Below are 115,343 nucleotides of genomic sequence, written 5' to 3'. Positions count from 1 at the left end.
AGCTTCTGACGATCTTGCAAATACCATAATTGATAATAGGCTATGCGAACATCCCTCGTTATTGCAGCTTGCAATACATTTTCATCGAGTTCAGTGTATTTAAGCTGTTCTTCAAAATATTTTTTACGGGCAACCAGCAATCCCGGCCACGGTATCTCTTGCGATAATCCAATTTTTAATATACCTATATTATCTGAGGGACGATAATCTTCATTTTCAAAAAATAGACCTGTTTTTGGGATTTCTAGTGCTGTTTTTACATTCAATGTAGCCACCTGAACCTCTGCTTTATTTACACGGATGCGTTGGTTACTTGTTATGGCACTTTCGACCGCGCTACCAATCGATATTCTTTCTTGAGCACGAATTCCAAAAATGGAAAAACAAAATAGCAAAATCGATACAGAGGCTTTCTTATTGCCTATTTTGCTAAAATTAAATGAGGAATTAAAAAGGATATAAAGCAAAGGTAAGACAAAAAGTGTAAGAAAGGTAGCTGTTAAAAGTCCACCTATTACTACGGTAGCCAGAGGTTTTTGAACTTCCGCTCCTGCACTTGAACTGATTGCCATTGGCAAAAAGCCTAAGGAAGCAACCATAGCAGTCATTAACACGGGGCGTAATCGTATTAAAGTACCTTCTTTTACTCGCTGTAACACATCTGTAATCCCCTCTTTCTCCAACTGGTTGAACGTGCCAATAAGAACGATACCATTTAGCACGGCAACGCCAAACAATGCAATAAAACCTATCCCGGCACTGATACTGAAAGGCATATCCCTTATCAGCAAAGCAAAAACGCCACCTATTGCACTCATTGGAATAGCAGTAAATATGAGAATAGCCTGTTTAAATGAGTGAAATGTAAAATAAAGAAGCATAAATATCAGTAACAGTGAAACTGGAACAGCAATCATTAGGCGTGCACTCGCTTCTTGCAAATTCTCAAATTGTCCACCATAAGTAAAATAATATCCAGAAGGTAGTTTTATCTTTGTATTCAGTTGTTCCTGAATATCCTCCACAACGCTTTGTACGTCTCTTCCCGAGACATTAAATCCAATAACGATTCTTCGCTTTCCAGCTTCTCGACTAATTTGTGCAGGGCCTAATTTATAACCTATTGTTGCCAATTGTGATAAAGGAACCTGTGTTTCTCCGCCTACGGGAATCATCAGATTACTTACGTCATCGATATGGTTCCTATTTAGGCTATCCAAGCGGACAACCAATTCAAAACGTCTTTCATTCTCGTACACCTGTCCGGCAGATTTTCCTGCAAAGGCGGTACTCACTATATCATTAATCTGTTTGATCGTTAATCCATAATTAGCAATTCGCGTTCGATCATATTCAATATTGATCTGAGGCAGACCACTCACGCGTTCAATTTGTGGAGTTGTAGCTCCAGGAATGCCTTGTACAATTTGTCCAACCTTCGTTGCGTACACCGCTAAACTATCCATATCCTCTCCAAAAATCTTGACAGCTACATCCTGACGTATTCCCGTCATTAATTCATTAAACCGCATTTGGATAGGTTGATTTTTTTCAAAAAACACACCAGGAATAACTTCTAATTTTTCCATAATAGCGTCCGCTAACTCGTTATAATTTCGTCCTGATCTCCATTCGTCTTGAGATTTAAGGACGACCATCATATCTGTTGCCTCGGGAGGCATAGGATCCGTAGGCACCTCTGCAGCTCCAGTTTTGCCTACAACCATCTTCACCTCATCAAACTCCTTAATAATCCGCGATGCCTTCATTGAAGTCTCTATACTTTGACTCAACGAACTACCTTGCGGAAGTATACAATGAAATGCATAGTCTCCTTCTTGAAGTTGTGGAATGAATTCGCCTCCCATGCGGTTAAAAATGAAAACAGTGATTATAAAGACGGCTAATGTTACCGAAATAATAAGATATTTAAACCTTATAGCTACCTGTAATATCGGTGCATAAAGTTTCTGTAGTTTATACACCAATCTATCGCTGAACGTTTGCTTCTGATGCCCTTTCTTAGGAAGAAAAAGTGCGCACATCATAGGGATATATGTCAACGACAAGATCAATGCCCCCAATATGGCGAAGCCAACGGTTTTAGCCATTGGCGTGAACATCTTACCTTCTACCCCTACGAGAGTCAAAATTGGAATATAAACGATTAGAATAATGATTTCTCCAAAAGCAGCACTCGTTCGGATTTTGGAAGCCGATTCAAAGACCTCTTCATCCATTTGTTTTTGTGTAAGTTTCTCTGTGGATTTTCGTAATCCCAAATGATGGAGCGTCGCTTCAACGACAATCACAGCACCATCGACAATCAGTCCAAAATCTATTGCACCTAAGCTCATCAAATTGGCGCTGACACCAAATACGTGCATCATGCCTAACGCAAATAGAAGCGAAAGAGGAATAGCCGACGCAACAATAAGTCCTGCACGGAGATTACCTAAAAAAATAACGAGTACAAAAACAACGATCAATGCACCTTCAATCAGATTCTTCTCCACGGTATTAATTGCACGTCCGACTAAGTCTGTACGATCAAGATAGGGTTCAATCACGACATCATCTGGTAAAGACTTCTGGATTGTAGGAAGTTTCTCCTTGACTCGCTTAACTACCTCATTACTATTCTCGCCTTTTAGCATCATGACAACCCCACCAACAGCGTCCACTTCGCCATTGTAAGTTAGAGCGCCATAACGAACAGCACTACCAAAATCAACCTCAGCTACGTCCTTTATGTAAATCGGCACCCCTCCCGCTGTTTTTATCGCTATTTCTTCTACGTCTCGCAGGGAAGTAACGACTCCTATACCACGAATGAAATACGCATTTGGCTTTTTATCGATATACGCACCTCCTGTATTTTGATTATTTTGTTCCAAAGCTGTGAATATCTCGGGAATACTCACGTTCATCGCCTTCAATCGATCAGGATTGACAGAGACCTCATATTGTTTTAGTTCTCCACCAAAACTATTGATCTCTGCAACACCAGCAGTTCCGTATAACTGCCTAGCAACGATCCAATCCTGCATGGTACGCAGGTCTTTAGCGTTATATTTTCCTTCACTACCTTTCTTGGGATGTATAATATATTGATACACCTCACCAAGCCCTGTACTCACAGGCGCTAGCTCTGGAGATCCTATTCCAGCAGGAATATCTTCGACTGCTTCTTTCAATCTTTCATTGATAAGTTGTCGCGCAAAATAGATGTCCACATCTTCTTCGAAAACTACCGTAATAACGGAAAGTCCAAATCTTGAAATACTACGTATTTCTTCTACTTTGGGAACATTCGCAATACTTTGCTCAATAGGGAAAGTCACCAATTGTTCGACCTCCTGTCCCGCCAACGTAGGACAGGAGGTAAAGATTTGAACTTGGTTATTTGTTATATCTGGAACGGCATCAATAGGAAGCTTTGTTGCACTCCAAATTCCCCAGATTATCAAGATCAATGTCATCAACCCTACAATAATCTTATTTTTGATACTAAATTTTATGATGCTATCTAACACAATAGATGTCTTAATGTCAACATTTTGTTTAAGTTAAAACTTAAACAGTTAAATATTCTGTGGCAATACAATAGCATATATTCTTTCGACAAGAGATACATGATCTATTTTCGAACCTACAGGCTATTGCATACCCTGATTACGACAATCTGATTCCACCATCAGATTATAAACGAAATCAGTTGTACAATAAAAAAAACTACTACGCGTTAAATTTTGGGGGTTGCCAAATACGACTAGGATAATGAGATACGTGTTGAGTTCTTTGGAAGAACTTTAGTTTCGGTAAATCTATAGCGACTGTTTTACCTAATTCGATTTCAAAAAAATTAATCGACACCATGTTAACACTGCAGCAATTGCAAGAACAAAAAGGCGAACAACCATCACCGCTATGCTCGGTGTGATCATGGGTTCCATCTTGCGTATCACCAATAGCTGTAACCACAGAATCAGGCGTATAGCTTACGCTATCCTTACAGGAAATTCCCGAAAGCAATAGAACATATATAGCTAATATACCTATGAAAAATCTCATCTACACAAAGATGAATAAATTCCCTTTCATATGCAACATTATAGTCTATCCAATAAATTGATCGATAACATATATAATAATTTACTAAAAAAAAGCCAATTAACTAGTAATTATAACTTATTTAACACAAGGGGCCTTATGTTCTAATCCAAAAAAATTGTTTATTTTCCACCATATGTTTATCTTGAGACAATAAACGAATTAAATTCCCCTGTAAATAACAATAAAATAATACAAACTAACAAATACATACACCATAGTATTAGAGCAAATAATTTATACGGCATAGCTTTATTTTGATAGCATCTACAATGAAAGATACATTATGAGACGGAAATTAGAAATTATTGGTTTATCACTAGCCTGGTTAACCATATTGACACAATTTGTACTGATGCTGTATCATAGACAGACGGACATAACAGAAATGCTTATCCGTTTTTTTAGCTATTTCACCATACAGACGAATCTTTTAGTCGCATTTTTTTTCACAAGTGCTGCATTTAATCTCCGCAGAGGTTTTTTTCGTATTTTCAAAGGAGCAGGCAGTCTAACAGCTGTAACAGCGTTCATTCTCGTGGTTGGCATAGTCTACCAAGTGGCACTTCGTAGTTTGTGGCATCCTACAGGCTTGCAATACCTAGTTGATGAACTCCTACATACTGTCATCCCCTTATACACATTTATTTTTTGGTGGATTTATGTAAAAAAAGCAAACGTACGTAAAAATGCAGTATTGATTTGGCTGATCTACCCTATCACCTATTTGGGTTTTGTCATGACACGCGGAGCAATTTCCGGATTCTATCCATACTATTTTTTAAACCTAGATAAAATAGGTGTGTTGAAGACCTTTGTAAACCTTAGCCTCATTACACTAGCTACGTTGTCACTATTATTGGCTCTAGTTTATCTGGGAAAGAAGATTGACAAAAGCTAAACTATGGAATTCATCAGCCCTTTGTCAAACTCCTATTTTATTACCATAGATCAATGCTTTCAGTTGATTTTTATTGGAGATTTGTATAAATTGAGAAAAATAAAAACAAACATAATATTATGGCAACGTGGAATTTAGATAAAGCACATAGTGAGCTTGAATTTAAGGTTAAACACATGATGATTTCGAGCGTTAAAGGACAATTTCAAGACTTTGAAGTAACAGTGAATGGTAGCTCGCCTGATTTATCCCAAGCACAGGTTAATGTTGAAATTAAAACAAATTCAATTACCACGAAAAATGAACCTCGAGACCAGCATTTAAAAAGTGAGGAATTCTTCAATGCATCATCTTATCCTGATATCACTTTTAAGTCTACAGAGATTAAAAAAGTAGATGAAGATGAATTTACTTTATTGGGTGATCTTACGATAAAAGGAGTAACAAAACCTACTGTATTCACCGCGGAATTTGGTGGTTTAGCCAAAGATCCTTGGGGTAATAAAAAAGCTGGATACACGATTTCTGGAAAAATTAATCGTCAAGATTTTGGTCTCACCTGGAACGCTGCACTAGAAACTGGCGGTGTTATGGTCAGCGAAGAAGTAAAATTCCATGCAGACGTTCAATTTGTACTAGCACAATAGCCGATTCACGAGATTGTTAATAACAAAAAACATATCACGCCTATTTTCCTTTTTTGATTAGGATCAGAAAAGGAAAATAGGCGTGATATAAATAGATCAGATATTTTTCAGAAAACTCATTAGTTCAAGTGATCTGTATAATTCAGTTTGCGCAAGCCTCGCTCTAATTCCTGATAAATTTCCTCATCCAACGGTGATAAACTTGGGATGATAGCGGTTAATTCTTTCAATTGTGCTAACGTCCTTACCCCCACCGCAGCGACAGATCTTACGGATTTCCCTAATACATAAGATACTAACAGCTGCATTTTACTAATTCCTAAAGATGCAGAAATCTTATCTATATTTCGCTTGGCATGCCCCACTTCTCCCGAAGTCAATTGAAGGTAATTATCGATCGGTTTATCGATAAGTTTTCCCTGTGTCAACGCACCTCTGCCAATCAAGGAAATATTATTGTTTTCAAGAAGAGGAAATAAAAGTTCAGGACGCCTATCGAGCAGATTGTATTGCATCATCACACTGACAATATTCGATTTTTCTGCATAAGTACGAATAACATTAGGTCTGATAGAAGAAAGTCCATAATAGCGTATCTTTCCATCTTCAACCAATTGTTCAAAAGCCTCAATAATTTCATCTATGGGATCCTCCATTGTACCTCCATGCAATTGATAAAGGTCAATATAATCCGTATTCAAGCGAGAGAGCGATGATTCTACCGTTTTAATAATATAAGGCTTCGTTGCTTTCCAATCCCATGTACTGCCATCTGAGCGCCATTGATTCCCCACTTTCGTAGCTAACACCATTTTGTCACGAACCCCAGCCGCAGCTTGACCTATCAGAGTCTCATTCATTCCTCGCTCGTATAAATCAGCCGTATCGAAAAAATTAAAGCCAGAATCATAGGCGTGTTTGAGTATATCGAGATTTAATTTATTCGTCCCGCCTTTGAGCGACATTGCTCCAATTCCAACTGGAGACACCATGAGTTCTGAATGACCTAACTTAATTAACGGCAGCATCCTTTGTTTTTATCCCAATCAACTCTATATCGAATACTAATGCACTGTAAGGAGGTATTTCACCACCTGCACCACGCTCTCCATAGCCAAGCGAGGAAGGTATATACAATCTATACTTTGATCCTACAGCCATTAATGGAATACCAATTTGCCAACCCCGAATAACACCGTCCAGAGACAAATCTAAAGGCTCTCCTCGGTCATACGAACTATCAAAAACTTTTCCACTAGCAAGTGCACCTTTATAATGAACAGTTACTTCGTCGGAAGAAGTAGGTTTTGGACCTGTTCCTTCCTGTAATACTTCATAGTAAAGACCTTCTGGAACACTCTTCACTCCAGTTTTTCCTTTAATACTTTCGAAAAAAGAGACTTCCTCTTGTTTCAAAGCAGTGGCCTTAGCTTCAGCGGCATTCGAGAAAGCCTGTTTGATTAAACGAATCCCCTCTTCTTGCGTAATGATACGACTCGATCCGGTAGTGCCATCATTTACGCCCTTTAAAAAGCTTTCTACATCAATAACCACCCCACTATTTGCTAACGATGCTCCTACATCCATTCCAAGCGAATAAGAAACAGAATCTTTATTCGATTTTAAAACTTGTGCTTCGCTATCCAAAGCTTGTGTCAACGCTAGAGCCAATATAGCATACCCTACTTTTTTCATTTTCATTATTTATGTTTTTCTACAATTTTCGTTATTATTTCTCGCGTATTATCTGGATAATCTACGATGACCTTATTTTTACTATTCAACCAAGATTCTATCGCAAAATCATATTTCTTTTTTAAGCTGTTTATCACAGGAACCCCCATTTGCTCTAACGCAGCGGCATTCAAATGTTGTTCATATTGATTTTTCATAGGGACAACCAATAATTTCTTTTTTAAGAAAAGAGCCTCAGCGGGTGTTTCAAATCCTGCGCCACACAACACTCCTGACGCATTTGCCATGCTTTGAATGAACGTATCACTTTGAATCGGGTTTATCGTCACATTCTTGAGTGTAAATTTCTTCTTATTGTGTTTTGAGTAAACGTCCCATTGTACGTCTGGAAATTTAGACAAATTTTTCAATAAATGCGCATCATCATACGATGGTAGATACACGGTATAATGTCCCGCATCCTTTGCATCCAATTCCCGAACTGATTGTCTAATCACAGGCGTAAAAATATTTTTACTGTATGACTTAAAATGAAATCCGTAGGAAACAGTCGTTGGTGCGTAGTTCTTCATGATAAATTTCCCCAACATATCTTTCTCATCTGGTTTCGGACTCGCAGGATCCAACGCCCCTATTTGATGGCTTAGCCCAATACAGGGAACATCACGAGTTTGACATGCCCAGGCGGAAATGGGTTCAAAATCATTAATAACTAAATCATAATCTTCTACTGGTAAATTTTGAATTTCTTGCACAAACTTACGAACAGTAGAACTCATAAATGTTCGCCACAAATCTACTCCCCCCGATTTCCCAAAAATAAAGCTCAAGCCATGCAAACGGTACTTAACATCGAAAGGTAGAGCGATATCTGCTTGAATGCCGCTCACTAGTACATCGACCTCTCCTAAGTCTTGTAAAATTGGAATGATATCCAAAGCACGACATAAATGTCCATTCCCAGTACCTTGTACAGCATACAATATTTTCATCTTAACCTGTATTTATCTCGTCCAAAGTACTAATTTTCTTGATAATTGATAGAAAAAGATATGACTAATTCATCAAAATATTCGTTATTTTTACGGAACACACCTTATACCAATTATATCATGCGAAAATATTGTATCCTCTATTTTCTTTGTTTACCTCTGTTTTATTCTTGGGGATTTTATGCACACAAGAAAATAAATAATGCTGCCGTCTTTACCCTACCAGCGCAACTTGCAAGATTTTACAAAATCCACCTTAATACAATTACAGAAAAAGCAGTAGATGCTGATAAACGTTGTTACATTGACACCTTAGAATCCCCAAGACATTACATTGATTTAAACGATTATCCCGATAGCTTAGGAGCAATCCCCATACATTGGCGTGATGCAAAGGAAAAATACGAAGAGCGACAGCTGAGGGCGCGAGGGATTATACCTTGGCAAATTTATTTATCTTACCAAAAACTTGTAAAGGCATTCCAAGAAAAGGAATATGATGCTATTATTCGTTACTCGGCCGATTTAGGCCATTACATTGCAGATGCCCATGTCCCTCTTCACACGACAAGCAACTACAATGGACAATTTACCGGACAAATTGGCATTCATGCTTTTTGGGAGAGTAGATTGCCCGAGATGTTTGCCGACAAATACAATTTATTTGTCGGTAAAGCTCAATATATTGCTTCCCCTTTAGATACGGCTTGGGCAATTGTTAGGGAAAGTAATGATCGAGTTGACTTCGTTTTATCTGCGGAAAAAGAGCTTTCTCAAACATTTCCTAAGCACCAACAGAAGAGTTACATCACAAGAAATAACACGCTTGTTTTTACCCAGTCCGATGCCTATGCAAAAACATACCATGATTATTTAGGCGGCATGGTTGAACAGAGAATGCGAGAATCTATTCGTCGGATAGGATCATTTTGGTTATCAGCCTGGATAGATGCGGGACAACCTAAACTCAAAATCCACTCTTTAAACGAAAAGCCCGCAGTGAAAGACGAGGAGCACAAGAAAATAATAGGTCGTCCAGAATGGCATTAATACCGATGTACATTTATTATATCTTCCGACCATTTTACCGACGCAGGATGGTCTTTTACCTAAAAATTGTTTCCATTCGCCTAAAACCATCACCCCTGAAAACAGATAAGAATTAATTTTATCAATAAATAAGAATTAAAATGGGATGGTTTTCCGCTTTTAAAAGCAAAAAAATAGACGACGAGCACACTACAGAATTACCTCTTCAAACAACGGTTGTACAATCTGTAGATGAAATTGGCCACAACCCAATAAATAGCGGATCTATATTGGATAAGCAGGGTATTTTTTTATTGTATGCCTACCTGCAGCAGGATTTTGAAGAACGAGGCTTCAACGATGCCTTAGTCAGTCCAGACGAAGGCTACAAAAACGACAATATCAAGCTCATCAAATATGATTTGGAGATTTTGATCCAACAAATAAAAACGTACCACGACTCGCTCATGAAAGATCTGGATTTCCATATTCTATCACGTGGTCGTGCTGGCCTCATTGATTTGGTTGAAGAACTGAAAATAAAACAAACAGACCTTACTTCGCACATCGAGAAAGTAGAAGCCTTTGAAACCTCATTACAGCATGGAAATGGCTTTTGGGAACGGGCAGTATTAGCTTACAAACGAGGATTTATGAAAGGTATGGCATCAATAACCCAAGCATATTTGCTTTCTAAAAAATTTTAAGATGAAAGATTGGTGGTTAAAATTTGGTTGCTTTTTGACGGGATTTAATTATAATTTAGTGAAAAATTCTAGTGAGCAATCGGCAAAAAATGTAAAGAAATATACGTCAGCAGTGCTGCTTATCGTGCTAGTTTGGTTTTTCATCGGTTTCAGCTTTGCAACACGTTATTTACATTTTGCCTTTTTAGGAGGATTATTGGGAGGCATACTGATGGGATTTGTAATTATTCAAATCGAACGAATCATCATATTATCAACAAAAGTCAGTATATGGTCTAGCTTATTTCGCATGCTCTTGGCCCTCGTAATGTCCATTCTAGGGGCCTTCATTATGGACCAGATCACGTTCAAAGATGATATCGCTTTAAGAAAAGCACAGGTAATGGATGAACGTGTAAAATTGGCTGTCAAACAATCGGAAGATGATCTGCAAAAACAAATTGCAGATTTAGATAACATGGTTGCAAAGGCAAATAAAAAATATGAAGAGGTGAGTTCGGATTTGAAAAAAAATCCTGTCATCATCACAACCTATACGAACAAAAGTATTACCAAAGACAATGATGGCAAAACCCTTAATAATACGCAGTCCACAAACAAGTCTGTCATGGAAAATCCCAAAAAGATAGAGTTAGCGCAATTACATAAACAAATAGCCACCTTACAAGATAAAAAATTCGAACTCGTAGCTTCTATTACAACAATTAAGGAGCGAAAAGAAAAAGAGTTAAAAGCTGCTACAGGATTCTTAGATGAGTTAACCTTACTACACGAAGTTGTCACATCTTCGTCCATAGGTGTCTTCGTTTACTTGCTATTCATGCTCTTTTTCTTAGCAATAGAACTATTTGTTCTAGTTATGAAAATTACAGACAAAGAATCCGACTACGACAAGTTGCTTCAACATCAGACAAATATTAGAGTACAGATGTTGCAGAAACTTCAGGCTCCATAAACAACAGATGAAGAAAATTGTTATACTATAAACTCTAATAAAAATCATTATGTCCATCAAAGAAACTTTTTTCGTAAACGGCGAAAATCTACTAAAGAAAATCAAAGAAATCATCGCAGAAGGGAATGTCACCAACATTAGCATTTCAGACAAATCTGGCAAGGAAATCATGAACTTTCCGGTGACGATAGGTGTTGTGGGGGTGGTCTTTGCACCTATATTTGCAGCGATCGGTGCCTTAGCGGCTCTACTTACAGAATGTAAAATAACGGTGGAAAAACGCAAAGACGATACTACAGATACCCCTCCAGACAACGAAGCAAAAGAAGAAGAGGCCACGGTCATCGAAGTAAAATAATCTAATAATTTAAGAATAGAAGGGCTAAAGTTTTCGAACTTTAGCCCTTTCGTTTTTCACGTCGATTAGTCATTTTATCCATCCATTAATCCAACGTTTCCCTGACCGTATTTGTATGTTTAAATCCCTTCTCTTTCAAAACTATTTGTCGTTTGACACGTTAATAAGAGTACAGTAAACCGAGATATTTATGCCAGCATTATTTGAATTTCAGGTACGTCATGCAGAAAGTCCTTTTTGGACGTTTGCCATTCACGATGGACATCAAGTGAGTCCCGCTATTTTACCATATTTACAATTAGACGAGACGCAACGTTTACGAGAAGAAGATCCCTATACAGGAAGCATAGCGGAACTACCTGTCAATCAATTTTTGGTTAGCACGTCAAGATTTCAACTGGATATAAATCGTGCTCCTGATGACGCAATCTATTTACACCCTGATCAAGCTTGGGGCCTAACTGTCTGGAAAAAAGAACTACCAAAAAATTTATTACAGCTACTTTATCACGAGCATGAATTGATTTACAAACAAATCGACCACTGGATACAGGAGACGATCAAAAAACATGGTTATTTTGTAATTTTTGACATTCATAGTTACAATGCCAAACGAGGGGGCCCCGACGACATCGTCGATAAGGAAAAAAACCCTCAGATTAATTTAGGTACAGCCTATAACAATCCACGTTGGCAAGCGGCTATAGCATGCTTTTTACAAAGCGTAGCCAAGCAAAATTTGTTTGACACAAAAATCGATATTCGGGAAAATGTCAAGTTCAAAGGAGGATTTCTCGCGCAGCATCTCATCCGTAGATTTGGGGAAGATGGTTTCGTATTGTCTATTGAATTTAGAAAAGATTTTATGGACGAGTGGACTGGAATACCTTATATGCCAATTGTGCAAAGCTATAAACAGCTCCTTATGCACACACTAAAAGATTTGCAAGAGGAGGTTTTACATGGACTCGCAAGATAAAATATTAACGCAGCTCTTGCGAGCTATAAGAGACAAAACGCCGATACACAAACAAATACCTAATAAAGGGAAAATTGTTTTCAACAAAATTGTCCCTTATATTTTTATCTATCGTATACCTCCTACCGGCAAAGACCGTATACTAGCGGAACTGGCTAAATCAGATTTAGCGAGTGCTATATTCGTACCGGAGAAACCTGATGATGAGGTAAATACATGGATTATAAAAATAGCAAAAGCGTTGGCAAACGAATTTGGAACCTGTCTTCTAGTAGAAGTATGGACCGCTGCTGAACATCAACAGACAACAGATATAGCAATTCAGCTTTCGCAAAAGAACGCCTTAGTTCTAGCAGAATATTTGGCCAAGAATTTGCGTACGGAAGCTCCAGAATTACTCATAGAATTAAAAAAGGGAAACAGATTACCTTCCCCTCCCGATCTTCCGATATTGATTGATCCACAGGATGCGAAAGAAAATATTGTCATATCCTTGGGAATCTCAATTCAGAAAAGATATGAAGATCTTGAAGGGCGCTTACTCCCTTTGTTATCTCGAAATTTTAGAGAGTCTATTGCAAAAAGTTTATCTCGGCTGTTTTTTGAATTTGTACGCCTCTACACCACAGTAAGGGCTGCTCATTTCAAAATGAAAGTACATGAAAGATTAAATGCACAGATCTATGAGATTGACAATGTATTGGCAAAAGAAAGTCAAAAATTCGATTTTTTACTACTCACAACTCCAATTAATACCCATGATGCCTGGTTGCAGTTCAAAAATGAAAAATTCCGAAAAACACCCGTGTTTCATTACAGACCAATTCCTATTGATCCCGATCTGGTAAAAAGAAACTTATACAACTTGCGGATAGAAGATATCTATGACCCCACTATAGCCTATCTATTTCGAGACAAAAGACGAGAATTAGACGACATGATGACCATGTTGGCTTCGCGAGGTACTCCCGACTTTAAATATGGAAGCTTGATGGTCTTCGGAAATGTAAGTGATACTCTCTACGAAATGGCCAAAGCATTGCTAATTGCTATTGATAGTATTCGAACAAAAGAACACCCAGACGAACACTACCTCAACGCTCAAGAGTTTGCACAACTGGCAAAAGAAGAGATTTCATTTCTCCAACAGCAAGCTCCTTCTTTCAGTACTAGTGTACGTATTCGTGAAGATATTTCAGGCGTCATGGTAAATCATGGCGTTCTTAATATTAGTAAACAATACAAAATCAGTAAAAAAAGAGCCTTAGCACTTATTCAACATGAGGTTGGCACTCACATCATTACCTATTTCAACGGCAAAGAGCAGACATTTAGCCTTTTCCGGCAGGGAGTCCCTGGTTACGAGCAACTGCAGGAAGGGTTAGCGGTCTTGGCGGAATTCCTTGTAGGCGGATTAACGAACGAACGCTTACGCATATTAGCAGGACGTGTAATCGCCGTTCGCCACATGGTTATGGGACACGGATTTATCGAGACCTTCAACATGCTTTACGAGGAATACGGCTTCGATACAGAATCCTCTTTTAATATGACCATGCGTGTCTATCGCGCGGGCGGATTGACCAAAGACGCAGTTTATCTGCAAGGATTCATAGAACTCATACAATATATACAAGAAGGGAAGGACTTAGAGATTCTAACAATTGGAAAAATAAGAGAAGATTATCTTCCTATTGTATCCGATTTAATTCAACGTGGCATTCTTAAAAAACCACTTTTAAAGCCACGTTATCTCCAAAACCCGTATATCAAAAAACTGAAAGATATCAATCAATTTTCAAGTATTTTCAAAATGATTAACTACTAAAAGATATATGAACATCGCATTCTTAATCAACCAAACTCACAAAGAGAGTATAAATTTTACGACGACACTTCTCGCTTATAAAGCCCATAAGAAAGGACATCAAGTCTTATATATTGGTTTAGCAGACTTTGCCTATCATAATGATTTTACCGTAGGGGCACACTGTCGGATTTTAAATATAACGGAGACTGTAGATAACGAGGAAGAACTTTTGGCAAATCTACGTAGCAAAAAAAAAGAATTTGTCGATGCAAAACACATTGATGTATTATGGATAAGGTACGACCCTGTATTGGATATGATCAGTAGACCCTGGGCTTCTGCTACAGCGTTGCAGTTTGCACAGCTTTTCAAAAGACAAGGAACTTGGGTCATTAATGATCCTGATAAATTGTTAGAAGCAACCAACAAACTCTACCTAGAGTATTTCCCTAAAGACATCCGCCCCAAAACCTTAGTCACGCGTAGTTATGAAGACGTAATCTATTTTCTAGATCAGCAGGAGAATCAAATTATTTTAAAACCACTGAAAGGATCAGGTGGAAAAAATGTATTCTTATTAAAAAAAGATGAACGTCATAATTTAAAACAAACAGTCGAAGTTATTGCTCGTGATGGATACCTATTAGCTCAAGAATATTTACCAGCTGCCGCAAACGGAGACATCAGATTTTTCCTTTTAGACGGCCTTCCGTTAATGGTTGATAACAAATATGCTGCTGTTCACCGCGTACAACAGAAAGGGGATATTAGGAGCAATATTCATCAAGGTGGAGAAGCTAAAATCGCAGATATCGATGCGAGTATCTTACAGACAGTACAGCAAGTAAGTGAAAAGCTAAAAGAAGACGGTATGTATTTCGTGGGGCTTGATATCGTTGGCGATAAAATAATGGAAATTAATGTCTTCAGTCCAGGCGCGCTTTTGTACGCCAACACACTAAATAATATCGATTACGCCTCTATCATTATAGATGATCTAGCAACAAAATTAAAACACCGTAAGTCCTCATAATCCTAAAAGAAGTCTGTCTTGCATTTCCTATATTTTAGCAATGCAAGACAGATCTAACTTAGATGAACACCCAACTAGGTCGTTTTCTTTTTTTCTTCAGCTGTCAAAGCAGCCGGTGGAATTTCAGTAACCTCGCGCTCAATCTCTGTCATTTCGACATGGACAGCAAATTCAGAAGGTTCAATTGGCACTCCTTTGTATGTTGCATATTCCCGTGTATATATAGCCCCCAAATATAATATAGCTGCAGTATAGTACACCCATAATAAAATGAGCACCAATGAGCTCGCGGCACCATAAGTAGATTCCGTACTTGAACTTTCGATGTAGAAACCTATCAGGAAACGACCTATTACAAATAATAGTGCTGTAAATAATGCCCCTGAGCGTACAGTTTTCCATTGAATATTAACATCAGGCAGAATTTTGAAAATAATACAAAAGAGAAGGTAAATAATACCAAACGAAATTAAAAAATTTATAGAGCTAAATAAAAAAACTGTTATATCTGGAAATACCCGCTGCAATCGTTCAGTAAAAGCCAATACTGCGCCATTGATAATCAAGGTTACAACCAAGAGGAAACCTAAACCTATCACCAACGAAGATGATAATAAACGATCTTTCACAAGCTTCAACCAACCTTTTTTTACCTTGGGACGAACATGCCAAATTTTATTTATCGAATTTTGAATATCCCCAAACACAGTTGTAGCACCCAACAACAACGTTACAGCACTGATTAGCAATGCTATATTTGATTTCCCTGATAACGATAGGTTTTTAATAATATCTTGTACTTGAATAGCTGCACTTGTACCTATTAAACCCTGTAACTCGGTAAATAACCTCCCTTTAATAGCGTCTTCACCTAAAAATACACCTGCTAGGGATATAATCAAAACTAAGATAGGCCCTAACGAGAAAACGGTATAATAAGCCAATGAAGCACTATATTTCAATGTATCTTCTGCTGTGAATCCCATCACAGCATTTTTTAGAATGGTGAAGTGGGTACGAATGAATTGCTTTATTTTACTTGCCATATCACTTACGATTATGTTTTTAATAAGAACCAAACTTATTGCTTAAAAGTTTAAAAAAAATCACTCTACACGACATAAATCATCCACCCAATAGCGTGGAGAAATAGTTTTCCTTACGCAGTGGCAGGAATGCAAAAGAACCGTGTACATTTGTAGAAACAACAAGAAAAAAAATGTATAGTTTTAAAAATGACTACGCTGAAGGAGCGCATCCAAGAGTTCTTGAAAAATTAGTAACATTTAACATCAGCCAACAGAATGGATACGGAGATGACAACTATTCGATCATGGCCAAAACATTATTAAAGAAAAAAATAAACAATAGCGAAGCCTCAATTTTTTTTGTTTCTGGCGGCACGCAAGCTAATCTTCTTGTTATTTCCCATCTTCTACGTCCACATGAAGCAGTTATAAGCGCTTTAACTGGGCATATTTTTGCAAACGAAACGGGCGCTATTGAGGCTACAGGTCATCGTGTAATTACGGTATCGACAGACGACGGAAAACTTATACCAACCCACATAAGCACAACGATGAAGACGTATGCTATGAGACCTCATGTTGTTAAACCGAAAATGGTTTACATATCTAACAGTACCGAACTAGGGACCATCTATAGTAAAAACGAACTCATCAAATTGTACGAATGCTGTAGAAAACACGAACTTTATCTATTTATGGATGGCGCCCGACTTGGTTATGCTCTAACAGCAGAAAGCAACACGATAGATCTTACAGATCTCGCTAAATATACAGATGTGTTTTATATAGGCGGTACAAAAAACGGTGCACTTATAGGGGAAGCCATCGTATTTAACCATATGGAAATTGCTAGTGATTTCGATTATTCTGTCAAACAAAAAGGAGCATTACTTGCAAAGGGACGCTTATTAGGTCTTCAATTTCTGAGCTTATTCGAGGACAATCTTTATTTTGAAATCGCAGCACATGCCAATAAAATGGCAAAAAAAATAAGTCGATCTATTCTTGAATGTGGATATAATTTTCTTAGTCCTCCCGTTTCAAATCAATCGTTTCCCATTCTTCCAAAAGATATTATTAGCGAACTATCTAATTCCTTCGAATTCTATATTTGGAAGAACATCAATGAGAAATATGATGCAGTACGTATCATCACATCTTGGGCAACAGAAGAACGTTATGTTGATGAGTTTTGTAGACAGATAGCAAAAATCAGTAAAACAAATTGATAATTTACACGATGGATCCTGCAGCACTATTGATTATACATTCCTATTATCGTTGGATTGTCTTATTTTCCATGCTCGTACAAATGATATGGGTACTATATCATCGTAATTCTAATACCGTGTTCCGACGGCAGCATCTTTGTCTTATGATACTCTTTAGTTTGATCTATGACATCCAGCTTTTTATAGGTGCGCTACTATATATCCAGAGTCCGCTTGTAAAAACTTTTCTCGCTGATATTTCTACAGGTATCCATCAAAGACAATTACGTTTTTTTGGAATGGAACACATCGCAATGATGTCTCTTGCTATACTCTTATTTAACGGAATTACGCTTTTTTGTATCAAAAAAACAGGACAGAACAATGTTTTTCATTTTATTTTCAAGTGGCACCTTTGGATTTATATCATGATCATAACTTCTATACCTTGGTCTTTCTCTCCATTGACAAACAGACCTAACTTTCGGTAAAAAGTAACTTGTCATTATCAATAAAACATTGTAGTGAAAGAAATTAAGCAAAATAGGCTTCTTTTGGCATAAAATAGGTAAAGTTCACACAATTCATTTTCTGTACATTAGCACAAGTAACACTATTTAATTTATGCATAAAATATTCACGATACTACTTCTTGGAACTTACTTAATATCCCCCGCACAAGAACGCTCACACCAGGTAAAAGCAAATTATACGCTTGCTTCCAAATTCTCTCCCACGAAACTACAGACGCTTATCTTCTCAACCGACGTAAAACCAAACTGGATAAATCATTCGGACAGGTTTTGGTATGAATATCGTACATCTTCTGGGAAAAGATGGTATCTGGTGAACCCAGAAACTAAAACACGTAAATTGTTGTTTGACAATGCAGATCTAGCCGCTCAGGCCAGTAAAATCGTAAAAAACCCTTTTGATGCACAACATCTAGCGATTGAAAACCTGATGTTTACAAAAGATGAAAAAAACATCAGGTTTGAAATTCGTAGTACAAAAGATACGTTGAAAAACGAAAAGGAACTGGCCGAGCTAAAAAATAAATCGGATAGTTTAAAAAAGAAAGTATTCTTTTTAGAATACAATTTAAACAGTAAACAGTTAACGGAAATCGATGAGAACAACAAAGAAAAAGTAACCCCTAACTGGGCAAGTTTTTCGCCTGACACTTCGCGTATTTTCTTTGCGAAGGGATATAATCTCTTTTGGATGGATCGTGTCAATTACGAAAAAGCACGAAAAGACGATAAAGATTCTACAATCGTCGAGCATCAATTCACTAATGATGGGGTCCAATATTACGCATGGGGAGGCGATCAGTACAGCACGACAACAGGCGGCGATAAAGATGATGATGAAAAGAAAAGGCAGCCTGTACGCCTACTATGGTCACCTGATGGCGAACATTTTGTGATCACTCGAAAAGATAACCGTCACTTAAATCCCCTATGGGTAATCAACAACGTTGGCTTTAAAAGGCCTACGCTGGAAACCTACAAATACCTGATGCCCGGAGAAATCGATTCTACAGAAGCCGAACTTTATATCTTTAACGCAAAACAGTTAACTCCTCGAAAAGTCTCTATTGCTGCATTTAGAAATCAAACCATTACTATTTTTAATAAAGATACCGACAAAACTAGTTTCCGTGGAAAAGAATTTATTGGATTCTGGCTCGGAAATAATGATGAGTTTTACCTCAGCCGCTCTAGCCGTGATTTAAAACGTATTGACGTTGTTGCCGTAAAATCGAATGGTGAGACTCGTATATTGGTGGAAGAACGCTCTAATGTTTATCTCGATATTAAAAAACCTTACTTTATAGAAAATGGCGAACAATTTATACATTGGTCGCAACGCGATGGTTGGGGACATTTCTACCTGTATGACAAAAATGGAAAACTAATCCGCCAACTGACAAAAGGAGAATACAATTGTAATGAGGTGACGGGATATAACCCTTCGACACACCGCTTTACTTTCACCGCAAATGGTAAGGAGCTGGCAGAAGACCCATATTATCTTCATCATTATGCATTAGCTATAGCGGGCGGTGAACCAAAACTTTTAAATAAAGGCGATTTTGATCATCAGATTGAGGTTAGTGAAAGTGGAAGATATTTTGTAAACAACTCTTCCAGGGTAAATAGTATTCCTACATCAGCATTATATTCCACTAGTGGCGAATTAATTATAAAATTGGAAGAGGCCGATCTATCCTCTCTTTTTGCGGCAGGCTATAAGTTTCCGGAGCCATTCAAAGTAAAGGCGGGAGACGGAATTACTGATTTATATGGTGTAATGTACAAACCCTTCGACTTCGACTCAACACAAGTTTATCCTATCATCGAATATGTCTATCCGGGACCTCAAACGGAAGCCGTAAACAAATCTTTTGGAAGAAGTATGGATCGTATAGATCGTCTTGCTCAAATGGGATTCATTGTAATCACAGTAGGAAATAGAGGTGGACATCCCGATAGATCTCAGTGGTATCATACCTATGGGTACGGTAATCTTAGGGACTATGGATTAGAGGATAAAAAAGTTGCTGCGGAACAACTTGCTAACCGTTATTCTTTTATCGACATCAATCGCGTCGGAATTACCGGTCACTCAGGTGGTGGATTTATGTCCACAGCAGCGATGTTGGTTTACCCTGATTTTTTTAAGGTCGCGGTATCGGGAGCGGGCAATCATGAAAACAATATTTATAACCGATGGTGGAGCGAACGCCACCATGGCGTATTAGAGCAGGTAAATGCCAAAGGAGACACCACATTCTCCTACCAAATAGAAAAAAATACAGATTTGGCACGTAATCTTAAAGGCAAGCTCATGATCGCTACAGGTGATATCGATAATAATGTACACCCCGCCAATTCTATTCGAATGATTGAAGCCTTAATAAAAGCAAATAAACGTTTTGATTTCGTGCTTCTTCCTGGTCAACGACATGCATTTGGTAATATGACAGAATATTTTTTCTGGAAAATGGCGGACTACTTTGCAGAAAATTTACTTGGAGACTCAAAAATGAACAATGTCGATATATTGGAAATCAATCGAGAGCTTCCACAAAAAAAATAAAAAAAAAAATAAGCCGCCGTAAATCATGGTGGCTTATTCTCTTTCACGTCACGTCCTGATCCCCCCTCTACAGCTTTCTTATAATTCTTGTCTTAAGACAAGAAATTAAAACCTATTCGTAAATTCCAAACTTCCTATTTAAATTTGTTATAACTATATAAAACTTACAATCATGAAAATTGTTAAATTCATCCTCTCTCTTCTGTTTGGTTTAATGTTTATCAATGCAGGATTAAGCAAATTTTTTCATTACATGCCTATGCCTGAACTTTCTCCCGAACAGATGGAGGTTTACCAAGCTTTCGAAAAGCTTAAGTGGATCACGCCACTTGCGGGGATTGTTGAGATCATCGGTGGTGTTCTTTTTATTTTTCCTAAAACAAGAGCTTTAGGTGCAATCGTTATCTTTCCTGTTATGATTGGCATTGTGGCGCACAACTATACATTTGAACCGAGTGGTTTGACGATAGCTGTTCCTTTGCTCTTGATTAACCTTTGGGTTATTTTTGACAACAGGTCGAGATATCGTAAACTTATCGCATAAGTTAAACAACGAATTAATTGTTTTAAACAGTCGCTTCCATACGTACATATTCAATGCCATTTTTGTAAAATGGCTCATCTGAAATTTCTAGGCCAAATTGGCGGTAGAAGCCTACTGCTTCACGACGTGCATTACACCAAATACGCTTAATCCCCCAACTTCTCGCTGTGGCTATCAAATGTTTCAATAGTTGTCTGCCTATACCTTGTCTTTGATATTTCTGCAATACGGCAAATTTTCTGAATTGAAAAATTTGATCCTCCTCAAAAAGCGATATAACGCCCACAAGCTCATTGTCATAATAAGCTCCGAAATGTAACGCTTCGAAATCACCATCAATCATCACATCCCGCAAGCTACCATTAGGGTATAATACTTGCTGTCTAATAGACCAAGTTACAGGTGCAGCAACCTGTTCGATTTTTAAGAGCATAGACATAAGTTTCCCATCAAAGGCTTCTAAATTTATCTTTCCTTATATTCATTAAAAAGGGAGAGAATCTTTTTACGATCGTAGCTATCTCCACTTTCTAAAGAACCGCTTTCTCTGACAGCAATAACTTTCCCCGTACCATCTAGAACAATAAAGAATGGATAACCGAGTTTTGCACCTTCGGGAGCATATCGTGAAAATACCGCTTCATTTTTATTCTCTTTCGAATAATTAAGATGGTAATATAAGAAATGCTTATCTAAAAAATTACCAATAGCAACATCCTCATGAATAAAGTTATTGAAACGCAAACACCAGATACACCAATTTCCCCCGGCCTGTATTACAATATTCTTTTTTTGGATTTTGGCCAACGCCACCAAACTATCTATATCCGATTGTGCATTAGCGAGAGGATCATAGGGTTTATCTAAATGCTCTAGCTCCTTAACCAAGCTCTGCGCAACTATCGTATGTATTCCCGCAGAATTAATAGCAACAAAAATTAAGATTAGTTTTAAATATTTCATGAGCTTATTGAATTGAAAAACAAAGTTACTATTTAATCTGACATCTTGGTTTACGCCTACAAGCTGTCATTTTCTTCTAAAAAATAATTTTCTGCTCATTCCCTCCTATTTATGATGAATCGGTATATTCATTAGAGATCCTTTTAGAAGCGCATGCAATAGCCAAAAAGAAATCAAAGACAAGGAATGGGAGAAGATTAAATATCTTCAGTCTTCCCTCGAAACACGTTCAGATCGCTCGTGTAGCTCCAGTAATAGCTAATATACTTCAATGGAATATTATCAATGAATAGATATGAAAGCCGTATATCTATCAGTCCGCCCTTTTTTCAAGCGTTCTTTCGGGTAAGGTTCAAGCTTCAAAAGTCGAAGAGTATAATGATTAAAATTACAGGTAGACGAATAATTTTTAGACGGCAAATTATAGGTAGCAATTTTCACCGTTTGCGGCCTTGTATACGTTCCTGTTAATGTTAATTCAACGGCGGCGATACCTTCCCATACACAATTTACCCCCTCTGGACAACGACTGTCTTCCAATACCTGACTGAAGGTTACATTAAATTGCTCGTCTGCAAGAAAAAACTGTTCTCCTTCCTGTATACGAATGACTGTGCTATCTTTGGTTTGGTGAATTATGGTCGATCGTCCTGTATTTTTAGTACGACAGCCTGTCAAAATAAACAAAACGAGACTAAGTAAACACAGGCTACGAAAAGTGGAAAAAGGATACATTTTTCTTTATCTTAAATTCGAATTTACACATAGATCACGATTTTTAAAGGTTAAATTAATTTTTATTTCTAAAATATTTACCTATACTTGTTCCCATACTTTAGGGGTGTCTGTAAAACAGGCTGAGATTTTACCCTTTGAACCTGATCTAGTTCATACTAGCGTAGGGAAAAGTAGTGCTACTTTCGTCTTAGACTAATCTTAGTCTATTACTAGCATTCCTAAAGTATTTAAATTTTAGGATATGCAAATTAAACTCAACAATCAAAATCATTATCTTCACGAACCTGTTCCGGTCTCTCTGCAACGAGCCCTCGAATTGTTAATTCCAACGCTCAAACCAAAAGGCATTGCTGTAGCCTTGAATCAGCATGTCATACCTCGATCTAACTGGAACGATACCTTTGTAAAACAGCACGATGAATTATTGATTATCACAGCCACCCAAGGCGGTTAAAACATAAACCTATGGAACCACAACAAAAACACATCTCAACAGAAACATTTCCAAAATCAAGGAAAATATACGTAGAAGGAAAACTATTTCCAATACGGGTAGCTATGCGAGAAATTAGTTTAAGCAAAACTAAATTGACGAATGGAATAGAACAGGACAATATGCCTGTAACCGTTTATGACACCTCAGGTCCCTACACCGATGAAAATATTTCCATCGATATTAGAAAGGGGTTATATCGTCTGCGGGAAGAGTGGATAAAAAAAAGAAACGATACCATACAGCTTTCGCAAATTACATCTTCCTTTGGTTTAGAACGATTACAAGATCCATCGCTCGATCATCTTCGTTTCCACTTTCAACATAAACCCACACGCTCAAAAGATGGACAAAATGTGACACAATTGTACTACGCCAAACGGGGGATAATCACCGCTGAAATGGAGTATGTCGCTATTCGGGAAAACCAGCGTATAGATCTATATGCTAATGAACATCTGCAACGACAACATCCCGGCAACAGCTTCGGAGCGCGGACACCTAAAAATCATATCACACCAGAATTTGTACGCCAAGAAATAGCAGCTGGTCGTGCTATCATACCATCGAACATTAATCACCCAGAGAGCGAACCTATGATTATTGGTCGCAATTTTTTAGTAAAAATAAACGCAAACATTGGCAACAGTGCTGTCACCTCCAGCATCGACGAAGAGGTAGAAAAAGCGGTTTGGGCTTGCAGGTGGGGCGCAGACACGATCATGGACCTTTCTACTGGGAAAAACATTCACGAAACGCGAGAATGGATACTTCGAAACTCTCCTGTCCCGATTGGTACGGTACCAATTTATCAAGCATTAGAAAAAGTAAACGGCATTGCTGAAAATTTGACATGGGAAATTTTTCGGGACACACTAATAGAGCAAGCGGAACAAGGAGTATCTTACTTTACTATACATGCAGGTGTACTTCTTCGTTACATTCATCTTACAGCCAGCCGAATAACTGGTATTGTATCTCGAGGAGGCTCCATTATGGCAAAATGGTGTTTGTTTCACCATAAAGAAAATTTTCTTTACACTCACTTTGACGATATCTGTGCAATTATGAAGCAATACGATGTCGCCTTCTCCCTTGGTGATGGCCTAAGACCCGGTTCTATAGCAGACGCGAACGATGCAGCCCAATTCGCTGAATTAGAAACATTAGGAGAGCTCACAAAAATTGCTTGGCAACATGATGTACAGGTCATGATAGAAGGTCCTGGTCATGTACCCATGCATCTTATCAAAGAAAATATGGACAAACAGCTAGAGATGTGTAACGAAGCACCTTTTTACACACTCGGACCACTTACCACCGACATTGCTCCAGGTTACGATCACATCACGTCTGGAATTGGCGCTGCGATGATCGGTTGGTATGGATGTGCAATGCTATGCTATGTAACGCCAAAGGAGCACTTAGGACTTCCCAATAAAAAAGATGTAAAAGATGGGGTGATAACCTATAAAATAGCGGCACACGCTGCGGATCTCGCCAAAGGACATCCTGGGGCACAATATAGAGACAACGCCCTAAGCAAAGCCCGTTTTGAGTTTCGATGGGAAGATCAATTCAATTTATCTCTGGATCCTGACACAGCGCGTGACTTCCATGACGAAACATTACCTGCGGATGGAGCAAAGGTAGCTCATTTTTGCTCCATGTGTGGTCCGAAATTTTGTTCGATGAAAATAACGCAAGAGATCCGTGATAGTGTAGAAAATGGATTGTATCAAAAATCTACCGAATTCATTGAACAAGGAAAAGAAATATATCATTAATTTTATGCACGTTATCACGCTACCGACACCACATAAGAACGAGTTGTCTATCTTGCGCACGCTCGTACAATGGGAAGATATCTCGATACATATTCGGAAACCCTTTTTTACAGCCTTAGAACTAGCAGACTTTATCGCGCCATTTTCCACTTTCGAGCGACAAAGATTTATTCTTCATGCAGATAGAAAGTTAGCAATTGAGCTAGGAATATCTCGCATCCATCTTTCAGGACTTCATAAACAGTCATTAAATAAAAAGTATCATCTGGAAAAATATGCCAGCACCTCCTCCCACAGTTGGTCCGAGTTTAATCAACTCCCTGATCTATTTGAAAGTGCCTTTGTTAGTCCGGTATTTCCTAGTTTTTCAAAACCAGGATATGGCCTCGAACGGAAAATTGGAATAAATGGAAGAAGAAAATACAGCATACGTGCTATTGCTTTAGGGGGAGTAAATAGCCTACGTTTAAAACATTTGAAGGGCTATAATTTTGATGACTTTGCATTATGCGGAGCACTTTGGGAGTCAACATCTCCCCTGGCGGAAGCAGAAGCTTGCCATGCCCTACAACACTTATTTGATAAGCATGACAAATCTTAGTAAACTACAATACATTTCTTCAGGAAACTCTTTAGACGAACATTATAGACATATCTGTGAGGCCCTGAATGTAGGAATAGACTGGATACAATTACGGGTTAAAAACTGTGCTTTTGCAGATTATGTCCAATTGGCGCAGCAAATCCGTAACCTACAAGATAATTGTCCTTTTACTTTTATCGTTAATGACAATCCTTATGTAGCAAAGGAATCTGATGCCGATGGATTACATTTAGGGCTTGCAGACACAAGAGTAGCCGATGCTCGTCTAATCTTAGGTACACACAAAATAATAGGAGGCACAGCAAATACCCTCGATGATATTATTCAAAGACGAGAGGAACAATGCGATTATATTGGTCTTGGTCCACTAAGATACACCAAAACAAAAAAAAATCTTAGTCCGATCTTAGGGCTCTCAGGTTACCAAAAAATCATGGAGGCAATCTCCATTGATTTTTATTGTCCTATTTTCGCCATTGGAGGTATACAAAAAACGGACATCATTCGGCTCAGAAATATCGGGATATACGGTATTGCACTTTCAACCCACTTACAGCAAAATTTCAATTCACCTCCTTACATCAAACAAATTAAAGACTTACTTTATGGACAATAAACTAACTATCGCAAATCGACTATTCGACTCTCGACTTTTTTTAGGTTCCGGCAAATTTGGTTCCGCACGTACAATGCTGGATTCCATTAAAGCTTCACAGACGCAAATGGTTACGGTTGCATTAAAGAGAATAGACCAAGAGGATAATTCGGACGAAATAGTAGATATTCTGCAACAAGATAAACTACAAATTCTTCCAAACACGTCAGGAGCACGAACAGCAAATGAAGCAGTCCTAGCGGCACAACTAGCCCGAGAAGCGTTACAGACAAACTGGATAAAGCTCGAAATTCATCCTGATCCCAAATATCTTTTACCTGATCCTATAGAGACGCTTTTTGCCTGCGAGAAATTAGCAAGTTTAGGGTTCATCGTGCTTCCCTACATACACGCAGATCCTGTACTCTGTAAACGTTTAGAAGATGTAGGATCTGCAGCTGTGATGCCTTTAGGCTCGCCTATCGGTAGTAATCAAGGATTGAAAACTAAAGATTTTCTAAACATTATTATAGAACAAAGCAACGTTCCTGTTATCGTAGATGCCGGTATTGGAAGCCCTTCAGATGCTGCTCAAGCGATGGAATTAGGTGCTGATGCCGTTCTCGTGAATACAGCTATTGCTACAGCAGCTCATCCTGTCTTAGTAGCTCAAGCTTTTTCAATGGCTGTTCAAGCCGGCCGTATGGCTTTTGAGTCTGGTCTTCAAAAAGGATATACATACGCTTCTGGCAGTAGTCCTTTAACCGAATTTTTAAATCAAGATTATAACCATGCAAAAGACTTTTAAAGACATATTTTCAAAATACGACTGGAATCAAATCAAGAAAAAAATTGAAGGCACAACTGCAAAAGAAGTAGAATTGGCCTTAATGAAGGAAAAGAAAACAATTTGGGATTTTCTAACCCTGATCTCCCCTGCAGCAAGTCCTTACCTTGAACCAATGGCACAACAGTCCCATCGAATTACCATACAGCGTTTCGGGATGACTATGCAATTGTATGCACCTTTATACCTCAGTAATGTTTGTCACAATATCTGCACATACTGTGGGTTCAGTATGGATAATGCGATACGACGTCGCACGCTCTCTCCCGCAGAGATTGCGCTGGAAGCGCAAGCACTGCGTACAATGGGATTTCAGCATGTCCTTCTCGTGTCTGGCGAAGCCAACCATAGTGTTAATACAGCTTATTTTATTGAAGCCATTCAGCAAATTGAGCACCTATTTCCTCAAATATCGATCGAAGTTCAACCATTAGATATAGACGATTATCGACAGTTGCATCAAGCCAAAGTAAATGCCGTATTGGTCTACCAAGAAACGTATCATAAAGAGGTTTATAAAACCTACCATCCTAAGGGAAAAAAATCAAATTTCGACTACCGTATTGAAACACCGGACCGTATTGGAGCTGCGGGTATCCATAAAATAGGATTGGGTGTCCTCCTCGGCTTAGAAGATTGGCGTGTAGATAGTTTTTTTAACGCTTTACACATAGACTATTTGCAAAAACAATATTGGCGGACGAAGTACTCTGTTTCATTCCCACGGCTTCGTCCCGCAATAGGAACGAAAAATCCCAATTTTATATTGGAAGACCGTGATTTATTACAACTCATCTGTGCCTATCGGTTATGGAATCCCGATCTCGAATTGGCACTTTCAACGAGAGAACACGCCTTATTCAGAGATCATATTATTCCATTGGGCGTAACGTCTATGAGCGCGGGTTCCAAAACTAACCCAGGAGGATATGTGGTAGAACCAGAGTCGCTAGAGCAGTTCGAAATCAATGATGACAGAAGTGTCGAACAGATTATCAAAACCATACGAACAAAAGGATATCAGCCCGTATGGAAAGATTGGCAACCTGAATATAGTAGCGACAGGTAAGATCTCATATCCGCCATTGCAGCATAAAGTAAAATACAGATCACCGAGTAGAATAATTTCAATAATGTAGATGAAATCACATTCCACTCCCTGTTAGATTGCGCATGGAAATATGTAGAGAAGTGAACATTAATAAACAACAATTTCATGAAACTAACAAAGGAACAAATCCTCCGCTATAAGAAGCATATATCGTTACCCGCAATTGGAATTGATGGACAGATCAAACTCAAAAAAAATAAGGTATTAATTATCGGTGCAGGAGGGTTGGGATGTCCCATTGCACTCTATCTAGCTGGAGCAGGAATAGGTTTAATAGCATGTATAGACCCGGATTCTGTGGAAATACATAACCTTCATAGGCAAATTGCACATCATGAATCTTCTGTCGGAACCCCAAAAGTCATAAGTTTAAAAAAACAATTAGAACAACTGAATTCCGACATCATCTTCCGTCCTATTCACGCTAAAATATCACCTGAGAATATATATTCTTACATCCAGGAATATGATATTATTATCGATGGCTGCGATAATTTCAAAACTAGATATCTTGTTAACGATGCTTGCGTATTTCTAAAAAAGCCCTTGGTGTACGGAAGTGTTCTTAATTTCGAAATTCAAATGGCAGTTTTCAATTATAAAGAAGCAAAAGATCTACGTGCCATTTTCCCAGAAGCGCCTGATCCCGAAGATGTACCTAGCTGCGATCTGAATGGTGTAATGTCAACCACTCCGGGTATCCTTGGCTTGATGATGGCCCAAGAAGCGATCAAGCTTATTTTAGATCTGCCCTCACTAAAGAATGAATTGTTGATCGTTGATACAGAGCGTTGGGAAACCAAGAAAATAAATTATTAACATAAAATTGACTCGCTTATCCCCTAACACTTCAACAATTCATATTTATTTGAACAAAGAAAGGAAAATGGGACTTCTTATAGATTTTTATTTGTACCTTTAATCAAACTATTAACTCGTTATGTTTACCAAACTGATCGAAATTGACAATAAAAAAATCGGAACTGTTCATTTTTATGCTTTCGTTATAAAAATTGAACGGGACGAAGTTGGTTTTGCTCTTTTTATGAATGAGATATCAACTCCCCTACTCCATTTTAGAAAAGATGGAGATACAAACGTAAACTTTAAGATCGATAACGAACAATTTTTGTGGATTGTAAAGAACAGTAAGTTTTCCATTACAGAGCGAAAATCACTATACGCGGAATTTGAGTTTTTTTTACGCGCAATGGAACAGCGAGCAACAGCCTATCTCTTTAAGAATGCTAAAGTAGCTTATGTCTCAAATTCACACGATCTTATCCGCTATAAACATTATTATATTAGTTCCAATATGGAATTAGTAGAAAAACAATAGACATTTGATGATCGAGATACTATTGCAAATAGTATCAAAATTCATTAATTTTAAATGGCTTTAGGGGTATTCTGAAAAAGAATTGAGAGAGACCCTTTGAACCTGATTCGGTTGATACCGACGTAGGGAAAAGCGCTTGTTTTAGTTTGGTCAAACCATTCTCATAGTTAGCTCCCATCAGTTCAAAAGCCCCATGAAAACTAAAAAAACAAAAAATGGAGCTAGATATCATCCTACAGAAACTGTCAGCCGTTAGAGCGGCAACTCCTCTTGTACACAACATTACGAATTTTGTGGTGATGAATAACACAGCTAATGCGCTACTCGCTATTGGAGCATCTCCTGTTATGGCACACGGTCAAGAAGAAATCAAAGAAGTACTTTCAATAAGTCAAGCCTTAGTCGTGAATATTGGCACGCTAAATCGCAGTTGGGCAAATGCCATGATCACCGCTGCCGCATATGCAAATGAAATCAATTGTCCATGGTTATTAGATCCAGTTGGAGCTGGCATATCAGCGTTTCGAAACAGTGTTTTAGCTGAACTTTTATCTCTTCATCCTGCTGTTATCCGCGGTAATGCATCTGAAATTATTGCACTACATAATGCATCAGATTCATCAACTAAAGGTGTAGACAGTACTACTACAAGCGATAACGCATTTGAAGCTGGTCGTGCCTTACAGCAAATGTACGGATCTGTCGTCTGCATATCAGGGGCAAAAGACTATATCATCGGGAAACGGGGATGGACAGAAGTTGACAACGGAAGCCCTTTAATGACAAGGGTAACCGGGTTGGGGTGTTCGGCATCTGCAATAGTCGGTGCTTTCTTAGGTTTACGGCAAGATCACTACCAAGAAGCTGTAGCAGGAATAAGCCTATTTAGCCTCGCCGGAGAGCTGGCGGCAGCTAAAGCTAGTGGGCCAGGCTCTTTGCAATTAAAACTATATGACACCTTATACGCTTTATCGGAAGAAGATATTAAAACACACTTAAACATCCAAGAACATGCCTTTTAATGTTCACTTTCCCTATCCGCTCTACCTCGTTATTTCTGAAAAGGATTGTCATCCTCGTCCTTGGCTTTGGGTTGCAGAACAGGCTATTCTTGGTGGAGTAGATATAATACAGTTACGTGAAAAGAATTGTTCGCAACGAGAATTTTTACGCAAAGCTATCGAGCTAAAAAAAATAACAGATAAAATGGGAATCCCTTTGGTGATCAACGATGCTGTTGATATTGCTTCTGAGATAGGTGCATGGGGCGTTCATGTGGGACAAACAGATACACGTCCTATTACAATTCTTGAAAAATATGGGCATAAATTTCAAATCGGTTGGTCGTTAGAAAATTTGAAGCAGTTACAAAGCGAACAAATTGGAGCAGTACAACATTTAGGAGTAAGTCCGATTTATAACACAGCGACAAAAACAGATACCAAGAAGCCTTGGGGTATTGAAGGACTGATAGACCTAAGAGAGAAAACTGAAAAACCACTTGTGGCAATCGGTCGAATGAACTTGGATACAGCCGAAATTGCTTTCCGAGCAGGAGCAAATAGTGTTGCTGTAGTATCTGCTATTTGCCAAAGCGAAGATCCTAAAGCAATTAGCGAGCATTTAAAACAAAAATTAACATGATCACAAAAAAATACTTTTCTGTTCCTACTGTCCTTAGTATAGCTGGTTTTGATGGCAGTGGAGGTGCTGGTATTCAAGCCGACACCAAAACAATATCGGCACTAGGCTGTTATGCGATGAATGTACTTACAGCTCTTCCCATACAAAATACCCAGGGTGTTAAAGCGATTTATGATATTCCAACCGAAGCCGTTAAGGAACAACTTCATACGATATTCGACGATATATATCCAGATGCTATTAAAATAGGCATGGTACACAGTATCGAACTTGTTGAGTTGATAAGCCAATTTTTAAAAGACTATACCGGTAAAATTGTATTTGATCCCGTTATGGTATCGACTAGTGGTCACAAACTCATACAAGATGATACAATCCAAGCTTGTAAAGAGCTACTTTTTCCTTTGGCTCGAGTAATTACGCCAAATCTCGATGAAATAAGCGTATTAACAGGCAAAAAAATTGATAATACAGATAAGATGCAATACGCAGGAGAAGCTTTATTACAAACGGGCTGTCAAGCTGTCCTTGTAAAAGGAGGCCATTTGGTAAATCCAATTTTAACGTCTTACCTAATACAAAGAGACGGAAATACACAATGTTACGAATCAGCACATATAGATACAGTAAACACACATGGTTCCGGATGCACTTTATCCTCCGCAATAGCTAGTTATCTTGCGCAGCGACAAACACTAACGGAAGCAGTAAAGCAATCCATGGATTACGTCTATCAAGCCATTTTAAGTAGTAAGGATCTACGGATCGGAAAAGGAAATGGCCCACTAAATCATTTTCACCAACCAAAAAAATTAATTAGCTATGAAATGGACAGATAATGCCTGGAAAGAAATTTCTAATACTTTCAAAACCATACAAGAAATGCCCTTCATTGAAGAATTAAAATTGGGAACACTGCCACTTGACAAATTCCAATTTTATATGCTTCAGGATGCACGATATCTAGAGCATTTCGGAAGAGTATTAGCATATTTAGGCAGTAAGTGTTCGCAAAATGATCAAGCACTAGCCTTCTTCGATTTTGCTAAAAATGCACTAATTGTTGAACAGGCACTTCATGAAAGTTACTTTGAACAATTTGGAATCAAAAAAATAGTACCTATCGAAACCGAACCTATATGTCATCACTATATTCATTTTCTTAAAAGCACAGCCGCATTCGAGCCCTTAGAAGTAGGTATTGCAGCTGTTTTGCCCTGTTTCTGGATCTATAAAGCAATCGGTGATTACATATATGAACAACAATCTAAAACCAACAACCCTTACAGCAATTGGATACAGACCTATAGTGGAGAAGATTTCTCAAAAAGTGTAATGATGGCGATAGATTATGTCGATCAGATGGCCGACCAAACTACGGAAACTATACGTCAATCCATGTTAAACACATTTGAAAAAGCTTCTTTATTGGAGTACCATTTCTGGCAAGCTGCGTACGATAAGAAAACATGGAAAATTAGCTAATATTTTTCCGATAAATAGTAATATCGTGCTAAGCCATGATGAAACATGATTTCTTTAGAAGGATCTGGGCTACTAAATTTTTGATAATATCCGCTGTCTGGATAAAGAATAATCTGCAAACCAGCACGTACATAGTTACTTCCTTTTGTGTAATGGGGTTCTTCAAAATTAGGGTAAGTTTTTCGGATATTTTTAGCGACAAACTTACCTAGATACTTTTCGTATGTTTTTGCGGTCTTCTCCGAAGGCCCCATCGCTTTCTTATAAAGCGCTTTAAATAGCAGGCGCTTAAAAAGAGATTGCTTCTTTATTGCTTCATGTAACATCGGTTCCGGGTTAATCTCGGGTAAATCACGGGCCGTTTCCACAGTAAATGGTGTTTGGGGAACCCAATCTTCAACATTTGTCACATTAAATAACCATCCATCTTTTGTAAGGTGCTCTAAATCATACGCAAAATAAAGGTTCCCAGGTTTGGGACTCGCGCTAACATAGGTTTTAAACCGCATATCTTGTCCAAGTTGTCCTTGTCGCTGTAAGCCTAACAAATAGGCGGAAATAATATAACTAATTCCTCCGCCTTGGCTGTGACCAGCAATAACATAATCCTTAACACCAGCTCGGTAACAGGAGTCAATCTTTGGTAGGATATCTCTTAAAAGAAAAGCGGCACTAAATACATATCCAACGTGTACTTAAAATCGCAAAATCCAGTAGTACCAATTTTGTTGAATTTTACAAAAACCAGTTGTACCAAAAATAAAAGCCCTTTAAATTCTATTTAAAGGGCTTTTAACATCAATCGATTGTTCCTCAATACAAGAGTTTATACAGGGCTTCTCTGTCTCATATCCTTTTAGGCCTTTGAAATTTTGACGGACAACTACGGCACCCCCAATTAATCGGTGCAATCAACCGTAACGCTGTCTCATTGTATAATTACTTGGGCATCATTGATGTACAAATATAGTTTTTTTTTAAAAAAACATTTCGTTTTTGCGTTTATATAGGCACCAAATAAAGAAGCCCTTTAAATTTGTTTTAAAGGTTTTTAATATAACTTTGAAACCAATTCATAAACCTAATAGCTAGTAATCCGAAATTTGATGCATTTCTATCCAGTATGATCCGTCAAACAGAAACGTTTTTACCGCATATCTGCGAAAAGAGTTATTAAAAGTTGGCGTGCCATCACCCTGAATAATACTTCCGTTATTGGACACTAGTACAAAATCATTACCACTCAAATTTTTTATCGTTATTTCTTGCTCAGCTACCGGATATTGAGGTAAATAAAGGTTTCCTGCAACGACATCAGGGCTAACTAATACCCTAGAAACATCGTCGGAGATGGTCTGTCCTCCTCCTGTTATCCGCTGTATGCCCCATGCAGAGGCTTTAAATCGTGAAATGCCATTATGAACATAAAGCGCATAGTTGTCATTTCCGTTTTCAGCACTTAATTCTAAAGCGATATTGATAAAAGGAAACAACGGATCAGCCGTCGCGACAGTATTGTAAATGGAATAAGAAGCAGCACGGGACGCATCTCGATAAAGATTCCAAGATGCTTCCCGTCGTTGTCCACGAACAGAACCATTTGCTCGCTGTAGGAAATAATCTCGCATCAAGAAAACGGACGCACCGGCAACTTCCCACGTGTCATCGGTTCCGATTTTTAGCGAATCTGAATTTATGGTAAATCCTCCCACAGCCCCTTTTGAAGCTTTCAACGATCCATCATTCAGCACCTGAAACGGCGCACTGTGCCGGTTTGCTTCCGTTGCGCCTGCCCAAAAGCGTTGCGACACACTTCCTTGATCCGACAGCCCCGAAATACCGGCATTTACATAGCCATCACTTCCAACGGTGATCAGTTGGGCAAAAAGCTTATTAACATTGATATGATATGCCGTAATCGAATCTGTAACTATTTCTCCACCGGCAATAACAGTGTAACCTTTTGTCGACTTTAAAGACCTTTCACCCTCAATAACGCTTGATAATATCCCTAGATTAAAGTGCCAATAACCCACCTCACTATCTGTATCTTTCTGATCGGTGGTTAATGACCATTCACCTGTTAATGCTGTTTTGCTACAACGGGCAGAAAGGTAATAGGGTTTAATCGGATCAAGTCCCGAAACAGAGAAAGGCACGAGATTCCATGTATATCCGAGACCGTCTATTTTATAGGTCTTATGGATCAAGCGACCTCCGCTGATCTCAAATGCGTTTGGATCGTCCGAAACGTTAACAACGTATGTAACGCCATCAAGATCATAAAGCATGCTCTGCGTGCCGTAGAACGCTGCTATGGCTTGTATAAGGGGTTCTTGCATATTCCCGTCAGGGTCAAATATTTTTGTGGTAAATTCGGCAAGTGCCTGAACGTTCCTGCGATCGTTTTCAATACTGGTTTTAGTCACCTGCGTGACGACCTGTTTTGTTTCCTTGATATCCTTTTCAACCTTTTGAATCCGCGTATAAGTGACCTCGTTTCCAATTTCAGCGGTAAATTTCATCCCTTGCTCTAGAACATCGGGAAAGTTGGCAGGATAGCTCACCGATGTAACGCGTATCTCGGCATCTAGGCCGATACCCTCATCCACAACACGGACGATATCACCTTCGTGTAATTCTGTGTTCAGCCTTTTAAGATTGAGGATATCTAAATCTAATTCATAGACAACGCGCGGAACTTTGTTGCTGTTAAGATATTCCTCTCTTTTTACCGATAACTTGTTCAAAGCTTCATTTACGTAGCTTTCAGGCAGACGGATACCTGTTACGATATATTTGTCTCCCAATTCTGCAACACGGAAACCGGAAGGACTAACATTGCCGTTTGCATCCGTGTTCGCTTCGTAATGTATCGTTTTCGTAGCGTGATTGTAGGACAGAATCTTAAATTCTTCACCGTTCAACAAACCGGAGGTGAACACTATCTTAGCATCTGTGCCATCGATCCGCTGACCATCTAAATCAAAATCAATACCTGCATCCGAAACCGAAAACCTGATATCATTCACCTGTGCGACACCCGTAACGGTTCCCGTCCGCGATGGAAAGATATCCGTATCGGTGATGTATCCCTCGCGAAGGCCGTACAATTCGATTGCGACTTCGTCATCTAAATAACCGGGCAATGTCAATTCGGTAAAAGCGTAAGATTGCGGCAGGTTCTGTGTACCCCCAAAAGCATACGCCCTTGTAACGATGCGTGAATTTTCGAGTCGCTTACGTCCTAAGCTGTATAAACCATTTCCCTTACCATATGCAAGCGTTAAAGCGCGCGCTGTACCAACGGTCTTCTTTATTGAAATCTCCTTACCCGTGATCTGCCATTCACATCCGGCACCTTCGGCAATATCATTAAGCGCATCCCAACAGTAAACTTTATCAAATGAAAGCGAGAACGGTTCTACCTCCTCCAGTTCGCCGATTGACCAATCAGGATCGAAGGCATGAAGGCATTCCAGAAACATAAACATGTATTCGTCCAGTGTACCACGATAGGAGAAATTCAAAGAACCTTCATCTTTTAATATGATACGTTCAAGACTGTGACGGATTCCTTGAAAAGTGATCGTGTAACGGTGTTCACGACTGCTGATCTTTGTGTAATCAGGCTCGTTGTTCACCGTCATGATATCACCTTTATAGGTAAGATAGTCCCCGACAGCAATGTCGAGGACTATAGGAGAAGAAACCGTAAACACAAGCTCATGCTCCGCCATCAGCTTTCGCGTCAGCACAGCATTCTGACGGTTAAGCTCTAAAGTAACCACATTGTGACGGTAAATTTTCACAATCATAACGACATAAGATTTACAAGTGCCGAATTTACAAGCGAAGCTTCCTCTGCCGTAAATCCCTCTGCGAATCCAAGTACTCTAGCGTTTCGCAAACCACCTTGATTAGACGTTGTTGCAGAAGTCGAACCAAGCGCCCCGATCCATGTGGATGCGGTTAGACTAAAAGAAGCCTGTATGGCCTGTAATGCTACCTGTCCATTGATTACAATACGGTTTTGGGTAGCTTCGCTGATCCCTTGCAGACCAGTTGCTGTGTAGGCCAGAAAGTCATTCGAATCTGTAACCGTTAAACTTATATTCTGATTGTTCGTGCCATCCGACTTCTGAATACTCATCCGGCTAGCCCCGATAACGGAAAGATTACCCTGACCAAGAGTTGTGACCATTTTATTGACATTTGCATAGTCACCAAACTTATCTACTACGCCGAAAGGCGAAAGTGCATATATGAGTTTTCCCGTTCTGTTTATACGAAGGTTATCACCGGGAGATGTTGCAGAATAAACCTGCGATAATTTGCCATTCGAAAACTCCCAATACTGTGCGAAATTCGCCGCTGATGCAACGAGATTGTGAGAACCTGTGCAAACATTCAATAAGGCCTCCGACAAATTGGATGAAAAGCAGGGTAGCAACAAACTGTTTGCCGCGAATTTGTTCCATATTGTTCCCCCGATCCCACCGATCTCATCAACAAATATCTGAAAATGTGATTTCTGTTCCAATGTTATAGAGGAGTACACACTCAGAAGTGTATTTACTTCTTCACTTACATAAGGCACTTTACCTAATCCCGTGCCTGAATAATTTGCGTTTTTTACTACTATTTGCATATCTATGTTTTTATTAAAAATCAAAAATTAATTAACCGACCAAACCAACCAGCTGTAAATATGGTAGGCGATACTTCTTAACTGAACCGCAGACAGGTGGACACTATCGCTACCTGAGGTTATCTTCGGATTCATTTCAACATCATTCAGGTCGTATGTTAGAAAATCCGAATATCCGGCCGATATGGGTGATTGGGTAGCGTATGTCGTGATATAATTTATATCCTTTGTAAGATCAGCAGTTCCGAGCCCCTCTAACAGCAGGGCATTAAATCTGTACATTGTACTCTGTATACTTAACTGGTTTGATAACCCATATTCCTGCCATCGCTGCGGATAAAAAACACCCGGCCGGCGGGGTATGTACTTCCCGATCTTGCAATCGGGCAGTTCTCCATTTACAGAACGTAAAAGCACAGAAGTAAAGTAAAACATATTATCTGCCCCCAATACTGCATCATTTGTTCCAAGCCCTTCGGCAAAGTGGGTTGGCATACATACATCATAGCTATTCACATCCGTAACAAGACTTCCCGTGCCATTCCCTAACACAAGTCTATTTCCACTATCATCCATTGTCCGGTATCTCTCTATGTATTTTGCTATTGAAAAAGCATTGTCAAATACCCAATCATGATCCCCGGTATACGCTTGTGCCTTTTCGATAGAATAGAAAGGATTGTCGTTTATTTTAGGGGCAAAACAGACTCCCCCGTTACAATTTTCTACACCCCCCGTTCCAAATAGAAATTCCGACATTTTTGCATCCTCGGTGGAAGAATCATAAGCAAGCGCTACTGTCGTAAATCCCCACTTTGCCTTTAATGAGCTCCACAAAGCTGAATTATAATCAGGTTTATACCTTCCGACCGGTGTATCGCAAACAGTAAAATTTTTAGATGTAGAATAAGCTTCGTAGGGCTGTCCCGCTACCGTACTATCAAACGGCGTCTTAGTCGCAAGCCCGGCTAAATAATACATAGCTTCCGCCCCCAAAAAAGTATATGCATCTTCGAAAGCGGTACCATCCAGTCTTACCCACTTTGGGTAGTTGAGGTAATTGTATGTAGCCCATCCGCTACGGCCTTCTGAACACGACCTATTAGTTATTGCCGAACCGTTGTATGAGGTTGATATAGTAACAGCATCCATAACACCCACCATATTTACATCTATATTTCCTATATCAACATTGTCCATATTTGCAAACTGCTTTACATGGTTGGCGATTGTACCCTTTATATTGCCGGTCGTTGAATTCTGTCTAGCTATACTATCCCCAAGAATCATAAGGTTTACGTTCCTGCTCTGTAAGGAAGTTCTATTTGACCTTATATAGACCGTCTCAAGGGTTTTCTTTAGAAAGCCGTTACCACCTATTGTAAAAGCTTTGTCAGCGGCAACTACTTTTTCGATTTGGGAGCCTGTATTTTGCAGGATTACTTTTTTTTGTTCATCAAGCAGCACGGGCAGCCTTGCCGAGATTAATCCCTCAGGGTATAGTTCTGAAAAATACTGCCTGTTATCTCCATACACACCAAAAACATGGGTTGGCGATGTAAAAGAAAAATCGTCCTGATCATTACTGATATCCAACATGCCTTTTGCACGGTTGAAGTTAGAGGCGAAGTTTTCAGCATTTTGATAAAATTCGACCTCCCCGGAAGACGAAATCCTAAAGGACAGATTTCCATTCTCGTCATGTATGTAGAAGGTTCCGTTCTCATCGATCTCAAAATTATCCGCAAGATTTTCGAGGCTTGTTCTAAGGGCAAATTTTGAAAGATCGAGCAGTTCACCGGCAAGCTCTATTCTAAATACTCTCAGAACGCCTTCCGATGTAAGTATCAATCCCGCATTTTTTTCTGCATCTAGAAAATACATATTTCCACTTGCATCAACACGTACGTTTTCGACAATGGGCTCTATCGGAGAAATATCTTGTACAGGCAAAGTAACCTCACTCTCCTTTGTCCATGTTTCAGCAATACCATCCCAAAAAACAGTACCTTGCGTATTGGCTGCGAACACAAATTCGGTCACAACCTCCGTATCCGGATGTGTGTAAGTAAGTGTAAGCCCTGCTGAACCTACGGTAACCGAATACCGTTTATTAGCTACTCCCATAGTAGGCAAAGAATTACCCGTCACCTTTACGGCTTCGCCCGTTCTTTTCCCGGCTTCGTTCACGATGTCCAAAAACATCACATTCCCCACTAAGCCCGTTTCGGCATCTATCCCCATCAAACTACGAATCTTTGATGCATCCAAGATCGCAGGTGTATTATTATCAAAATTTACTTTATCGTCTGCCATTTTAAAAGCGTTTTAAATCGTTTATAAACTTGTTTTAACTAAAATTTTCTGACCGCCATTGATGACGATGTACCGACCGTAGTTGTCCGCGAGGTATTTAAATATGTAGGACGGTGTACCGTGATTGTCTTCAAAGCGGATCACGAACCGCGCGGAGGTTTTCGTTGTCAGTCCCTCATTGATAAATTTCCAGTCTTTTGCAGAGACATATCGAAGGCGATATGTTTCGCCCCAGTCGACAACCTGAAAATCTACATCATCATTTTGATCTATGAGCGACAGGAATTCCGTTTTCTTTTTGCGATAGTCTTGCATATCTTTCCCTTTGATCAGAAAGGGAATTTCAAAGTATCGACATTCGTAAACAACAGCAGAAGTAGTGTCGTATTCTCTGCCACTCTCATCCGCCCATTCTTGGTAAAACGGAACTTTAGGAACAGGGGGCTGCTCAAACTCGGATAGCCCACCATCTTCCAAATAAACACCAAAGGCAGTTGTTAATTCGTAGCTGTTGATAAGGATGTTAACCGCCATAGTAGCCCCCTTTCGTATTATCTTTAATAGCCTTTAATTCAATCACGGCATTCTTCAATTCAGTCACAGTATCAGCCGTATTTTTCTCTATACCGCGTTGAATCAAGATTGATTCTAGCATTCTGTCGTAAGACTTCATTTCGAACTCTAAAGATTTCTGAACGGCCAACAACGTTTGTTTACCAATATCAAGCTGCGCACGACCTAACCCCACTATCTCGGTCGCTGCTTGTTCGCTTACACGCTCGATACCGCTTGTAGACAAAGTACTATCAGATGAGGTCGGAGAAAAGATATCCAATCCTTGCTCTTTGGCGGCTTCCCTAGCGGCTTCCATCCACTTGTAATAATTCTCACCAGCTGAACCAGCATCTTTCAGAAATTGAGCAAATACATCAATAACATCACCTTCCTCACCAAACAATAGCGTGTCGGTCAATTGATCTTCAAACTGTTTAAATATTTCATCAAACGCTTTTGAGAATAAAAGCTGTGACATCATATCCTCCAAGACCTTGTTAACGGTATTACCCATTGCCAAGGCCGCCGATTCACCTTGCTTAAAATATTCGACGAGGTTATTCCGCATATCAGACCCTAATGATCCGGTAAGCTCTTCAACAACTTCTTTTATCTGCGCTCTAGCTTCTTCGATCTTCTCGATCCAATCCAGTACACCTTCGATCATCTGCTTTGTATTCGCATCAACTGCGTTGTCATTGTTGAGACTCTCTAAAAGTCTCTTAACATCGCTCAAATCTTGGGGTTCTGATGAGGATAATACGTCGACTATTTCCGCAGGAAGACTGGAATAGAGGTCTTCATACTTCGGTTTTTTCTTTTTGCCACCGAAAAGACCAATAATCCCCCCGACAACAGCACCGATGGCAGCACCAATTATATTACCAATTACAGGGATCGCAGAACCAATTATCCCACCTATTGTAGCTCCACTTACTGCACCTTCTCCAACGCTCCCCCAGTCAACTGCATTTTTCAGTCCGTTGCTAATTTTACCATTCTGCGCGAGCTCGGCGATTGCTTTTTTGTATTCTTCTATTGCGTATTCAGCTGATTTCATTCCCGAGCGCATACGACCTACATAATCCTTTACGTATACGCTTTCTCCAAGTTGTGCTTCCAGTCGCAACTGCTCTGCAATACTAAGATTATACTCACGTTGCATGTCGATAACCGCCCTGTAATATTCCTCCTCAGCTTGCTTTCGTTCGGCAGCTGCATTAGCTACCATACTGATCAAATCAATTGCAGAACTTATTGCTGCTGCATATTTTTCGGAGCTGGTTGCATTCTTATCAAAGGCAACTGATAAATTATCAATCCCATTTGCTAAGCCTGAAAGAAACTGACCAGCGTTGCTAATAAGGTTGTTTCCAAACGCATCTCCTAAATTGGAAAGACTTTCACCAAGCTGTCCAACCTCTTGCGAAACGCGGACAAGCAGATCAAGCATTGCCCTGAATCCTTCCCTGTTTAGTTCATCTATCTGCTCCTGAGTTTCTAGAAGTTTATCGTTAACGGCTTTGATCTTTTCGGGACTTGCGCCACTCTTTGTCAGTCTCACCAGTTCATCGGAAAGTTCGCCATATAACTTTTTCAGATTTGCGATTGAAGCGGCACGCGCTCCCAACTCGGCATTACCTTGTGCTGTGAACAGGGCTTTTTCCAGCTCTTCACGAAATTTAGGATCTAACCCTTCTTTAGCTAGCAAATCTTTGATAACCTTGATCTGCGCACGTATACCGGCAGTTGTCAGTACAAGTTGCTGTTTGGCTGCATTGATCAAAATCCTGTTCTTCCGCGCTTCCGTTTGGTTCAGTGTCTCGATTTCCTCTTCTCGCGCAGCTTTAAGAAGTTCTTTCTTCTCTTCGGATAATTCCTCGCCCTGCGCCATATAGAGCGTCTGATACTTCTTATCAATATCAGCAAGTTTTTCATTGTAGGTACGTGTCAGGTTATAGGATTCCAAGAAATATTTATCCTGTTCAGCCTGTTTGTTCCGGTTGAATTCTTTTAACGTTTCCAACAGCTGTTTTAGACGTTCGATTTCAGCTCCGCCCAAACCGAAAAGTACCTGTTTTGAAGTCAAGGCCGCAATCTCCATCGTCACATCACTGTAGAAGGTCTTTATCTTATCCAAGTCCTTCGCATACCGTTTGTCAGCCTGCGTCTCACTCGTCGTTGTTTTATACTGTTCGTATTCGTCGTACAACTTCTGCCGGATCGCATACGCATCCATTTCCTTCTTAGTTTCCTGACGGTAACGCAGATCAGCGGTAGCGCGGCGTTCAATTGGCGCAACAAGATCAACATCGATTAAAGCCACACTGGCCTTATTTTTTTCATTATACTTTCTGATCTTTTCATTTTCTTCATCAAGCACTTTCCGAAAGTCAACAAACTTCTGTTTTAGGGCTTCAACTTCCTTTCTGTCATCCGAAAACGAGAGTACACGGTACTCATTATCCAACGATCGTATTTTATCAATAAATTCCTTGCGCCCCTTCAAAATCTGATTATACAGACGTTCATCGGCGGCACTGGTGTCTTTCGGTTTCTTAAAACCATCTCCAAAAACATCAATATTCATCTTAGAGGCATAGTCCTGCGCTTTGCTCAACAAAGCTTCCGCATTATCGGAAAACTGCTTTTCCCTAGCTTCATGCTCGCGCTGTTCGATTGCTCGACGTTGCTCTCCGGCATCCTGCATCAGATCATCGTAGTATTTCGTTTCTTCTCCCGTCAGCTTTGCCCATACCTTTGCCGCTCCGCCTGTTTTTACGATAGAAAGAAACCCATCAGATGTGGTAGTGAAATCCTCTGCTTTTTTTGCAGAGTTTTCCTGAATTGCCGCCGCTTCCTTTGCCGCCTCAGCCAACTGCAACTGTGCAGCGGCCTTGTACATCGTCATCTTTACGTAGTCATCCGCATTGTCAATAAGGAATTTTTCGACCTGATCAAGGGTCTTAACATATCCGGTTGTTTTTCCCAATGTGTTATTATATTCCTCAACAACGGACTTCTTAGATAGAAAACCTTTTTGCGCAAGAGAAACGGCGATATGAAGGTTTTTTACATCTTTAACAGCATTCTGATATTCACTGTTCTTCAATACCTCATTGACAGATTCCTGTGAGGTAATGATCTTTTTAAGCTCATTACCGGCACCCACCAGACCTTTGAACCATTCGCCGATCTCTTTGCCATACACGGTCAACAATGTTATCCCGACCATCATGGCGGTCTGCCAAGACAGTACTCCGGTCAGAAGCGACTTCCATACCGGTACGCCCTTTTTTCCTTCCGCTGCCAATGCAGCATTGGCCGAACGAAGGCGGTTTACCTCGTCAACGAAAATCGGCAGGTTATTAGATATCGCCATGAAACCTGTCTGCACACTATAGGTGAAAGCAGGAAGTTCACGGGCGATCTGGTTGATACTGTTCTGTAGACCGTTCCAACCTGTACCGATCTGAGCACCCTTTGTTATCTTTGAAATTTCGGCATTTACCAGTGCTAACTTCTGACTGTATTTTTCGAGCGCAGCAGGATTTGTAGCCTCTAGCATTCCTTTTTGCCAAAGTGCAGCACCACGTTGCAAGCGTTGTAAAATACCCTCATTACTAACGATCACACGTCCCTGATCATCGAAGCCCTTAATCCCCACACGTGTCAATCTCTGTATGTCGTTCTCCAGTTTGTTGTACTGGCTGTTCAGGGTCGAAAGACTGGAAGCAGAAGTCGCAGACTGCTGGGCGGCACCAACTTCATCCAACCGCCTTTTGAGCCGCTGTAGCAGACCTTCACGCTCTTTCAAAGGTTCGTTACCTGCAAGTGATTCTTGGTTTACCGCGGCCACAGCTTTACGGACTTCTTCCGCTTCTTTTTTCGCTTCGGGGCTGTTAAACTTAAAATCGATATCTAGTTGTGCATCGCTCATCTCTACTATTTTGGAAGTTCATCTATACCTTTAAATCTTCTTCGTTTTTTTGTCCTAATATCACCGGCTTTAACCATCCGTGGTGAATCTGCTAAACCGCGCTTGATATTCGTCCAAGAACGCCTGTAAAGTATCTCATCCCATGTCAATGTAGTTTTCTCCATGATCTGAAAGATGAGACCGGAGAGGCTATTGAGGCCGACGGCCTTTAACTCCTCTACGCTCCGCTTTTTTGGCTCGGATCGTCGCTCGGTCTGGTCAGCCTGACTGCCTTGCACAATCCGATAATACTCATAAAATCCTGCAACCCTGAACCGAGGCTTAAGATGTGCATCATGTCGAGCAGTGTCGAAAACGGATAATTGGCCAAAAGCCTTTTTGCAATAAAGGAATTGAACAGCCAGTTTCTTTTTCTTCCCCTCAGTATACCGTATGCTACCATCTTTGCGACTGTTTTTCCATGTTTACCCAAAAATTCCAGTCCCTGTTCAACCGTCATATTTTCAAACTCTTCATCTGTTACCCCCATCGAGAGACGCATTGCCGTCAATTTTAGACAGACGGCCGCAGTAGGGTCATGTATGACCATATTGATTGTTTTCTTCCCAAACAGCCTAAGAAAAAAAGGAGCAGGGATTGTAAGCCTGCTCCCTTCTTCTAAGATCACCTGAGCTTCTGTTATCTCGTGTGATATCTCCATTACGCTCCTGTTTTCTTACCGATAATTTCAGGGGAAACCGATGGATTGTTAGGCATCTTGATGACAAACATGACATCTATCGTATTTGGTTCGCCTACACGGAATCGGCCTACCACTTTACCGTACAACAGTACACGTGGATAGGTGTAGGGCATACCTTTGCCGTCCGTAATTTCCAATTGCCGTTCTACGCCGACATATTTACGCGGTTTGTGATACTGGCCTAGAACAACCGCTCCTCCCAACAAGTCCGCCGCTACCTCTGTCTCCACTTTTAACAGTCGGAACTGTCCTCGCGTTATTCCCGACTTTACAGCCGTTTCAATTGGGTCAGATTCGCCTTGGGCGTAAAAGTGTGTAAAAGTGGGGTCTTCGGGATTCACCTCGATCGTGTCCTCCATCACTTTCCCGGGAGAGACGAATGCCAGTGCTACCGTTCCGTCCGCAGGAATATCGGCGATCTTTACGCCGTCAACTTCCAAATCATAACTTACTTCATTACCAAACATATTTTTAAAGGGTTTTAAAGGGTTTTAAAGGGTTTTAAATTCTGTTTTTAAGCCTCAGGGAGCGTGATCTCATCACCTACCTTCACACCTTGTTCTACGAGGTCGGGATTGTTTTGCAAATCCTCCTCAGTCACGATGTGTTTTTCACCGTCAGCATCGGGATCGCCGTCCTTCTCCAGTTCGGCTTCCTTCTCAGCGATCTGAGCGCGAAGCTTGTCCAGCCCGATATTGTGGGCAGATTTGGGTTTTGTATCGAATAGTTCGATATAACGGTTGATAAGAGAGGCGCGTTCGTCATCCTCAGATGCCGATTTCCCTCCCGAATCGGTGGAGGATTCTTCATCGCTGATATCGGAAATAATCTTGTCTATGATTTCCTGAACTTTACTGTTACGGTTTATCGGCGTGATGGACTGATCTTTCAGCCCTCTAGCCCAACTTTCGGCATAATGGAACAAGCGGAACATATTCCCGTCGCTTGTGAAGTGTACCACATTTATGCCCGCATTCTTTTTATCAGCAAAAAACGCCTTGGCTTTCTGCTCGAAGATTTCCTGATTATTTTCCATTTATTTTTTTATACAATCGTGTTAAACCATATACGGCTACCCCGATAACCGCTAAAAACGAAACTTTGCCCAGAGCGATAAACAGCTTTTGCCAAACGGTCAACTCCTTTTCCACCTCCACGGAAATGTACTCTGTGGTCTTTGTGTTCATTTCCGTGACGAGGTCTTCTATCTTGGCATGAAGTTCCAGTATTTCAGTCTGCGCCTGAACAAGCAATCTGCCATCTTCGCCAAGGCTTACGGTAGGCACCTTTAGTCTATCCGGATTACTTGTATAATCCGTGACCGTGTCCTTTTTCAGAACAGGCTTTCCGTTTATACATTCGATCCAAGCCTGATAAAAGGAACTGTCAGACTCGACGATTAAGGTTGTGTCCCGGATCGTCTTGGTAACCGTCTTTTCGAGTTCGACGATTTTTGTGGGTTGCGTAATTGCCTGACGGCTTTTGCAGCCAAAGAGCATTGCGATGTGAACCAAGATCACAACGGCAATACCAAATAGGGTGACCAGTCTTTTCATTTTAATTGAGATCATATTTTGAAATTATTTGTGCGAGAAAACACGCGAGATTTATCCTGTTGCTATCATAAGCTTTCATGTCACTGGCATTATCAATGAAACAGATTTCGATAAGGGCAACAGCCCCTTTTTTGCGCATAAGAGCCAACCGTCCGCGTGCCGATTGTGATTCTTTTTTTACCCCACGGTTTGCAATGCCCATGATGCGAGCAAAGCCATCAACAATTTCTTTAGCCATAGCTTTGCTGCGTTCGTTTGCATCGTCAGCTACCAAAACCTCCACGCCGGTAGCTTTACCGTTGTAGGCGTTGAAATGAGGTTCTATAACAACATCGGCGTCGGTAGGATCAATCCTCCCTAGGTATTGAGAAAGCGTTTCCGTGTCATTGTCCTGCACGACCATTTTGCCTTTACGTCCCAATTCAGCGTTGACAAGGTCACGGAAGGCTATCGTTTCCCTGTTTTCCTGCCGGCCGTTTACCCCGGTTGCACCCGGGTCTGCGAGGTGGTGTCCTGCGCTTGAATATGATTTTAAATTTGCCATTACTTTAGAAAATTTTCGATTTTACTGGTGAGTTTATTGATTATATGCGTCTTCGGCTTACCGCTTATAACGGCCATGTTTTCCAAAATTGAAACGAGATTTTCCAATACGATCTGTATCACCAAAAAGACGTGCATCCAATCAAAAACGGCCGCGGCCAAAGTCTTTTTGTGAAACTCAAATGAGGTTGCGAAAAGATAGGGCACAGCGATCAATACGAGGTAACAGCAGACTTTAAATCCGAAACGTGAAAGCTTCATCGAACTTAGCTGCTCTCTGCGTATCCGTGAAGCCGTAAGCCCACTGAAAAGCTCTATAGCAAGTGTAAAGAGCAGTGCTAGGAAGGCGTATGAATCAAGACCGAATATCCTGTTGATCGAAACCGCCATTGCGGACATGATCGTTGTCATCGCTGTTACACCCGTGTATTTTAGTGCAGGTGCGAGGCTCTGACCAAAATCGGACAGGGTATCATAGCCGTATGTGACCAATAGTTTTTCAAACCAGCTTTTCATTTACAGTTTTTTTTATAGAGGGACGCATAACGCGTCCCTACCGTGAGATAATCAATTAAGCTGCTTTTTGTCTTAACACCGCGACACCTTCAAAGGCTTTACGTCTTGCTCTCGCTCCAAGGCGAACCAGATAGGAATAGATATCCCCGTACCATGTCGGATTACCTTGGTCATCAAAGAATATCGTTTGTCCTTTTGCCTTCTCGACCAGTGCTTTGTTCCAGAAAAGATTACCTTCAACATCGTCCTCGTTACCCTCGGCACCGTATGGAACGAAAACCCCTGCTGCCGTCATCCTATATACCGTGGAACGGCTAAGCAGACTCCAGCCTTGGCACTTGTACATTACCCCTGAACGACGTTCCTCTTCTGTTACTGATTGCATGTAGGTTGCTGTAACCAAGCTATCGGCAGGAAACATCTGCGTCTCGGCATCAGGGGTCAAGAGCGCGTACATCGATCCTTCTTTCCAAGCCTTCTGTTTCTTGAAAAAATTCTTCATACGCTGTAAGTCTCCGATCTTGTAAGCATCATATTCCCCTGTACCGCCTTCGAATGCCGACCCGACTTTTGTCGCGTTATCGGTTGTCAAGATGTTTGTTCCCGGTAGTTCGTTGTGGTTCCCGACAGGACTCTTGACAATGTTCTCAAGAACCCCCTCCGCTGTTTCCTCAGCCAAGTAGTTTAATCCTTCGCGCAGTACAGATTCGCGTTTGTCATAACTAAGTTCCTTGGTGTCTGCATTTGATATATGCACCGGGTCGCTTGTATATTCGTCGATAAGGTATAGCACCTCATCATCGGCTCGCTGTCTAACTGTTGCAGGTTTCTCTGTACGGTTCCTAACAACCCTGCCACCGCCACCGGACTGGGGAATATGGACTATTTTCCCACCAACGATATTATCTTCATCAACATCGCTGATATGGTTCATAAACGCATTGTCATTGAACAGGGATTCCTCGATATGGTTCCGCCATATCTCGATCTGTAGCCCCATGAACAGGGCTAGTCTGGGCAGCTTGACGAAACTCAAGATTGTTCCGGTTAAAAATCCGATCGGCACGGCCAAGAGGACGTTAAAACCGACAAGTAGAAAGATCACTGCTAGAACCAGTACATTGTACAGGTAGTTGAGCGGTTTAAATTTTAAATGTTTCATTGTGTTTTAAAAGGGGTTTAAAAGATTTTAAAAACTGTTTATTACTCTTTGTGAATTGCAGTCTATTTTTCGTACGGTGTGCCGTATTTTTCTTCGAAAAGCTGTTTGAACAGGTTGATGTCCGCCGATTTCAATTTGACAAGATTTCCTTCCTTATCTAACTGATCCCAAGTTTTGCCGGCGTAAAGGGTCACCGCTTTATCCTTGCTTTCTTCGATCGCCGTTACAAGGCTCTGATTGCCTTTTTTATCACCTAACAGCTTTTCGACAGACGCATAATTCGCTGTGGCCAGTTCGATATAGGTAGGTTTGTCATCTGCCGTGATCTTACGTGCATCAACGGCACCCTGCACCAATGCTTCTACCTTACTGGACAGTTCAAGACGATCCTTTTCGTCAAGCTTGGCCTGTAGTTCATCTTTTTCACGTGTAAGCGATTCGATCTTCGTTTTCTGACGTGCAGCTAACTGAACCACACCCATGATCTTCGTCTCAAACTGCTCGTTGTTTTTGATTTCGGCTTCTCCGAGAATGGCCGCCGCCTTAGCTGCCGATAATTCGATTTTTTCCATGTCTATTTGATTATCTGATTTTAGTAATGGGATGACCGCTTTGCCCCCAGCGGAAGACAATTCGATACGGTTATGCTCTTGGTCATAAAGGGCAATGGACAGGGCATTGTTGTCCGCCCCGATATCCACCATGCTGATCTCTTCCAAAATGGAACGTACCAGCGTTGCACCACGCTGACCATGCATGATCAGGTCGGCTTCCTCAGACCACTCGGTCGGGATCAGACCAGCGGAGGCCATACGGATCGTACCGTTTTCGTATTTGTTGTAGATAGATACGGCAAATTCGTCGGTATCGTCGAATACCGGTAAACCTGCCAGGCATTTACCGACACCGTCGATGTCTTCCACCTTTAGTTCGATGACGTTGCCCAGTGGTAAGAACACATCCTTGCGACTCCCAAATGCGCGCTGGTGCATCCATAGAAGTATAGGGTTCAGATCATATTGCGCACGATCCACGCCGTCTACCAGCGTACGGAAGCCTTGCTTGTTGACGCGTTCGCTGATAATTACTATTCGTTTTGTTGCCTTTAACATTGTTCGTTTTTCCGCTATTGATGGCACAAACATAGAGCGGTATCATCGCCTAAAAAAATTAGGAAAACAGGGGCGTACAGTAACTGATACCATATGGTGCAATTACTGCACTATCTTGTCCAGCCAATTTTTTAAGCCCTTATATAAGAGCCATTTTTGACGAAACAAGACGGTTTTTATGGAACAAAAGAGATTGACAAAAGCAGAAATCCAAGAGAAAAAGGACTTCGCAAAAATCCTTTTCATCAGGGAAAACATGACCCAAAAAGAGATTGCGGCACGTATCTGCATTTCGCAGAATACGGTCAGCAAATGGGCTAACGATGAGAACTGGGAAGCGGCAAAGAAAAGCACCATGCTCACCCGCGAAGAGCAAATAAGATCGATGCTCAGCGAACTGGAAATGATCAATATTGAAATATCCTGCGGATCGCGTGGTTATGCTACCAAAGAACAGGCCTATGTGCGTGACACACTCATTCAGAATCTGCAAAAACTGGAAACGGAAACCTCCGCAACCGAGGTATACAACGTCGCACGCAAGATGATAACTTTTTATCGTGCGATCGATCTCGACAAAGCCAAAGAGATCACCGAACTGTTTGACGTATTTCTAAAATCAATATTAAAGTAATGGCAAAGATGACCAACAAACAGACTTCGATCCAGTGGGAAGAGTTCACTAAAGAGATTAGCGAATCAACTTCTGTTGATATTGATGAATCCTATGATCCGCAGCAAAAGCGCATGCAAATATTGGAGGCGGATCCCGAGGAATGGTTCAGATACTACTTTCCTAAGTTCACCATACCTGAACCAGTGTTTTTTGACATAAGAACAATTTAGGAATAATGGGAAAACTAACCAACAAACAGATTTCGATCCAGTGGGAAGAGTTTGCAAAAGAAATCCGCATAGCTACGCCCGTCGATATTGACGAATCCTATGCCGACAAACAAAAGCGGATCAAACGACTCGAAGCGAATCCCGAAGCTTGGTTTGAATATTACTTTCCAAATTTCGCCACATCTAAGCCTGCGCTTTTTCACAAGAAAGCCACGCGCAGACTGACCATAAACAAAAGATGGTTTGAATTGCGTATGTGGTCACGTGAGTTGGCGAAATCCACACGCGCCATGATGGAAGTCCTTTATTTGGCATTAGCCAAAAAGGAACTCAAAAACATCCTGTTGGTCTCCAATAGCTTGGACAATGCCATTCGCTTGCTTGCACCAGTCAAACGGGTGTTAGAATCCAATCGGCGGATCATAAACGATTACGGTATTCAGGAGCGTGTTATTGGCTGGACAGAGAACGAATTCACAACCAAAGGCGGCGTCAGTTTCCGTGCGCTGGGTGCGGGTCAGTCTCCACGGGGTATGCGTAATGACAATTATCGTGTTGATTTTATTTGGATAGATGATATTGACACCGATGAAGAGTGCCGAAATCCCAAAAGGATAAAGGATAAATTCAAGTGGATTCAGGAAGCTTTGATTCCGACCGTCTCTGTATCGGGTAATTATCGGATTCTGATCTGTGGTAACAAGATTGCAAAGATTTGTGTCGTATCGCTGGCCGAAAGTTTAGCCGACTATGTCAATCAGGTCAACATCCGTGACAAGAAAGGCAAATCGTCATGGCCTCAGAAAAATAGCGAAGAGGATATCGACCGTATCCTAAACCTGATCAGCTACATTTCAGCGCAAAAAGAATACTTCAACAATCCGATTTCGGAAGGCACGGTGTTCAAAGAGATGCATTACAAGAAAATGCAGCCGCTGATAAATTACAGATGGCTCGTTTGCTACACTGACCCATCGTTCAAGGACAGCAAAAAGAATGACTACAAAGCCACGGTATTGGTCGGACGCTATAAAGATGAGTTTCACATCATCAAGGCATTTTGCGAGCAGACCAGCACCGCCAATATGATCGAATGGCATTATATCATTTCGGACTTTGTACGCGACCGTGTACCCGTGTACTACCTCATGGAAGCGAATTTTATTCAGGGCACTTTGATACAGGAATTCTCAAAGCATTCGGTAGAGAAAGACGTTAAAGTCATTCCGCTCAGACCTGATGAGCGTAAGAAGCAAGATAAGTTCCATCGTATCGAATCGCTCTTAGAACCGCTCAACCGTAACGGCAAATTATGGCTCAATGAGGATGAGGCAGCCAATCCGCACATGAAGCGACTGGATGAGCAGTTTCTCGCTTTAGAACCGGGAAGCAGCGCACACGATGATGCGCCCGATGCCGTTGAAGGGGCTGTATTCGCAATCAACAACAAAACGACCAATAACATGGACAATATAGAAACTTATTCAACCAGCCGTAACGGCTCTAAACGTATAGCATAAATGGAATTTATAACAAGAGAAGATTTTTTAACGCACATGTACGATGGCGTAATCAATTCAATCAGCAATGATGATGAGGAAAAACTATCGGAAGCCATCGCCAGTGCCATCGGTGAAGCTTGCGGCTACCTAGCAAGGTTCGACCTTGATACGATCCTGATCAGTGACGACCGCGGCACATATGCCAATCTACGCACATGGGTGAAAGATATTGCCAAGTGGCATTTTATCGCGGTATGCAATGTCGCGACAGATTTGGAACTGGCAGAAATCCGATACAAAGAGGCTATCAAACGCCTGATCGAAATACAAAAAGGTATGGTCACACCACGAGGTTGGGCGATGCCTGATGATAACGATGACTTTGGCGGTGCATTTTTCGTCGATTCTGATTTCAAAAGGGGTAATTATTATTAACAGCAATGGCTAGAAAACGAAATATCAAAAATGCTGACTTGAAATCGGTCAAGGCTCCGATCGTACAGCAGATCACGGTGCACCCTTGGAACAGACAAAAGCAGGATATAACCAATTGGAGAAACGCTACACGTGCGGCCGAATCCATTATACCGAGGCGCGTTTATCTTTATGACCTATACCATGACGTCAGCACTACCGATGGGCAGATCATTGCCGTATGGGGAAAGCGTCAGGATGCGATCACTACTGCAAACTGGGAATTTACAGATAAAGAAGGCAATCCGGTAGACTCCATCAATGAGCTAATTGACTGTATAGGCTTTGAAAACCTCCTCAAGCAGATCATTGATTCAAAAGCGTGGGGGTACTCGATGTGCGAAGCAGAGTTCTTTATCAATGACAACGATCAGAACGAATTCGTTGTAAAGGCTATAGAGCGGAAAAACATGCGCCCCGAAGCAGGGCAGGTCGCTCTACAGACGATCGATCAGGAAGGTGTCGACATCAATACGGGATTCTATGCAAAAACGGTCATGCAGTTTGGCGAGGCCAAAGATTTGGGATTACTGCTCAGCGCATCCATGTATTCGATTTTTAAACGGGGCGATATCAGTGACTGGGCAGAGTTCATTGAGATTTTCGGCCGTGGTATCGTCGATGCACAATGGGACGGATTCGATGAAGGTCAACGGCAAAAGTTATCGAAGGCAATTCGCGAGATGGGCGGCGGCGGCGTCATCATCCGACCCGACGGAACGAAACTGGACATTAAGAACAACACAGGCTCTGCAAACGGACAATTGCAGGACACCTTTGCGACCAAGATGGACGGCTATATCTCCAAGGCATTACTGGGTACAACGGAAACAACAGACAGCAGTTCAAGCAGTGGATACGCTCAGGCAGAAACGCACAACAAACAGGACGAAAAGAAAAACGAGTCCGATTTACAGTTTGTACGCCGTTCGCTCAATTCACAGTTTATAAAGATACTCAAAGCGGCAGGATTTGATACGCGCGGCGGAACCTTCGTTATAAAGAAGAATAAGAACCTAAATAAGAGCGAATACGAAATACACCGTTCAATGCGCAACGATCTAAATATTCCCATCGACGATGATTTTTTCTATGAAACATACGGAGTAAGAAAGCCCGACAATTACGATGAGTTAAAAAAAGCGCAGGAAGAGGCTAAAAAAGCTGATTTAGATTCTGAACCCGACAAAAAAAATGCACCTACCCCCAAGGGTTCAGATAAAGAAAAAGACAAAAGCCCCACCGGTATACAGGCCGATAAACGTAGACAGCTATCATGGTTCAGAAGAATATTACAGCTTTTTCACTCCGCCCCGGTACCGGTCAGCAAGCAGGTAGCCGGGGCGGATGGAGATCACCTCACGAAAATTAGACTGGCCGCTTTTGTGGGCGGTAAAGTATTCGACAAAATTAAAGATGATGTCATCGAACGTGCTTGGAATGCAAAAGGTAGAATGTCTTTCGACGGTTCACTCTTCGAATTCACAGCAGATACACTGACTATAGGATTTATTCAGGGATGGAGAACGAAACCTGCGCAGCTTGTTGATATAGGATTTACATATGACGTTGACGATCCTGCGACCTTAACGGCATTTGAAATGAACCTGTTCCGTTTTGCAGGTGCCAAGACGCTATACGAAGCACAGCAGTTGAACGAACTGTTCAGGAAGGCCAGATCGTTTAGGGAATTCTATGATACGGCAAGCGGTATGCTGGACGTCCACAATAAACTATGGCTCGAAACCGAATATAATACGGCTATTTCTGTAGGGGATATGGCAGCGACCTACAACCGTCTCTTAAAGCAGACAGATACCTTTCCCTTTTGGCAGTACAAAACGGTCGGGGATGAACGGGTAAGGCATTCACACGCCCTTCTACATGATATTGTATTACCTTGGAACCACGGGGCATGGAAATACATCATGCCCCCGGGGGACTGGAACTGCCGTTGTTGGATCGTCCCGCGGACAAAAGCCGAGGTAACAAAAGAACAGATCAAGGCATCGGAAGAGAGAGTTAAAGAATACCTTGCCGGTGAAGCCTTCAAGAAAGCAAGCAAAGGAGGCTGGGGCGTGAACAGAGCGGATAAAGGGCAGGTGTTTACCGAGAATCAACATTACATAACGGACTATCTGGACGGGGTAAAGAAAATGAACAGCCTTAGCCCAAAAGAATGGGGCTTGAAACCTTTGTCACAGAACTTCAATGGACGAAAGTTCGAACCGAAGTTCAAAGCGGATCAACGCGATGAAGCGATCGAAGATTTTACGGATAGTCTCCAAAAGGTCACTGCGAAAAAGTTCGGGATCACAGATTATAATAACCGTACGATCACCATAGACAAAGGAACGATAAGAAAACACACGACCGACCGCAAAGAGAAATACCAGGAGAGACACATCTATATGAACGAGATCGAATCGATAGTTAAAAATCCCGATGAGGTATGGCTACAGAATTATAGAGGTAAAAGATATGAGTCGTTCATTTATATTAGGTATTACAGTGATCAGGCAGTTGTCGTTGTGTGTACATTGAACGATGCCCTTGAGCTACAGATTGAGACTTGGCATAGACTTGATGACACCAACATAAGAAAAGGGCTGCTGATCAAAAGATAAAGCCGTACAGGACTACTGCACGGCTTTATTAAAGATTCAGTTATAACAACGCTGGTCGAACCACTCACGAGCCACTGCACATCTTTTCAACAGTCTCACGTTTAAACGTCATCAGCTAACCTTCACAAAGTTAATAAAATAGCATGAACAAGTTTGATAGTCAACTTAAAAAGATTTTTGATAGCGTAAACCGCAAGATTGACAACGCACCGTTACTGATCACGGAGACCGCGCTTGAGCATTTTCAGAACGCCCTTATAGACAAGAAATGGGACGGCAGACCATACGAGGCATACAAAAATAAAAAGCGGGAACCTTCGCGGGGTTCGCTGATGACAAGAAATTTTAATCTGTTCAGATCACTGCGCATAAACTTTGTAACGTCGGATTCTTCGAGGATTTCCGCTGGAAATTCCAAAGTTCCGTACGCGAGAGTACATAACGAAGGGCTGACGGTTCATCATAGACCACGTACAACGATCGTAACCCACAAAGAGCATACGGCTGGAAAGTACAAGGGAAAGACCCTCTTTGCTAGAAACAACGGAAACGCGACCTACAGCCAAAAGGCCAGCGTTGGAGCGTATTCCGTAAAAATGCCGGAACGCCGTTTCATGGGGAAAAGCGCGTCACTTATCCGCGAAATAAAAACACGATTTAAAAACAATTTAAAAAACCTTTAAAAGCCATGAAAAACATTTTTCTGAATACCCACAAAAAACTGACGGACAGCAAACTTGTTGAATTTGTAGACCGCGACCGTGGACAGATCGATCGCTACGAAAATAGACCCTCCGTAAAATTTCCCTGCGCACTGATTAAGGTAAACATTCCCAAGAGCGAAAATCTGAACCCTGCAATCCAAAGAAGAAATGTTACGGTTCAGATTCGTGTTGCATTTGAACGCACCAAAGAACAGCACAATTTACAGTCACAGGAAATCCTTAATGATGCTCTTAGGTATTACGATAGTATCGAAGATATAGAAAAAATGTTCCAAGGTCTAAAATTGGGCAATACCGACAGGTGGGTCTGCACGGGCATCATAGACGAAGATAGAACGGATTTTGATGTTGTACGGATCACCTTTGCGACTACCTTTATGAAAGAGTTTTAAAAAGATAAAAGCGGCCAGTAGCCGCTTTTATCTTTTTATTCGAATGCCCTAGTTCCATACCAAGTGAGGATACTTTCTTCGCAGCTGAGGAACTTTAGGCTTATTGATAGCGATGTCTTTGAGTAGATCAGCGCAAGCGGTAAGCCTTTTGGTAATCGTATCCTGAGAAATAAAGAACTCAACTTCCAAGACTTCCAGTGCACGATCGTGGCGTCGTTGTAATAACTCATAATAAAAGTAATAACGATAGCAAAGACACACGTCACGGTCAAAGGTACCTTTCGGTACCTTTTGCGTTTCGTCAGAAAATATCTTGGTAATCGTTTGGCTTCCTCTTATCATTGACACAAAAATATATCAAATTTCAATAACCTTTTAAACGAGTTTTAAAGCAATAAAAAAGCCCCTCGGAAGGGGCTAAAATTATTGTTTGATGTAAACATTATAGGCCGTTGCTTCCGGCTTTCGTTTCATCGTTCGGCTATCGGTAATTTCAAGGTTCCATTCTCTAGGCGATCCGTCAACGCTATATTTCATATTGACATCGGTGGCATTACTTACGGTGTACACCCCTTCATACATCAATTTTCGAATTGCACCATTACGGACATTAAGAACCTCAAATTCTGTATTGCTCTTGAAATGGATCACCTGAAAGTTGACACCTCCATAAATAGTATTTGCCGATAAATCATCGGTTTGCCATTTAGTTCCAACGAGCGGATTAGTGTCAGCTGGTTCAGAACTCTCACTCTTGCTGCAAGCTGCGGAAAACATACAGATAACAAAAAGAAATAAATACATTGATTTTTTCATATTTCATAAAATTTAGTGTTGCAAACTTACGATTTTAAATCCCTTTTAAATGCTTTAAATACATCTTTGTAAAAGCTGTAACCAGATCAGGCAATTCATGCTCCCGGTACTCATCAAGTGGCTTGGATAGATATCCATAACCAATACACCAACGGTTGACCGAATCCATATCTATCTTACCGTTGTCAAGTTTCCAACCCATTTCGTGCGCCATTGAAAGTATCTTACGGCGCATCTTTTGCGATTTGGTCACCACATAAGCCCGACCGGTTGTCAAGGCTTGGATCACCTGTGAGGCTTCATTAGAATGTAAATCCCTGATACGGGTCGTACGGCCATCAGTATACAAATAAATCAGTTCCTCTTTTGTTTCAGTATCCAATCCCAATCGATTGATCTGATAGCCGATCATTGCATTTTGTTTTGCTGAACTGGGCGTTGTTTTCATCTCTTATTTAAGATTAAAGTTCTTTTCTGCAATTCGTCTTTCCAATCTCGCTAATTTCATTGCCCGACAGATTGCAACGTCTTTAGATAGGTTTTCATAAATCAATGTCATCTGCTCAATCATAATCGTAACATCAGCAATCTCCTCGGCAAGATGATTTAATGAATCTATAGAGTTTTCTCGTACATGTTTACGTGCTGCCAATGCCAATTCCGTAGCTTCTTCCTGTAACATTTCGACCTGCGCAGCTTCACCCCATAACGTTATAGCTGCTGTTAATATCTGTCTACTCATTTTCTAATTTCTTTTAATTGTTTTTTCAATTCCTTTTCACGTTCTATAACCGTTTGCCTTATCCTTCTAAACATCGATGGAAACCCGTCGGCCTCATCACTTAGCATATGTCTTATAATTCCTATGTCTATTATAAGCCTCAATGCCGCTTCTGTATAAATTTGATCTTCGTTTTTCATATTTTTTACTTAAACTGTTTATTCCAATCCGTCTCATACTGCTCATTGCGCAGATAGGTATCGGGGTCAGATTGATTTCTCCATTTCACCCTTGATAGATAATTTAAATACGGACTTATTGATAAGATGCATTTTAAGCGTTGCTGTTCGCTCATTTTATTATAAAGCCCTTCCGCTCGTTTTCTGTTTTTTTTGTTGGCATACGCGTCCCAAAAGGCGTCAAAAGAGATATCATAGGGCACTTCGGTTAGCTTACCTTTGATTACGTTGGCCAGCGCGTCTACCATATCTATATACTTAGGAAAACGGCTTTCCGACAAAAGCCAATCCCGTTGCATATCGTTAAAGTCAGCATCGTCATCCAGCCACACGAGACGCCCATTTTCATTATATCCAAATGTCACGCTGCCGGCAAACATCTGTGATGTCAAAACGTATTTTCTCATATCTAAAATCTAATGTATAATATCTAACTGCATCATTTACCCCACTACTTTTAATTTACTTTCTGCATCTACCCCCTTGCTTTCGGTGGTACCTTTTTTCGATACCCCTTGCTTTTCGTTGTTCGATTCTTCAAATAGCTCTGTTTGCTGGGTAGATATTTTGTCTTTTACCTTACTCTTTGGGTCAAAGAAAAGTGGGTTTAGCTCCCTCGCTTTCTGCTCCCAAATGACAAACGGCTCAAAGCCTCCAAAGCGATTTTTTACCGGAGTAGCGATATACTTAGACACGAAGATGAACATCCCACCATCGAAGATGATATCGTTTGCTATCTCCTTACGAGGCACTCCCGATTTGGATGTATGGCAAATGAAGATAAACGTCTTTTTACCTTCGTACTTTTCCTTTAGATACTTGTAGTCTGCTTTCTTCCATTCTGTATAGTCTACACTGTCTATAAATATGTAATCAGGACTATTACGCTTTGATAAATAATTATCCAAATCTTCCAAAAAACTTACATAATCAGGCTTGTCAGCTACAGGATCAACGGGGATAAAAAGACCCGACACGTCTTCCATCTTATTACGTATCGTAGCAGTTTGAAGGTCAAAACCATGCCTTTGCTCATACGAAAACCACGCTACCCGACCATGTTTACACATTTCCTTTGCCAATCGTATGCAATACTCGGTCTTACCATTGCCGCTAAAACCACCGATCACGCATGTGAAGTGTTTCGGAACATTACCCAGTGTGCCTTGATGTGGCGAACCATCCAAGTCCATTAGCTTGAACTTCTTTTGATGAAATTGTTTTATTCCCAGTGCTTTCATGGTTAGTTATCAAAATTGGTTCTATCGGACTTATCTATTTTCTGAATAACCCTCTTTTTAGGTGATCTATAACGATGATAGTTAAAATAATCAATCGAAGATATTACATGATCGTCTAAGTCATCACTTTCAAGCCCCAGCGTTTCGCTAAAACCTCCGACGAAGAAGAACCCCACATTAATTTCACCTGCACTGATAACAGATACCTCACAATCAGGCCAAGCTTCTGAAATCAGCTGGATCATCTTTTCAGCTATATCCGAATGCACTAACTCTTTGGGAAATATAATAGGGTACATTGTTACATTACGATCGTCCATAGAGGATGATAGTGTTCGTTGAATCATAACGTACTTCATATTGTTACCTCCTTTGATCTCAAATAAACGACCTTAGTTTCTTTACGGAGTGGCTTGACATAAGCAGCCTTAAAAGTTTCAGAACCTCTACCATCGGATATGCTTGCAGGCATACACCACTTTGTATAAGTCTGGAAATTTGTTGTTTTCTTTTCATGGTCTACCATTTCCCAGACAACCTTATTCTTGTCTGCTTGGAAATAGAAACGGTCGCCAGTTTGCAGACTGTTTGCCGTTGTAAGTTCGTTCTTTTTCATTTACTCAAGGTTTTAAGGGTTGCTACTAAATATTTGATCTGATGTCGGCAATCGGCCAAAGCATCATGCTTATTCCCCACAAAAGGCACTGTATATCTTATTTCAGGATTGAGGTTGGATAGCGTTCGGACGTCCCGTTCTTGCCCATAATTCCACTGCACATGGATGAGCAACCGCTCACAGGCATTACGAATTAATGACAGGTCGAATGACGGGGAATTTGCCCATACTCGCGTATCGGAATTATCACCTACAAAATCCATAAGACCAACCATTGCATTTTCAACACTAGATTCGCCGCAAAACGCTTCCCTCATCGTCTCGCTTGGCTGTGTACCCCACCACTTTAGCGTATCTGCATCGGTGACAAATTCATTTTCTAGCGAATTTTTAACGCTTATGCGATCATAAAAGGTGTCGCCAACGATGCCCGTTTTGGAGTCAAATCGCACTGCGGCAACGGTCAGAATCACAGAGTACGGACGTGTACCCAGTGTTTCAATATCGATCATGATATCATTCATTTGACACCTCCTAACCAGTCACAAGCATTGATGGCAAATTTTGTGGTAACTCGCTCGCATTTTCCAGCGACAGCGATCACGTCCGAGGATTTCTTGATAAACTCTGATTGCAGGAAATTTACCGCGGCCTGCTTAGCATCTGCTTCATTGTTTGCTGTCACTATACCCGTCATAGACCCGGGAGATAGTTTGACGTTCGATCGGGTCGATTTAAAATTGACCCTGATCTTAAAGAGTTTGTTTGTGATTTTCATATTTTTTTTCGCTTTATTAATGTTTTGAACCCACCAGCGGTAACGATCCGCTGTGCGCTCCATGCTTGGGTTATGATCGTTTTTGGTGATAATTCCAGTTATTACCAAATCCGCTTATAATTTGGCAAAGTCTAATACAATAGGCTGCCATTCGTCATTGTCATCCTTGACAGAGAATTGCGCATAAAACTTCGTGCTGTCCGGTACAATCGATTCCTGTAGCAATTCTATACCCTTGCGCCAGTTCTCATTATCGAAGTCATTGCGCATACCGATCAGCTTTAGTACAAGATTCTTGTCCAGTGCGCCTTTTTTACGCTCTAGCAGCGATCTAACTAACTTGCTGGTATTGCTACCTTCGGGAAATTCTGCCGTCAGAAAGTCCAATATATGCGCCTCTGCCTGCGTGGCACGTTCGTCAAACTTGGTGTGATCCTGACGCTTGAATTGCACCTTATAACGGTTGTCGGCTGTTTCCAATGTAACCGAACCTTTTCCGTTAGCGTGCCGGCTGCTATGCTCTTGCAGTATCTTATATAGCGTGTCAATCTTTTCGAAAGAGGTGGTTTTGAATCCTGCTATTTGATCCTTTAGCTGTATAGCATAGCTAACCATTTCCACGATACTGCTATCACGTAGCGACTCATAAGCCTCACGCGCTTTTTTCTTTCCACTGGCCTCCTCTGATTCCTTCTGTGCCAATAGCGCTGCTAATTCTTCCCTAGTAAGTTCTTGCGCTGGTTTGTTCATTACTGTTGTTTCCATATTCTTGATTGTCTTTTAATTTGTTCAACTTCTCATTTATTTCTCTTAGCCTACTGGTCATTTCCCAGCGAGCCTCTCTATCCGCGTGTGGGTGATCACGTAGCCAGTTTTCTATGATGGCTATCTGTGCATACAAGTCTTCCATATTCTTGATCTAATTGGTTATATATCGTCTGCAACTGTACTTCTTCGTATGTGTACCCGGTAGGGATAGCAGCATTTGAAATGAACACATGCATCGCCAATGCTTCCTGTTCCCCGAACTTTATGCTCCAACCATCCTTAGTGGCAGTAGCCCGTTCTATACGTGTACGTATTCGGCTATACAGTTTGTATACGATGTCATAGATCAGCTTTTCAGCCGGATTGACCGGTTTATTCTCGTTGAGCATCACCCTCGTTATCAGCTCGACAGCCTCAAGCTGAATACGCGTTAGCTTTACCTTCATACTCATTGTCCTCCACGGCTTTCACCGCCTTTAAATACATATTTTTAAACTCCTTGTTATAGTCCAGCAGATCATTGAAGGCCTTAGCACAATGATGTCTTGTGTGGTTTTCACTGTAACCGAACAGGTGCGATATTTCGCCTGTCTCATAGCCTTCTTCCTTTAACACGGCAATCGTTATGTACCGCGCATAAAGGAGCTGTTTACTCTGCCCTTTGATCGTTAGTTCAGCGACCCCATATCCCAGTGCGGCCGCAACAATAGCAATGATTCTAACCATTGTGTCTCCTTCTTAAAATTGTATCCATTATCTCTTTATTTGGAAAATACCCCCTGTCAGAAGCATCGTGCAGTCGCATGTATAAGTCTGCGTGCAGTTCCTTCTTTTCCCTCCGTGATTCTGTCAGGAATTGCGCGTCCCATTGATGCCAGTGGTTATACCACCACTTCCAGTATAGTTCGGTACCGGAGATATCTCCGACAGGCCATCCTGAAAGGAGGACGTCTGTTAGGTATTCCGTTCCTGCATCCAACATCATGTTGAAGTATACTTCTTCGGTAATATTCAACTTGCGCATAACCAGTTCTCGGTTTACCTGTTGAATAGTTTTAGCCTTAATGATCCGGCTTGCCTTTTTCGTCGTGGTACTCATATAGCCTTACTTTTAGTTACAACAGTTAGCTGGCTTTCACCTGTATTGAGGTCGTATACAAATACATTCAGACTCCTTCCATAGCTTTCATGGATACCTTCTATCACATCAGGATGATTCGTTACCTCTTCAATTGCTAAATCTGTTATCAATTCTGGTATATAATATTTGCAGTTACAAATACTACGTTTATGATTGCGCATTATCTCTATTTCAAACCGTCCCATTATGCCGCTCCTTTCTTTTTAAGTTTGGTCAGAAATACACGTACGTCTGTACGTATACGGCGGATACTACCGTCGGATACATTGGCGATACGTGTTGTCTCCAGTTCGTCAAACACCCCGTTTAATGATGCGATAAGTTTTAGCTCCTCCAGCTTATTCTTTGGCAATGCGATGACCTTGCTATTGACACGGCTCAAAATCTCCTCATATCCCTTTATTTGACGCTGTACGCCGTCATCTATCCTTTTGGATAAATAGGGTGCACCCTGTAGAACCATCGCCGTTTTGCCTTCCAGTTTATTATAGAATGTCACAAAGAATAAAAAGACCTCATTCTTCAGCTTGTCAAATTCATCAAAGAACAGGATAGGATTTTCCAGCTTTAGGAGGTGCTCAACGATAGCTTTGACCATGCCGCTCAAACTGCGTCCCGAAGGCGTTACGCCTAATTTGCTCAACACCTCGCGCAATAGATCACCACTGGTCATATGGTTGTCGCACTCGATGTGAAAAGCATTTGTATTCATGTCGCAGAAGCGTTTGGCCGTGTGTGTTTTTCCTGATCCGGCAGCAGCAACGATGGCGCGCACCTCTTGGTATTCCTTCCAGTCTGTATACATAGCTTCCAGCGTCCGGCTTACGGTGGTGTCCACATGTATCCAGCCTGTAGGCTTTACCTGATTTTGGATGCTTAGCCACATGCTGTCAGCTATAGAATCCCATTTGCCAGCAAGTACGTTGCTGATCGTCGCAATGCTCACCTTGGTCAACTGCTTGCTGGCCATGTTCTGACTTCCGACTTTTTGCACAAATTGGTACAAGTCGTTTTTAATTTGTTCTTTTGTGTTCGTATTCATTTTTATTCGCTTTAATTATGTTTACAAATCGCCTCCATGTTCCAGCGTGGAGGCACTTTTTTAGTATAAATCGTATATGTCCGTTTCCTGATCCTCGTCAGAATCCATTGAAGCAGGAACTTCAATCACCTTTTGAGAAGCTTCTAAGGCTTTCTTACTGCTATAAAGCTGTCTTAGATACTCCGCTTCGACATTATTCTTTAAATCTTTGGTCATTACCCCTGCCTGTAAAAGACTTTCGGGGTTGATATCCGTGCCGTCCAGTGCCTTTAGCTTGTCCTGTAGTACGGATGTCAGCTTTTGTGATAATTCCTTTTTGTTCGACCAATCCTGTTCGATGCGCTGTCTATCACCTTCTTTATAATCTGCGATCGCTGCCGGACGGTCTTCGTATTGTCCGGCCAAAAACCGTAATCCTTTGCCATCGGTGATCAGTGCTTCGTTAAGGTTTGCAGGATCGTAGTATACATCTGCTTTGATGCCGTTGTACCTCCATATTACATCATCGGGAAGATCAAAACGTATTTTTCTATCCTCGATCACACCTTCAATGCCCTTTTTGCTTATGGCTAAAGGATTGTCGTGCTTTTTACCTACTATAGATAGCTTTGTAGCTGTATCTATTCTGTTTTTGCGGCTCTTTTCAGAGGCATTAAATGCTTCCATCCATTCTTTTTGGCGGCTAACGCCTGTCTTTGGGTTGGGCTTCATCCGCATGAGATTGATAAAGCCCTCAATGATCATGGGCATGTCTTCAACAGGCGGATGATTTTTCGCATTCACAGCTAACGCTTCTTGGTTCTTACGCTCTTTGGCCGTGATATTATGGCCTGCATAGTTGCCAAATGGAAGGGCTTTAAGTACCTGATGCCATTCTACACCGAAAGAAGCCTCTATATACTTACCCTGCGGCACCTTGTGCGCCTGCGGCGTAAATTTCCCCCCAACCTTGCGGTAAAATTCACCCAGTTCGTTTTTCATTTTGACATCAAGCCCCCAGCGGTCAGTTTGTAGCTGATGGCCTAGATAATAGCCTCCGGTTAGTTCGTGGATATGGTTGACCGCATTACGGAATGCTTCATAAATCAGATCATGGGTGGCAGATACCCCATATGAATAACCAAGGATATAATTGTTGAAGGTATCGATCACGACATACAGCACCGGTCTGAACCAATGATCTTTTATCACTTTCTCTTTAATCTCACCCGTTTTCTTGTCCTTTTGCTTCACCACTTTAGTAGTAGTGAAGTATAGATCGAGGTTGTTATCATCCGAATTCAACAAAAAGAGCGGTGCAGATGCACGTTTACGCTTCATCTCCTTGCTGAACTTGTTGTATGCAGCTTTTTCACCGTCGCGCGTTGCAACTAAAATATGCTCGTTTTGCTTACGGATATAACCAATAGCCCCTGCTGTATATGTTTTCTTGCCGTTTTCACGGGCATACTGGTTGTATGCAGCTGCTATTACCGTATCATCATGGTTATTGGGATCACTAAGCAATTTCAAGATCAGGGCTTCGCCCTCCTCATCACGTTTTTTACTATTAATGTTTGACCAGCGGTGCATATCTTTTTTCATAATAAAGCAATACCTGTCTTCTGGGGCAACATAGCTGTTGAATTCTTTTAGCTTCTCTTTTAGACGTTTTGCATTCGCAGGAAGATCAATCTTTTGCTTTAATATGAGATCGGTAACTACATCCCAAAATTCCATTACCGAGATATTTAAAGCCTGTTTTAAAGCCCTTTTGTCAGAGGTAAATTTACCTAGCATATTCAACCAGTTGACGCATTTAGTGTACCGATCAACATAGTTTATTTGCTCTTTCCCCATACCATTGACATTGGTATTAGTTAGATTGTCACCATTCGGAAGCACGTAGTTTGTATAAAATGTATGTGCCTGATAGTCCCAATCGATCAAGTCCAATATGGGCTGCTTAGCCATATAGTCGTATACATTGCCGTATATCTCTTTGACTTTAGCTTTGAATTCAGGGAAGGAGGATTCGTATTCTACTAATATTTTTCTGCCGTTACCCCCTGCACCATGTACAACAATATTACCCTGCTTCCTATGATAATGATAGTTATCACGCTTCAATATCGAAGGCACAACTTCATCATAAGTAAGGCATAATATGTTATTTAGATATTGCATTATCTATTTACCGTTTATGACATTATCAACATGATTTACACTGATCGTAATACTTTGTCTCAAAAGCGCGTCAGCTAAGACAATTGCTTGACATACTTTACCACGACCGGTCTTGCCCATAAATCCATTACGTACCTTCTTTACAGCTGAAACGCTGCACCCAACTATTTCAGCAGTCACAGATGCAGGGATTATAATCCCATTGGCAACTATTGTTTTTTGGCACATCTCGTTTTTATTTTTCATATATTCGCTTGTAAATTGTTCTTTTGCGTTCACAAATATACCAAAAAGGTATATTAAAGCAATAAGTTATACTAAAAAAGTATAATTATTTTATGAATTGGGATAAACTAAAGATAGTCAGAGAGTTATTAGGGTACTCGCAAGCTGAAATATCAGAGAAAACAGGTATAAAACAGAAGGATATCAGCCTATTAGAAGGGGGTAAGCGAAAATTTATACCAAATGAGTATATACTTTTTTTGTATAATCAGCACATAGATATTAATAGTATCTATGATGATAGCTTACCTATTTCATATAGAAATAGTGATAATACCCTTATCTCTACAGATGATGATAACACATTTGACGAGGCAAAAAGCACACATATCCTACACCCTAAAACAAGTAAATCCCTACACGCAAACCTACACCCAACTCAAAATTTAGGGCTACCAAAGGTCGTAACAGTAGGAGAGAATGAACGAGAGCTAATAACACTTGTGCCTGTAAAAGCAGCAGCAGGCTATCTCAATGGATACGGTGATCCTGAATATGTAGAAACGCTCCCAACCATCCGCATGCCTAACCTTGGAAGCGGAACACATAGAGCCTTTGAGATCAAAGGAAGCTCCATGAATCCTACATTTCATAACAAGTCTATTGTGATAGGCAAATGGGTAGAAAACCTTGACGAAATAAGAGATAGAAGGATTTACGTTGTTATCACAAAAGATTATGGAATAGTCGCTAAACGCGTTTTAAACCGTATAGATGAGCGTGGAGTACTCACTCTTATATCAGACAATAGCAATAAGTCTGATTATGGCAATTATGATGTATATGCAGAGGAAATAAAGGAAATATGGTACGTAAGAGCCAATCTATCATTTGAGTTCCCTGAACCCGATAACAGTTTCATAAGCCGTATAGATGACCTTGAAGCATGGCAAGCAATAATAGAAGACAAGATAAAACATCTTTTAAAATAGAACGGTTTAAAATGATTATCAAACATAATCTAACAACCTTTTAAAACACCTTTAAGATAATACAACCAAAATCCAACTATTTACAAGTAGTTGGTACAAGTGGTATTTTGAACCGTTTAAGCAAAAACAGCCTTAACAGTATCGAAATGCACATTTTTTGCACTTTTTTTATTTTCTAGATTGGTACAAGTGGTTTTTACCCCCTTATACTGACGCTTTTGGATGAGCAGCTAAATCATATGCAAATACGAAATCTGTATCAATTTTTAACGTTCCTTTTGCCGGAATTTGTGCCGCATATAAATTAGCTAGCCAACTCGTTCCTTTTCCTGAAGTTCCGCGTGTGCTAATAATTACTGTACCGTCTTCTCGTTGCCATAGTTGCCACAAATTCTCTAAGCCCATTACTTCACTTTTATACAGAGGAACACTTTCTTCTGGCATAGGTACTTGCTTTGCTCGCTCTGGTGATGTAGAGAATTGGGCATTAATTCGAATAACCTCAAGAAATTCATCTTTATCAAATCCAGGGATGAGATGTTGTGCACTTAATAATACGGGAAATACAATGAATAGAACAATGCTCAATAATTTACGCATAATATACCTAAGTTGATAATAGCCATCCTATGAAAGCCTTTCGTGTATAACAAAAATGAAATTCACCTTGTTCGCAAAAAAGGAGCTCTGTATATTATTACGGAACTCCTTCGTGAATTATATTAAACTGGTAATTTATTAATTTAAGATCACCACTTCGACTCTTCTATTTTTTTGACGGCCTTCAGGCGTTTTATTATCGGCTACAGGTTTAGTTTGCCCAAATCCCTTGGTAGAAATGCGTCCGGTACTTACCCCCGCGTCTTCAAGGAATTTCTTAACAGATGCTGCACGCTTATCTGATAACCATTTATTATAACCTTCTTCTCCAGTAGAATCTGTGTGTCCGTCTACTCGCACTTTTTTTCCGTCGTTATCTTTGAGCAATTTTGCAAGCTTACTCAATTCAACTTTTGCCTTGTCTGTCAAATAAGATGAATTCGTAGGAAATAAAAGATCAGAAGATAATGTGAACTTTATACCTTCATCAGTACGAGAAGCGTCTTCAAATTCACTTTTGACATTCTTCAAGCCATCATCTGTCCCATCTTTTGTCACCACAGCCCCTGGATTAACCATTATTGCTTGTTGTTTACAAGAGGTAGCTCCTAGGACAGTAACAAACAAGAATGCAACAGTACGTATATGTTTCATGAAATTCGCTTTTATTGAATTGTAAAGATAGTAATTTTCGTTATTTTTCAGTATCATTCCCTTCCTTTTTGATTTTCCTCCGGTAAATGTTGCAGTAATGTCTTAATCTCTGGTATCTCTTTATAGAGTTTCCAAATCAAACCTGATCGTGCGTTTTCCAAGCAAACCGTTATCGCTGCCTGATTGGTTGCAAAATACTCATCAGATACATCATTATTTCTTAAATCTAACCAAGCCCGAAAACCATACTCATTGAAAAAATTTTCTCCATAATTGCCGTAAAGCGCTAATAATGCTTTTCTTCCTTCATTTTCCAATAAAAACATCGAAGCGGGTGCAATAGCAGGGTTTATTCTATAGCTTCCTACACTATCACTCAATTGATAAAATCCCCAAATATCCGAATTGGTAGAGCCCACTCCAATTTCATTATCGCGTCTCTTTCGCACTTTGATATAATTACGAATTGCATCTTCGTAGTCTATCTCTGGATCTTTAATTAAGTTTGGATCGATGGTAAAAAATGGCTTATAAAAATCTAACAAACTACCATTTTCATACCCAAATATTAAATCTTCACCATAAATTGCTGTATCCCGAAGCACAGAAATACGTTCTGCAGCTTCTATAGCCTGTTCATTTCCTAAAGGATTGAAAGCCAACCTAAAACTTTCCATAATGACAGATAATGTATCTTTCGCCAAGCTATCCATTTTATTATAATCTGAAGAATACCGAATGTCTATATTTTTTATTCCATTTTCATAAGCCGACAACGGAATACTATGTGTAGGCGAACCCATGGCTAAAAGGTAGGCATTTAGAGATTCATTAATCCCTCCCAATGTAGAATACTGTTTAGAGGAGTCCAAACCCGAAACCTTTTCCTGAAGCACATCGGTATACCCCTGTGCTAACAAACGATTCCATTCTATATTTTCATACAATGTACTTATCCGCTTCCGCAATTGGACCTCTGCCTCCTCTTCTTTGGTAAAATATTGTCTAGCAACCAATAGCGCTTCCATCATAGAAGAAGTTGCAAGAACATCGTAGGATGGGTCTGAATCCCGGTAATCTGGCAGTCCAGTTCGTCCATCAAAGTAAGCCGGAAAAACTCCAAACCGATTCTGCGATTTACTCAAAAAATTTACGATACGTGTCACCCTCCCTATAGCAACTTGTCTATTAACTAAATTTCGTTCTACACCAACAATCAGACTTAAAACTGCATTTCCACTTTCTTTAACCGATACTACAGCCCTATCCTTCATCCGAAAGGGCAAATACATTCCACTATTAATATCATAATTTTCAACAAAATAATTGATATGAGCCCCTTGTACAAGATCCATCAACTCGTTTTCATTAAGATTCTTTGTCTTAATTTCTTTCACCTGAGAAAAAGGAGATTCCACGTAATTATAATCTACCCAAGCAATCTTATAATAGTATGTCTTGTTCAAATCTGGAACATAGTCTAAACAGCTTTGCATATAAATAGGCCGAATAGCTACTGGTGTAAATTCCTTATTGTCTGTTGAACGATATATTTTAATGTAGCGAATCGAGGGAGTCAAAGGCAATTGCCATTTTAGTTGTACTTGTTTATCGTAAGCTACGACCGAAGAAAGGATCGCAGGAGAAGAAAGTTTGACTTGTGAAATATTTTTTGGCAAAAATTCCATTTGATCAATAAAAATCTGATGTGTTTCTTTGCTCGCTCTATTTTGCATGAAACGCACTGCCGCAATAGGTTCTTGTACAATAAGGTTACTAAATTTTGCAATAGGAATTTTAACATTGATCCACATGTTATAATCAAAAACATCCATGAACGGCCGAATATCAATAAAGTTAGTGCCACTTTTACCTTGCTGAATACCAATCTTTGGTAAGTCTTTTTCTTTGGTATTCTCTGTCTTCAAAAACACTTTAAAAACCAAGAAATCAGAATGATCAACTTTGTAATTTAGCTTTTGACGCGTATATTGTAAATCTACGATCCAATTTCCATCTACCGCAGACTTATATTGCAATGATAGGGCATTGCCAGGTGTAAAGAACAAGGTATCGGAGACTAATAAATGATGGTTTAAGTTTTCTACCCACGACTGCCCGGTGTAGTCCACTTTACTTTTGGCATAGACCCCCTGAACAAGGCTATTATCAAAAATAACTTCCGGATACGTATCCGCATAACTCGAAGAAGCCAAGCCCGCCATCAGCAAGGATGATATGATGAAAGAATAAATATACTTCATAACAACTATTGATTTACGGCAAAAATAAGCAAATATTGAACCATTTGGATAGAAAGACAAATATTCTCTACTGAGGTAAAAAAAATATTACGCACATTCTTAGAAGGTTATATTATCGTTTCTCAAAAAACATTCAAATAATTTTTAGAATAAGATTTTCTGTCTATATTTGCAACGTCGCAAGCGAAAATAGCTCAGTTGGTAGAGCACAACCTTGCCAAGGTTGGGGTCGCGAGTTCGAGTCTCGTTTTTCGCTCAGCTGCCTAGGTGGTGGAACTGGTAGACACGCAGGACTTAAAATCCTGTTCCTGTTAAAGGAGTGCGGGTTCGATTCCCGCCCTAGGTACGGAAAAAAGCTCATCAAATGATGGGCTTTTTATTTTTATTTCTTTTCCCATATCCATACTGGACCAGTGTAGGGTCTCGATCAAAAGTTGCAAACTACAAAAATAATTTAATCAATCTGAAGAGGAAGGATCATGCCGAAATTTGAGGAATATTTGTAGGTTTTAAATTTCATTTCTTGGTATACCAAAGACATAAATACAATCTATATATGTATGAAAAATCTAAAAAAACGACATACCTTAGTACTAAGTAAGGCATAAAAAAAAGAGACCAAGGTCTCTTCTTCTATCGTCGGGATGGCCGGATTTGAACCGACGACCTCCAGCACCCCATGCTGGCGCGATACCGGGCTACGCTACATCCCGCTAAAACATTTCCACTTTACTATTCCTTAATGACAATAGGTTAATTCGGGCTTATGCTATTTTTATGTGCTGCAAATATGTATAAAATATATTTAAGTCCAAAATCAGAAAAATATTTTTTAATAAAAAAGCCTACTATTCATAGTAGGCCCTTTATAAAAAGCGTCTCTCCATTTAGTAATCAATCTCTATAATCGCTTTCAACGGAATCAAAACACCATTTTTAATCTGAATATACTTTTCAGTGAGTGACCATACGGTAGTTTCTATCCGCTTAGGCCCATCCTCTGTTTGAAATACAATAGTAGTCTTCGACTTAAATTCGTTTCCCAATCGTTGTGCTCCCAGTAATTTATCATACAACACAACTGTTTTGTCTACCTCAGCAGGAATAATTCTGTATGCACTAATAAGCTCTTTTTCTATAATCTGTCCAATCATATCATCAAATTTTGATATTAAACAAAAAACAATCTTAATTCTCCTCCGTTACTTAACAAATCCTTGTTATTAACTTAATAAATATAAATAATTACTGACGATGTTTTATTATCAGCAACAAATTATTTACATTATAACGTACTTTATGACATTTATTTTATGAAGACAGAAATTTATTCAGATACGTACAGATTAAACTTTTCGCAGTGCTATGCAAACGGAAAACTGAAGTATAGCGAATTAAGTAATCTTTTGCAGCTTGTAGCTTCTGATCACGCAGAACAATTGGGATTTGGATACCGAGAGATGGCCAAATACGACCAATCGTGGGTATTAAGTCGGGTAAGGATAGAGATTGATAAACTACCGTCTTTTTTAGAGGAAATCCGTATATATACGTGGGTTCAGGATTTTCTAGGAAACCGCTCTATACGAAATTTTGAAGTTTACTTGGAAAATCAAAAAATCATAACCGCCTCTAGCTTTTGGGCTGTATTTAATGTAAAAACTCGAAAATCTGAAAATCTAGCAATCAACATTGATCAAAAAATAATCCAGCCAGAAAAAACTGCCACAAAACATGTATTCAAAAGAATTGAACTAAGTGAAGATATAAGCAATATTGTAAACTATACAACGAAACTTTCTGATTTAGATATTGTAAATCATGTAAATAATGTAAAATATACAGATTGGTGTCTCGACGTTTTGCCTTCCAAATTCGTTTTAAAAGAAACTTTCAAAACTATCGACATCAATTACCTAAAAGAGCTAAAACTAGGGGAAGATGTAAAGATAGGCTACGCGATAAGAGATACTTTCATTGACTTTTCAATCAATCGAGAGGAGAAAACAATTTTCCTCATGCAAATAAGCATCTAAAAAAATAAAGAGGGCCTCTGTACTAAAAAGGCCCTGCTTGTAAACTTAAGAAGCAAATGCTTTGTCGCCTTTTTTATAAGGAAAAGCACCATCAAATTTTCCAGGAATCTTCACAAAACGTAAAGCTTGTGTCATTCCAACTTCCGATGTAAAAAAGCCCGTCAAGGTTAACTGTTTAAACAAATGGAAGAAATTATTAGGTTCCTCTTCTTTCTTATTTTTTTGGTATTCTCTAGCTTCCTTATCGTAATTGTTTACAAATTGCAAACGCTCTTCTTTAGAAAGCTCTTGGAATTTCTTACCAAATGCTTTTTTCGCGCGATCATCCACTCCTGCTAATCCTTCCAAGAATGCTTTTTGATCAATCTCATCATAGCAATCACGAATCATTACAGGAATGAATTCGCCCACACCAGCTTCTTTCGCACCTGGAGTAGATGTTTTGGGTAAAATTGCTTCAGCAAGATCTCCTAAGAAATCTGTATTTTCTTTTTCAAACAACGTAGCTACATCTTTAGATGCTGGCCGGGTACACCCCTCCAAAAAGAGGTTTGCTCCTATAACAGAACCTCCGACTAGCATCGCCACGCGTTGAAGTGCTTCTCTTCTATTCATTATTAACGACTTAATTAAATATTATAATTTACTTCCCAGCCCTGACGATATTGTCTCTTCACAAACTGATTTACAATATCAAAGTTTGTCACCTTCATTTGGTTGTTATCCCAAAGTAACTTCAGATTTCGGCCTGGGTATTTACCATCAATACGTAAATCAGCTCCCCGGATGGCTAAGTTAGCCATCAATAACGCTTCAGTTAATGGTCCGGAAATTTCGAAAGGCGCACTTACCTCCATTTTACCGTATCCTGCTAAACAAGCTTCTACCCATTGGCCGTAATGTCCGTTAGCTTTTCCGGGTACTCTGGCATATTTTTGTGCTATCGTTTCCTTCCGGGTAGTTGGCAGTAAACGTGCATTATCCCCATATGTATCTGCAAGAATTTTTCCTTTTGTACCAATCAACAAAATACCGTTCCCTCCATCACCAAAAATTTCATTAGGACCAAGCTCATCGGGACGAGTAGGTTGAATTCCTCCATCCATCCAATGTAGTGTTACAGGACCATTTGTTTTAGGCGTCTTCGGAAACGTCATCGTAACATGACTTGAAGGAGGGCAACTTTCCGGATAATAAGCGCGTTTAAACTCGTCGGCGTACACCGTACCCACAGTAGCCTGAACATCTTGGATATACTTTAATCCAAGTGTGCTAAAGGGAACTTCGAGCAAATGACACCCCATATCACCTAAAGCACCGGTACCATAGTCCCACCATCCACGCCAATTGAACGGAACTAATTTTTCAATATAATCTTTTTTAGGCGCCGTTCCTAACCATAACTCCCAATCTAATTCCTTTGGAATTTCAGCTGTTTGTGTAGGCCATGGAATTCCAGAAGGCCAAACAGGCCTATCCGTCCAACAATAAACGGTATGCACATCGCCAATAAGACCTGCTTCAAACCATTCTTTAATTTCACGAGGACCATCATTAGACGCACCTTGATTACCCATCTGTGTAACGACTTTATACTTTTTCGCTGCATCGGTAAGCACCCTAGCTTCCCACACATCATGTGTCAAGGGCTTTTGAACATACACATGTTTCCCTAACTGCATAGCCGCCAAACTTTGGATGGCATGATTATGGTCTGGAGAAGAAATAGAAACAGCATCGATATGTTTATGTTCCTTATCGAGCATTTCACGGTAATCTCTGTAATACTTGGCTTTAGGAAAAGCTTTTACAGAATTTGCGGCACGACGATCGTCAACATCACAGAGGTATGCAATTTCAGCCTTGCCGCTGCTATAGAATGATGCAATATCACTTTGTCCTTTACCGCCAACTCCAATACCAGCAATCATTAATTTATCGCTTGGTGCTAAAAACCCTTTTCCTCCAAGTACATGGCGAGGAACAATCATAAAACCTGCCGCCGCTAGGGCTGCATTTTTGAGAAAGTCTCTACGAGATTTATTTGTTTCCTTCATTTTTCAGCTATGTTTATGTTAGTTTACATTAAATATGTTATAGATTTCCTTTTTTCAATTCGCTCACTGCAAAGTCTACCGCACGTGCGGTCATGGCCATATAAGTTAAAGATGGATTTACACAAGCGGCAGATGCCATCGCGGCTCCATCAGTCACAAAGACGTTTTTCGCATCCCATACTTGGTTATGCTTATTCAGAACCGAATTTTTAGAATCCGTTCCCATGCGAGCTGTTCCCATTTCATGAATCCCCATTCCAAAAGCATACTCATTGTCATAAGTATATACGTCTTTCACACCGATTCTTTCCAACATTTCCTTCATCTCCTCTTGCATGTCAGGACGCATCTTACGCTCGTTGTCTTTAATTTCCATATCCATGGCTAATACAGGAAGTCCCCACTTATCTTTCTTCTCTTTATCCAAATATATTCTGTTCTCGTGGTAAGGAAGAATCTCCCCAAATGCTGTAAAACCTACGGACCAATCTCCGGGTTCTAACATCGCATCTTTCCAATCTCCTCCTACGCTCATTTCTGCTACCTCGCCAGACCAACGCCCACGGCTTGCAGCCCCTTGGTAACCAAAACCACGTACATAATCACGTTTTTTATCATCTCCCGGAACATTCTGAAAACGTGGCACATACAACCCTGTCGGACGACGTCCGAAAACGTATTTATCCTGATAACCTTCCACACGTCCACCAGCACCACAACGAAAATGATGATCCATCGCATTGTGTCCCAACTCACCCGAACTACTTCCTAATCCGCCTTCCCAGACATCAGTTGCAGAATTCATCAACACCCAAGTAGAATTAAATGCAGAAGCGCATACAAAGATTACTTTTGCAAAAAACTCATATGTTTTACCTGTTTCTGCGTCGACAATCTCAACTCCTTTTGCCTTTTGGGTATCTTTATCATAAATAATTTTTGTAACAATAGAGAAAGGTCTAAGTGTAAGATTACCAGTCGCCACAGCGGGAGGTAAAGTAGAAGACTGTGTACTGAAATAACCACCAAAGTTACATCCTAACCAGCATTGATTTTGATATTGGCAATTAATACGTCCATGGTGAGGCTTGGTGATATTAGCGGTACGCCCCATGATAAAATGACGCTTCCCTCCATATTCCTTTTTTAAGCGCTCAGCCAAATCTTTTTCAACTACTGTAAAATCCATCGGCGGCAAAAAGTCGCCGTCAGGAAGAACATCTAATCCATCTCGATTGCCGGATATTCCTGCCCATTTTTCAGCGTAACTATACCAAGGTGCAATATCAGCATAACGAATAGGCCAATCTGTACCATGTCCATCCTTTAGATTCGCTTCAAAATCTAAGTCCGAAAAACGATAGCTTTGACGCCCCCACATCAACGAACGTCCTCCGACGTGGTATCCGCGATACCAATCGAAACGTTTGGTTTCAGTATAAGGACTTTCTTTTTCGTTCACCCAAAAATCAAGGTTTTTTTCATTCAGCGCGTAATCGCGTTTCAATACAGGGTAATCTGCTTCCATTTCCTTGGTACGCCCTCCTCTATGTGGGTACTCCCAAGTATTCTTGTTTGCATGATAGTCTTTAACATGTTCTACGTTTCTACCACGCTCCAACATAATGGTTTTTAAGCCCTTTTCTGTCAGCTCTTTTGCTGCCCAGCCCCCACTAATTCCAGACCCAATGACAATCGCGTCATAAACATTATCTGCCATATCTCTTCAATTTAGTTTGATTGTTTATACTGTTTTACTCTCTACTTTCTCATCTTTAAATAAAAGGAGAAAAATGATCATTACAACAAATGCAATTCCGGCTGGAACAATCCATGTCTGTTGCCAAAATGCTGATACATCTGCTGTTTTTAGATGTTGGTATTTCTCTCCTACAAACCCCGCTACCCAAAAACCAATCAGTTGCCCTACACCATATGTCGCCAATGTGATTAAGCCCTGTGCAGCACTTTTATATTTAACGCCAGCTTTACTATCGGTATAAATCTGTCCAGAAACGAAAAAGAAATCGTAACAAATACCATGAAGTGCAATACCGATAATCAACATGAAGGATAAATCTCCCGCATTTCCATAAGCAAATAATAGATAACGTAATGCCCAAGCTAACATTCCCACAAGAATCGTTTTCTTAAATCCGAACTTGCTAAAAAATAAAGGTAACAACAATAAAAAACCAACTTCGGACATCTGCCCAATAGTCATCTTTCCAGTAGGATTCGATAAACCTATTTCTGCCAAAAAAGGATTTGCATTTTGGTAGTAGAATGCCAATGGAATACAAATTAGTATGGATGAGATAAAGAAAATAAGGAAGTTTCTATCTTTTAATAATTTTACTGCATCCAATCCTATAATCGAAGCAAATGAAGGTTTTTCATCCGCACTAATTTTAACAGGAGGTGTTTTTGGTAAAACAAAAGAAAATAACCCCAATACGAATGAGGCAACACCAGCCATTAAAAAAGTATTTTTCAACGCGCCTTCTGTAGAATCCCACTTAAATAAGTAACTGATAGAGAGTCCAGCTACAATCCAACCTATTGTTCCAAAAATACGAATACCAGAGAATTGCTTTTCTGGATTTGATAATTGTCTAAATGAAACAGAATTCACCAAGGAAAGTGTTGGCATGTATAAGATCATATACGTCAACACATAGGGATAAAAAACTGTGATATCCGCGGCATTATACATTTGATACATAAGAAATGCACCTACTAAATGTAAAATACCTAAAATACGTTCCGCATTAAAATAGCGGTCTGCAATCATCCCGATAATAAACGGAGCAATAATAGCCCCCAAAGATTGTGTTGAAAACACATTAGCAATTTCAAATTGAGAGGCTTTCAAATTCTGAATTAAGAAAGTTCCCAATGTTACGAACCATGCTCCCCAAATAAAAAATTCAAGGAACATCATAAAAGAAAGTTTAAATCTTACTGATGTTGACATCTGATGATAGGTTTATATAGTATAAATATATATTACTTCTATTTAAATAACAAAAAAATCTTTATTGCTAAATTAATTTAGCTTAAAAATTATCGACTTCTCTATAGGCTGTAACCAATGCAGCCTCTCCTTCCACACCCGATTTTGACATACCGTGTTCCATCCCAACAATTCCGCTGTATCCTTTTTCTTTTAGCCATTTGAAGACATTTTTATAATTAATCTCACCAGTGGTAGGCTCCTTTCTCCCAGGATTATCACCAACTTGAATATAGCCGATTTCACTCCAACATAAATCCATCAAGCTAATTAAATTTCCCTCATTTTTTTGTTGGTGATAGGCATCATACAAAATTTTACAAGAAGTACTTCCTACAGCTTTACAGATCTGATAGGTCTGATCGGTATATCGTAAAAATAAATCTGGTGTATCACTCAACGGTTCCAAAACCATTGTTATACCATGCGGTTCTAACAATTCAGCACCTCTTTTTAGCGCATCGATTACATGTGCGGTTTGTACCCCCAGTGGCAAATTCCGCTGGTAATCCCCAGGAACTACTGTAATCCACTTTGCATTAACGCGTTTTGCAACTTCAATAGAATCCTTACATCCTTTCAAGAAGATATCTATATGCTCTTTTTTTCCAGCAGCTAATGTATTAGCTCCATTACCTCCTTTGGGAACAACAAAAACTCCCATGCGCATGCCGAGTTTCGCTAGCGTTTCTCCAATTTTTGTTTGCTCATCCACGGAACGTTCGGTCATTCCATTATCCTCAATACTACGGAAGCCGAGGTCGTACATGTACTTAATTTCATCCACAAAGTTTTTTCCTGCTGTCGCAGCAAACATACCTTGATGGGGCGCATAATCCAACTTAAACGTCTCCCCCTTTTTGTTGTCTTTTTTCTCAGCCATTGCTTCGTTACTAGAAAGAACTGTACCGCCAATCAGTGCAGCTCCACTTTTTATAAAATCTGATCGTTTCATTTTTATTTTTTTATATAACGGTAAAAGTTGTTCGAAAACAATTCTTTAAACCCTTCTTTATCTTTATAAATTATGTAAACATCCATGTTCTCCATACTATTTGCAAGCTGTACGCCTTGTTCGGCAGATAGAGCCATAAAGACGTTGTCGTAGGCATCTGCATCCATAGCGGTATTTGCTATTACCGTCACACTCGCCACATTATTCTGTACTGGATATCCACTGAAGGGATCAATATGGTGATGAATACTCCTTCCATTTAAATCAAAGCCCCTTCTATAATTACCAGATGTTGTTACAGCTCGGTCAGTTAATTGCAAGACAAATTTTCCTTCTTCAAGACCTGGAGGACGCTCTATTGCGATTTCAAAAAGCTGCTGCTCTCCTTTATGTCCCTTAGCTCTTATTTCGCCTCCCAATTCAATAATATAATTAGACACATGGTTCTGATTGAAAAAAAAAGCTAATTCATCCACTGTATAACCTTGAGCAATGCCATTCAAGTCAATTCGTACACGAGCGTCTTTCTTTTTCAATTTATTTCCTTCAAGCAACAATTGATTCATTCCAACAAACTCCAAAACACTATCTAACATGAATTGCTCGGGCAAATGTGCAACAGGACGTTGGCCGAACCCCCATAAATTAACTAAAGGCTCCACTGTCACATCGAATAAACCCTGGGAAATGTGATTGACGCAAAATGCCTTTTTGAGCACGGTCAACATTTGACGGTCCAACGTGACACCAGATGTATCGCTCCTGTTAACTTTACTAATTAAAGAACTATCTATATAAAGCGACATGGATTGATCTATTTCTTTCAAAATGCTATCTATTGATGTTCTTTTTATCAATTCTCGTTCAGCATAATATTGAATGGAATAAGTTGTTCCTTGAGCTTGTCCATTAATAACAAACTTAGGTTGCTGTGCATAAGCACAGCAACCTAAGGTAAGCAAAATCAATATAGTGATTGTCTTTTGCAAATGATTATATATAAAATGCTGTATTCATTCCAGGAACTGCCACTGGGTATTCTCCATTTTGATTTGGAACAATTTTAGGCATAGCATCCCAAGAATACGCTGCTGGAGATAGATCGACTTCTGATTTTAATGCATCATCCCATTTAATGACCTTTCCAGTGTAACAAGCAAGCCTTCCAATAATTCCTGTTAGGGTACTATAAGCACCGTAATCAGCATCAGCAAACTTGTATTCATTTTTTGCGATAGCATCAAATAATTCTTTGTGTTCTTGTTGGTAAGCATTGGGATTACCTTTAGGATCGTGCCGGTAAATTTCATTCCCTTTTGAATCCCATAAAATAGCTTGATTTCCGGCAGATAGGTATACACGTCCCTTTGTTGCCTGGAATGTTTCATCAACTCGGTTAGAAATACCTTCGAAATGTCGACATTGACTATACACAACCGTACCATCATCATATGTGAGCTCTACAGCAAAATTATCATAGATTTCTCCATATTCCTTATCTGTACGATGTGCACGACTTCCAGTGCCTTGAATCGACACAGGATACTTACCTTTCACCCAATTTGCTATATCAATATTATGAACGTGTTGCTCTACAATATGATCACCACATAACCAATTAAAGTAATACCAATTACGCATTTGGTATTCCATTTCTGTTTGCGCTGGTTTCCTTGGTCTAACCCAAACACCTCCGCTATTCCAATAAACCTGTCCTGCATGTACGTCACCTATAGCGCCATCTTGTATACGTTTAATCGCCTCTCGATAATTGGTCTGATAACGTCTTTGCAACCCGACCACGACATTTAACTTCTTCGTTTTTGCTTCGGCTGCAGCCTGAAGAACTTTTCGTATACCAGGAATATCTACCGCTACGGGCTTCTCCATAAATATATGCTTTCCCGCTTTAACAGCCTCTTCAAAATGTAGAGGTCTAAATCCAGGCGGCGTGGTCAATAAAACGACATCAGCATCACGGATAGCCGATTTGTATCCATCAAATCCTACATATTTTCGACTATCAGGCACATCTATACGGTCGCCAAATTTCTCTTTTAACGTATTAAAAGTAGATTCTAAATTATCTTGGAAGGCATCTGCCATTGCCACCAATTTTATATTCTGCCCAGAGGCAAAAGCATCAAATGCCGCTCCTGTTCCACGTCCACCACATCCAATCAAAGCAATTTTAATAACATCAGTTCCTCCAGCAAAAACACTGCTAATTGGTGTAGAGGCTAACACAGCGGCACCAGCTAATGCTGATCCTGTCTTTATAAATTCTCTTCGTTTAAAGTTATCCATGTTTTTTAGGTATATATAGTTATTTAGAAGTCTTTGATAGGTGCCTTATCATAATAAGCAGCAATTTCTTCCTTCGATGGGGCGACGACTGGTCGTACCAAACGCAAGCCTACAAAAGGAGCTTCTGGAAACCACCAATTCGATTTAGGAATCTGCGGATCTAATTGTTTCCAATAAGGATCTGAAGCATTTCTAGCTGCCGATCTTAAACCATTGACATCACTTTCAAAAGAGCCTCCACGAACACTATGCGCATACAATGTTGTAGGAACTGCCACTGGATTTTTAGCTATTTTACCATCAAACTCTTTATAGAAATCGGCGATATACTGATCAAATGTCCATTCAGACACATTTCCTAACATGTCATATAATCCCCAGGCGTTTGGTTTCTTTTTCCCCACCTCTGCAGTACGACCTTGGCTATTTTCTGCAAACCAAGCATATTCACCTACTTTAGAAGCATCCTCTCCAAAATAGTAAGGAGAATCGGTACCTGCGCGACATGCATATTCCCATTCTGCTTCAGTCGGCAATCTATAAAAGATGCCTGTACGCTTATACAACCACTTGCAAAACTGGATCGCGTTATAGTGCGTCATGGCTAAAGCCGGATGTCCTTCTTTACCCATTCCAAAAGTCATATCTAAATAGGGTTTAGTGGGCCTAGTTACCGCATCAACTTCGGCTTCTACTGCACCAGCAACAGATTGGGTTAATTCTAGATCTTTGTATACAAATGGTTCATACAAATCCCAAGTTACTTCATAGGTACTCATCCAAAACGGATCTAACAAGACTTGATGAATCGGCTTTTCGTCATCCTTAACAGTACTCCCCATGTGAAACTCACCGCCAGGAATAGCCTCCATCGAAAACTCTAGACGCGTGCCTTCAAGTTTTTGAACATATCTTTCGTGTTTGTTCTGTGCTTGAGAAAGGAGGTTAGCGCATACCCATGCAACAACAATTGCACCTTTCTTGACAAAATTTACTATCATTAATCTAGATTTTTTTTAAATCAGAACTAAATATATAAAATATATTGTAAAAAATACACTAAGTACCTTTTACAACAATCAAGTTACAAAAAAGCTATAATTAACTGATAAAACAACCAAGTAGAAAACAAACCGATAAGAATACTAGATCCAATAATCGCATTTCCCAATTTTGTATTTAGATTGAACTGTTGGAGCGACATACTCGTGGCGACCAAACAGGGCATTGCCATTTCAAAATTAACAACTTGCACAACCTCCCCTTCTTGTTTTAGAAAACAAAATATGAGCAACAAAACGAAGGGGCCGATCAATAGTTTATAAAGCAACGCTATCCGTATTAAAAACCATTCGGAACGGTAAAGTGAAAAAGATAGTTGTGTTCCAATAGAAAACAAAGCTAATGGGGAAACGGTAGACGATAATTGTGTAAAAAATGGCTTTAAAGGAGTCAAATCTAAAACTTTTGATAGAAGAAGTGCCGCAACACACCCTATCAAAGGCGGGAAAGAACACACTTTCTTAAGCATATAGCGATACAATATCTTTTTGTTTTGGACTTGACCAGTGCTTTTTCCTAAGGCGACTAAAGTCCCTAAAGACGATAAAATAAAAAAAGTCATTTGATCACAAATTATTGCCCATTTTAGTTGCTCCTCACCGAAATAAGTCATTACTAAAGGAAATCCAACAAAAGATGTATTACTAAGTCCAGCGACAAGTATAAGAGTCCGACTCGTCCTCTGTGATAAACCAAGAGGTATCGCAATGAGTTTAAACAGCAGCAACGAACAAAAAAAAATAAACAACGGAGACCACAAGGCAGAAAGCAATTGCTGACTCCATTGCAATTCCGGCAAATATTTAAAAGAGGTAGCGGGTAGGCCTACATAAATAATCCAAGAATTGATTGCTTTAACACCATCTGGCCTAATGACATGAAATCGCCTCAAACAGTACCCCGCGAAGAGGCAAAAAAGAATGATGATAAAATTTGACATAGCTATGTGCAATTCCTGATTAAATACGTTTTAAAAAGCTATTTCTTACCTACACACAGTCTCAAAAATTAATAACTTTGCAGCCAAAGTTATCGATAATTAAAAAGCAAACTTGAAAAAAACAAACATTATAACGTGCATTCTATCTTTGGCTGCCATACCAAGCTTTGGTCAAGAAGATTCGGTTAGACTTGAAAAAACAAAAACGAATCCAATGGTCATCGAGCTGGAGGTTGAAAATGGCGGAATACTTGCTGCGAAAGATATCAAACGAACGACCTTCCAAAGTGCCTATTATAACGGACTAAATCTTAAAATTGGATGGAAAATTCAACATTCAGACGATCAATATTTTAAGTTATATAACAATCCTATTTATGGTATAGGCTTTTACAGCAGTACCTTTCATACCGACATTATTGGTAGCCCTTATGCTATTTATGGTTTTGTTCAGACGCCCTTTGGTAATGTGGAAAACAAACGATGGGCATTCGACTATAGAATAGGTTTAGGTATATCGGGGAACTTTAAACCTTACAACGAAGAAACCAACCCTCTCAATTTGGTTATCGGAGCTAAAAACAATGTTTTTATCGACTTGGGATTAAGAACCCAGTACAAACTTAACGCACACTGGCGAGCTGGCTTAGGTTTTGCTTTCCATCATTTTTCAAATGGTGCGTTAAGATTGCCAAATAAAGGTGTTAATCTCGTGCCCCTAACAGCATCCATTACTTATCAAACAAGGGCCGATGTCATTCCTAATCAAAAAGATATCAAGCCCATACATAACGATAATATTCTTTACCACATTAACTATGGAATAGGTTGGAAACAATTGGAACGCGAAGTTGACCGTAGATTCTTAAAAATGACTATAAGTGCCTATGCAAGTAAACACGTATCGAACAAATGGCGTATGGGTGGTGGTTTCGATTTATTTTATTCGGAATCAGGAAACAACGACGAGATTGCTGGCGACAAAAGTGGGAAACTAAGTGCTAAGCTTTCGGGTGGGCCATCTTTTTACCTCGCTCATGTATTAAACAGAAATCTCATCCTAAATGGGAATATTGGCTACTACATCCATAAACAGAATTTTAATGGAGAGATTGAGCGCATATTTCTACGAGCAGGCGCACGATACTACGTGTATAAAAACATTAACGCTGGAGTCTCTATAAAAGCACACAAAGGCAAGGCTGATTTTATAGAATGGACGATGGGCTACACATTTAACCGGCACTAACTATAATGATAAGCAGAACAAAATAAGGGTAATTTCGATGGAAATTACCCTTATTTTGTTCTGCTTATCAAGCGAAATTACATCACTAATTTTCCTATACTTTTTGCAAGATTTCTATCAACGGTAATATAACCTGGATAATAGATATTGTTATTTCCTATTCGCATAGAAGGCTTAATTTTGAGAACAATAAAACCCTCTCCTTCTTTTGTAAAAAGATTATTCAACAGCTTATCTACCCCCTGTTCTTCAGCTACTCCGAAAATATTTGTTTTAAAAGTCAGCGGAACAATAGCACTTTGTCCTGTTTCCAATTGAAGATTTTCGTTTACTGTTCCTTCAAATAACGGCTTCCCTTGAATCTCTATCAAATATTTAAAAGAATTCATTACCGTCTTCGTTGTTGTAGGATTGGTCACCTTCATATTCACTTTTGCTTCTAAAGGCAAGTCCTTTTTCAAAAGTGCCAAAGCAATGCCTGGCAATGCTGACAAATTTCCGTTTTTCCCACTGCTGTAACTCTCGACAGCACGTCCTGCTAGCCTTACATCTTGCAACGACTCTACTCTATAGTCACATTTCGCCAATGCATCGATATTATTCTTGCCTACTGCACAACCAGCCAATAGCAAAACAACGAGCAATGCGCCCAAGATATTAACCTTTGTAATTTTCATTTTTATGCCTATTATTTACGTTTTCCACCAAAGTTATAAGTAACACCTAATGTAAAAACAGCATTACCCGCTTTCAAATATGTATTATCTAAAACATTAAAATTGAACCCATTTGTATATTGCAATTGAAAACCCTTATTCAATTCCATTCTCGTATAAAATAGCGGTTCAATAAATAAAGCTTCTTCTACAGCTGTTGCTACTTTATTCACAAAAAAATCACGCATTCCTACTCTACTGACTCGAATCGCTGTACCATAGTTTAACGCTCTCTTTTTACCAAACAAGTTAAGCTTATTTTTTCGAGTTGACGAGTAATTGAGTTGTAAAAAAATCTTGTCGAAATTCATCTCTAAGGTTTCTACTGGCTCCATTCCTGTAGTGGATGCTCTTCGATTCACTTCTGATGAGCGCCCTACCCCATAGCCTCCATATATTTCCAAAACTTGCCTCTTTTCCTTTCCAATTTTCGTAAAATAACCTATTCCCCCTTCAACAAGGCGCTGTTCAAATAATGAATTACTTTGTTCGCCTCCTCTATCGATATAAGATCCATTTGCAATAACTGCTATATGTTTACCTACCGCCACCCCAGCATTTGCACTTAAATTTCCCTTAATATTACTATGCACGGCAACATGTACTTCTCCCTGCTCACGAAACATCGGCGTAGCAGGTACATTAGGCATATATATTGAACTACAAGAACTACCTCCCAACAATATCGTAAGTACCAATAGCTGAAAAATTTTAATTCGCATAACGTCTGTTTGGGCTTACACTGTAATTATTGTGCCAAAAAAGAAAGGAATTCCATAAAACAAAAAAGATGAGTTGAACTCATCTTCTATACAATTCCAGCTTTCTGCAATTCAACTTCCATTTCTCGTTGAAGTTTTAACGCTTCTTCTCTCGCCCGCTCCGCAAAATCAAGTCCATTAGAAGCATAAATAATTCCACGAGTACTGTTCACCAACAATCCACAATCTTTATTCATACCATATTGACAGACTTCTTGAAGAGAACCTCCTTGAGCACCAACCCCAGGAACTAACAAGAAATGGTCAGGAACAATATTTCTCACTTTCAAAAATCCCTCTCCGCGGGTAGCCCCAACAACAAACATCGTATTATCAACAGTCCCCCAGTTAGATACATTTTGCAAAACCGATTCAAACAATTGTAATCCCATTGTATTTTCGAAATTCTGAAAGTCTTTACTTCCCGAATTAGATGTCAAAGCAAGTACAATAGCCCATTTATCCGAAATATCCAAAAAGGGCGTTACAGAATCGTTTCCCATATAGGGAGCAATAGTAATTGCGTCAAATCCTAATCCCGAAACCTTTTCATCAAAAAATGCCTGCGCATACATCGCCGAAGTGTTACCAATATCTCCTCGCTTTGCATCCGCTATACTCAAACAACTTTTGGGAATTACTTCCCACGTCCGCTGTAACGCCTGCCACCCTTTTACTCCATAGCATTCATAAAAAGCGATATTCGGTTTATAAGCCACACAGAGATCTTCCGTAGCCTCAATGATCGCTTTATTAAACGCAAATATCGGATCTTCTTCTCCCAAAAGATGCGCTGGAATTTTGTTAATATCTGTATCAAGCCCTACACACAAAAAACTCTTTTTGCTTTTTATTTGGCGAATCAATTCCGCTCTTATCATCCTTATTTATCCGTTAATGTAGTTATAAATTCAAAAACTTCTTTACGCGCATAGTCTGCCATACCTTCATGACGAGCAGCAATATTACCTTCTTTATCTAAAATAATAGTTGTTGGTATTGATTGTTCAAGCCATGTAGACGGAATTTCACTATCCGGATAAAAAATGGGCAAATCCATCTTTCCTTGTTCCATAAACTGCTTTGCTTTTTCCGATTCTCCTTCGATTTCCACCAACATAAACACCACCCTATCATCGCCTTTAAACTTATCTTTTAGCACCTGAATAGATGGCATTTCAGCTTTACACGGAGGGCACCAAGTTGCCCAAAAATTAAGAAAAACAACTTTCCCCTTTAAATCCGCAATCGTCAGCACATCGCCTTTATCATTTAAAAAAGAAGGATTTACAGAGGCTTTCTCAACTATTTCTTGCTTATTTTCTTTTGCTTCAACTGGTTTCTTCAGTTTTGAGCGCAAGACAGGCAAGACTAATACAATTAACAACGCAACGACTGCAATACCGATAATGATTTGTAGGGTTTTGTTTCTTTTTGTCATGGTCATGGCTATATATAAATAACGTCTTACATATCAAATTTTTCCAGCAATTTTAGCAAGGTCGCAAAATCCTTTGGATAAGGTGCTTCAAAAGCATATTCCTTACCATCAATGGAAAAACTTACATTTCGTGCATGTAACGCAAATCGTTTCATAATAGGAAGTTCTTCTTGCTCTTTCGACATGGTAAAACCACGTTTTTTAATCTGAGACAGATACACCGGCTTACCTCTATACATAGAGTCACTCACAATAGCAGCATGCTGAGTAGCTAAATGTATACGAATCTGGTGCATGCGTCCGGTAATAGGTTTACATTCAACCAGCGTGTAATGCTTGAAATATTTTATCGAATTAAAAATCGTCTCTGCGGCCTTTCCATTAGCCCTATCGATAGACACATTTTTATTTCCTTGATTTAAAATTGGTAAATCCACCAATAGATTGTCAAACGTATGTGTACCACCGATAATGGCATGGTAAATCTTATTCACACGACGGCGTTCGAATTCGATAGAGATCAACCTGTATGTTTCGGGGTTTTTAGCAATTAGAAGAATACCAGAAGTATCTTTGTCAAGACGATGACAAACCTGCGCATCCTGATGATATTTTTTTGCCAATCGAAGTATATTTACTTCTCCACCGCTCCGATCATCGAGCGAAGCCACAAAAGGCGGTTTATTGATGACAATTATATCATCATCTTCAAAAATTATTAAGTCCTGAAATTTCGGAAATTTAAATAAACGATTGTCATTTTCCTGCATAAATGCAAAAATAAGAAATATGGGCTACATAAACGACTTCGAGTGTTCAATCTAGGATTATTTCGCATATTTCTATTTTAATTATTTAGCTTTGCCTTACAAAAGCACAAGAAATGTCAGTAAATAAAATTATTAAAAGAGTCACGACGAATACCATACTTGCCATGAAGCAGAATGGGGAAAAAATCAGTATGCTTACTGCATACGATTTTTCAACGGCACGTGCACTAGATGATGCTGGAATAGATATTTTATTAGTCGGCGATTCTGCAGCTAATGTTTTTGCAGGTTATGAAACCACACTACCGATCACACTAGATCAGATGATTTATCATGCCAGTGCTGTAGCGAGAGGAACTAAAAGGGCTTTAGTGGTTGTTGATTTACCATTTGGCGAGTATCAAGGCACAGCAGAAGATGCTTTTAAAGCAGCCGTAAGAATGATGAAAGAATCTGGTTCCCATGCGCTTAAACTTGAAGGTGGCATTGAAATACTAGACAATATTAAAAAGATAATTGATGCTGGAATTCCCGTTTGTGGCCATTTAGGCTTAACACCGCAAGCTATCAATAAATTTGGAACATTTGGCGTACGTGCCCAAGAGCAGGCCGAAGCAGAAAAACTGAAATCCGATGCATTGGCTTTGCAGTCTATTGGATGCTTTGCTGTAGTCTTAGAAAAGATTCCCGCCAAATTAGCAACAGAAGTATCGGCATCACTTTCGATCCCTACAATAGGAATAGGTGCTGGAAATGGCTGCGATGGGCAGGTTTTAGTCGTAAATGATATGCTCGGTTTCACCAAAGACTTCAAACCAAAATTTCTACGTCAATATATGCAGATGTACCACGGGATAGTAGAAGCTGCTACCCAATATACCATCGATGTAAAGTCTGGTAATTATCCAAACGAACAAGAACAATATTAAGTAAAACATGAGGATTCTGCTTATCATATTACTCTTGGGACTTTTGCTCTACTACTTCTCACGACGATTCTTGATGGGAACTAGTCAACAACGAGAAATAAGTATCCGAGAACGCCAGAATCTATTGCTAATTGACAGCAGTTCACAAGTCATACGGAAAGTTACACAAAGCACTTTCACTACCGTAGGCATAGGTGTATTGCTTTTTTTTGTTATTCTAATTTTAGGTTTCAAAATCAAAATTCTGTGGATAGCGCTCCCATTAAGTCTTTATTTGATTGGACAATTTTTTGTTTACACAAACCATTTGAAGGTTATCAAAGAGCAGCGTATATATTTTGACCCCGAAGGGAATGACATCATTGTCTACTACAAAAATGACCAAAGAGTCCGCTTCAACCTCTTACGAGACACGCTCACACTGTCTGAAGTCAGGTCCATACAAAAAAACAGAGGAACACTATTTGGATATTACAAGTTGCAAACCGATAAATACCAACTATTCATCCCCTATCTCATTGAGCAACACACCGAAAGTGCAAACAGGCAATTTTTCGACTGCTTAAAGAGTAATTTTAAATGGACAATGGAAAGCCGGCTATTTCCCATTATTTGATAAATAAAAAAAACCTATAAAAAAGAGGAGAAATAAGTGTATTATTTCTCCTCTTTTTTATAAAACACCTAGCCTTCGAAAGACTATTGATTGATAGCTTTCCAGATGAGGTCTTTCAATTGTTGAATATTTTTCCCAGCTACCGAAGATATAAAGAGGTAGGGAATATTTGGAGGCACCGTTTTCGCCATCTCTGTTTCTAACTCTTCGTCCAACATATCGGATTTTGTAATAGCCAACAATTTAGGTTTATCAATCAATTCGGGATTGTATGCAGTCAGTTCATTGAGTAGAATTTGATATTCTTCTTCAATCGTTCGATCCGTGTCTGCAGGAATCATAAAAAGCAATACAGAATTCCGTTCAATATGTCGTAAAAATCTATATCCTAACCCTTTTCCCTGTGAAGCACCTTCTATAATACCTGGTATATCAGCCATCACAAAAGACTTATTATCACGGTAACCGACAATTCCAAGATTAGGAACCAATGTGGTAAAGGGATAATTTGCAATTTCTGGTTTTGCAGCGGAAACCACGGACAACAACGTTGATTTTCCAGCATTAGGAAACCCAACTAGCCCTACATCCGCAAGTACTTTCAATTCCAACACGACCCATTGCTCTTTACCGGGGATTCCAGGTTGAGAAAAACGAGGAGTTTGCTGCGTAGCAGATTTAAAATGCCAGTTCCCTAGCCCCCCTTTACCACCTGGTGTTAAAATTCTAGTTTCTCCATCCTCCGTGATATCGAACAAGACTTCTCCTGTTTCTGCATCTTTTGCTATTGTACCCAACGGAACTTCTAAAATTTCATCTTGACCAGTAGCACCACTTCGTAAAGCGCTACCTCCAGATTCGCCATTCGCCGCAATGATATGCTTTCTATATTTTAGATGTAATAAAGTCCAATGTTGGGTTGAGCCTTTCAAGATGACGTGGCCACCGCGCCCACCATCACCACCATCAGGACCACCTTTTGCGGTATGCTTATCCCGATGTAAATGTGCAGAACCAGCACCTCCATGACCGGACCGGCAACACACCTTCACATAATCTACAAAATTTGAGCCTTGGGCCATAAACGAATTACTTCTTAATTAATATTTATCAATAATTTCTGTCAGGGAGTGGAAAATAGTGTCGATATCACCTATGCCATTCACTTTTGCAAGTTTACCCTGTTTTTCGTAGTAAGGTAACACATGAATCGTCTTACCGAAATATTCCTCAATACGCTTTTTCAATTTATCAGCCGCATCATCAGCACGTCCAGAAATCTCCTGGCGCTTTGCAATACGCTGCGTTAATTCTTCTTCCGTAACATCCAACGCCACTACACCAGTAATCTGTTCACCAATAGACGTTAGAAATTGATCCAACGCCTCTGCTTGTGCGACCGTCCGCGGGAAACCATCAAATATAAATCCTGTTGCTTGTGGATTTTTTTCAATTTCTTCTTCCAGCATAGCTATTGTTATCGAATCCGGTACAAGGTTACCTTCAGCGATAATCTGACTTACCTGTTGTCCAAGCGTTGTTTGATTTTTGATGTGTGCTCGGAAGATATCGCCCGTTGAGATATGCACCAATTGATACTTTTCAATAAGCTTTTCCGATTGAGTACCTTTACCAGCTCCTGGAGGACCGAATAAAACAAGGTTTAGCATAATAAGTATAGTGTTGTTATTGTTTTATGTTCGAAAAAAAAGCCTAATCCAATATAGAATTAGGCTTCGTTTACTAAGTGCGCTCAAAGGGAGTCGAACCCCTAACCTCCTGATCCGTAGTCAGGTGCTCTATCCAATTAAGCTATGAGCGCGGCAACCATCACATTCCGACTAATACCCCGTTTTGTTTTGGTGATGCAAATATAGACAAATCGATGTTCTCTGCAAATTTTTTTTTACTTTTTCAGCTTATCCCAACTTAACTCACTACTTACCAGGCGATCACTTTTTCTCCGGTTACGGGCAAAAGTTTATTTCCTTAACATCCAATAATTCTCAAAAAAGCTTTGAACATCTAGATAGCGTAAAATAAAAAAAAGATTTTAAAAAGAGAAAAAGTGCGCTCAAAGGGAGTCGAACCCCTAACCTCCTGATCCGTAGTCAGGTGCTCTATCCAATTAAGCTATGAGCGCAAACTTTTGTTAATCATCAAGGATAATTACCCTCCTCGATTTTGGTGATGCAAATATCGTGACTTTTTCCGTCTTTGCAAACATTTTTCACAAAAAATATCGAATTTATTGAATACTGGTATGTATATTGTTGATTAAAAAATATTTACATTTAGAATAAATTTCAAATAATATGGCTGAACGCTTGATTAAAAGCAACAAAATTCGAATTGGTGATATTAGTATCTCCTATTATCATAAAAAAGCAAAATCTGAATCTTCAAAAACCATCATTTTCCTACACGGATTCCCATTCAATAAAAACATGTGGCGGGAGCAATTGGAAAATCTTGCAGACCATATTACGGGCATTGCTTTAGACATCAGAGGACATGGCAACAGTACAGCTGGTCACGGTTTTTTCTCCATCGATGTCTTTGCCAAAGATCTTCGGGTATTCTTAGAAAAAATGGAAATTGAAGAAGCGATTCTTTGCGGTGTGTCCATGGGTGGATATATTGCTTTGCGTGCCTATCAACTTTTCCCAGAAAAAATCAAAGGACTCATTCTTTCAGATACCCATAGCAAAGCTGACACAAATGGGGCAAAACAAAAGCGATTTGACAGTATACAGGCTGTCTTGAATCATGGACGAAGACCTTTTGCAATCGGTTTTTCAGAAAATGTTTTTTCAGCAAACACTATTGAAAATAATCCAGAAGCCGTAGAGCTTATAAAAAGCAGCATACGGAGAAATTCTATTAGCACTATTTGCTCAACGTTATTAGCGCTAGCATCCCGGACAGACACAAGTCAATCTCTTTATGAAATCACTGTGCCCACACTACTTTTACGTGGAGCGGAGGATAAAATAACCGCAAAACAGGATATGCTTGCTATGGCGGAAGCCATCCCTCAAACACAATACTTCGAAATCGATCAAGCAGGACATCTTCCTAATCTAGAAGTCCCAGCACAGTTCAATACTTTCATGCATACTTTTTTAGAGGAAGTTTAAAACTTCCTCTATACTTTGAGTGCGTTGCTAGCTAAACTATATCCCATGTCAATCAACTCGCCAGATCGATGGAAATCCCAAATTCCTGCAGAATTATGAGGAATGGTGACAATATAATCTGGCGAATACTTATCCAAACTTAATGTAGTCAAACGTCGACGCATGGCGTAATAAGACTCTTGTAATAAAGCTACTGGATTTAATTTAGCAACCATTCCCACTTCTTTATCAGGGACGCCCTCTAAGTTTACTGCAATAACGATGTTATTTTTACGAGATACATGGTTAATCGGCACCGGATTTAACACCCCACCATCTACTAGAAATCGATCACCGTCTGCTATGCCTGTGAATACACCGGGAATAGCTATCGATGCCCTAATTGCTGTATATATGCTTCCCTTTTCAAATAATACTTCTTCCTCTTTTTCCAGATCGGTTGCAACAGCAGCATACTTTAGCGGGAGATCTTCAATATTTACATCGTCAAATACCTCGTGCAACGTATTTAACACACGTTCGCCTTTTAGGAGACCATAACGGGGATTAGAAAAATCCATCAAACGAAAAACTTGGGCTTTAGTCAACGTCTTCATCCAATTTCCTAATTCAGAAACACGGTTACAGGCATAAGCAGCACCTACTAAGGAACCAATAGAACAACCGACAATTTCATCGATCTCGAATCCCAATTCTTCCAAACATTGAATAACACCAATCTGCGTTATGCCACGGGCGCCTCCGCTTCCGAGCACAAGAGAAACTTTCTTTTTGTCGTTCACCAATTTCATATGTAAATTATCTATTTTTTAAAGGCCATATGGAATGTCCGGGTTATTTTCATTCGTGTTTGTGTGAAGCACTCGTGGACATTTCATATGTAAATAATTATTTATAAGTATTAGATTTCATTGGAATAAATGAGCTCGTTTCACTCTGTTTATTCATTAATGTCCATATGGAACACATTCAATTCACCTAATAAACACCTTCAGCTTGCGACTTTTCGTCCTCTCCGCTTTGATATATTATTTCATCCTAAATATATCGATATATTTAGGATACTGTATGTCAGATTAATGTCGATTTCCTCATAAGGAGTTGATGCAAATAATAATATAGTTACTTTTGCTAACACTGTTAACTAAATGTCGTAACAACAATGGGAATCAGCGAACGGAAGCTTCGACAACAAGAGGAAATAAGGGCAAAGATTATTGAGCAGTCTTGGAGTATTATCGAGGAGGAAGGCTGGAATGCTTTGTCTATACGTCGTATTGCAGACGCGATTGAATATAGTGTACCCGTAATCTACAAGCATTTTGAGAATAAGGAAGCGATACAGGAACATTTCACAAAAGAAGGCTTTATTGAACTTACCAATTGTATGCGGCTAGCTGAAATGAACAGTACCGATAATACAGAACGCATTCGGATGATAGCCAACAGCTACTGGGAGTTCGCTGCCCAACGTACGGAACACTACCGCATTATGTTCGGCTTAGGAATACCTACCTGTGACACGATTAACAGCGTAGCAGAGATGAAACAAACCTCTGATATTATGTTTCAAGCTATTCAAGACTTGGTTAACGAGCAGAAAAAACAACAGGTAGATATCTATTTGAAGTTGAAAACATTTTGGTCTATGTTACATGGTTTCATTTCGATAGAATTATTATCTAACCGTGTGATACAAAGCGCCCCAACCCCTGTATTTATAGATGCTATCGAAAGTTTTATGTTTACTTTAATTTATAAAAAATAAAAAAAATGAGTTTATTACAAGATCTACAATGGAGATACGCTACAAAAAAGATGAATGGAGAATCTGTAGCACAAGAAAAAGTTGATTACATTACAGAAGCAGCGCGTTTAGCTCCTACCTCTTCAGGTTTACATCCGTTTAAAATCATCGAAATAACGGATCCTGAGCTTAAAGCTAAGATTCAACCTATTGCATTTGGACAAAGCCAAATTGTAGATGCATCTCACCTTCTTATTTTTGCTGCATACGACGCCTACACAAAAGAGCGCGTAGATGCTGTTTTTACGCAGCAAGAAAATGAGAGAAACCTACCACAAGGTTTCGCTGACGCCTACAAAAATCAACTTTTAGGTTCTTTTGAACAACAGACGACAGAGCAACACTTCCAACACGCGGCTCGCCAAGCATACATTGGATTCGGTTTAGCTATTGCGGCAGCAGCCGAACAGAAGGTTGATGCGACACCGATGGAAGGTTTTAACAACGCAGAATTAGATTCTTTATTGGATTTGCAGAAACTAGGCTTAAAGTCAGTAACTATTTTAGCATTAGGTTACCGTGATCAGGAGAACGATTGGCTTGTGAATTTGAAAAAAGTTCGTATTCCTAAAGAAAACTTCGTATTGAATTTTTAGTCAAAAACAACTAAACAATATATTGAAACAAAGTGAAAGAGGGGCTGTTCATCTAGAAAGCCCCTTTTTTTATTTTGTCTTCAGCGGTATATTTTGCAACACATGCGTTAGAAGCGTCCAAAACTTTTGTACAGAACGAATAGAAACACGTTCCTGCGGAGAATGTGCTCCCAAAATTGTCGGTCCAAAAGAAATCATATCCATGGCTGGATAATTTTTTCCTAAGATCCCACATTCTAGTCCGGCATGACAAGCAACGACGGAGGGTTGTTCTTGAAAAAGTTCTTCATATGAAATTTGAAAAACTTTTAAAATTTCAGAATCTGCCTTCGGAGTCCACCCCGGATAATCTCCAGAAAAAGAAACATTAGCCCCCATCAATTCAAAACAACATTTTAACGCATTTGCTAAATCAGTTTTAGAAGATTCAACCGACGATCGTGTAAGGCATTTTATCACCAACTCACCGTTTCTAACCACTACCCTTGCAATGTTATTCGATGTCTCTACCAATCCTTCAAAGTCAGCACTCATTCTATAAACACCATTTGGAGCAGCATAAACTGCCTTGATCAGTTGATCTCTTAATAAACCTGGCAAGGCTTTCGCTTTCTCCAGTTCGAAGGATAGACATGTTATATCTAAACCGTCTTCTGTGGTCGAAAGCTCATTCTTTATAGCCTGTACTTCATCTTCAATAACGGAAAGAGCAGCTGCCTCATATTGCGGAAGAATAGCTAAAGTAGCCCAACTTTCGCGTGGTATGGCATTCCGCAGACCTCCTCCATCTATTTCTACAAGATAAATATCGTAAGGCATTAACCTATAAAGAACTCTATTTAGCAATTTATTTGCATTGCCAAGTCCTTTATGAATTTCCATTCCCGAATGCCCTCCGTGCAGCCCCTTGACAGCAAGCTTATAGCCTACAGCCTGACCTTTGATAGGTTCTGGAGTATAGGTTAATTTTGCCGTAATGTCAATTCCTCCCGCACAGCCGATATCGATTTCATCATCTTGCTCAGTATCTAAGTTTAGAAGAATATCACCTGTCAAAACCCCACCTTGCAATCCCATCGCTCCAGTCATTCCCGTTTCTTCATCTATTGTAAACAAAGCTTCTAAAGCGGGGTGAGAAATATGAGAAGCAGCCAAAAGCCCCATAATAGCCGCCACGCCGATACCATTATCGGCTCCCAATGTAGTACCCTCTGCTCGTACCCAATCACCATCAATCCACATAGAAATACCTTCACTATCAAAATCAAATACGGTATCGTTATTCTTCTGATGAACCATATCGAGATGAGATTGTAAAACAACTGTTTTATGTTTTTCCATCCCCACACTCGCAGGTTTTCGTATTATCACATTTCCTACAGCATCTTTCTGTGTTTCTAGGTTCAACTTTAAACCAAAATCTATCATGAATTGTATAACGCGTTCTTCCTTTTTTGAAGCTCTTGGAATCGCATTCAGTGCTTCAAAGTTTTCCCAAATCGACTTTGGTTCTAGTTGCTCTAACATTAAACTCATATGTAAATTATTATTTATAAGTATTAGATTTCATTGGAATAAATGAGCTCGTTTCACTCGATTACCAATTGATCTATTCATTGACTATTCAAAAATACAGAATCTTTTAGATATGTAATTTTCTATCCAAATACGCTTTTCAGTATTTTTGCCTATCTTATCCATACAAAACTCAAATAGATAAAAAGATACGGCACATTTGCGCATATCATATAAAAAGGTATCATTATATACAAAATCAATTAAAATGAAGTCATCTAAAGAAAAAATGATTGCAGGCGAAATCTATCAAGCGATGGGAAGAGAATTATTTGACGAACGGCAGCATGCGAAAGAACAATTATTCCAGTTCAACAGTCTCGAACCTTCAAAAATTAAGGCAAGAAACCAACTTCTCAAAAAACTATTAGGCAAAACGACAAACCGATTTTATATAGAACCTCCTTTCCGTTGCGATTATGGTTACAACATCTTTCTTGGCGACAATTTTTATGCAAATTATAATCTTACTATTCTAGATTGTAGTACTGTCCATATCGGAGCAAATGTAATGATAGGGCCAAATGTATCACTATTCACGGCAGGACATCCTGTTCATTCCGAACCGAGAATCGCAGGGTGGGAATTTGCCAAACCTATAGTTATTGAAGACAATGTTTGGATTGGAGGACAAACTGTCATAAATCCAGGGATAACGATCGGAATGAATAGTGTTATCGGCTCCGGTTCAGTAGTGACAAAGGATATACCTGCAAATGTCGTCGCTGCAGGTAATCCCTGTAGAGTGTTACGCAATATTACAAACGACGATAAACATTATTTTTTCAAAAACGAGAAAATGCCAGAAGACTTATAATTCCCTGGCATACTTCTTCTTGTTTCATCCTCGTGTTAATTTTTTTTATTTGTTAAACGTTTCACTTCTTGCAACAAAATCGGTAATCCCGGATAAACCATATCGTGGCCATAGCCATCAAACTCCAATAATTTGTGATCAGGATGACCTACAATGCTTAGCATTCTTTCCAAATACGCGTTTTCTTCATATCGCCCTAACATTTCCAAGTCGCGATTACCCGTCATAAGCAAAACAGGCGGAGCATCTTTTCGAACCCAATAAAGCGGCGCTAGGTCATCAATTAAGGGTTGTTTCTCTTCCATGTTTTTTTCTTTTCTTGCCGTAAAATGCGTAATGGCCTGCGCACTAAAAGAAATAACCCCCGTCAGATCATCTGCATTAATCTCTTCTTTGGCTAAATAACTTTTATCAAATGCAAGCATTAGCGCCAAATAAGCTCCAGCAGAATGCCCACTGAGAAAAACACTATTCTTATCCACTCGGTATTTTTTAGCATTCTTCATCGTAAAAGAAATCGCTTGTGCAGCTCGACTAATAATTTCACGAACAGTAACCTGAGGTGAAAAAGGATACCCCACACCTACGACAACGTGATCTTTATTTTTCAAAAATGCTGGTATTTCCTTCTTACCTCCCGTGAGTCCTCCTCCATGAAACCAAAATACAATAGGCTTTTCTTCTCCAGAAGTCGGGTAGTGTATATCTAAAAGACATTGGCTCTTTTCATATGCTGATACATCAGCATCTACATATCTAATATTTTCTTCCGTTTTATAGGTTTGTGTCTGTCCGTAGAGCGAATACGAAAGACTAACCGAAACAAAGAATAAAAGTAATTTTCTCATCATCTAACCTTTAAAACCGTAAAATAACAATATTCAATCGAGTAAACAAATTATATAGGTTCTTATAAACGACAACAGGATTTCGCGAAAGATAAAAGAAAAACGTCTGGACGGGGAGTTCCAGACGTTTACCAAACCAATTATTAACCTAAATTATGAAATTATGAATTCTAACGAATCAATATATTATATAGAACGTAACGATTATCCAGTTAGTATATTACTCAACAAAAAAAACATCATATAACCTTTTTTAACAAAAACAAATTACTTACTCCGAATCAAATAAATAATTAAAATGCCAGATAGAATAAAGCTGACTATAAACCCTAGCCAAGAAAGTATGGGCATACCCCAAATAAGGTGGCCCACTCTACCGTGAGCAAGTATGCTAGCTCCTACACCAAAAGTCATAGCTAAGATAGACAGTAGAAATTTATTGCCAATACGGTGAAACACCAATTGCATGCGGTCAAAATCTTGTATTTTATGATTCAATGTCAACTTATCAGACTTAATTTTCTCCAATAGTGTTAACAAATCTTCAGGCACATCGGTAAGAATATCCTTGACGACCTTTCCTTTTTCGAAAATTTGCTTTTTAATATATTCGGCAGAAGTCTTCTCGTAGGCAATGCGTTTAGCGAAAGGCTTTATACTTTCAGGAATATTCAATTCGGCATTCAATTGTCGCCCCGTCCCTTCTAGAATCGATATCCCGCGCAATAATAGATACACAAAATCAGGTAACAAAATACTGTTATACTGTAGTATTTTATTTAGTTTCTGTAACATAACCCGAATTTCTATATCGTCTAATGCATTTTCTTCAATCATTTGAAAAATCTCATAAGCATCGCGTTCCAGTTGCCGCTCATCTTCGATAGTATGTACTACAGCCAGCTTTTTTAAATTTCGAATTAACCCTTTTGCGTCATTCGTTAAAAAATTGATAACCATAGCCTCAATAATATCCCTATCCTGGGGAATCATAAAGCCCATAGAACCAAAATCAATAAAAAGGATCTGTCCCTTATGATTCACCAATACATTACCAGGGTGGGGATCCGCGTGAAAAAACCCGTGTAGAAGAACCTGTTCCAAATATAAATCTAAACAACTCTGTAAAATCGATTTCGACGATAAATTATAGCCTTTCAATCCCTCAAGATCGTTGATCTTCACGCCATCCACATACTCCATACAGAGGATTTCATCATTGGAATATTCTCGATAAATGTGGGGAATATAAATCGCTTCATTTCCCCGAAAATTTCTTCTAAACCGTTCTAAATTATTAAGTTCATTAGTAAATGACAACTCTCCTAACAACGAATTAGCGAACGATTGCACAATTTCATACAGATTGATCTTCTCCACAATCTCATACTTACTCCGCAATAGCTTAACAAGATCCAAAATAAAATCTAAATCAGCACGTACGATCGCGTCAATATCACTGCGTTTCACCTTCAAGATTACAAACTTACCGTCATTCGTCTCCGCCTTATAAACTTGAGCGATTGATGCTGCTGCAATAGGTATATCGTTGATGAAAGAGAAATGTTCGGCACAATCTATAGCTAGGGAGGAACTAATTTTCAATTGGATGTCTATTTGTTCAGCAGGTACGCTATCCTGTAATTTCACCAATTCAAGACGAAGATCTTTTGGAATAATGTCGGCTCTATTACTTAGTAACTGACCTAATTTTATAAAGGTTGGTCCCAATTCTTCTATAGCTTGACGTATACGAACATTAAAATCTTCTTCAAAAATTCGCTTTGTATTCTTATTCCAAAGTAAAAAACTGTCGGGAATAATCCGATCAATGTTTGTTCTGGAAATCATCTCTTCAAAACCATGTTTAGACAGTATTCTTAAAATCTGTCCTACACGTTTCATTTTATTCATGCCATACATAAACCTAATCTTTGTAAGTATCGATACCTATGACACTCGTTACCTTCTCACTTAAACGCGTAATATCAGATTTTAATCCGATCATTAAGCTCAAAAATTGGACAGCGTTTCCTTCTATTTTTTTAAAATGTTGCAAATAACCTATTTCAGCACCAATAAAAAAGCCAGGAAATTTATAATCTGCGCCTATCCCCATTTTGCCGGCAAGTGAGATGCTGTATTTATTTTCCATCGCAATCGTTTGCCCCACAATATCTCCGCGCGGCTCGCTTACCAATCCAATAGCCGGTCCCAAATAACCGTAAGAATTTAACCGTTTATATTGTTTTCTCCTACCTGCAGCCAAGCTTAACATATAAAAATTTGCTCGACCATTTTCCACCATATAATTGTATTTAGGGTCAGGAATCTGTTGATCGTAACCATAAGTTAAAAGGTATAATGTAGGCATCAAAAAGAATTGGGGATCTTTGAGTGCGATATCGAGCCCCATACTACCGGAGAAGAGTTTTGTTTTAAAGGCATTTCCTGTTTTCCCTAAAGGGAAAGACAACCCTGTGCCTCCCAAATAGTATATTTTGTTATTATGGATCGTATCTACTCCTCTTTGTGCATACAAAGGACCAGAAAGCATACATAATAAAAGTACGGTAAAGATTTTCTCCATAAACCCGAGATATTGTTAACAAGAAACAATAAAATCGGCTCGATTGTTTTAGAGCACTTTACTTTATAGAAAATTTTTACTTTGTGGACCTTGATTAAAAAGCAAATCAATAATACTTAAATCGGGAATAAAACCATGTCTATCCTCAAAAACTTGGTAATACGTCTTTGGAGTAGACCATATCGAAGCCTTTTTCGGGTGAATAGATTCTCTATAATCATATCCTCCTCCCTCTTTTTTATATTCCTCCGTAAAAGAAATATCTCTAGATAATTTAAGGCATTTCAGAATCAATTCAAGCTGTTGAACATTAAAATCGAAAAGAAAATCTATCTTCTTTTCGTAAAAAACCCTAAAGTCATCCTCGTAGTATTCGAAATATGCCGAACTACGATAAGCCGTTTGCAAACTGAGCCAATGCAGGCGCTGCCAATCGTGTTCGTAGTTTATCCGAATGTCTTTCACAGGCACGCGCTCTTTTCTACCGTGAAGAATAGGTATAATCAGGTCAAGTACACCATTCGCCGTCGCTATCTTTGCTCGCGTTCTGTAAGTTTGCTTTGGATAATGTTCAAAACGTTCCAGCAGGATAGATTTATCATATTCCTTTATCTTATGAAAATAAGTAACAGGAGGCAAATAAAAAGCCGGAAAAAGCAAGGATGATTCCATCGATTTTAACTATTTTAGGCAAAAGTAAACTTATTTAGGGATATTTGCAGGGAATCCAACGAATTTGACCGTATTCATGAGAAAAAAAAGTATAGCTACGCTATTGTATATTGTTTCTTTACTTCCATATTGGCTATTGTATAGCATCTCCGATTTGCTATATATATTGCTTTTTTATGGATTTAAATATAGGAAGAAAGTCGTTTACTCGAACCTAACGAACTCTTTCCCACATAAAACAACAGACGAAATTCATGAATTAGCAAAAAAATTTTATAAATTTTTTCCGGATCTTCTGGTTGAAGCAGTCAAGATGAGGACAATTCGCGCGGAGGAAGTTGTCAAACGCATTGAGTTAATTAATGAAGAAGAGGTATTGCGTCATTTCGCACAAGGAAAAGGTGTTATTGGTGTCACGGCCCATTATGGTAATTGGGAACTAGGGATACACCGTTTATCCTTAATGACCAACTATCCGAGGCTTGTTATCTATAAACCTCTTAACAACAAAGATTTCAATGACGTCTATAATAGTCTACGTTGTCGATTTGGCGCAACTATGGTTCCAATGAAACAAATTCTTCGGCATATCGTCCGATTGAAAGGAACCCCTCATATCAGCATGTTTGTTGCGGATCAAACCCCAACCTATCAAGATTCCGATTATTTTATGGAATTTCTAAATCAGGATACGTTGGTGTATACCGGTACGGGGCGTATAGCAAAAATGACAAATAACCCCGTTGTATATTGTCATATCGGCAGGAAGAAAAAACGCGGATACTATTTTTGTAAATTCACCACCTTGGTAGAAGATCCAAGTGTATTTAAGGAACACGAAATTACGGAATTACATAATCGCTTTACTGAAGAAATGATTAAAATACAGCCTGAATATTGGCTTTGGTCACACAAACGCTGGAAACGAAAACGCAGATCATGAAATATTATCCTCGAGTCGCCGTCGTTATACTGAACTGGAATGGAAAGTTCTTTTTAGAAAAATTTCTTCCGTCGGTATATAACAGTACATATCCTAATGTCTCCTTTTATGTAGGAGATAATGCTTCTACGGATGACTCTGTCGCATTTGTAGAAACAAACTACCCCTCTATAACCATCCTGCATAACACCAAAAATCTGGGATTTGCGGGTGGATACAATGAGATACTAAAGCATGTAGAGGCCGACTATTTTGTATTATTGAACTCCGATGTGGAAGTTACCCCCTCTTGGATAGAACCTGTTATATCTTACTTAGAGTCCAATCCGACCGTAGCTGCTGCACAGCCCAAAATATTAGCGTATCATACAAAAGAGTTTTTTGAACATGCAGGTGCAGCAGGAGGATTAATAGACGGATACGGTTACCCCTTTTGTCGCGGGCGGATATTAAACGAAATCGAAAAAGACCAAGCCCAATACAATGACTGTCGAGAGATATTTTGGGCTAGTGGTGCTGCATTTTTTATTCGGACGCATGCATGGCGAGAATCTGGAGGTTTCGATCCAGACTTCTTCGCACACATGGAAGAAATCGATCTATGTTGGCGATTGAAACGTATGGGCCATGGAATCGCTTATGTCGCTGATGCTGTTGTTTATCACGTAGGTGGAGGAACCTTAAATGCCGGAAACCCGCAAAAAACTTATCTGAATTTCCGCAACAACTTAGTCATGTTGCAAAAAAATCTATCTTTCACACGTTGCTTTTGGGTAATTTTTGTCAGGTTATGGCTAGACCTGTTGGCACTTATCAAATTTCTAACTGAAGGAAAGTTTGGTGATGCCTGGGCCGTCAGTCGATCGCATCAATACTTTTTCTTGCATATATTTAAAAATGCAAAAAAAAGAAAACGATTCGGCAAAAAAGAAAACGAAAAAGGCTTTTATACAAAAAGTATTATTTGGGATTTTTACATGAATAAAATCCGAAAATTCTCCATGTTGAAAGTTGAAAATTTCAAGTAACCTGTCACTTATCGAATAAATTTATTTTCTCAATTTAGACAGTTGGCTCCAGGTTTTCGATTTTAACGAAAAACTTGGTTTTAAATTTAATTAAGGGCTTTTATTTCTTAAATTTGCTTTCTATGTTAGCAGATATCCAGGAAAGAATTGCCCAACTAACGAAAGAGTTGAACGAATACAATTATCAGTATTATGTACTCGCTAATTCGCTAATTTCGGATTATGATTTCGATCAAAAACTGAAAGAATTAGAAAGCTTAGAAGCACAATATCCAGCGTTTATCGATTTAAATTCTCCTACTCAAAAGGTCGGTGGAGACATTACCCAAAAATTTAATACTGTTCAACACCGTTGGCCGATGATGTCATTGGGCAACACCTACAGCGAACAAGAATTACGCGATTTTGACGAACGTGTTCGGAAATCAGTAGGAGATAATGTACAATACGTTTGTGAATTGAAATTCGATGGTCTTTCGATTTCGTTGACCTATGAAGAAGGCAAACTCATCCGCGCCGTCACTAGAGGCGATGGAACCCAAGGAGATGAAGTTACGAATAATGTAAAGACGATACGTAGCGTTCCTCATCATTTAACCAAAGGCAATTTCCCAAACCTCTTCGAAATAAGAGGAGAAATATTTATGCACCGGGCAGCTTTCGAACGGCTCAACAAAAAGCGAGAAGAAAATAATGAGCAGGTGTATGCGAATCCACGAAATTTTGCTTCTGGAACGATCAAACTACAAGACCCCAAAGAAGTCGCCAAACGACCTCTAGATTGTTTTCTTTATTTCTTATATGCTGATAACAGAAATAAATTATTTGACACGCATTGGGACAGCATACAAGCTGTAAGAAGTTGGGGATTTCAAATATGTCAACACACGAGTTTATGTAATAATATCGAGGAAATCATCAAGTTCATTTCCTTTTGGGATCAAGAACGGTACAACCTTTCCTATGATATCGATGGAATTGTGATAAAAGTTAACGATTATGCGCAACAAGAAGAGCTCGGTTTTACCGCAAAATCTCCGCGTTGGGCGATTTCGTACAAATATAAAGCAGAACGAGTAGAGACACAATTAGATCGAATTACCTATCAGGTGGGACGTACTGGCGCTGTAACACCAGTTGCTAATTTGAAACCAGTTTTATTAGCGGGTACAACTGTCAAGCGTGCCTCTCTTCATAATGCCAATGAAATCGCTCGATTAGATTTACATGAAGGCGATACTGTTTATGTAGAAAAAGGCGGAGAAATAATTCCTAAAATAATTGGGGTAAATGGAGAAAAACGTGCTGTTGGAACCGCCCCAATAATTTACCCTAGCGTTTGTCCTGAGTGCGGTACTCCTTTAATTCGCCAAGAAGGTGAAGCCGTTCATTACTGTCCGAATGAAGAAGGCTGTCGCCCACAAATTGTAGGTAAACTACAACATTTCATAGGTCGTAAAATGATGGATATCCAAGGAATGGGAGACGAGACAATGGAAACTTTTTATAAGTTAGGACTCCTCCGTAAAATTGCTGATATATATTCGCTAAAAGACCATAAAGAAGAACTAAAAACGTTAGATCGATTTGGAGAAAAGTCTATAGACAATATGCTCACAGGTATAGAACAATCAAAAGAAAAACCTTTTGAAAAAGTACTCTTTGCACTTGGAATACGACATGTAGGCGAGACAATCGCAAAAAAACTAGCGATACATTTTAAAAACATTAATGCAATAATTACGGCTTCAGCTGAAGAAATGGCCGCAGTTCAAGATATTGGAGGGCGTATTGCAGAAAGTGTTTATAGCTATCTACATACCCCACAGCATTTACTTGAAATCGGGAGATTGCAAGAAGCGGGCTTAAATTTCGAAATAGAAGAACAGGAAATTGTCTTTGCAGGAGATACTTTACAAGGCAAAACATTTTTAATTTCTGGGGTTTTTGCTAACTTCTCAAGAGAAGAATTGGCACAACTGATCGAGTCTTATGGTGGAAAAATGATATCTTCAATTTCAGCAAAGCTGAATTACTTAGTTGCAGGAGATAAAATGGGGCCATCAAAATTAGCAAAAGCCGAAAAATTACAGATTCCGATCATATCTGATCAGGATCTTTTAAGTATGATTAATCAAAAAAATTAAACTATAATAATATACGATGAACGAGCTTCAAGGAGCAGGCGTAGCTTTAGTTACTCCATTTAATGCAGATGGATCGATTGATTATGAGTCTTTAGGAAACCTAATTGACTTGCAGATCGACGGAGGGATGAATTATTTAGTGTCACTGGGCACTACAGGTGAAACAGCAACACTCACATCGGAAGAACGAAAACAGGTTTGGGTATTTACCGTAAAACATGTTGCGGGCAGAATACCTCTTGTAGCAGGCATAGGAGGCAACAGTACGCAAGAGATAGTCAAACAAATTAGTGAATTTGATATAGCAGGTTACTGTGCGATTCTTTCTGTCTCTCCTTACTATAACAAACCAACTCAAGAAGGCATCTATCAACACTATAAAGCTATTGCTGAAGCATCTAAGCTTCCCATCATTTTATATAATGTTCCCGGCAGAACAGGTAGTCATGTTTCGGCAGCGACGACCCTCCGTTTAGCAAAAGAATTTAATAACATCGTTGCAACGAAAGAAGCTTCAGGAAGCTTTGCCCAGTTCAGCGAAATTATGCGTGACAAACCAGCAGAATTTGCGCTTATTTCCGGAGATGATCCGGTCACTCTACCGATGATGGCACTGGGTGCTGCAGGAATAATTTCTGTTATCGGAAATGCTTATCCTGCAAAAGTGGCCAAGTTAGCGGGCTACTGTACAGCAGGCGACTATCTACAAGCACGTATTGTCCACAACGAATTATTGAAAATAACAGATTTATGTTTTGTAGAAGGCAATCCCGCTGGTGTAAAATATATTCTTAAACAATTAGGTGTTATCCAATCTGATTATGTTCGCTTACCATTGGTGCCTGTAGGCTCCATTACACAAGCGGCAATTGAAACGGAAATCAAAAACCTTCGCTAAGAAAACCCTAAAATAAAAAAGGCTTGTTTATTTTCAAGCCTTTTTTATTTTAAACTTTCTAGTTCAATATCTATTCTCTCGTAAAATTAAAAACGAACACCCAGTACCCAGAAATTTTCAAAAAACCAAATTCCTTGGGTTGCCTTATCTACCCCTCTCCTACCCGTTGTCCGAATATTTCTCAAGTCTGTATAACCTGTTTTAAAAGTACCTTGTAGGTATAGCCCTTTCCAAAAATGATATTGAACACCAACTTTAGCAGAAGCTCCGTATCCAGCTATATTCCAATAATGATTTCCCCCTTCACCAAATAAATGCGCATCTGTTCTAGGAATCAGTAAACCAACATCCAAACCAGTTTCCGTATTAAGCACCTGTTTTCCTTTTCTATTTACATAAATATCATCATAACGTTCCAAACCAATCGATGCAAAATTATAGCCGTCAGTATGCTCGAAGGTCAGCATCGCAGAATCCACGGTGATATATTCTCCATTATATGTACCGGCTTTTGAACCAGTAGGAAGACCTGGATTTGAAATTTCGTCACCGATGTATCCCGTGATACGGACAGATTGTGGAACATCCATAACGTATTTCATATGGTCCCAACCCAATGAAATACTATAGTTATCTTTAATAAAGTAGCCAAAATGCAAGTTAAACTGCGGAACCGTAATGCGTCCTGGATTTATGTAAGTCATCGAAAGCTTAGTGGGTCTGTCACCAGCTTTCACATCATGAAGTGTAAAATCGTAATTGGGTCCCGTAAAATGAATATCCGATTTCGCATAAGAAGAAAAATTATACCCCCAATAGGCAAAGAATTTCCCTTTGTTACTTTCTAAACGTTGATTCTTTGTTTTAAAAATACTTTTTGCGATTTGCCCTTGTTCTTGAGCAAACACAACTATCCCCCCTAGCAAAAGAGAACTTAATGTTAATATTATCTTTTTCATGTGTTATATATTCAACTCAATCGGCTAGCCAATTATGGCATAGCCAAGCCTTTCATCTTTTAGATGATGATATAATCAAATTAGCACTTTTCACAACTATTAAGGCAATTAGATTGACGGGGATGTCAACCCTAATAACAAAACAACACCTTTTATTTATACGGTTACAAAAAGAAAGGTCACATGGGAATTGTGACCTTTCCATATCATCGAAATTACAATTATTTCGCTTGATTTTTACGAATAATATTTAATGCTCCTCCAGCCTTAAACCACTCAATTTGCTGCGCATTATAAGTATGGTTCGCAGATATTTTATCTTGAGAACCATCCGTATGATGAAATACGAGCGTCAATGATTTTCCTGGAGCAAATTCTGTTAAACCTAAGATATCAACAGTATCATCCTCTTGAATCTTGTCGTAATCGTCTTTATCGGCAAATGTCAACCCAAGCATTCCTTGTTTTTTTAGGTTAGTCTCGTGAATCCGAGCAAAAGACTTAACCAATACCGCACGTACACCCAAATGACGTGGTTCCATTGCTGCATGTTCACGAGAAGAGCCCTCCCCATAATTTTCATCACCTACTACAATAGATCCAATACCCGCAGCTTTATATGCACGTTGCGTTGCCGGAACACCTATATATTCACCTGTCAACTGATTTTTCACAGAATCAGTTTTTTCATTAAAAAAATTAACAGCACCAATCAGCATATTATTGGATATATTATCCAAATGCCCCCGGTATTTTAACCAAGGACCAGCCATAGAAATGTGGTCAGTGGTACATTTACCTTTAGCCTTAATCAAAAGCTTAAGTCCAATTAAGTCCGTTCCCTCCCAAGGATCAAAAGGTTCTAACAATTGAAGACGATCAGAAGTCGGTGAGACATCAACAGTAACAGCAGAACCATCTTCCGCAGGCGCTTGATACCCCGCATCTTCTACAGCGAAACCTTTCGAAGGCAATTCATCTCCCATAGGAGGATCTAATTTCACTTGTTCACCATCGCGGTTGGTCAAAGTATCCGTTACCGGATTAAATCCCAAGTCACCAGAAATTGCGATAGCAGCTACCATTTCCGGAGAAGTCACAAACGCATAAGTATTCGGGTTTCCATCAGCTCGCTTTGCGAAGTTGCGATTGAAAGAATGGACAATAGTATTTTTTTCTTGTTTATCGGCACCAGCACGATCCCACATTCCGATACAAGGTCCACAAGCATTCGTAAAAATTGTTGCGTTAAGTTCTTCGAACGTCTTAAGCAAACCATCACGATCAGCCGTATAACGAACTTGTTCAGAGCCAGGATTAATACCGAATTCAGCTTTCGTAACTAGACCTTTATCTATAGCTTGTTTAGCTATAGAAGCAGCTCTTGCTAAATCTTCGTAAGAAGAATTGGTACAAGACCCTATTAAACCCCACTCTACTGTCAACGGCCACCCATTTTTCTCAGCTTCTTCCCGCATGTGAGAGACAGGTGTATACAAGTCAGGAGTGAAAGGTCCGTTCAACGAAGGCTCTAACTCGGAAAGATTAATTTCAATCAGCTGATCAAAATAATTTTCAGGATCAGCATATACCTCCGGATCGGCAGTCAGATGTGACTTAATAGCATTGGCAGCATCCGCTACTTCAGCACGTCCAGTAGCGCGTAGATAACGCTCCATCGAAACATCATAACCGAAAGTAGACGTTGTGGCACCAATTTCCGCTCCCATATTGCAAATAGTACCCTTACCTGTACAAGATAAAGACTCAGCGCCTTCACCAAAATATTCTACTATAGCTCCAGTCCCACCCTTTACCGTCAAAATACCAGCTACTTTCAAAATTACATCTTTCGGAGCCGTCCAACCGCTTAATTTACCAGTCAACTTCACACCGATTAGCTTCGGAAACTTGAGCTCCCAAGGCAATCCTGCCATTACATCACAAGCGTCAGCTCCACCTACCCCAATAGCAACCATCCCCAAACCACCTGCATTGACAGTATGAGAATCCGTTCCAATCATCATCCCACCAGGAAAGGCATAATTTTCTAAAACAACTTGATGGATAATACCTGCTCCTGGTTTCCAAAAGCCGATACCATATTTATTTGAAACAGAAGACAAGAAATTGAACACTTCAGAACTTTCGTTTCTGGCACGCGTCAAATCCTGCTCAGCACCATCTCGAGCTTGAATCAGGTGATCACAGTGAACGGTGGATGGAACGGCCACTTTAGCACGCCCTGCTTGCATAAATTGCAACAAAGCCATTTGTGCTGTAGCATCCTGCATAGCAACACGATCTGGTGCAAAATCCACATAGGAAGTTCCACGCTCGTAAGCCTCTGCTGCATTCCCATCCCACAAGTGAGCATACAAAATTTTCTCCGATAGGGTTAAAGGCTTATTGACAACCTTACGTGCCGCAGTTATGCGTTCATCATATTGGCTGTAAACCTTTTTAATCATTTCTATATCAAACGCCATATCCTTTTAATTTTAATGTCTATTCACTAAACCCGTTAATCTAAAACGAACAAACTACCCAACCAACTGTTTCAACGGAGGTGCAAATTTCGTCAAATTAATACCTCTTACTGCAATTTTATATTCTTCAATATTTGGAATACGTCCGAGGATAGCAGATAATACAACTACCGGAGTAGAAGCGAGTAGCGATTCTCCTTTCTTACGCTCTGAATCCTCCACAACCCTACCTTGGAAAAGACGAGTTGAAGTTGCCAGGACTGTATCTCCTTTAGCAGCTTTCTCTTGGTTTCCCATACAAAGGTTACAACCTGGACGCTCTAAATACATCATATTTTCATATTCCGTACGTGCCGTGCTTTTTGGTAAAAGATCACTGAATTCAAAACCAGAATATCGTTGTAACACATCCCAATCACCTTCAGCCTGAAGTTCGTCAATAATATTATATGTCGGAGCAGCGACAACGAGCGGAGCTTTAAACTCGACCTTCCCTTGTTGCTCTTCCAGATTTTTTAACATCTGAGAAACAATCTTTAAATCGCCCTTATGAACCATACATGATCCAACAAAACCTAAATCTACCTTTTTATCGCCACCATAGTAAGAAAGTTCACGGATGGTGTCATGTGTATATCGTTTTGACACATCATCATTGTTAACATCAGGATCGGCAATCATTGGTTCCGCGATTATATCAAGATCGATAACGACCTCAGCATAGTATTTAGCATTGTCATCAGGAGTTAAAGCAGGTTTTTCACCCGATTTAATTTCTACAATACGCTTATCAGCCTTATTGATCAAACCTTGAAGGACATGTTTTTCGTTATCCATTCCTTTATCGATCATGATCTGAATTCTTCCTTTCGCAATCTCTAGAGACTCGATCAATGTATCGTCCTCTGAAATACAGATAGAAGCTTTTGCTTTCATCTCTGCGGTCCAGTCTGTAAAAGTAAAGGCCTGATCTGCAGGAAGGGTACCAATATGTACCTCTATAATTCTTCCTTGAAACACATTCTCACCAGCAAATTGCTTCAGCATTTGTGCTTGTGTGGCATGTACCACGTCGCGAAAATCCATATAATCCTTCATTTCCCCTTTGAAGGTCACTTTCACAGATTCAGGAATTGGCATGGAAGCCTCTCCTGTAGCTAGTGCAAGTGCGACTGTTCCTGAATCCGCACCAAAAGCAACACCTTTTGACATACGTGTATGAGAGTCACCACCAATAATAATAGCCCATTCATCTACAGTAATGTCATTAAGAACTTTGTGAATAACATCTGTCATTGAGTGATATTCACCTTTTGGATCACGGGCAGTAATCAAACCGAAGTCATTCATAAACTTCATGAGTTTAGGAATATTCGCTTGTGCTTTTTTATCCCAAACAGATGCCGTATGACATCCTGATTGATAAGCCCCGTCAACTATCGGAGAAATTACTGTAGCAGCCATAGATTCTAGCTCTTGAGCAGTCATCAATCCAGTCGTATCCTGAGAGCCTACAATATTAACTTCAACACGAACATCCGACCCCGCATGTAATATTTTCCCTGGAGTTACGCCAACAGCATTTCTATTGAAGATTTTTTCTACAGCCGTTAATCCTTGTCCTTCAACAGAGATTTCTTTAGAAGGTGCAAAAACAGATACAGCTTCTACACCTAATATCTTGGCAGCTACGGTCTGTATCTTTTTACCAAATACAATAGCATAAGAACCTCCTGCTTTTATAAACTCCATTTTTTGTGGTGTGAAAGACTTCGTTAAGTCTATCAATTCTTGTTCACCATTATAAAGTTTTTTCTTTCTTGTATTGATAGTTAGTACGGTACCAGTAGCAACAGAATAAACTTCTTCAAGTACAGGTTCTCCTTTTTCGTTACGCACAACATTTCCTTCAGCATCAACCTTCTTTACCCAGTTTTTAAGATCAATACCTATCCCACCTGTTACATCCACTGTCGTAAGGAAAATCGGAGAAATACCATTTGTCCCCCCAACGATAGGTGCTATGTTGACAAAGGGTACATACGGACTAGCCTGTTTACCTGTCCAAAGTGCAACATTATTCACCCCTGACATTCTTGATGACCCTACTCCCATAGTTCCTTTCTCAGCAATTAACATCACGCTGGCCTCAGGATATTTCGCTTGAAGCGCTTTAATTTCATCTTGAGCAGCAGGCGTAATCATACATTTACCATGAAGCTCACGATCGGAACGTGAGTGTGCTTGATTACCTGGTGAAAGTAAGTCGGTAGAAATATCCCCTTCGCCAGCAATGAAAGTCACCACCTTAATTTCTTCAGCAACTTCAGGTAGTTGTGTAAAGAATTCAGCTTTAACGTAACTTTCAAGAATTTCTTTTGCTATAACATTTTCTTCCTCAAATGCATTTTTTAAACGTTCTATATCCGCATCGTAAAGAAAAACTTGTGTCTTCAACACCTTTGCTGCTTCTGCTGCAATACTCAAATCAGTCCCTAATGCCAAATCCAGCAAAACCTCGATAGATGGCCCTCCCTTCATGTGAGATAGCAATTCAAAGGCAAACGCTGGATTGATCTCTTCCAAAAGGGATTCTCCTAGAATAATTTCCTTTAAAAATTTTGCTTTCACACCCGCGGCACTCGTGGTTCCCGGCAATGTGTTATAAATAAAAAAACGAAGAGAATCTGCTCTATGCGGATTATTCACATCTTTAATCTGTGTGATGATCTCACTTAGCAACTCTGCTCCGTCAATTGGTTTAGGGTGAAGTCCTTGTTGTTTTCTTTCTTCAATCTCCTGTATATAATCGTTATAAATACTCATCGTATAGAAGTTATTTTCAAATCAAAAAGCAATAAAGAAAAGCGCAATGCCATATTTTCTGTACCACCTTCCATTATTAATGTAAGCTAAAATAATACCATTCCAATTTTACACTCCAATAAATATAAGAACCTGACATTTCTACAACTTTTACAGCCATTCTTTCTTGCCGAAAAGAGAGATTCTGACAATTACGCGCTTCGATATGTAGAGCTAAACTGCCAAATGCTCCGTCCTATTAGCAAAACCGAAGAAATCTCTTTTAGTCTTTCTAAATCAGAAGTCATTGTTATTTATCAAGTGATGTACTATGTTAAAACTAAATCTGTTATCCAGATTTCGATTCACAACAAAAATACAAAAAAGAATAGCTTTTAGATAGATTCCTGCCAAGCCAAACACTAATTTGGAATAAATCCAAACAATAGCTTCCTAAAAGAACTACTACGAAAAAAGCAATCTAAGGAAATTAGATTGCTTCTTCCATTAACCGAGTTAAGCAACTACATAACTATACATTCTGTAAGCCTTTTCTTAACTTCTTCAGCTGCAAAATTGCATCTGTAGGATCACTCGCTGCAAAAACATTACTCCCAGCAACCAAAACGTCTGCGCCGGCTTCGAGCAGCAAACCTCCGTTATGCACCCCTACGCCACCATCTATTTCGATTAGCAAACCATCATTTACACCTGCTGCCAGATTTCTAAGCTCTTTTATCTTTGTATATGTTTGTTCAATAAATTTTTGGCCACCAAAACCAGGATTAACAGACATAATACAAACCAAGTCTATATCACGAATAACGTCTTTTAATAAACTTACTGGCGTATGAGGATTAAGAGCTACACCTGCTCTACAGCCTAATTCTTTGATCGCAGCTAAAGTACGATGAAGGTGTGTACACGCTTCGTAATGCACCGTGATACCATCCGCTCCAGAAGATTTAAACAAACCGAGATAACGATCAGGATCTACAATCATTAAGTGCACATCCAAAGGCTTCTTTGCATACTTAGCAATAGCATGCAGAACAGGAAATCCAAAGGAAATATTAGGCACAAATACCCCATCCATAATATCAATATGAAACCAATCGGCATCACTATTATTGACCATTTGTATTTCATCATACAGCCTTGCAAAGTCTGCCGCTAATACAGAAGGGGCTATCAAATGTGGATTTATAGACATTTTCTTTTTTTAAACAAATATACATGAAGTTTCGGAAGAGTGCCTGTTTAGAAAATTTTAAATAAAAAAAGACCATTGAAAATCAATACGTTTTTTATCGTCCTGTCAGAGAGCGCGGGATTACAGTCGAAAACCTAATCTCATTTTTAACTTCTTTGAATGGAAAACAGCAAAAAATCACACTGTTTTTTTTCCAAGTCAGAGAACAATTAAACAGAATCATGACACATTTTTTTTAAAACAACTCCACACAAAACAATCGTTAGAAACCTAAAATTAAAACTTTCAAGATAAGGTATGCAAAAAAAATACAAGTATGATCTATACTGACACATACATGCAATACTCCAATACAAGTATGATCTATGCCAATACAGACATGTGATACGCCAACACAAGTATGATCTATGACAATACAGGCATGTAATGCGCTAACACAAGTATGACCTATGCCAATACAGGCATGTGATACGCCAACACAAGTATGATCTATGACAATACAGGCATGTAATGCGCTAACACAAGTATGATCTATGACAATACAGGCATGTAATACGCTAATACAAGTATGATCTATGACAATACAGGCATGTAATGCGCCAACACAAGTATGACCTATGACAATACAGGCATGTAATACACCAATACAAGTATGACCTATGACAATACAGGCATGTAATACACCAATACAAGTATGACCTATGACAATACAGACATGTAATACACCAATACAAGTATGACCTATGACAATACAAACATGTAATGCGCTAACACAAGTATGATCTATGACAATACAAACATGTGATACGCTAACACAAGTATGATCTATGACAATACAGGCATGTGATACACCAATACAGGTATGAAATAGGCTATACTTTTCCCTTCAGCACACTAAACCATTTACGAACCAATTTCAGTTCGCTCGGGCAGAAGCACACACTTCTGCCCTTCCTGACATCCAATATGCCCCTGTTTTCGAAGATTGGCCAAAGTCGCACGAAGTGCATCTTTAATATAAGCTAGCAATTTATGGACATTTTGGAATTCCGATTGTCCCCCATTTTGCTACCTTTTTTACCGCCTATGGTAAAAATAAAAAGCCAACATCCTATCTTTTAGAATGTTGGCTTTTGTCTTGGCGGAGAGGGCGGGATTCGAACCCGCGGTACCGTTTCCAGTACGACAGTTTAGCAAACTGTTCCTTTCGGCCACTCAGGCACCTCTCCGTGTTTTGACAGTGCAAACATAACGCAAAAATTTCAATCTGCAAAGCGTCTACACGTATTTTTTAACAAAATTCAATAACCTTCTGACTGTCAAAAT

The 115,343-nt window shown here is 39.6% G+C and carries 117 protein-coding genes, 6 tRNA genes, 1 pseudogene and 2 riboswitches (1 of these 126 only partly in view); of the genes and pseudogenes, 46 read left to right on the top strand and 78 right to left on the bottom strand.

What is annotated here, in order from left to right:
• Together ACSZOX_RS03965 and ACSZOX_RS03960 are read right to left on the bottom strand one after the other, a co-directional pair.
• Window positions 1-3,536 carry the 5' portion of a CusA/CzcA family heavy metal efflux RND transporter gene (locus ACSZOX_RS03965; protein WP_437918492.1) on the bottom strand. 778 nt of this gene lie to the left of the window's left edge, so the window shows 3,536 of its 4,314 coding nt (coding positions 1-3,536); its start codon is at window positions 3,534-3,536; its stop codon lies beyond the left edge, outside the window.
• A 202-nt stretch (window positions 3,537-3,738) separates the two neighbouring features.
• On the bottom strand, window positions 3,739-4,074 hold the full coding sequence (locus ACSZOX_RS03960; protein WP_437918491.1) for a DUF6660 family protein: 336 nt from the start codon (window positions 4,072-4,074) through the stop codon (window positions 3,739-3,741).
• Between the two features lie 325 nt (window positions 4,075-4,399).
• Here ACSZOX_RS03960 and ACSZOX_RS03955 point away from each other — a divergent pair, with 325 nt between their 5' ends.
• Both ACSZOX_RS03955 and ACSZOX_RS03950 read left to right on the top strand, forming a co-directional pair.
• Window positions 4,400-5,014 carry a Pr6Pr family membrane protein gene (locus ACSZOX_RS03955; protein WP_437918489.1) on the top strand — a complete coding sequence of 205 codons (615 nt, stop codon included), beginning with the start codon at window positions 4,400-4,402 and terminating at the stop codon, window positions 5,012-5,014.
• A 119-nt stretch (window positions 5,015-5,133) separates the two neighbouring features.
• Window positions 5,134-5,661: a YceI family protein gene (locus ACSZOX_RS03950; RefSeq protein WP_437918487.1), complete on the top strand. Its 528-nt coding sequence runs from the start codon at window positions 5,134-5,136 to the stop codon at window positions 5,659-5,661.
• A 119-nt stretch (window positions 5,662-5,780) separates the two neighbouring features.
• On the opposite strand, the gene ACSZOX_RS03945 is transcribed toward ACSZOX_RS03950, so the two are convergent.
• The 3 genes from ACSZOX_RS03945 to ACSZOX_RS03935 are packed head-to-tail and all read right to left on the bottom strand — an operon-like array spanning window position 5,781 to window position 8,348.
• Window positions 5,781-6,689: an aldo/keto reductase gene (locus ACSZOX_RS03945; protein ID WP_437918485.1), complete on the bottom strand. Its 909-nt coding sequence runs from the start codon at window positions 6,687-6,689 to the stop codon at window positions 5,781-5,783.
• Window positions 6,673-7,362 (bottom strand): FKBP-type peptidyl-prolyl cis-trans isomerase, encoded by a 690-nt coding sequence (locus tag ACSZOX_RS03940; RefSeq protein ID WP_437918484.1) that lies wholly within the window; start codon window positions 7,360-7,362, stop codon window positions 6,673-6,675. The genes ACSZOX_RS03945 and ACSZOX_RS03940 overlap by 17 nt, the downstream gene beginning before the upstream one ends.
• Window positions 7,362-8,348 (bottom strand): glycosyltransferase family protein, encoded by a 987-nt coding sequence (locus tag ACSZOX_RS03935; RefSeq protein WP_437918482.1) that lies wholly within the window; start codon window positions 8,346-8,348, stop codon window positions 7,362-7,364. Before ACSZOX_RS03935 ends, ACSZOX_RS03940 begins: the two co-directional genes overlap by 1 nt.
• A gap of 60 nt (window positions 8,349-8,408) precedes the next feature.
• Here ACSZOX_RS03935 and ACSZOX_RS03930 point away from each other — a divergent pair, with 60 nt between their 5' ends.
• The 7 genes from ACSZOX_RS03930 to ACSZOX_RS03900 all read left to right on the top strand — a co-directional run bounded on the left by ACSZOX_RS03930 (window position 8,409) and on the right by ACSZOX_RS03900 (window position 15,219).
• Window positions 8,409-9,398, top strand: coding sequence for a zinc dependent phospholipase C family protein (locus tag ACSZOX_RS03930; RefSeq protein ID WP_437918481.1), 990 nt, complete (start codon window positions 8,409-8,411; stop codon window positions 9,396-9,398).
• Between the two features lie 140 nt (window positions 9,399-9,538).
• Window positions 9,539-10,084: a hypothetical protein gene (locus ACSZOX_RS03925; protein ID WP_437918480.1), complete on the top strand. Its 546-nt coding sequence runs from the start codon at window positions 9,539-9,541 to the stop codon at window positions 10,082-10,084.
• A gap of 1 nt (window position 10,085) precedes the next feature.
• A complete protein-coding gene (locus ACSZOX_RS03920) occupies window positions 10,086-11,039 on the top strand; it encodes a DUF4407 domain-containing protein (protein ID WP_437918479.1) in 954 nt (317 codons plus the stop codon).
• Window positions 11,040-11,088: 49 nt separating this feature from the next.
• Window positions 11,089-11,397, top strand: coding sequence for a DUF4342 domain-containing protein (locus tag ACSZOX_RS03915; RefSeq protein WP_437918477.1), 309 nt, complete (start codon window positions 11,089-11,091; stop codon window positions 11,395-11,397).
• Between the two features lie 190 nt (window positions 11,398-11,587).
• On the top strand, window positions 11,588-12,376 hold the full coding sequence (locus ACSZOX_RS03910; RefSeq protein WP_437918476.1) for an N-formylglutamate amidohydrolase: 789 nt from the start codon (window positions 11,588-11,590) through the stop codon (window positions 12,374-12,376).
• Window positions 12,360-14,204 (top strand): flavohemoglobin expression-modulating QEGLA motif protein, encoded by a 1,845-nt coding sequence (locus ACSZOX_RS03905; protein ID WP_437918475.1) that lies wholly within the window; start codon window positions 12,360-12,362, stop codon window positions 14,202-14,204. Before ACSZOX_RS03910 ends, ACSZOX_RS03905 begins: the two co-directional genes overlap by 17 nt.
• Before the next feature lie 7 nt (window positions 14,205-14,211).
• On the top strand, window positions 14,212-15,219 hold the full coding sequence (locus tag ACSZOX_RS03900) for a glutathione synthase (protein WP_437918474.1): 1,008 nt from the start codon (window positions 14,212-14,214) through the stop codon (window positions 15,217-15,219).
• Between the two features lie 74 nt (window positions 15,220-15,293).
• Here the strand turns inward: ACSZOX_RS03900 and ACSZOX_RS03895 are convergent, their stop codons facing one another.
• Window positions 15,294-16,265 carry a YihY/virulence factor BrkB family protein gene (locus ACSZOX_RS03895; protein ID WP_437918472.1) on the bottom strand — a complete coding sequence of 324 codons (972 nt, stop codon included), beginning with the start codon at window positions 16,263-16,265 and terminating at the stop codon, window positions 15,294-15,296.
• A gap of 173 nt (window positions 16,266-16,438) precedes the next feature.
• Between ACSZOX_RS03895 and ACSZOX_RS03890 the strand changes: the two genes are divergently transcribed.
• The 3 genes from ACSZOX_RS03890 (at window position 16,439) to ACSZOX_RS03880 (ending at window position 21,107) form a co-directional block, all read left to right on the top strand.
• Window positions 16,439-17,476, top strand: a complete 1,038-nt coding sequence (locus ACSZOX_RS03890; RefSeq protein ID WP_437918471.1) for a threonine aldolase family protein — start codon at window positions 16,439-16,441, stop codon at window positions 17,474-17,476.
• 606 nt (window positions 17,477-18,082) lie between these two features.
• Window positions 18,083-20,563, top strand: a complete 2,481-nt coding sequence (locus tag ACSZOX_RS03885; protein ID WP_437918470.1) for a DPP IV N-terminal domain-containing protein — start codon at window positions 18,083-18,085, stop codon at window positions 20,561-20,563.
• 172 nt (window positions 20,564-20,735) lie between these two features.
• A complete protein-coding gene (locus ACSZOX_RS03880; RefSeq protein ID WP_437918469.1) occupies window positions 20,736-21,107 on the top strand; it encodes a DoxX family protein in 372 nt (123 codons plus the stop codon).
• 22 nt (window positions 21,108-21,129) lie between these two features.
• On the opposite strand, the gene ACSZOX_RS03875 is transcribed toward ACSZOX_RS03880, so the two are convergent.
• From ACSZOX_RS03875 to ACSZOX_RS03865, 3 genes are all read right to left on the bottom strand, one after another.
• Complete coding sequence (locus tag ACSZOX_RS03875; protein ID WP_437918467.1) at window positions 21,130-21,546, bottom strand: GNAT family N-acetyltransferase; 417 nt, start codon at window positions 21,544-21,546, stop codon at window positions 21,130-21,132.
• A 26-nt stretch (window positions 21,547-21,572) separates the two neighbouring features.
• Entirely contained in the window at window positions 21,573-22,070 is a 498-nt protein-coding gene (locus tag ACSZOX_RS03870; RefSeq protein WP_437918466.1) for a thioredoxin family protein, read from the bottom strand.
• Window positions 22,071-22,352: 282 nt separating this feature from the next.
• Window positions 22,353-22,805: a hypothetical protein gene (locus tag ACSZOX_RS03865; RefSeq protein WP_437918465.1), complete on the bottom strand. Its 453-nt coding sequence runs from the start codon at window positions 22,803-22,805 to the stop codon at window positions 22,353-22,355.
• A gap of 92 nt (window positions 22,806-22,897) precedes the next feature.
• Window positions 22,898-22,992: riboswitch (TPP riboswitch) on the top strand.
• Between the two features lie 57 nt (window positions 22,993-23,049).
• Between ACSZOX_RS03865 and thiS the strand changes: the two genes are divergently transcribed.
• The 12 genes from thiS (at window position 23,050) to ACSZOX_RS03805 (ending at window position 32,713) form a co-directional block, all read left to right on the top strand.
• The gene (thiS, locus tag ACSZOX_RS03860; RefSeq protein WP_437918464.1) at window positions 23,050-23,262 is read left to right on the top strand and encodes a sulfur carrier protein ThiS; all 213 of its coding nucleotides are present in this window, start codon (window positions 23,050-23,052) and stop codon (window positions 23,260-23,262) included.
• 11 nt (window positions 23,263-23,273) lie between these two features.
• The gene (gene thiC, locus ACSZOX_RS03855; protein WP_437918462.1) at window positions 23,274-25,088 is read left to right on the top strand and encodes a phosphomethylpyrimidine synthase ThiC; all 1,815 of its coding nucleotides are present in this window, start codon (window positions 23,274-23,276) and stop codon (window positions 25,086-25,088) included.
• Window positions 25,089-25,092: 4 nt separating this feature from the next.
• Entirely contained in the window at window positions 25,093-25,689 is a 597-nt protein-coding gene (locus tag ACSZOX_RS03850; protein WP_437918461.1) for a thiamine phosphate synthase, read from the top strand.
• Complete coding sequence (locus ACSZOX_RS03845) at window positions 25,676-26,308, top strand: thiamine phosphate synthase (RefSeq protein WP_437918459.1); 633 nt, start codon at window positions 25,676-25,678, stop codon at window positions 26,306-26,308. Before ACSZOX_RS03850 ends, ACSZOX_RS03845 begins: the two co-directional genes overlap by 14 nt.
• Window positions 26,298-27,095 carry a thiazole synthase gene (locus ACSZOX_RS03840; protein WP_437918457.1) on the top strand — a complete coding sequence of 266 codons (798 nt, stop codon included), beginning with the start codon at window positions 26,298-26,300 and terminating at the stop codon, window positions 27,093-27,095. Before ACSZOX_RS03845 ends, ACSZOX_RS03840 begins: the two co-directional genes overlap by 11 nt.
• Window positions 27,079-28,203: a 2-iminoacetate synthase ThiH gene (gene thiH, locus ACSZOX_RS03835; RefSeq protein ID WP_437918456.1), complete on the top strand. Its 1,125-nt coding sequence runs from the start codon at window positions 27,079-27,081 to the stop codon at window positions 28,201-28,203. Before ACSZOX_RS03840 ends, thiH begins: the two co-directional genes overlap by 17 nt.
• A gap of 147 nt (window positions 28,204-28,350) precedes the next feature.
• Window positions 28,351-29,064 carry a HesA/MoeB/ThiF family protein gene (locus tag ACSZOX_RS03830; protein WP_437918455.1) on the top strand — a complete coding sequence of 238 codons (714 nt, stop codon included), beginning with the start codon at window positions 28,351-28,353 and terminating at the stop codon, window positions 29,062-29,064.
• A 121-nt stretch (window positions 29,065-29,185) separates the two neighbouring features.
• Complete coding sequence (locus tag ACSZOX_RS03825; RefSeq protein WP_437918454.1) at window positions 29,186-29,584, top strand: hypothetical protein; 399 nt, start codon at window positions 29,186-29,188, stop codon at window positions 29,582-29,584.
• A 52-nt stretch (window positions 29,585-29,636) separates the two neighbouring features.
• Window positions 29,637-29,730: riboswitch (TPP riboswitch) on the top strand.
• 69 nt (window positions 29,731-29,799) lie between these two features.
• The gene (thiM, locus tag ACSZOX_RS03820) at window positions 29,800-30,606 is read left to right on the top strand and encodes a hydroxyethylthiazole kinase (RefSeq protein ID WP_437918453.1); all 807 of its coding nucleotides are present in this window, start codon (window positions 29,800-29,802) and stop codon (window positions 30,604-30,606) included.
• A complete protein-coding gene (gene thiE, locus ACSZOX_RS03815) occupies window positions 30,596-31,228 on the top strand; it encodes a thiamine phosphate synthase (protein ID WP_437918452.1) in 633 nt (210 codons plus the stop codon). Before thiM ends, thiE begins: the two co-directional genes overlap by 11 nt.
• A complete protein-coding gene (thiD, locus tag ACSZOX_RS03810) occupies window positions 31,225-32,067 on the top strand; it encodes a bifunctional hydroxymethylpyrimidine kinase/phosphomethylpyrimidine kinase (protein ID WP_437918451.1) in 843 nt (280 codons plus the stop codon). The genes thiE and thiD overlap by 4 nt, the downstream gene beginning before the upstream one ends.
• Complete coding sequence (locus ACSZOX_RS03805; RefSeq protein ID WP_437918450.1) at window positions 32,051-32,713, top strand: TenA family protein; 663 nt, start codon at window positions 32,051-32,053, stop codon at window positions 32,711-32,713. The genes thiD and ACSZOX_RS03805 overlap by 17 nt, the downstream gene beginning before the upstream one ends.
• Here the strand turns inward: ACSZOX_RS03805 and ACSZOX_RS03800 are convergent.
• The 15 genes and pseudogenes from ACSZOX_RS03800 to ACSZOX_RS03730 form a co-directional block, all read right to left on the bottom strand.
• A pseudogene (locus tag ACSZOX_RS03800) lies at window positions 32,710-33,387 on the bottom strand (lipase family protein); the annotation flags it as partial. The gene ACSZOX_RS03805 and the pseudogene ACSZOX_RS03800 sit on opposite strands and share 4 nt — an antisense overlap.
• Window positions 33,388-33,801: 414 nt before the next feature.
• Window positions 33,802-36,531, bottom strand: coding sequence for a hypothetical protein (locus ACSZOX_RS03795; protein ID WP_437918449.1), 2,730 nt, complete (start codon window positions 36,529-36,531; stop codon window positions 33,802-33,804).
• Window positions 36,528-37,364 carry a hypothetical protein gene (locus ACSZOX_RS03790; RefSeq protein ID WP_437918448.1) on the bottom strand — a complete coding sequence of 279 codons (837 nt, stop codon included), beginning with the start codon at window positions 37,362-37,364 and terminating at the stop codon, window positions 36,528-36,530. The genes ACSZOX_RS03795 and ACSZOX_RS03790 overlap by 4 nt, the downstream gene beginning before the upstream one ends.
• Window positions 37,365-37,391: 27 nt before the next feature.
• Entirely contained in the window at window positions 37,392-39,680 is a 2,289-nt protein-coding gene (locus ACSZOX_RS03785) for a hypothetical protein (protein WP_437918447.1), read from the bottom strand.
• A gap of 21 nt (window positions 39,681-39,701) precedes the next feature.
• Complete coding sequence (locus ACSZOX_RS03780) at window positions 39,702-40,214, bottom strand: hypothetical protein (RefSeq protein WP_437918446.1); 513 nt, start codon at window positions 40,212-40,214, stop codon at window positions 39,702-39,704.
• A complete protein-coding gene (locus tag ACSZOX_RS03775; RefSeq protein ID WP_437918445.1) occupies window positions 40,204-44,175 on the bottom strand; it encodes a hypothetical protein in 3,972 nt (1,323 codons plus the stop codon). Before ACSZOX_RS03775 ends, ACSZOX_RS03780 begins: the two co-directional genes overlap by 11 nt.
• 5 nt (window positions 44,176-44,180) lie before the next feature.
• Window positions 44,181-44,339, bottom strand: coding sequence for a hypothetical protein (locus ACSZOX_RS03770; protein ID WP_437918444.1), 159 nt, complete (start codon window positions 44,337-44,339; stop codon window positions 44,181-44,183).
• Window positions 44,340-44,392: 53 nt separating this feature from the next.
• Complete coding sequence (locus ACSZOX_RS03765) at window positions 44,393-44,875, bottom strand: hypothetical protein (RefSeq protein WP_437918443.1); 483 nt, start codon at window positions 44,873-44,875, stop codon at window positions 44,393-44,395.
• Window positions 44,875-45,384: a hypothetical protein gene (locus tag ACSZOX_RS03760; RefSeq protein ID WP_437918442.1), complete on the bottom strand. Its 510-nt coding sequence runs from the start codon at window positions 45,382-45,384 to the stop codon at window positions 44,875-44,877. Before ACSZOX_RS03760 ends, ACSZOX_RS03765 begins: the two co-directional genes overlap by 1 nt.
• 47 nt (window positions 45,385-45,431) lie before the next feature.
• Window positions 45,432-45,953, bottom strand: coding sequence for a hypothetical protein (locus tag ACSZOX_RS03755; RefSeq protein WP_437918441.1), 522 nt, complete (start codon window positions 45,951-45,953; stop codon window positions 45,432-45,434).
• The gene (locus ACSZOX_RS03750) at window positions 45,943-46,473 is read right to left on the bottom strand and encodes a hypothetical protein (RefSeq protein WP_437918440.1); all 531 of its coding nucleotides are present in this window, start codon (window positions 46,471-46,473) and stop codon (window positions 45,943-45,945) included. Before ACSZOX_RS03750 ends, ACSZOX_RS03755 begins: the two co-directional genes overlap by 11 nt.
• 1 nt (window position 46,474) lies before the next feature.
• A complete protein-coding gene (locus ACSZOX_RS03745) occupies window positions 46,475-47,017 on the bottom strand; it encodes an N-acetylmuramoyl-L-alanine amidase (RefSeq protein ID WP_437918439.1) in 543 nt (180 codons plus the stop codon).
• Window positions 47,017-47,532, bottom strand: a complete 516-nt coding sequence (locus ACSZOX_RS03740) for a phage holin family protein (protein WP_437918438.1) — start codon at window positions 47,530-47,532, stop codon at window positions 47,017-47,019. Before ACSZOX_RS03740 ends, ACSZOX_RS03745 begins: the two co-directional genes overlap by 1 nt.
• A gap of 55 nt (window positions 47,533-47,587) precedes the next feature.
• Window positions 47,588-48,568: a hypothetical protein gene (locus tag ACSZOX_RS03735; protein ID WP_437918437.1), complete on the bottom strand. Its 981-nt coding sequence runs from the start codon at window positions 48,566-48,568 to the stop codon at window positions 47,588-47,590.
• A gap of 188 nt (window positions 48,569-48,756) precedes the next feature.
• On the bottom strand, window positions 48,757-49,806 hold the full coding sequence (locus ACSZOX_RS03730; RefSeq protein ID WP_437918436.1) for a hypothetical protein: 1,050 nt from the start codon (window positions 49,804-49,806) through the stop codon (window positions 48,757-48,759).
• Window positions 49,807-49,984: 178 nt separating this feature from the next.
• On the opposite strand from ACSZOX_RS03730, the gene ACSZOX_RS03725 reads away from it, so the two are divergent.
• From ACSZOX_RS03725 to ACSZOX_RS03695, 7 genes are all read left to right on the top strand, one after another.
• Window positions 49,985-50,440, top strand: a complete 456-nt coding sequence (locus tag ACSZOX_RS03725; protein WP_437918435.1) for a helix-turn-helix domain-containing protein — start codon at window positions 49,985-49,987, stop codon at window positions 50,438-50,440.
• On the top strand, window positions 50,440-50,652 hold the full coding sequence (locus ACSZOX_RS03720) for a hypothetical protein (protein ID WP_437918434.1): 213 nt from the start codon (window positions 50,440-50,442) through the stop codon (window positions 50,650-50,652). The genes ACSZOX_RS03725 and ACSZOX_RS03720 overlap by 1 nt, the downstream gene beginning before the upstream one ends.
• A 5-nt stretch (window positions 50,653-50,657) precedes the next feature.
• Window positions 50,658-52,172: a hypothetical protein gene (locus ACSZOX_RS03715; RefSeq protein ID WP_437918433.1), complete on the top strand. Its 1,515-nt coding sequence runs from the start codon at window positions 50,658-50,660 to the stop codon at window positions 52,170-52,172.
• Entirely contained in the window at window positions 52,173-52,589 is a 417-nt protein-coding gene (locus ACSZOX_RS03710; protein ID WP_437918432.1) for a hypothetical protein, read from the top strand.
• 5 nt (window positions 52,590-52,594) lie between these two features.
• Window positions 52,595-55,255, top strand: a complete 2,661-nt coding sequence (locus ACSZOX_RS03705) for a phage portal protein family protein (RefSeq protein ID WP_437918431.1) — start codon at window positions 52,595-52,597, stop codon at window positions 55,253-55,255.
• 143 nt (window positions 55,256-55,398) lie between these two features.
• Window positions 55,399-55,938 carry a phage virion morphogenesis protein gene (locus ACSZOX_RS03700; RefSeq protein WP_437918430.1) on the top strand — a complete coding sequence of 180 codons (540 nt, stop codon included), beginning with the start codon at window positions 55,399-55,401 and terminating at the stop codon, window positions 55,936-55,938.
• 5 nt (window positions 55,939-55,943) lie between these two features.
• Window positions 55,944-56,372 (top strand): hypothetical protein, encoded by a 429-nt coding sequence (locus ACSZOX_RS03695; RefSeq protein WP_437918429.1) that lies wholly within the window; start codon window positions 55,944-55,946, stop codon window positions 56,370-56,372.
• 48 nt (window positions 56,373-56,420) lie between these two features.
• Here the strand turns inward: ACSZOX_RS03695 and ACSZOX_RS03690 are convergent, their stop codons facing one another.
• The 19 genes from ACSZOX_RS03690 to ACSZOX_RS03600 form a co-directional block, all read right to left on the bottom strand.
• Entirely contained in the window at window positions 56,421-56,714 is a 294-nt protein-coding gene (locus ACSZOX_RS03690; protein ID WP_437918428.1) for a hypothetical protein, read from the bottom strand.
• Window positions 56,715-56,795: 81 nt separating this feature from the next.
• Window positions 56,796-57,188 (bottom strand): hypothetical protein, encoded by a 393-nt coding sequence (locus ACSZOX_RS03685; RefSeq protein ID WP_437918427.1) that lies wholly within the window; start codon window positions 57,186-57,188, stop codon window positions 56,796-56,798.
• A 34-nt stretch (window positions 57,189-57,222) separates the two neighbouring features.
• Window positions 57,223-57,636, bottom strand: a complete 414-nt coding sequence (locus ACSZOX_RS03680) for a hypothetical protein (RefSeq protein WP_437918426.1) — start codon at window positions 57,634-57,636, stop codon at window positions 57,223-57,225.
• Window positions 57,637-57,639: 3 nt separating this feature from the next.
• Window positions 57,640-57,930 carry a hypothetical protein gene (locus ACSZOX_RS03675; protein WP_437918425.1) on the bottom strand — a complete coding sequence of 97 codons (291 nt, stop codon included), beginning with the start codon at window positions 57,928-57,930 and terminating at the stop codon, window positions 57,640-57,642.
• Complete coding sequence (locus tag ACSZOX_RS03670) at window positions 57,927-58,109, bottom strand: hypothetical protein (RefSeq protein ID WP_437918424.1); 183 nt, start codon at window positions 58,107-58,109, stop codon at window positions 57,927-57,929. The genes ACSZOX_RS03675 and ACSZOX_RS03670 overlap by 4 nt, the downstream gene beginning before the upstream one ends.
• Window positions 58,110-58,114: 5 nt before the next feature.
• Complete coding sequence (locus ACSZOX_RS03665; protein ID WP_437918423.1) at window positions 58,115-58,555, bottom strand: hypothetical protein; 441 nt, start codon at window positions 58,553-58,555, stop codon at window positions 58,115-58,117.
• A gap of 36 nt (window positions 58,556-58,591) precedes the next feature.
• Window positions 58,592-59,389, bottom strand: coding sequence for a hypothetical protein (locus ACSZOX_RS03660; protein ID WP_437918422.1), 798 nt, complete (start codon window positions 59,387-59,389; stop codon window positions 58,592-58,594).
• Between the two features lie 2 nt (window positions 59,390-59,391).
• Entirely contained in the window at window positions 59,392-59,736 is a 345-nt protein-coding gene (locus ACSZOX_RS03655) for a hypothetical protein (protein ID WP_437918421.1), read from the bottom strand.
• Between the two features lie 8 nt (window positions 59,737-59,744).
• Window positions 59,745-60,005 (bottom strand): hypothetical protein, encoded by a 261-nt coding sequence (locus ACSZOX_RS03650; protein ID WP_437918420.1) that lies wholly within the window; start codon window positions 60,003-60,005, stop codon window positions 59,745-59,747.
• Window positions 60,002-60,517: a 3'-5' exonuclease gene (locus ACSZOX_RS03645; RefSeq protein ID WP_437918957.1), complete on the bottom strand. Its 516-nt coding sequence runs from the start codon at window positions 60,515-60,517 to the stop codon at window positions 60,002-60,004. Before ACSZOX_RS03645 ends, ACSZOX_RS03650 begins: the two co-directional genes overlap by 4 nt.
• 8 nt (window positions 60,518-60,525) lie before the next feature.
• A complete protein-coding gene (locus ACSZOX_RS03640; protein WP_437918419.1) occupies window positions 60,526-60,891 on the bottom strand; it encodes a hypothetical protein in 366 nt (121 codons plus the stop codon).
• A 6-nt stretch (window positions 60,892-60,897) separates the two neighbouring features.
• On the bottom strand, window positions 60,898-61,548 hold the full coding sequence (locus ACSZOX_RS03635) for a DUF3164 family protein (protein WP_437918418.1): 651 nt from the start codon (window positions 61,546-61,548) through the stop codon (window positions 60,898-60,900).
• A gap of 95 nt (window positions 61,549-61,643) precedes the next feature.
• Window positions 61,644-61,997 carry a hypothetical protein gene (locus ACSZOX_RS03630; RefSeq protein ID WP_437918417.1) on the bottom strand — a complete coding sequence of 118 codons (354 nt, stop codon included), beginning with the start codon at window positions 61,995-61,997 and terminating at the stop codon, window positions 61,644-61,646.
• Entirely contained in the window at window positions 61,966-62,277 is a 312-nt protein-coding gene (locus tag ACSZOX_RS03625) for a hypothetical protein (RefSeq protein WP_437918416.1), read from the bottom strand. The genes ACSZOX_RS03630 and ACSZOX_RS03625 overlap by 32 nt, the downstream gene beginning before the upstream one ends.
• The gene (locus ACSZOX_RS03620; RefSeq protein ID WP_437918415.1) at window positions 62,270-62,650 is read right to left on the bottom strand and encodes a hypothetical protein; all 381 of its coding nucleotides are present in this window, start codon (window positions 62,648-62,650) and stop codon (window positions 62,270-62,272) included. The genes ACSZOX_RS03625 and ACSZOX_RS03620 overlap by 8 nt, the downstream gene beginning before the upstream one ends.
• Entirely contained in the window at window positions 62,647-62,853 is a 207-nt protein-coding gene (locus tag ACSZOX_RS03615; protein ID WP_437918413.1) for a hypothetical protein, read from the bottom strand. Before ACSZOX_RS03615 ends, ACSZOX_RS03620 begins: the two co-directional genes overlap by 4 nt.
• A 23-nt stretch (window positions 62,854-62,876) precedes the next feature.
• Window positions 62,877-63,734, bottom strand: a complete 858-nt coding sequence (locus ACSZOX_RS03610) for an ATP-binding protein (RefSeq protein ID WP_437918411.1) — start codon at window positions 63,732-63,734, stop codon at window positions 62,877-62,879.
• A 60-nt stretch (window positions 63,735-63,794) separates the two neighbouring features.
• The gene (locus tag ACSZOX_RS03605) at window positions 63,795-65,900 is read right to left on the bottom strand and encodes a hypothetical protein (protein WP_437918410.1); all 2,106 of its coding nucleotides are present in this window, start codon (window positions 65,898-65,900) and stop codon (window positions 63,795-63,797) included.
• Window positions 65,901-65,903: 3 nt separating this feature from the next.
• Complete coding sequence (locus ACSZOX_RS03600) at window positions 65,904-66,146, bottom strand: hypothetical protein (protein ID WP_437918408.1); 243 nt, start codon at window positions 66,144-66,146, stop codon at window positions 65,904-65,906.
• Window positions 66,147-66,238: 92 nt separating this feature from the next.
• Here ACSZOX_RS03600 and ACSZOX_RS03595 point away from each other — a divergent pair, with 92 nt between their 5' ends.
• Window positions 66,239-67,117 carry a S24 family peptidase gene (locus ACSZOX_RS03595; RefSeq protein WP_437918406.1) on the top strand — a complete coding sequence of 293 codons (879 nt, stop codon included), beginning with the start codon at window positions 66,239-66,241 and terminating at the stop codon, window positions 67,115-67,117.
• Between the two features lie 204 nt (window positions 67,118-67,321).
• On the opposite strand, the gene ACSZOX_RS03590 is transcribed toward ACSZOX_RS03595, so the two are convergent.
• From ACSZOX_RS03590 to ACSZOX_RS03580, 3 genes are all read right to left on the bottom strand, one after another.
• A complete protein-coding gene (locus tag ACSZOX_RS03590) occupies window positions 67,322-67,717 on the bottom strand; it encodes a hypothetical protein (RefSeq protein ID WP_437918405.1) in 396 nt (131 codons plus the stop codon).
• 138 nt (window positions 67,718-67,855) lie between these two features.
• The gene (locus ACSZOX_RS03585; RefSeq protein WP_437918403.1) at window positions 67,856-68,371 is read right to left on the bottom strand and encodes an OmpA family protein; all 516 of its coding nucleotides are present in this window, start codon (window positions 68,369-68,371) and stop codon (window positions 67,856-67,858) included.
• Window positions 68,372-68,424: 53 nt separating this feature from the next.
• Entirely contained in the window at window positions 68,425-70,635 is a 2,211-nt protein-coding gene (locus ACSZOX_RS03580; protein ID WP_437918402.1) for a glucoamylase family protein, read from the bottom strand.
• Window positions 70,636-70,818: 183 nt separating this feature from the next.
• Here ACSZOX_RS03580 and ACSZOX_RS03575 point away from each other — a divergent pair.
• Window positions 70,819-70,891, top strand: a tRNA-Gly gene (locus ACSZOX_RS03575).
• 5 nt (window positions 70,892-70,896) lie between these two features.
• A tRNA-Leu gene (locus ACSZOX_RS03570) sits at window positions 70,897-70,981 on the top strand.
• Between the two features lie 293 nt (window positions 70,982-71,274).
• Here ACSZOX_RS03570 and ACSZOX_RS03565 read toward each other — a convergent pair.
• Together ACSZOX_RS03565 and ACSZOX_RS03560 are read right to left on the bottom strand one after the other, a co-directional pair.
• Window positions 71,275-71,348, bottom strand: a tRNA-Pro gene (locus ACSZOX_RS03565).
• 174 nt (window positions 71,349-71,522) lie between these two features.
• A complete protein-coding gene (locus ACSZOX_RS03560) occupies window positions 71,523-71,789 on the bottom strand; it encodes a hypothetical protein (protein WP_437918400.1) in 267 nt (88 codons plus the stop codon).
• Window positions 71,790-71,948: 159 nt separating this feature from the next.
• Here ACSZOX_RS03560 and ACSZOX_RS03555 point away from each other — a divergent pair, with 159 nt between their 5' ends.
• Complete coding sequence (locus tag ACSZOX_RS03555) at window positions 71,949-72,671, top strand: acyl-[acyl-carrier-protein] thioesterase (RefSeq protein WP_437918398.1); 723 nt, start codon at window positions 71,949-71,951, stop codon at window positions 72,669-72,671.
• A gap of 45 nt (window positions 72,672-72,716) precedes the next feature.
• On the opposite strand, the gene ACSZOX_RS03550 is transcribed toward ACSZOX_RS03555, so the two are convergent.
• The 9 genes from ACSZOX_RS03550 to ACSZOX_RS03510 form a co-directional block, all read right to left on the bottom strand.
• Complete coding sequence (locus tag ACSZOX_RS03550) at window positions 72,717-73,286, bottom strand: gluconate 2-dehydrogenase subunit 3 family protein (RefSeq protein ID WP_437918397.1); 570 nt, start codon at window positions 73,284-73,286, stop codon at window positions 72,717-72,719.
• Between the two features lie 14 nt (window positions 73,287-73,300).
• Complete coding sequence (locus ACSZOX_RS03545) at window positions 73,301-74,728, bottom strand: Gfo/Idh/MocA family protein (protein ID WP_437918396.1); 1,428 nt, start codon at window positions 74,726-74,728, stop codon at window positions 73,301-73,303.
• A 37-nt stretch (window positions 74,729-74,765) separates the two neighbouring features.
• On the bottom strand, window positions 74,766-76,448 hold the full coding sequence (locus tag ACSZOX_RS03540) for a GMC oxidoreductase (RefSeq protein WP_437918394.1): 1,683 nt from the start codon (window positions 76,446-76,448) through the stop codon (window positions 74,766-74,768).
• A gap of 24 nt (window positions 76,449-76,472) precedes the next feature.
• Window positions 76,473-77,705 (bottom strand): MFS transporter, encoded by a 1,233-nt coding sequence (locus tag ACSZOX_RS03535; protein ID WP_437918393.1) that lies wholly within the window; start codon window positions 77,703-77,705, stop codon window positions 76,473-76,475.
• Between the two features lie 82 nt (window positions 77,706-77,787).
• Window positions 77,788-78,699: a hydroxypyruvate isomerase family protein gene (locus ACSZOX_RS03530; RefSeq protein WP_437918392.1), complete on the bottom strand. Its 912-nt coding sequence runs from the start codon at window positions 78,697-78,699 to the stop codon at window positions 77,788-77,790.
• Between the two features lie 2 nt (window positions 78,700-78,701).
• Complete coding sequence (locus tag ACSZOX_RS03525) at window positions 78,702-79,688, bottom strand: FAD:protein FMN transferase (RefSeq protein WP_437918391.1); 987 nt, start codon at window positions 79,686-79,688, stop codon at window positions 78,702-78,704.
• A gap of 4 nt (window positions 79,689-79,692) precedes the next feature.
• On the bottom strand, window positions 79,693-81,006 hold the full coding sequence (locus tag ACSZOX_RS03520; RefSeq protein ID WP_437918390.1) for a Gfo/Idh/MocA family protein: 1,314 nt from the start codon (window positions 81,004-81,006) through the stop codon (window positions 79,693-79,695).
• A gap of 23 nt (window positions 81,007-81,029) precedes the next feature.
• Window positions 81,030-82,007, bottom strand: a complete 978-nt coding sequence (locus tag ACSZOX_RS03515) for a formylglycine-generating enzyme family protein (RefSeq protein WP_437918389.1) — start codon at window positions 82,005-82,007, stop codon at window positions 81,030-81,032.
• 83 nt (window positions 82,008-82,090) lie between these two features.
• Window positions 82,091-83,008 (bottom strand): AEC family transporter, encoded by a 918-nt coding sequence (locus tag ACSZOX_RS03510; RefSeq protein ID WP_437918388.1) that lies wholly within the window; start codon window positions 83,006-83,008, stop codon window positions 82,091-82,093.
• Window positions 83,009-83,120: 112 nt separating this feature from the next.
• Here ACSZOX_RS03510 and ACSZOX_RS03505 point away from each other — a divergent pair, with 112 nt between their 5' ends.
• A complete protein-coding gene (locus ACSZOX_RS03505) occupies window positions 83,121-84,257 on the top strand; it encodes an acyloxyacyl hydrolase (RefSeq protein WP_437918386.1) in 1,137 nt (378 codons plus the stop codon).
• A gap of 77 nt (window positions 84,258-84,334) precedes the next feature.
• Here ACSZOX_RS03505 and ACSZOX_RS03500 read toward each other — a convergent pair whose 3' ends face one another.
• The 5 genes from ACSZOX_RS03500 to ACSZOX_RS03480 form a co-directional block, all read right to left on the bottom strand.
• The gene (locus ACSZOX_RS03500; protein ID WP_437918384.1) at window positions 84,335-84,934 is read right to left on the bottom strand and encodes a hypothetical protein; all 600 of its coding nucleotides are present in this window, start codon (window positions 84,932-84,934) and stop codon (window positions 84,335-84,337) included.
• Between the two features lie 11 nt (window positions 84,935-84,945).
• The gene (locus tag ACSZOX_RS03495; RefSeq protein WP_437918383.1) at window positions 84,946-85,695 is read right to left on the bottom strand and encodes a hypothetical protein; all 750 of its coding nucleotides are present in this window, start codon (window positions 85,693-85,695) and stop codon (window positions 84,946-84,948) included.
• A gap of 86 nt (window positions 85,696-85,781) precedes the next feature.
• On the bottom strand, window positions 85,782-86,615 hold the full coding sequence (gene pyrF, locus ACSZOX_RS03490) for an orotidine-5'-phosphate decarboxylase (protein ID WP_437918382.1): 834 nt from the start codon (window positions 86,613-86,615) through the stop codon (window positions 85,782-85,784).
• A gap of 2 nt (window positions 86,616-86,617) precedes the next feature.
• Entirely contained in the window at window positions 86,618-87,175 is a 558-nt protein-coding gene (locus ACSZOX_RS03485) for a TlpA family protein disulfide reductase (protein ID WP_437918380.1), read from the bottom strand.
• 26 nt (window positions 87,176-87,201) lie between these two features.
• Complete coding sequence (locus ACSZOX_RS03480) at window positions 87,202-87,945, bottom strand: RluA family pseudouridine synthase (RefSeq protein ID WP_437918378.1); 744 nt, start codon at window positions 87,943-87,945, stop codon at window positions 87,202-87,204.
• Window positions 87,946-88,058: 113 nt separating this feature from the next.
• Here ACSZOX_RS03480 and panB point away from each other — a divergent pair, with 113 nt between their 5' ends.
• Window positions 88,059-88,874 carry a 3-methyl-2-oxobutanoate hydroxymethyltransferase gene (gene panB / locus ACSZOX_RS03475; protein ID WP_437918377.1) on the top strand — a complete coding sequence of 272 codons (816 nt, stop codon included), beginning with the start codon at window positions 88,059-88,061 and terminating at the stop codon, window positions 88,872-88,874.
• A 7-nt stretch (window positions 88,875-88,881) separates the two neighbouring features.
• On the top strand, window positions 88,882-89,490 hold the full coding sequence (locus tag ACSZOX_RS03470) for a hypothetical protein (RefSeq protein ID WP_437918375.1): 609 nt from the start codon (window positions 88,882-88,884) through the stop codon (window positions 89,488-89,490).
• A gap of 83 nt (window positions 89,491-89,573) precedes the next feature.
• On the opposite strand, the gene obgE is transcribed toward ACSZOX_RS03470, so the two are convergent.
• The 4 genes from obgE to ACSZOX_RS03450 form a co-directional block, all read right to left on the bottom strand.
• Complete coding sequence (gene obgE, locus ACSZOX_RS03465; RefSeq protein ID WP_437918373.1) at window positions 89,574-90,572, bottom strand: GTPase ObgE; 999 nt, start codon at window positions 90,570-90,572, stop codon at window positions 89,574-89,576.
• A gap of 18 nt (window positions 90,573-90,590) precedes the next feature.
• Complete coding sequence (locus ACSZOX_RS03460; protein WP_437918372.1) at window positions 90,591-91,160, bottom strand: adenylate kinase; 570 nt, start codon at window positions 91,158-91,160, stop codon at window positions 90,591-90,593.
• Between the two features lie 78 nt (window positions 91,161-91,238).
• A tRNA-Arg gene (locus ACSZOX_RS03455) sits at window positions 91,239-91,312 on the bottom strand.
• A 247-nt stretch (window positions 91,313-91,559) separates the two neighbouring features.
• Window positions 91,560-91,633 (bottom strand) — tRNA-Arg (locus tag ACSZOX_RS03450).
• Between the two features lie 172 nt (window positions 91,634-91,805).
• Here ACSZOX_RS03450 and ACSZOX_RS03445 point away from each other — a divergent pair.
• Window positions 91,806-92,630 carry an alpha/beta fold hydrolase gene (locus ACSZOX_RS03445; RefSeq protein ID WP_437918371.1) on the top strand — a complete coding sequence of 275 codons (825 nt, stop codon included), beginning with the start codon at window positions 91,806-91,808 and terminating at the stop codon, window positions 92,628-92,630.
• 8 nt (window positions 92,631-92,638) lie between these two features.
• On the opposite strand, the gene ACSZOX_RS03440 is transcribed toward ACSZOX_RS03445, so the two are convergent.
• Complete coding sequence (locus ACSZOX_RS03440) at window positions 92,639-93,421, bottom strand: patatin-like phospholipase family protein (protein WP_437918369.1); 783 nt, start codon at window positions 93,419-93,421, stop codon at window positions 92,639-92,641.
• A gap of 371 nt (window positions 93,422-93,792) precedes the next feature.
• On the opposite strand from ACSZOX_RS03440, the gene ACSZOX_RS03435 reads away from it, so the two are divergent.
• Window positions 93,793-94,398: a TetR/AcrR family transcriptional regulator gene (locus tag ACSZOX_RS03435; protein ID WP_437918368.1), complete on the top strand. Its 606-nt coding sequence runs from the start codon at window positions 93,793-93,795 to the stop codon at window positions 94,396-94,398.
• Window positions 94,399-94,403: 5 nt separating this feature from the next.
• On the top strand, window positions 94,404-95,033 hold the full coding sequence (locus ACSZOX_RS03430; protein ID WP_437918366.1) for a nitroreductase family protein: 630 nt from the start codon (window positions 94,404-94,406) through the stop codon (window positions 95,031-95,033).
• Window positions 95,034-95,102: 69 nt separating this feature from the next.
• Here the strand turns inward: ACSZOX_RS03430 and ACSZOX_RS03425 are convergent, their stop codons facing one another.
• Window positions 95,103-96,569 carry an aminoacyl-histidine dipeptidase gene (locus ACSZOX_RS03425; protein ID WP_437918365.1) on the bottom strand — a complete coding sequence of 489 codons (1,467 nt, stop codon included), beginning with the start codon at window positions 96,567-96,569 and terminating at the stop codon, window positions 95,103-95,105.
• Between the two features lie 247 nt (window positions 96,570-96,816).
• Between ACSZOX_RS03425 and ACSZOX_RS03420 the strand changes: the two genes are divergently transcribed.
• On the top strand, window positions 96,817-97,425 hold the full coding sequence (locus tag ACSZOX_RS03420; RefSeq protein WP_437918364.1) for a sugar O-acetyltransferase: 609 nt from the start codon (window positions 96,817-96,819) through the stop codon (window positions 97,423-97,425).
• A gap of 35 nt (window positions 97,426-97,460) precedes the next feature.
• Here the strand turns inward: ACSZOX_RS03420 and ACSZOX_RS03415 are convergent, their stop codons facing one another.
• The 4 genes from ACSZOX_RS03415 to ACSZOX_RS03400 all read right to left on the bottom strand — a co-directional run bounded on the left by ACSZOX_RS03415 (window position 97,461) and on the right by ACSZOX_RS03400 (window position 101,535).
• Window positions 97,461-98,276 carry an alpha/beta hydrolase gene (locus ACSZOX_RS03415; RefSeq protein WP_437918363.1) on the bottom strand — a complete coding sequence of 272 codons (816 nt, stop codon included), beginning with the start codon at window positions 98,274-98,276 and terminating at the stop codon, window positions 97,461-97,463.
• 264 nt (window positions 98,277-98,540) lie between these two features.
• The gene (locus ACSZOX_RS03410; protein ID WP_437918361.1) at window positions 98,541-100,187 is read right to left on the bottom strand and encodes an ABC1 kinase family protein; all 1,647 of its coding nucleotides are present in this window, start codon (window positions 100,185-100,187) and stop codon (window positions 98,541-98,543) included.
• A gap of 13 nt (window positions 100,188-100,200) precedes the next feature.
• The gene (locus ACSZOX_RS03405; RefSeq protein WP_437918359.1) at window positions 100,201-100,863 is read right to left on the bottom strand and encodes a hypothetical protein; all 663 of its coding nucleotides are present in this window, start codon (window positions 100,861-100,863) and stop codon (window positions 100,201-100,203) included.
• 63 nt (window positions 100,864-100,926) lie between these two features.
• Window positions 100,927-101,535 carry a WbqC family protein gene (locus tag ACSZOX_RS03400; protein ID WP_437918358.1) on the bottom strand — a complete coding sequence of 203 codons (609 nt, stop codon included), beginning with the start codon at window positions 101,533-101,535 and terminating at the stop codon, window positions 100,927-100,929.
• Between the two features lie 76 nt (window positions 101,536-101,611).
• Between ACSZOX_RS03400 and ACSZOX_RS03395 the strand changes: the two genes are divergently transcribed.
• The 4 genes from ACSZOX_RS03395 to dapA all read left to right on the top strand — a co-directional run bounded on the left by ACSZOX_RS03395 (window position 101,612) and on the right by dapA (window position 106,551).
• Window positions 101,612-102,478, top strand: a complete 867-nt coding sequence (locus ACSZOX_RS03395; RefSeq protein WP_437918356.1) for a lysophospholipid acyltransferase family protein — start codon at window positions 101,612-101,614, stop codon at window positions 102,476-102,478.
• Entirely contained in the window at window positions 102,475-103,506 is a 1,032-nt protein-coding gene (locus ACSZOX_RS03390; protein WP_437918355.1) for a glycosyltransferase family 2 protein, read from the top strand. Before ACSZOX_RS03395 ends, ACSZOX_RS03390 begins: the two co-directional genes overlap by 4 nt.
• A 122-nt stretch (window positions 103,507-103,628) precedes the next feature.
• Window positions 103,629-105,653, top strand: coding sequence for an NAD-dependent DNA ligase LigA (gene ligA / locus ACSZOX_RS03385; protein WP_437918353.1), 2,025 nt, complete (start codon window positions 103,629-103,631; stop codon window positions 105,651-105,653).
• 16 nt (window positions 105,654-105,669) lie between these two features.
• Window positions 105,670-106,551, top strand: coding sequence for a 4-hydroxy-tetrahydrodipicolinate synthase (dapA, locus tag ACSZOX_RS03380; protein WP_437918351.1), 882 nt, complete (start codon window positions 105,670-105,672; stop codon window positions 106,549-106,551).
• Between the two features lie 86 nt (window positions 106,552-106,637).
• Here the strand turns inward: dapA and ACSZOX_RS03375 are convergent, their stop codons facing one another.
• The 6 genes from ACSZOX_RS03375 to ACSZOX_RS03350 form a co-directional block, all read right to left on the bottom strand.
• On the bottom strand, window positions 106,638-107,510 hold the full coding sequence (locus ACSZOX_RS03375) for a hypothetical protein (RefSeq protein ID WP_437918350.1): 873 nt from the start codon (window positions 107,508-107,510) through the stop codon (window positions 106,638-106,640).
• A 221-nt stretch (window positions 107,511-107,731) separates the two neighbouring features.
• Window positions 107,732-109,999, bottom strand: a complete 2,268-nt coding sequence (locus tag ACSZOX_RS03370; RefSeq protein ID WP_437918348.1) for an aconitate hydratase — start codon at window positions 109,997-109,999, stop codon at window positions 107,732-107,734.
• Between the two features lie 54 nt (window positions 110,000-110,053).
• A complete protein-coding gene (locus ACSZOX_RS03365; RefSeq protein WP_437918346.1) occupies window positions 110,054-112,825 on the bottom strand; it encodes a bifunctional aconitate hydratase 2/2-methylisocitrate dehydratase in 2,772 nt (923 codons plus the stop codon).
• Between the two features lie 511 nt (window positions 112,826-113,336).
• Window positions 113,337-114,017, bottom strand: a complete 681-nt coding sequence (gene rpe, locus ACSZOX_RS03360; RefSeq protein ID WP_437918344.1) for a ribulose-phosphate 3-epimerase — start codon at window positions 114,015-114,017, stop codon at window positions 113,337-113,339.
• A gap of 903 nt (window positions 114,018-114,920) precedes the next feature.
• Entirely contained in the window at window positions 114,921-115,046 is a 126-nt protein-coding gene (locus ACSZOX_RS03355) for a hypothetical protein (RefSeq protein WP_437918342.1), read from the bottom strand.
• A gap of 110 nt (window positions 115,047-115,156) precedes the next feature.
• A tRNA-Ser gene (locus tag ACSZOX_RS03350) sits at window positions 115,157-115,246 on the bottom strand.
• Between the last annotated feature and the right edge of the window lie 97 nt (window positions 115,247-115,343).

Source organism: Sphingobacterium sp. LRF_L2 (assembly GCF_965644235.1).
Lineage (GTDB): Bacteria > Bacteroidota > Bacteroidia > Sphingobacteriales > Sphingobacteriaceae > Sphingobacterium.
Note: the sequence above shows the minus strand (reverse complement) of the source record. Positions and strands in the feature narration are given on the sequence as shown.

Excerpts from the sequence above, each read along its gene's own strand:
- ACSZOX_RS03960 (WP_437918491.1), bottom strand. The coding sequence starts at position 4,074 with ATGAGATTTTTCATAGGTATATTAGCTATATATGTTCTATTGCTTTCG.
- ACSZOX_RS03955 (WP_437918489.1), top strand. The coding sequence starts at position 4,400 with ATGAGACGGAAATTAGAAATTATTGGTTTATCACTAGCCTGGTTAACC.
- ACSZOX_RS03950 (WP_437918487.1), top strand. The coding sequence starts at position 5,134 with ATGGCAACGTGGAATTTAGATAAAGCACATAGTGAGCTTGAATTTAAG.
- ACSZOX_RS03945 (WP_437918485.1), bottom strand. The coding sequence starts at position 6,689 with ATGCTGCCGTTAATTAAGTTAGGTCATTCAGAACTCATGGTGTCTCCA.
- ACSZOX_RS03940 (WP_437918484.1), bottom strand. The coding sequence starts at position 7,362 with ATGAAAATGAAAAAAGTAGGGTATGCTATATTGGCTCTAGCGTTGACA.
- ACSZOX_RS03935 (WP_437918482.1), bottom strand. The coding sequence starts at position 8,348 with ATGAAAATATTGTATGCTGTACAAGGTACTGGGAATGGACATTTATGT.
- ACSZOX_RS03930 (WP_437918481.1), top strand. The coding sequence starts at position 8,409 with ATGACTAATTCATCAAAATATTCGTTATTTTTACGGAACACACCTTAT.
- ACSZOX_RS03925 (WP_437918480.1), top strand. The coding sequence starts at position 9,539 with ATGGGATGGTTTTCCGCTTTTAAAAGCAAAAAAATAGACGACGAGCAC.
- ACSZOX_RS03920 (WP_437918479.1), top strand. The coding sequence starts at position 10,086 with ATGAAAGATTGGTGGTTAAAATTTGGTTGCTTTTTGACGGGATTTAAT.
- ACSZOX_RS03915 (WP_437918477.1), top strand. The coding sequence starts at position 11,089 with ATGTCCATCAAAGAAACTTTTTTCGTAAACGGCGAAAATCTACTAAAG.
- ACSZOX_RS03910 (WP_437918476.1), top strand. The coding sequence starts at position 11,588 with ATGCCAGCATTATTTGAATTTCAGGTACGTCATGCAGAAAGTCCTTTT.
- ACSZOX_RS03905 (WP_437918475.1), top strand. The coding sequence starts at position 12,360 with ATGGACTCGCAAGATAAAATATTAACGCAGCTCTTGCGAGCTATAAGA.
- ACSZOX_RS03900 (WP_437918474.1), top strand. The coding sequence starts at position 14,212 with ATGAACATCGCATTCTTAATCAACCAAACTCACAAAGAGAGTATAAAT.
- ACSZOX_RS03895 (WP_437918472.1), bottom strand. The coding sequence starts at position 16,265 with ATGGCAAGTAAAATAAAGCAATTCATTCGTACCCACTTCACCATTCTA.
- ACSZOX_RS03890 (WP_437918471.1), top strand. The coding sequence starts at position 16,439 with ATGTATAGTTTTAAAAATGACTACGCTGAAGGAGCGCATCCAAGAGTT.
- ACSZOX_RS03885 (WP_437918470.1), top strand. The coding sequence starts at position 18,083 with ATGCATAAAATATTCACGATACTACTTCTTGGAACTTACTTAATATCC.
- ACSZOX_RS03880 (WP_437918469.1), top strand. The coding sequence starts at position 20,736 with ATGAAAATTGTTAAATTCATCCTCTCTCTTCTGTTTGGTTTAATGTTT.
- ACSZOX_RS03875 (WP_437918467.1), bottom strand. The coding sequence starts at position 21,546 with ATGTCTATGCTCTTAAAAATCGAACAGGTTGCTGCACCTGTAACTTGG.
- ACSZOX_RS03870 (WP_437918466.1), bottom strand. The coding sequence starts at position 22,070 with ATGAAATATTTAAAACTAATCTTAATTTTTGTTGCTATTAATTCTGCG.
- ACSZOX_RS03865 (WP_437918465.1), bottom strand. The coding sequence starts at position 22,805 with ATGTATCCTTTTTCCACTTTTCGTAGCCTGTGTTTACTTAGTCTCGTT.
- thiS (WP_437918464.1), top strand. The coding sequence starts at position 23,050 with ATGCAAATTAAACTCAACAATCAAAATCATTATCTTCACGAACCTGTT.
- thiC (WP_437918462.1), top strand. The coding sequence starts at position 23,274 with ATGGAACCACAACAAAAACACATCTCAACAGAAACATTTCCAAAATCA.
- ACSZOX_RS03850 (WP_437918461.1), top strand. The coding sequence starts at position 25,093 with ATGCACGTTATCACGCTACCGACACCACATAAGAACGAGTTGTCTATC.
- ACSZOX_RS03845 (WP_437918459.1), top strand. The coding sequence starts at position 25,676 with ATGACAAATCTTAGTAAACTACAATACATTTCTTCAGGAAACTCTTTA.
- ACSZOX_RS03840 (WP_437918457.1), top strand. The coding sequence starts at position 26,298 with ATGGACAATAAACTAACTATCGCAAATCGACTATTCGACTCTCGACTT.
- thiH (WP_437918456.1), top strand. The coding sequence starts at position 27,079 with ATGCAAAAGACTTTTAAAGACATATTTTCAAAATACGACTGGAATCAA.
- ACSZOX_RS03830 (WP_437918455.1), top strand. The coding sequence starts at position 28,351 with ATGAAACTAACAAAGGAACAAATCCTCCGCTATAAGAAGCATATATCG.
- ACSZOX_RS03825 (WP_437918454.1), top strand. The coding sequence starts at position 29,186 with ATGTTTACCAAACTGATCGAAATTGACAATAAAAAAATCGGAACTGTT.
- thiM (WP_437918453.1), top strand. The coding sequence starts at position 29,800 with ATGGAGCTAGATATCATCCTACAGAAACTGTCAGCCGTTAGAGCGGCA.
- thiE (WP_437918452.1), top strand. The coding sequence starts at position 30,596 with ATGCCTTTTAATGTTCACTTTCCCTATCCGCTCTACCTCGTTATTTCT.
- thiD (WP_437918451.1), top strand. The coding sequence starts at position 31,225 with ATGATCACAAAAAAATACTTTTCTGTTCCTACTGTCCTTAGTATAGCT.
- ACSZOX_RS03805 (WP_437918450.1), top strand. The coding sequence starts at position 32,051 with ATGAAATGGACAGATAATGCCTGGAAAGAAATTTCTAATACTTTCAAA.
- ACSZOX_RS03795 (WP_437918449.1), bottom strand. The coding sequence starts at position 36,531 with ATGATTGTGAAAATTTACCGTCACAATGTGGTTACTTTAGAGCTTAAC.
- ACSZOX_RS03790 (WP_437918448.1), bottom strand. The coding sequence starts at position 37,364 with ATGCAAATAGTAGTAAAAAACGCAAATTATTCAGGCACGGGATTAGGT.
- ACSZOX_RS03785 (WP_437918447.1), bottom strand. The coding sequence starts at position 39,680 with ATGGCAGACGATAAAGTAAATTTTGATAATAATACACCTGCGATCTTG.
- ACSZOX_RS03780 (WP_437918446.1), bottom strand. The coding sequence starts at position 40,214 with ATGGCGGTTAACATCCTTATCAACAGCTACGAATTAACAACTGCCTTT.
- ACSZOX_RS03775 (WP_437918445.1), bottom strand. The coding sequence starts at position 44,175 with ATGAGCGATGCACAACTAGATATCGATTTTAAGTTTAACAGCCCCGAA.
- ACSZOX_RS03770 (WP_437918444.1), bottom strand. The coding sequence starts at position 44,339 with ATGGAGAAAACTACATTGACATGGGATGAGATACTTTACAGGCGTTCT.
- ACSZOX_RS03765 (WP_437918443.1), bottom strand. The coding sequence starts at position 44,875 with ATGGAGATATCACACGAGATAACAGAAGCTCAGGTGATCTTAGAAGAA.
- ACSZOX_RS03760 (WP_437918442.1), bottom strand. The coding sequence starts at position 45,384 with ATGTTTGGTAATGAAGTAAGTTATGATTTGGAAGTTGACGGCGTAAAG.
- ACSZOX_RS03755 (WP_437918441.1), bottom strand. The coding sequence starts at position 45,953 with ATGGAAAATAATCAGGAAATCTTCGAGCAGAAAGCCAAGGCGTTTTTT.
- ACSZOX_RS03750 (WP_437918440.1), bottom strand. The coding sequence starts at position 46,473 with ATGAAAAGACTGGTCACCCTATTTGGTATTGCCGTTGTGATCTTGGTT.
- ACSZOX_RS03745 (WP_437918439.1), bottom strand. The coding sequence starts at position 47,017 with ATGGCAAATTTAAAATCATATTCAAGCGCAGGACACCACCTCGCAGAC.
- ACSZOX_RS03740 (WP_437918438.1), bottom strand. The coding sequence starts at position 47,532 with ATGAAAAGCTGGTTTGAAAAACTATTGGTCACATACGGCTATGATACC.
- ACSZOX_RS03730 (WP_437918436.1), bottom strand. The coding sequence starts at position 49,806 with ATGTTAAAGGCAACAAAACGAATAGTAATTATCAGCGAACGCGTCAAC.
- ACSZOX_RS03725 (WP_437918435.1), top strand. The coding sequence starts at position 49,985 with ATGGAACAAAAGAGATTGACAAAAGCAGAAATCCAAGAGAAAAAGGAC.
- ACSZOX_RS03720 (WP_437918434.1), top strand. The coding sequence starts at position 50,440 with ATGGCAAAGATGACCAACAAACAGACTTCGATCCAGTGGGAAGAGTTC.
- ACSZOX_RS03715 (WP_437918433.1), top strand. The coding sequence starts at position 50,658 with ATGGGAAAACTAACCAACAAACAGATTTCGATCCAGTGGGAAGAGTTT.
- ACSZOX_RS03710 (WP_437918432.1), top strand. The coding sequence starts at position 52,173 with ATGGAATTTATAACAAGAGAAGATTTTTTAACGCACATGTACGATGGC.
- ACSZOX_RS03705 (WP_437918431.1), top strand. The coding sequence starts at position 52,595 with ATGGCTAGAAAACGAAATATCAAAAATGCTGACTTGAAATCGGTCAAG.
- ACSZOX_RS03700 (WP_437918430.1), top strand. The coding sequence starts at position 55,399 with ATGAACAAGTTTGATAGTCAACTTAAAAAGATTTTTGATAGCGTAAAC.
- ACSZOX_RS03695 (WP_437918429.1), top strand. The coding sequence starts at position 55,944 with ATGAAAAACATTTTTCTGAATACCCACAAAAAACTGACGGACAGCAAA.
- ACSZOX_RS03690 (WP_437918428.1), bottom strand. The coding sequence starts at position 56,714 with ATGATAAGAGGAAGCCAAACGATTACCAAGATATTTTCTGACGAAACG.
- ACSZOX_RS03685 (WP_437918427.1), bottom strand. The coding sequence starts at position 57,188 with ATGAAAAAATCAATGTATTTATTTCTTTTTGTTATCTGTATGTTTTCC.
- ACSZOX_RS03680 (WP_437918426.1), bottom strand. The coding sequence starts at position 57,636 with ATGAAAACAACGCCCAGTTCAGCAAAACAAAATGCAATGATCGGCTAT.
- ACSZOX_RS03675 (WP_437918425.1), bottom strand. The coding sequence starts at position 57,930 with ATGAGTAGACAGATATTAACAGCAGCTATAACGTTATGGGGTGAAGCT.
- ACSZOX_RS03670 (WP_437918424.1), bottom strand. The coding sequence starts at position 58,109 with ATGAAAAACGAAGATCAAATTTATACAGAAGCGGCATTGAGGCTTATA.
- ACSZOX_RS03665 (WP_437918423.1), bottom strand. The coding sequence starts at position 58,555 with ATGAGAAAATACGTTTTGACATCACAGATGTTTGCCGGCAGCGTGACA.
- ACSZOX_RS03660 (WP_437918422.1), bottom strand. The coding sequence starts at position 59,389 with ATGAAAGCACTGGGAATAAAACAATTTCATCAAAAGAAGTTCAAGCTA.
- ACSZOX_RS03655 (WP_437918421.1), bottom strand. The coding sequence starts at position 59,736 with ATGATTCAACGAACACTATCATCCTCTATGGACGATCGTAATGTAACA.
- ACSZOX_RS03650 (WP_437918420.1), bottom strand. The coding sequence starts at position 60,005 with ATGAAAAAGAACGAACTTACAACGGCAAACAGTCTGCAAACTGGCGAC.
- ACSZOX_RS03645 (WP_437918957.1), bottom strand. The coding sequence starts at position 60,517 with ATGATCGATATTGAAACACTGGGTACACGTCCGTACTCTGTGATTCTG.
- ACSZOX_RS03635 (WP_437918418.1), bottom strand. The coding sequence starts at position 61,548 with ATGGAAACAACAGTAATGAACAAACCAGCGCAAGAACTTACTAGGGAA.
- ACSZOX_RS03630 (WP_437918417.1), bottom strand. The coding sequence starts at position 61,997 with ATGAAGGTAAAGCTAACGCGTATTCAGCTTGAGGCTGTCGAGCTGATA.
- ACSZOX_RS03625 (WP_437918416.1), bottom strand. The coding sequence starts at position 62,277 with ATGGTTAGAATCATTGCTATTGTTGCGGCCGCACTGGGATATGGGGTC.
- ACSZOX_RS03620 (WP_437918415.1), bottom strand. The coding sequence starts at position 62,650 with ATGAGTACCACGACGAAAAAGGCAAGCCGGATCATTAAGGCTAAAACT.
- ACSZOX_RS03615 (WP_437918413.1), bottom strand. The coding sequence starts at position 62,853 with ATGCGCAATCATAAACGTAGTATTTGTAACTGCAAATATTATATACCA.
- ACSZOX_RS03610 (WP_437918411.1), bottom strand. The coding sequence starts at position 63,734 with ATGAATACGAACACAAAAGAACAAATTAAAAACGACTTGTACCAATTT.
- ACSZOX_RS03605 (WP_437918410.1), bottom strand. The coding sequence starts at position 65,900 with ATGCAATATCTAAATAACATATTATGCCTTACTTATGATGAAGTTGTG.
- ACSZOX_RS03600 (WP_437918408.1), bottom strand. The coding sequence starts at position 66,146 with ATGAAAAATAAAAACGAGATGTGCCAAAAAACAATAGTTGCCAATGGG.
- ACSZOX_RS03595 (WP_437918406.1), top strand. The coding sequence starts at position 66,239 with ATGAATTGGGATAAACTAAAGATAGTCAGAGAGTTATTAGGGTACTCG.
- ACSZOX_RS03590 (WP_437918405.1), bottom strand. The coding sequence starts at position 67,717 with ATGCGTAAATTATTGAGCATTGTTCTATTCATTGTATTTCCCGTATTA.
- ACSZOX_RS03585 (WP_437918403.1), bottom strand. The coding sequence starts at position 68,371 with ATGAAACATATACGTACTGTTGCATTCTTGTTTGTTACTGTCCTAGGA.
- ACSZOX_RS03580 (WP_437918402.1), bottom strand. The coding sequence starts at position 70,635 with ATGAAGTATATTTATTCTTTCATCATATCATCCTTGCTGATGGCGGGC.
- ACSZOX_RS03560 (WP_437918400.1), bottom strand. The coding sequence starts at position 71,789 with ATGATTGGACAGATTATAGAAAAAGAGCTTATTAGTGCATACAGAATT.
- ACSZOX_RS03555 (WP_437918398.1), top strand. The coding sequence starts at position 71,949 with ATGAAGACAGAAATTTATTCAGATACGTACAGATTAAACTTTTCGCAG.
- ACSZOX_RS03550 (WP_437918397.1), bottom strand. The coding sequence starts at position 73,286 with ATGAATAGAAGAGAAGCACTTCAACGCGTGGCGATGCTAGTCGGAGGT.
- ACSZOX_RS03545 (WP_437918396.1), bottom strand. The coding sequence starts at position 74,728 with ATGAAGGAAACAAATAAATCTCGTAGAGACTTTCTCAAAAATGCAGCC.
- ACSZOX_RS03540 (WP_437918394.1), bottom strand. The coding sequence starts at position 76,448 with ATGGCAGATAATGTTTATGACGCGATTGTCATTGGGTCTGGAATTAGT.
- ACSZOX_RS03535 (WP_437918393.1), bottom strand. The coding sequence starts at position 77,705 with ATGTCAACATCAGTAAGATTTAAACTTTCTTTTATGATGTTCCTTGAA.
- ACSZOX_RS03530 (WP_437918392.1), bottom strand. The coding sequence starts at position 78,699 with ATGAAACGATCAGATTTTATAAAAAGTGGAGCTGCACTGATTGGCGGT.
- ACSZOX_RS03520 (WP_437918390.1), bottom strand. The coding sequence starts at position 81,006 with ATGGATAACTTTAAACGAAGAGAATTTATAAAGACAGGATCAGCATTA.
- ACSZOX_RS03515 (WP_437918389.1), bottom strand. The coding sequence starts at position 82,007 with ATGATAGTAAATTTTGTCAAGAAAGGTGCAATTGTTGTTGCATGGGTA.
- ACSZOX_RS03510 (WP_437918388.1), bottom strand. The coding sequence starts at position 83,008 with ATGTCAAATTTTATCATCATTCTTTTTTGCCTCTTCGCGGGGTACTGT.
- ACSZOX_RS03500 (WP_437918384.1), bottom strand. The coding sequence starts at position 84,934 with ATGAAAATTACAAAGGTTAATATCTTGGGCGCATTGCTCGTTGTTTTG.
- ACSZOX_RS03495 (WP_437918383.1), bottom strand. The coding sequence starts at position 85,695 with ATGCGAATTAAAATTTTTCAGCTATTGGTACTTACGATATTGTTGGGA.
- pyrF (WP_437918382.1), bottom strand. The coding sequence starts at position 86,615 with ATGATAAGAGCGGAATTGATTCGCCAAATAAAAAGCAAAAAGAGTTTT.
- ACSZOX_RS03485 (WP_437918380.1), bottom strand. The coding sequence starts at position 87,175 with ATGACAAAAAGAAACAAAACCCTACAAATCATTATCGGTATTGCAGTC.
- ACSZOX_RS03480 (WP_437918378.1), bottom strand. The coding sequence starts at position 87,945 with ATGCAGGAAAATGACAATCGTTTATTTAAATTTCCGAAATTTCAGGAC.
- panB (WP_437918377.1), top strand. The coding sequence starts at position 88,059 with ATGTCAGTAAATAAAATTATTAAAAGAGTCACGACGAATACCATACTT.
- ACSZOX_RS03470 (WP_437918375.1), top strand. The coding sequence starts at position 88,882 with ATGAGGATTCTGCTTATCATATTACTCTTGGGACTTTTGCTCTACTAC.
- obgE (WP_437918373.1), bottom strand. The coding sequence starts at position 90,572 with ATGGCCCAAGGCTCAAATTTTGTAGATTATGTGAAGGTGTGTTGCCGG.
- ACSZOX_RS03460 (WP_437918372.1), bottom strand. The coding sequence starts at position 91,160 with ATGCTAAACCTTGTTTTATTCGGTCCTCCAGGAGCTGGTAAAGGTACT.
- ACSZOX_RS03445 (WP_437918371.1), top strand. The coding sequence starts at position 91,806 with ATGGCTGAACGCTTGATTAAAAGCAACAAAATTCGAATTGGTGATATT.
- ACSZOX_RS03440 (WP_437918369.1), bottom strand. The coding sequence starts at position 93,421 with ATGAAATTGGTGAACGACAAAAAGAAAGTTTCTCTTGTGCTCGGAAGC.
- ACSZOX_RS03435 (WP_437918368.1), top strand. The coding sequence starts at position 93,793 with ATGGGAATCAGCGAACGGAAGCTTCGACAACAAGAGGAAATAAGGGCA.
- ACSZOX_RS03430 (WP_437918366.1), top strand. The coding sequence starts at position 94,404 with ATGAGTTTATTACAAGATCTACAATGGAGATACGCTACAAAAAAGATG.
- ACSZOX_RS03425 (WP_437918365.1), bottom strand. The coding sequence starts at position 96,569 with ATGAGTTTAATGTTAGAGCAACTAGAACCAAAGTCGATTTGGGAAAAC.
- ACSZOX_RS03420 (WP_437918364.1), top strand. The coding sequence starts at position 96,817 with ATGAAGTCATCTAAAGAAAAAATGATTGCAGGCGAAATCTATCAAGCG.
- ACSZOX_RS03415 (WP_437918363.1), bottom strand. The coding sequence starts at position 98,276 with ATGATGAGAAAATTACTTTTATTCTTTGTTTCGGTTAGTCTTTCGTAT.
- ACSZOX_RS03410 (WP_437918361.1), bottom strand. The coding sequence starts at position 100,187 with ATGAATAAAATGAAACGTGTAGGACAGATTTTAAGAATACTGTCTAAA.
- ACSZOX_RS03405 (WP_437918359.1), bottom strand. The coding sequence starts at position 100,863 with ATGGAGAAAATCTTTACCGTACTTTTATTATGTATGCTTTCTGGTCCT.
- ACSZOX_RS03400 (WP_437918358.1), bottom strand. The coding sequence starts at position 101,535 with ATGGAATCATCCTTGCTTTTTCCGGCTTTTTATTTGCCTCCTGTTACT.
- ACSZOX_RS03395 (WP_437918356.1), top strand. The coding sequence starts at position 101,612 with ATGAGAAAAAAAAGTATAGCTACGCTATTGTATATTGTTTCTTTACTT.
- ACSZOX_RS03390 (WP_437918355.1), top strand. The coding sequence starts at position 102,475 with ATGAAATATTATCCTCGAGTCGCCGTCGTTATACTGAACTGGAATGGA.
- ligA (WP_437918353.1), top strand. The coding sequence starts at position 103,629 with ATGTTAGCAGATATCCAGGAAAGAATTGCCCAACTAACGAAAGAGTTG.
- dapA (WP_437918351.1), top strand. The coding sequence starts at position 105,670 with ATGAACGAGCTTCAAGGAGCAGGCGTAGCTTTAGTTACTCCATTTAAT.
- ACSZOX_RS03375 (WP_437918350.1), bottom strand. The coding sequence starts at position 107,510 with ATGAAAAAGATAATATTAACATTAAGTTCTCTTTTGCTAGGGGGGATA.
- ACSZOX_RS03370 (WP_437918348.1), bottom strand. The coding sequence starts at position 109,999 with ATGGCGTTTGATATAGAAATGATTAAAAAGGTTTACAGCCAATATGAT.
- ACSZOX_RS03365 (WP_437918346.1), bottom strand. The coding sequence starts at position 112,825 with ATGAGTATTTATAACGATTATATACAGGAGATTGAAGAAAGAAAACAA.
- rpe (WP_437918344.1), bottom strand. The coding sequence starts at position 114,017 with ATGTCTATAAATCCACATTTGATAGCCCCTTCTGTATTAGCGGCAGAC.